The following is a 99396-nucleotide window of genomic DNA, read 5'->3' on the forward strand; positions in this document are numbered from 1 at the left end:
TTAAAAATAAATTAATTCGAAATATAAAAGCAAATAACGCCGTGATTATCTTAAAAGTGATAATACGTTTTGAGGAATTTGGTTTGCTTGCGCTAATACAGAAGTGCCTGCTTGTTGCAGTATTTGGCCTTTACTCATATTAGACACTTCTGTCGCATAATCAGCGTCTTCAATACGGCTACGTGATGCGGTCAGATTATTAACAGTGTTGCCTAAGTTAGCAATGGTAGAATCTAAACGGTTTTGCACAGCCCCCATAGCACTGCGTAGGCTATCAACTTGAGATAATGCTTTATCTAATGTTTCTAATGGTTTTTCCACAACCGGATCTAGGGTCATCGCCGTACCTGTTGCAGCGACTTTGACTGTTGCACCTGCTGTAGCACCGGTGGTTGCAGCGAGACTAAAATAGTCATCCTTACCATCTTTATCAACGGAGTGAACAACCAATATAGATTTATCATCTTTACCATTAGCATCTACACCATAAGAAATATCGTAACTTTTCCAAGCTTTACCAGTGACTTTTGCATCCAAATTCGCTGTATCGAGTTTTTGCATCTCTTTTGTTGCAGGAGTACCAGTTAAAGTGACTTCAACTTCAGTTGCTTTAGATCCAATTTGACTTTTTGCTGATAAATCCAATTTATCAACACCTAATGTAGTCGCATCGGTTTTTTTCAGATCAACACTGATTTGTTCTTTATCATGCGCACCCACTTGTAAATTTAATGTGCTGTCTTCACTTAACACTTTTACGCCATTAAATTGTGTTTGTTCAGAAATACGATTAATTTCTGCGGTACGTTGATTCACTTCTTCCTGAATAGATTTAATATCGGTATCTGAATTAGAACCATTTTTTGCTTGGACGGTTAATTCACGAATACGTTGCAGGTTATTATTAATCTCATTCAAGGCCCCTTCTGTGGTTTGGGCTATGGAAATACCATCATTCGCATTACGTGAAGCTTGAGTTAAGCCTTTAATGTTAGAAGTAAAACGGTTTGCAATGGCTTGACCTGCTGCGTCATCCTTGGCGCTATTAATGCGTAAGCCAGAAGATAAACGTTGAATTGCATTACCTAATGCACTTTGTGAACGATTTAAATTATTTTGAGTGACCAGTGACAGATAATTGGTATTAATGACTTGTGCCATACAATATTCCTTCGACTTGATTTTAAAATACTTTTAAATGAATAGGGTTGTTATTACGTCGCTGTAATAACGTTGCCTAAACACTATCGTCATCAAATTTGAGGGATTTACGATTTTTGGCGTCGCAAAAATAGCAAAAAAAGCCAGTCAGTTAATTTATAAGAGGTAATTAATTGCAGAAAAAAGTAAAAGAAATTGAGAGAAAAAATAAAACTAAAAAAGAGTAGAGTTAAATATAAAATAAAACGACAAAAAAAGGCCCTCTTACGAGGACCTTTTGAATATAGAAAGGTATCTTTTGTGTCAGCGTACGAATTAACGTAACAGAGACAGAACAGTTTGTGGTACTTGGTTTGCTTGAGCAAGTACAGAAGTACCCGCTTGTTGCAGGATTTGACCACGGCTCATGTTAGACACTTCTGTTGCGTAGTCAGCATCTAAGATACGGCTACGTGAAGCAGATAAGTTGTTAACAGTGTTGTTCAGGTTGTTGATAGTAGATTCGAAACGGTTTTGAATCGCACCTAATTTAGAACGGCTTTCATCAATTGTGTTGATAGCTTTGTCTAAAGTTGCTAAAGCGTCATCTTTAACGTTTAAGCTAGCTGGTGCATCTTTACCAGGATTTGGCGTAAATTCATTAGCAGTGGTTTTTGAGCCAGCTTTGATATTAATTTCTTCTTTAGGAGTACCGGTCAATTCAAGGTCTGAAGCTGAAACTAAATAGTTTTTAGTACCATCATTGAAAATAAATTTATCGGCAACATCTTTAGTATCAACAGTATATTTAGATAAAGTTGTACCAGTAGCCATTTTAGTTGCACCAGTAAGAACTTTATCAAGATCACCAGCGTCTGTAATACCAGTGCCAACAGCAGTTACACCTTTTTTACCCGCAGGAGTTGTTTCAAACAGTTTATCAGTTGAAACACCTAACGTATCGTTATCAACTTTATCTAAGTTAAATTTGATAGTTTCGTTATCGTTAGTACCGACTTGGATAGTCATTTCAGCTTTTTCGCCACTCAGTACTTTAACGCCGTTAAACTGAGTTTGTTCAGAAATACGAGTGATTTCATCTAAACGTTCTTTAACTTCGTTTTGGATTGAAGTGATATCTGATTCTGAGTTAGTACCGTTTTTCGCTTGAACTGTTAACTCACGGATACGTTGTAAGTTGTTGTTAATTTCGTTCAGTGCACCTTCAGTAGTTTGAGCGATAGAGATACCATCGTTCGCATTACGTGAAGCTTGAGTTAAACCATTTACGTTTGAAGTGAAACGGTTAGCAATCGCTTGACCTGCAGCATCGTCTTTAGCGCTGTTGATACGTAGACCAGAAGACAGACGCTCGATTGCACTTCCTAAAGTTCCCTGAGATTTGTTCAGGTTGTTTTGAGTTACCAGAGATAGATAGTTGGTATTAATGACTTGTGCCATAGCTAGATTCCTTTAAAATCAAGTCGATAAAATAAAAGTTTGCCTATTCATTTTCGGTGTTAATCACCGGCAACAAGTTTATCGGCACCCCACATACAACCTTTAACTTTTCCTACAAATATTTCTGTGTTTTTTTATAGAATCAACATCAAGTCAATGATAAACAAAGAAATTAATTTATTATTTTTTTATTTGTTTTTTATCAATTTTCGTCTCAATCCTTTTTCTACCCTTCTAAATTCGACTTTGGTCACCAATGGCAATAAATGGCTTCTATATGGCAGCCTGTTTACGTCATCAAAAATACCAAATAGACGTAAACTTTTCGCCGATTCTACCGATAACGCTTTTTGAGGATTATTTTACGAACACAGAAAGGAGACCGGTATGGCTGGTATTGCTTCACTAGGCGTGGGCTCAGGGATGCCTCTTAGCCAAACATTGGCACAATTAGAGGCGGCGGAAAATAAACGCCTTGAACCCCTAGATAAACAGATGAAAAGCTACGAGGCGAAAATTACCGCTTACGGTAAAATACGCGGACAGCTTGATAAATTACAAAAAGCGTCTGAAGATTTAAAAAAATTCGATAAAATTGTTGCTACAAAAGTCGATGATGAGTTTGATGCTTTTAAAGTGACGACAGATGGTAAAGCCAGTATTGGTAACTATACGGTCTCAGTTAAAGAACTTGCTCATGCACAAACATTAAAATCAACTAAAGTCTCTGATGTGAAAGAAACATTAGGTGAAACTTTAGGTGAAGGTAATAAACGCACCTTAGTCATTACTCAAGAAGGTGAAGAAAAACCATTACGTATTGAATTAGAAGATAAACAAACTTCGATCATTGAATTGCGTGATGCAATCAATAAAAAAGAAGGTAACGTTTCAGCGACTATTGTTAAAGCAAAAGATGGTGAAAACTATTTAGTCCTCACTTCTCGTAAAGAAGGGACTGAATCGGAGATGAAAATCACCGTTGAAGGTGATGATAAACTGAATCAGTTTCTTTCTAATTCACCAGCAACCGATGAAGCATCTCATACTTCAGGGATGAGAGAAATCGTTAAAGCTAATAACGCACAATTAACGATCAATGGTATTGATATCGAGCGTCAAACTAATGAGATTAAAGATGCGCCTGAAGGGATCACGCTAAATCTTAAGAAAACGACGTTTGATAATAAAGACAAAGCAGATAAGCCTGAAATAGTCACTGTTGCTCGTGATATTGAGCCAATGAAAAAAGCCATTAAGGCTTGGACAGACGCTTATAATGAGTTAAACAGCACCTACAAATCACTCACTAAATATACGCAAGTAGAAAAAGGTGAAGCGGCATCTAAAGATAATGGTGTATTACTCGGTGATAGCACCAGCCGTATGATTATGTCGGAACTAAAAAGCTTTGTTACAAGCTCGCAAAGCACTTCTGACTTAGATACCCTCAATAAAATGGGGATTAAATTTAAGGTTGATGGTTCTTTAGATATTGATAGCAAAAAACTCGATGAGGCGTTAAAAGAGAAACCTGCCAACGTGAAAGAGTTTTTTATGGGTGACGGTAAAGAAACAGGCTTTGGTACTCAAACCTATAATTACCTAAAGAAAACCCTGCAATCTAATGATGGTACTTTAGACATTGCCACTGATGGCGTGAAAAAACGCAAAAAAACATTAGATAGCCAAATTAAAAACACCGAACGTAATATTGCGGCCACGATGGAACGTTATAAAAACCAGTTCCAACAGTTAGATAAAATGGTCAACTCCATGACTAACTCTAGTGCCTCAATCGGCCGTCTATTAATGTAATTTTTAAAAGTAGGATAATATGTATCAACAATCAGCCAGTAAAATGTATGCTCAAATCGACGTTGAAAGCGAGATTTTAAATGCCACGCCTTACCAGCTGATCCAGATCCTATTTAATGGGGCGCTAAGCGCCCTTCGCCGTGCTTTAATATTAATGGAACAAGGAAATATCGCCGGTAAAGGCGAAAATATTTCTAAAGCCATTAATATTATTGGTAACGGATTAAAACAAGGTCTGGATAAAGAAAAAGGTGGTGAGCTTGCAGAAAATCTGGAGCTCCTTTATGACTATATGGTTAATCAGCTACTCGATGCTAACTTAAAAAATAACCCAGAAAAAATTCATGAAGTCATCAAGCTCTTAACTGAAATTTCTGATGCTTGGCAACAAATCGGCACACAGATTAATTCTTATTAAATTAGAGTGGACAACAATATGGATATTATGGCGGCTTACGAGCATGTTTTAAAATCAAGTGAGCAAATGTTAACGCTTGCCAAAGATCAGCAATGGGACAAGCTGATAGAAATGGAAATGGATTATTTAAAAAGCGTAGAAAAAATCACTAAGATGGTAAAACCTGCTGACGGTGAGCTGAGACTACAACAACGACTCACGGATATGCTAAAGAAAATCTTAGAGAACGAAAACGAGACGCGAAATTTATTACGGGCTCGTCTAGATGAGCTTGGCATATTAATAAGACAGACTGAACAAGAGCAGAGGGTACAGAATAGCTATGGTCAGTTTACAGAACATAGTTATTATCCTGATCTCAATCTTAAATAACTCTCCTCTGCGCCAAAAGCGGTTTTATTAGCTAATGGCGTCTTTACTTAGAAAAACTATCGCTTGTTATTCAGCTTAACTTGTTATCGGTAACGTTCTTCTTTTCATTCATCAACTTACCCCCTCTCCTTTTTTTATGTTTTATTAGAGTAAAAATCGCCCACTAAACAGTGAGCGATACATTAATACATTATTGTGTGATCAATAAAATCTTATTTAATCACATCATAAAGTTGCAGATTAGATAAATAATCTGCAGTTAAACCTGCTGATGGATTATATTGTACGCCAAAGATCTCAGAGAATGCTTTACCCTCTTTACCTAGTGAAACCTTACGTTCATCTTTACCTGTGCTTTCATGGATAGAATAGGTTTTACGGCGCATGGCTATATATTTATCTGCATCATTAGCAATATCGGTGTGATAATCCGTAATTTGTGTATCCGTTAAGGCCAATTTATTAGCTAAATCACAACCCCAGCGGGTTAAACAGACTTCGGCAAAGTGGCGAACCACTATACCCGGCGCATATAATGCATTTTCACCTTCACTACCATCAATAGACGCATTGCCCACTAATGTGGCATGACGCCCTGAAATAGGGAAAATATGTATTTTAGTATCAGCAGCAACAGTTGGGATCACGCAAGTAAATCCTTTAGAGCGCTCATCTCTTGCATAAAATCCGACATATTCTTTGACGTTTTTACCCAGAGACACTTTTTCAGGTTGAAAATTCAGTGGACCTGGAACGGGATCAATCGCAAAAATATTCACGGGGATATCTTTTAATTGAGGATCTGCCAACATCGCATTTGCTAGCATATGGCAAGTAATCCCTCCACGACTCCACCCCACTAAGTTAACTTGTGTTGGAATAATGCCATCTTTACGGAAGATACGAATAATTTGCTGTTGGAGTTGCTGTTGAGTGACATGACGAGCGCCATAGTCATATTTACGCCATAAAAAAGAGCCTGTGACTTTGACATCTTCAATAGGTATGCCCGCTTTTTTCAGTTGGTTATACTGCTGTTCTGTTAATTTTTCACGTTGCCAATCAAAGTGACCTTTCATTAAACAAAGTGCGTGATTAACATTTTCTTCCCAACCCCTGCCAAATAACGAGCCTTTAATATCAGAGTAATTAGGGCTTTCAACCCATAAATCATCTTCTTGCAGATTACCACTACCTGGACCATCAACAATAAACCACTGTGCAAATTCTCGTCCTTGGTTGTTTTGCGCTAAAGTGGAGACTAATTCACCTTGCCAGAAGGTCGGATTATTATTATCAAATGAGTTTGAGCCAGTGCCACATAAATAAACGGTTAATACTGTCATAATTAAATTTCCTTTTATTAATAACTAAAAACCAAAATAATGATTTTTATTTCCTTGTATTGAGCTATTCCTTAGCCCACCAGCACATTAACCATAAGCCTTTTTTTATTCAATGAGTAAAAATAAATTAGTAAAGCTGAGATCACATAATGGAACTTTATTTAGGTAAAAGAAATGAAAAAACTCTATCAGATCAATGTAATTAAATTTTATAAGTGGATACCTTACTTTTTTATTAATTCTATTAGTTAATCAGTTCATAAAAAAGTGCATTAAATAACCAAGTTTTAAATTTAAAATAAAAAAATCCCACATTAAATGAATGTAGGATTTCTATTAGGTTGATAGAATTTTTATAAACGATTAAAAGCCACAACTCTCACCGCAGGAATATCAGCTTGTGCTCCTTCAGCAACTTCCTGACATGCTTTATCTAACGCAATATGGGGTGTGATCCCACTTTCTGTTTCTACAATTTTATGTCCGGCGTAGGTATCACCATTTCTGGAACGCACTTTATACGCAATAAACCAATATTCCATATCATCACCGTTTACGTTATTAATCATGTAATTACCATAGCGGTTTATGACCCGCTTTAATGTGATAATAATCAATAATTTTTAGTTTAATAAAATCGTTTTATAAAAAGATGAACTTCATCGTAAGAAATTTAAGCGTGCTCTTTCATTTCTGATTGCACTCATTTTTTATTTTTACTGTTTTTTCAAAGTGATCTAATTTATTCAGAATAATTATCAAGGTTTACCATAGAGTAATAAATTAAGTAACTTATTTAACCATTTGATTTTGATCTTTTTTGAAATATTAGAAGGGATAAAATAGCGAGTTGCTTTGATATAGATGTGAAAAAGCACACATCAATAAAATGATGTGTCTATTTTCTCTGTACAAATCGGGGCGCTCATCATCATAAATAGCAAACAATAGTATAAATATTCGAACGTTTAATCACATTCAAAAGCTTATATCATCTATTTAATGATATTGAACCAAATGCCCCATTCTGTTTTGATTAGGTGCGTCTTTATTGCTATACAAAAGAAAAGCAATCATTAACAAATGATGAGGCACTACACTTGCATACTCATAATTTCTTGATAAGCAGCAACGAGCTTATTACGCACTTGTATGCCCATTTGTAATGAGATACTGGATTTTTGCATATCTACCATCACATCGTTTAACTCGACTCCAGGTGTACCTAAGGTAAACGCTTGCACTTTGTTGGTTGCATTCACTCGGGTTTCATTAATTTTACCCACGGCTTGAACAAGCTGAGTAGCAAACCCTGCTTGTACTGGCTGGGGTTTTGCAATATTGGATGCTTGCAAAGTCTGGATTTGCATTTTATCCAGAACACTTTCAATAGCTGGAATTGACATATAAACCTCTGCGTTAATCATCTAATTCAATTACTGAATCAATGTCATAGTAAGGAAGTGCACCAACACGCTTACCGAGTTATACCCTAACACAGGGGCTTCATTCCAAAGCGAGTAATTAACGCAAAAGTTAAGGGCTAATTACGCCATTAAATGAAACGCAAAAGGCCAATAATGAGACACCTGAGAGTAGGTTTATTTATTTGCGTAAGGGGAGTCTGTTTTGTTACGCCACGCTTTTAGTATTCATCCCGAACTACAAGGCAAGGATTGTCTATGAATGCCGAAAAAACCGACGTTGTGAACCAGAAAAAGGGTTTTAACGCCATTATTAACCGGATAAAAGCCGATCCGAAAATTCCGCTCATTATTGCGGGCTCGGCGGCGATTGCCATTTTTGTTGCTGCATTTTTATGGTTACAAAGCCCTGATTATAAAGTGCTTTATAGTAATCTTAGCGATAAAGACGGTGGCGAAATTGTCACACAGTTAACACAAATGAACGTACCTTATCGCTTGTCACAAAATGGCTCAGCGATCATGGTGCCTGACAATCAGGTTCATGAATTACGCCTGAAACTCGCGCAAGCGGGACTTCCTAAAGGCGGTGCTGCCGGTTTTGAACTGTTAGATAAAGAAAAGTTCGGGATCAGCCAATTTAGTGAACAGATTAACTATCAACGTGCACTTGAAGGTGAGCTTGCTCGCACTATCGAGACATTAGGTCCTGTACAAAATGCTCGTGTTCATTTAGCACTGCCAAAACCATCTCTTTTTGTTCGTGAACAGAAATCCCCTTCTGCATCCGTTACGGTGGGTCTTTTACAGGGTAGAGCGCTGGATGAAGGTCAAATTAATGCCATCGTGCATATCGTTGCGAGCAGTGTTGCAGGTATGCCTGACAGCAGTGTGACTATCGTTGACCAAAGTGGCAAATTATTGACACAACCAGATGCATTAGGTCGTGATCTTAACTCTATCCAACTGAAATATGTTCAAGAGCTAGAAAGCCGTTATCAGCAACGTATTGAAACGTTATTAGGCCCAATTGTGGGTCGTGGAAACGTTCATGCACAGGTGACAGCTCAAGTTGACTTCTCTCATACAGAAGAAACAGCGGAAGAGTACAAACCAAATCAGCCACCAAATCAAGCCGCCGTGCGTTCAAAACAATTGAGCCAAAGTGAGCAAAATGGCGGCATGTTAGCGGGCGGTGTCCCCGGTGCATTATCTAATCAACCTGTTGCGCCACCACAAGCGCCGATTGAAACGCCAAAGGCGCAAGAAGGTGAAAAAACAGAGGGTGCCAATGCAACGGGTACTAATCGCTCATTAACGCGCAATCCAAACAGCAATAGCCGTTTAGATGAAACAACCAACTATGAAGTTGATCGCCGAATTCGCCATATCAAACGCCCTGTCGGTAATGTCGAACGTCTTTCTGTTGCTGTTATTGTGAACTACAAAACAGTTGAAAATAAGAAAGAAGCTGCTGAAGGCGAAGAGCCTGTTGTTGAAACTAAACTTGTTCCGCTAACTGATGAGCAAATCCAGCAAATTGAAGGACTTGTTCGTGAAGCGATGGGCTATTCCCAAGAACGTGGTGACTCTTTAAGTGTCGTAAACTCACAGTTCAACGATATTGAAGAGAAAGTGATCACGGTTCCTGTATGGGAAAATCCTGAAATTCTTGCGAAAGCATTAGATTTAGGTCGCTGGTTATTACTTGTCATCATCGCATGGATCTTATGGCGCAAACTGGTGAAACCACAGATTGAAAAACGCCGTGAAGCTGAAGCTGCTGCACAGAAAGCTGTACTGAAAACCAAGCTACAAGTTAAAGATGATGTAGATGAAGCAGAATTAGATGACGAAGCAAGACGTAAACAAGCACGTAAACGTGTCAGTGCCGAATTGCAAAGCCAACGTATCCGTGAAATGGCAGAGAAAGATCCTCGTGTCGTTGCAATGGTAATTCGTGAATGGATGAGTAAAGAGCAATGAGTAATAACTTAACTGGAACCGAAAAAAGCGCCGTTATGTTACTAACACTCGGTGAAGACCGAGCGGCGGAAGTATTTAAGCATCTAAGTACACGCGAAGTTCAACAGCTGAGTATTGCAATGTCATCAATGCGCCATATCTCAAATCAGCAATTGATTGATGTTATGGCAAGCTTTGAAGAAGACGCTGTTCAATATGCAGCGTTGAATGTGAATGCGAACGATTATTTACGCTCAGTTCTTGTTAAAGCCTTGGGTGAAGAACGTGCAAATAATCTATTAGATGAGATCTCAGAAACTCGCGAAACAACAACGGGTATCGAGACACTTAACTTTATGGAGCCACAAATGGCTGCCGATATTATCCGCGACGAACATCCGCAGATTATCGCAACCATCTTGGTTCACCTCAAACGGGGCCAAGCAGCAGATATTCTTGCCCTGTTTGATGAGAAATTACGTAATGACGTGATGTTACGTATCGCAACATTTGGTGGTGTTCAACCGTCAGCATTAGCAGAGTTAACTGAAGTACTGAATAACCTGCTTGATGGTCAAAACCTCAAACGCAGTAAAATGGGTGGTGTTCGTACTGCTGCTGAAATCATCAACTTGATGAAGAGTCAGCAAGAAGAGAATGTCATTACTGCGGTTCGCGATTACGACGGCGAATTGGCACAAAAAATTATCGACGAAATGTTCCTGTTCGAAAACCTTATCGATATCGACAACCGTTCTATCCAGCGCATTCTACAGGAAGTGGAATCCGACTCCTTGGTTGTGGCATTGAAAGGATGCGATCAAGAGCTGCGCGATCACTTCCTCAACAATATGTCGCAACGTGCTGCTGAAATCATGCGTGATGATTTGAATTCTCGCGGCCCTGTTCGTATGTCTCAAGTGGAAGCAGAGCAGAAAGCAATTCTGCTTGTGGTACGCAAATTAGCAGAGACTGGAGAGGTTGTTCTTCATGGAGGAGACGATACCTATGTCTGATAAACATACTGATACTAACTGGAAGCCTTGGGTTCCCAAAGAACTCACTGATTGGGCATTAACTGTCGAGGAAACGGCAGAAGACGAAAAGGAAGTCGAAAAACAGGAAAAAGAAGTCGTTCAGCAACAGAAAGTTCTTGAGCAAATTAATATGCTTGATGACATGAAAGAAAAGGCTCAGAAATTGGGCCACGCTGAAGGCTTTGAGGCAGGGAAAAACCAGGGTTATCAGGAAGGCTATCAGGCTGGATTACAATCAGGTATTGAAGAAGGTATTCGCCAAGGCATTGCTCAACAATCACCATTAATTAATGAGTGGCAAGGGTTGTTAGCTGAATTTAGGCACTCTTTAAATGGGTTAGACAGTGTTATTGCTTCGCGTTTAATGCAAATCGCCCTCACTGCGGCAAAAGAAGTTCTCGGTCAGCCTGCGGTTTGTGATGGTTCTGCATTGCTTGCACAAATAACCTTAATGTTGCAACAAGAACAAATGTTCTCAAGCAATCCACAGTTACGAGTGAATCCAAAACATATTCCACAAATTGAAAAAGAACTGGGTGATTCCCTTTCTGCTCATGGTTGGAAAGTGGTTGCCGATAACAGTATTCATGTGGGTGGATGCCGTGTTGTAACAAATGATGGCGATCTTGATGCCACGATTGCAACTCGTTGGCATGAGCTTTGCCGTCTTGCTGCACCGGAGGCGTTGTAATGACAGCAAGATTGGGGCGTTGGTTAGAAAAACTCAGTGAAGCAGAAGCGCGTTTAAATAAAATTCCGCGTGTACGTCAATATGGTCGTTTAACCAGAGCTACAGGTTTAGTCATGGAAGCTAAGGGGCTTGTTATGCCTCTTGGCTCTACATGTTTAATAGAACGTACTATCGGTAAAACGGTTGAAGAAGTCGAAAGCGAAGTGGTTGGGTTTAATGGTAGCCAGATGTTGTTAATGCCTTTACAAGAAGTGGAGGGATTAACACCAGGTGCTCGTGTTTATGCACAAGCCACACCCGGTGGTGAAAATGAAGGTCGCCAATTACCACTAGGTGATGCGTTATTAGGACGTGTTTTAGATGGTTCTGGTTACCCTTTAGATGGTTTACCACCACCGGATACAGGTTATCGTGCCCCACTCATTACGCCACCGATCAACCCACTACAACGTACCCCTATTACTGATGTACTGGATGTGGGCGTGCGTGCAATCAATTCACTGTTGACCGTAGGTCGTGGTCAGCGTATGGGACTTTTTGCAGGCTCTGGTGTGGGTAAAAGTGTGCTATTAGGCATGATGGCTCGTTTTACTCAAGCGGATGTCATTGTTGTTGGCTTAATCGGTGAACGTGGTCGTGAAGTTAAAGACTTTATCGAGAATATCCTTGGTACTGAAGGCTTAGCTCGTTCTGTTGTTGTTGCCGCCCCCGCAGACGTATCACCACTGCTTCGTATGCAAGGTGCTTCTTATGCCACACGTATTGCTGAAGATTTTCGCGATAGAGGTAAACATGTCCTGTTAATTATGGACTCACTCACCCGTTACAGTATGGCACAACGTGAAATTGCTCTTGCTGTTGGTGAGCCACCTGCAACCAAAGGTTATCCACCTTCTGTCTTTGCTAAATTGCCCGCACTGGTCGAACGTGCAGGAAATGGCGTTGATGGTGGTGGTTCTATCACGGCTTTCTATACTGTTTTAACAGAAGGTGATGACCAGCAAGATCCTATTGCAGATTCTGCACGTGCGATTTTAGATGGCCACATTGTGCTTTCGCGTTCTCTTGCAGAATCTGGGCACTACCCTGCTATCGATATCGAAGCTTCTATTAGCCGTGCAATGACGTCACTGATTGATAAAACACATTATCGTCGCGTACAAATGTTTAAACAGCTTTTATCTAATTATCAACGTAACCGCGATTTAATTAACGTAGGTGCTTATGCGGCGGGTAGTGATCCTATGCTTGATAAAGCCATTGCTCTTTATCCATCTCTCGCGAAGTTCTTACAACAAGATATCCAAGAGCAATGCAGTTATCAAAGTGCATGTGAGCAACTTAATCAACTGATCACAATAAACTAATTCTGAACATAATCAGAGAAAGTAAAGAGGGTTCCAATGCGGGAGCAGTCACCTTTAGTGACACTGAGAGAACTGGCACAGACAGCGGCTGAACAAGCCGCTATTCAACTGGCTCAGGTCCGGCAGAGTCATCAACAAATGGAACAACAACTCAATATGTTGATTGGGTATCAGGATGAATACCGTGTACGTCTAAATGAAACGTTAAATTTAGGGGGGATGTCGTCAGCATCGTGGCAAAACTACCAACAATTTCTCAAAACGCTCGAATTGACTATCGAACAACATAAACAGCAACTTCAACATTGGCAGGCGCAACTCGATCTTGCAACTGAACAATGGAGAGAAAAACAGCAACGACTCAATGCATTTGAGACTTTGGAGCAACGCGCTGAAGATAGCCGTAAGCGACATCTTGATCGTATTGAACAGAAACAAATGGATGAGTACGCACAGCGTAGTACTTTACGGAGAACAACTTGATGGAGATAACGCTTCTGACCATGGATGTCGCTGCAGCCTCTCCGGGAACGACATCTGCTTCAAATAGTCAACCCGGTGATAATGCCCCGACATTTGCTCAGCTTTTGGGCTCTCAACCTCAAAATGCGCAGAGTGATAAAAAAACAGCCAATATCACAAATCATTCAACAAAAGAAAATAAGGCGCATTCACACTCTGATGAAGACAAAACAAAAGAAGACGGTAGTCATCTTGCGTCTGCCACTACAGAACCTAGTGTGATAGAAGATTCATCTCTTGAGAAATCTCAATTGGCTCTTACTTTGCCAGATAATGAACAATTTGCGGCTATTGTTGAAAATAAAAATCCTTCTTTATTAATGTCAGCAGAAGAGCTTGCTGCCGAACTGCCGGTTCAATTAGCAGGATTACCGGGATTAAAACGCCTAACCCTTCCTTCAGAACAACTGACTCAAGCATTACAACAGCATCAATCAGTTAAAGGTGATGAAGGCTTAGCCTCGTTAGCGCGTACTCTTTCTAAAGATAGCGATATGTCGGAATTCAACCTTGCCGACAAGCTCAATCTATCAAAATCAGATGAAAAGTCCTTGTTAACCCAGCTACGACCAGAAGCAACAGCATTAGCAACAGAAAGTACACTTGTCGGTGCTAATCAGACAGAAAAACCTTCTGCGAAAAAAGGAGATAGCGTCGCAACGCTTTTAACGCCAACAGCCGAAAAAGTGAATGCATTGCTAAACAGCGATAAGCAAGTTACAAATGCAAAATTAGCGGATAATGTTGCTCAGCAAATAGTAACAAGTAATCGCGTTGTAGAAAGCGATCTTCACAGTACACTTTCTACCTCTTCTTCTTTGGCTTCACAAGGCATTACGGGCCATGCTCACTCATCAACACAACCACAAATGCAATTTTCACCGATGGCAACACAGGTACTCAATGCACAAGTGGGAACACAAGAGTGGCAACAGCAACTCAATCAACAAATTGTGATGTTTAGCCGTAATGGCTTACAAAAGGCAGAGCTACGCTTACACCCTGAAGAGCTAGGTTCATTACATATCCGCATGAAAATAGAAGATGGGCAAGCACAGCTACACCTAGCTTCACAAAACGGCCAAGTTCGTTCTGTATTAGAAAATGCCATGCATCAATTGCGTCAAGCGCTCTCTGAAAATGGGATCCAGCTCACGCAGAGTCAGGTGTCTAGCGACACTAATGACAGTTGGCAACAACAAAATATGTCAGATTCCTCTCAATTTAGTGGAGATGGTGCCGATAATCATCAAGGAAGCGAGGGTAATTCACTGCAATTAGCCTCTGAAACGGCACTACAAAAGATAACGCTTACGCCTCAAGAATTAGCATCTGCTCGTGGTGGTGTTGATATTTTCGCCTAATACAAATGTATTGGGAGGACACACTATGTCAATAAACGTAAGAGTTAATGGTTTTTTCCCTATCTGTTTCTGCAATTAAAAAACAGAAATAGCGGGATAATTAAGGTTGATTTAGATGGATATGGAAGTCCACAACAGTGAACACGTATCCACTACAAAACAGGAATTTAACTGTCCATGTCTAATTACAGCAATGAACGTAAAAGCTATAGCTTAATTCTGATCATCGTACTATTGGTGATCGCCATTATTGCAGCGGCATTCGGTGGATATAGTTGGTGGGCATTGAAGCATGCTAAATCAGGTTCAGCGGGCACAAGTCAGCAAAAAGTTATACCAGCACCCGTTTTTATGTCATTAGAACCCTTTACGGTAAATCTAATTGATGACGAAGAACACTTAGACAGAGTGCTCTACATAGGGATCACATTAAGATTACATAATGAAGACACTCGTAAGCGTCTACATGATTATTTACCTGAAGTTCGTAGCCGCTTGTTATTACTGCTTTCTCGTCAACAGGCTAATAAGCTCGCGACAGACAATGGAAAACTCCAGCTAATGACGGATGTAAAAGAAACGCTGAGACCGACTCTCGTACCGGGAGAATCTGAACAGATCCTCTCCGATGTACTGTTTACCACGTTTATTCTGCGATAATCATTATGAGCGATAATATCCTTTCACAGGCAGAGATTGATGCTCTGCTGAATGATGACACATCAGGTGACGACGCCAAAAAAAGCGCGAACAGGGAACCTGCGATAGCGAAGGATCCGAATGAACCGGATATTCAGCCTTATGACCCCAACACGCAACGTCGTGTGGTTCGAGAACGTTTACAGTCGTTAGAGATTATTAACGAACGCTTCGCGCGTCAATTCCGTATGGGGCTGTTTAACATGCTTCGTCGGAGTCCTGACATTACTGTTGGTGGCATTAAAATTCACCCATATCACGACTTTGCTCGTAATTTACCTGTGCCAACGAACCTTAACTTGGTGCATTTAAAGCCTTTACGAGGAACAGCATTATTTACTTTTGAACCCAATCTGGTTTATATCGCGGTAGATAACCTGTTTGGTGGTGATGGCCGTTTTCCAATCCCTGTGGAAGGGCGTGAATTTACCAACACAGAGCAGCGGATCATCAACAAAATGTTGAAATTGGCACTTGATGCCTACCGTGATGCTTGGGATTCCATATTCAAAATTCAGGTGGAATATGTTCGTTCTGAAATGCAGGTGAAATTTACCAATATCACCTCATCACCGAATGACATTGTTGTTACGACACCTTTTCAGGTAGAAATTGGTTCCATGGTTGGGGAATTTAGTATTTGTATTCCATTTGCCATGATTGAGCCATTACGTGAACGACTGATCAATCCACCAATTGAAAATGTTCGTCAAGAAGATGGGGTTTGGTTAGATAGTTTAGTCAACCAAGTTCAGCATTCAGAGCTTGAACTGGTCGCAAACTTTACTGACATCCCACTGCGCTTATCAAAAGTGTTAACACTTAAAGAAGGGGATGTTATCCCGATTGATAAACCAGAAAGATTGATTGCACATGTTGATGGTGTGCCCGTATTAACAAGCCAATACGGTACAGTAAATGGGCAATATGCCCTTCGTGTTGAACACCTAATTAACCCTGTTTTAAACGCTCTGGATGAGGAACAAACCAATGAGTGATGCAAATCGCCCAACTGATAATTCACAATCGGCTGAGGATATGTGGGCTGATGCAATGGAACAGCAAACTGGTAAAAGCCAGGATAATAGTTCCGATCTATTTGAACATCTTTTACCTGAAGACGACACACTGAACCATCTATCTGACATTAATTTGATTATGGATATTCCTGTCAAATTAACAGTAGAGTTAGGTCGCACCAAAATGACCATTAAAAAATTACTTAGCCTGTCACAAGGTTCTGTCGTTTCACTGGATGGTTTAGCTGGCGAGCCTCTTGATATTCTTATCAATGGCTATTTAATCGCTCAAGGTGAAGTTGTGGTTGTTTCTGATAAATATGGTATTCGCATTACCGATATCATTACACCATCAGAACGTATGCGTCGCCTGAGCCGTTAATCTATGGAACAGCTTCCTTCCTTTTCCAGCCAAGGTGCGGTAAATACTACCGCACCCGCTACAACACAAACAGTTCAAACACCTACACAACCGTTGCCTGTAGGTCAAAGCCTTGCTCAAGTTAGCACGGCACTTGCAGGCATCATCGTTCTTATTATTGTTGCTATGTGGTTATTTCGCCGTTTTGGCTTTAGCCGAGGTTCATTTAAAGGAACAACAGCACAACTTAGCGTCAAAGCAAGTTGTTCATTAGGTGCGAAAGAACGTGTGGTGGTGGTTGAAATAGAACAGGAATGGCTCGTATTAGGGGTAACTGCATCGCAGGTAAATCTGCTGCATAAATTACCCGTTCCTGATAAAGCCTCGCAGGAAGCGACCTCATCACCAACATCACCCTTGTTTACTCAAATATTACAAAAAACGCTAAAGCGAGATAAAGGCAACTCATAATGCATCAGTGTGTCACTTTTTTTAACGCATTAAAGCGTTGGCGTCTCTTCGCTAGTGTGCTGGTTTTACTCTTGTTACCTACCAGTGCGTTTGCCCAATTTCCGGGTATTATTACACAGCCTTTACCGGGTGGAGGTCAAAGTTGGTCACTGCCAGTACAAACCTTAATTTTCATTACAGCATTAGGCTTTATTCCTGCCGTTTTGCTGATGATGACAAGTTTTACCCGCATTATTATTGTCCTTGGATTATTACGTAATGCTTTAGGTACACCTTCAGCGCCGCCAAACCAAGTGGTTCTTGGTTTAGCATTATTTATGACATTTTTCATTATGGCACCCGTTTTTGATAAAATTTATCAAGATGCCTATATGCCATTTACTGAAGATCAAATTACCTTCGAACAAGCCTTAGAAAATGGTTCAAAACCTCTACGTCAGTTTATGATGCAACAAACTCGTGAAACTGACTTGGCTCTGTTTGCTCGTCTTGCCGATGCACCAGCATTTGAAACTCGCGAAAGTGTACCTATGCGTATTTTGGTGCCTGCATATATCACCAGTGAACTAAAAACCGCTTTTCAAATCGGTTTTATGATTTTTATTCCTTTTCTTATTATCGACTTAGTTGTCGCCAGTGTGTTGATGGCGCTAGGTATGATGATGGTGCCACCAGCCACAGTTTCATTGCCATTTAAACTGATGCTTTTTGTTTTAGTCGATGGCTGGCAATTAATACTAGGCTCGCTTGCACAAAGCTTTTTTAATTAGCGCAGAGGTAACCCCATGACACCAGAATCCGTCTTAGCACTAGGTACTGAAGCGATGAAAATCGCTTTATCACTAGCTGGCCCTCTTTTATTGTCCGCTCTGGTAACGGGTCTTGTGATCAGTATGCTTCAAGCTGCAACACAAATAAACGAAATGACATTATCGTTTATTCCAAAAATTCTTGCTGTATTAGTCGCTATTTTAGTTGCGGGTCCTTGGATGTTAAGTTTACTTGTCGATTATATGCATAACCTATTTACAGGCATTCCTGGGATGATTGGTTAATAGCAATGATAACCCTGACCAGTGAAATGCTTAGCGGCTACATTAGTGATTTTTTCTGGCCATTTGTGCGAATACTCGCGCTTTTTAGCACCGCACCGCTATTTAGTGAAAAACAAACACCTAAAAAATTTCGTATTGCACTCGCTTTTTTAATTACTGCATTAGTCGCACCAGGCTTACCGCAAAGTCATGTGCCTTTATTCTCTCTTATTGCCTTTTGGGTACTGTTACAACAAATTTTGATTGGCACCATTCTCGGATTATCAATGCAGTTGGCGTTCGCTTCTGTTCGTCATGCTGGTGAAGTGATTGGTTTACAGATGGGGCTTTCATTCGCTACCTTTGTCGATCCATCAGGTGGCCCTAACATGCCTATTCTGGCACGTATTTTTAATATGCTAACAATGTTATTATTTATGGTCTTCGACGGTCATTTATGGCTATTATCTATATTAGTTGATACATTCTATGTCGTTCCTATTGGAAATCAGACCTTTAACTCATTAGGCATACTAACTTTAGTTCAAAGTGGTGGGACTATATTTATCAACGGTATGATGTTAGCCATGCCATTAATCACTCTACTTTTAGTGCTTAACCTTTCATTAGGTATTTTAAATCGTATGACACCACAGCTTTCTGTTTTTGTGGTTGGTTTCCCGCTGACATTAACCATTGGTATGCTAGCGCTATCAATGATCATGCCCGCTCTTCCTGTCTTTACTGAGCGTGTCTTTAGCGATACATTTAATCGCATCACCTTAATACTACAGCAGTTGGTTTCTTGACATAAGACTGATTAAAAATACATACGATGAGCCTTCTCAATAATAAAATTGACAAAAGGCTCTTTTATTAAACATTAATATTATTATTGACAACACATTCATACTTGAATTAATGATAATATTTATTTCATATAAAGCCATATATTAAATTTTCATAGAGAATAATAATTCACTATAAAATAATTTATTTATTAGTTATTTAATTAAAAAGAATAAAAATAAAAACCATACCTATTTCTACATTTTTTTATTTTCATACTCTCGTATAACATGATAATAAAAATCCTCCCAGTTTTTATCTAGCGTTTGTAATATGACATACAATGTTTCAATATTAACGCTCGTCTCTGCATTTTCATATCTTGATATTTGTTGTTGACTGACATTCAATAGTAGCCCTAATTGCTCACCTGACAATGATTTATTTATACGCGCTTTTTTTATATACTTTCCGATTATTTTACGTAATGGTTCGTTACAATGCTTTCTCATATTAATAACCTATTCTTATATATCATTGAATAAAATTTATAGAAAATAAAAATATAATCATTCTAATTTAGAAAACCTAACATTTCTAAATTTTCACTTAAAATACAACTTTATATATTTATAAGTATTTATTATTAGAAAAATAAATTTTTTACAATATAAATTTATAAATATTCACTGTAAATACGCTATTATCAATCAATAACTCAACACGCAATAGGATGCGCCTATTAATCCATCAAAATAGATCGTTATACACTATTGAAAGTAGTTAAAAAAACTTATTTATCAAATAGATAATTAAATACAGAAGAGAAAATCATCCTTTTTTCATAAATATTAGCTTTACTTAATCCTTAATGACTTATTTTTAAACAAAACTTAAAAAATAATAACTAATTTTATATCGAATTAATGAATAAAATATATATAAAGAATAAAATAAAAATAATATCCATTGACTTATCCTAATGAATTATAATTGATCATCTTTAAAAGAACGTCTTTATTAGATATCCTTTTTCCTTTTTAAATCAATAATGTAAATTAAAAAAAGAAAATCATATTATGACGAGTGATAAATTAACTTATATAGTTTATACACACAACGACTCCTGTTAGGATTTATCTCAATTGAAGTTTAATAACGATATTACTTTCAAAGTTGGAATGTTAAAGCAAAAAAACAAATAACATACGTAAAATAAGCTGATAAGAAATCGAGTTTATTCTGCAAGGAATATCCACACAAAAAGGCAGGATATAAAATTAGATGTGGTAAAATCACATTAGATAACTGGATAAAGCAAAGGAATTAAAAAAACAATGACTAGGTACATCTCGTATTTTGTCGTTTATAAATAAAATAATTGCTATGTTATCTAGACTTACTGTTAATATCATTTCAATGGGAAAGGGCTTGATGCTAATTTTTTACGAAAGGTAGTTTTACAATATTTTATATTGCCAAAAATATTGTCGTCAAACTAATTATGATTGGTACCTTTATAAAAAATATAAAACGGCTTTATCCTGGTTTTGAAGTTTCATCAGCAAAACACTTTATTTCTAATATTAAAAAAATGAACTTATCTGTTGTATTCAATAAAAAAACCCCCTGATAAATCAATATCAGGGGAGATATCAAAATGTCACGAAACAGTACGATAAAAATTAACGATACATCTTGAACATCGACATCTCTTTCATGTCGTTAAAAACTTTATAAGAAGCCTGTAAGACAGACTCTTCTTGATAATAATCAGAAATTGCTTGTGTCCAATCTAAGTCACGCAACTCGCTTAAACGTTTTGCATTTCTTAAAGAGGTATCTGCCCCCAAATCATCTAAATTATCAAGCTCTTGAAGTTGTAAACCTAATTTGGCTTCTACACTAGAAATGTTATTTAAAGTTGCGCGGTTAACACGGTTTGCAGCATCAATTTTATCTAATGCTGCATCACGATCTGCTTGTGGTTTACCTGTTAAAGGTTCACGTAACGCTGTAATAGCATTATCAAGTGCATTAAAAATATCAGGCTCTGTCCCTTTACCACCTGAAGATTGTAATGTTTCAATCCCCGTGAAGTTGGTCGTCATTTCAATATTGCTATCTACTTTTTGGGTAATTTGCTTGTCGCCACCTTGATAGGTGATTTTACCCGTTGCATCAGCAACAAAAGGCGGTTTATCTGATTGGAAACCGGCAAAAATATAACGGCCCACACCATCTTTTGTATTACCAATACCCACTAATTGATCTTTTAAACCTTGTAATTGATCAGCAAGAGATGAACGGTCTTCATCACTAAGCGTGGCGTCATTACCCGCAGCAACCAGTGTTTCTTGAATTTTGGTGGTGATATTCACCATTTGACTCGCTAAACTCATTTGCAATGACATGCTGTTTTTTGCAAATCCGCGCGCTGTTGCATACTGTTGGTTACGTGATTCAGATTGTTTCACCATTACCGCTTGAGAAGCTGCCATGGGATCATCTGAAGGCTTTTCAACGCGACGACCACTTGAAATTTTATTTCCTTCAGTCATCCATTTGCTTTGCGAGCCAGTGATATTATCCACACGCTGACTAAAAATTTGATTTGAACTTAAACGCACCGTGTTATTCCTTATTCTGATGAAGGGTTACTTAGAAAACTTGCATAATCGCATCAAACATACTGTTTGCAGTTTGAATAACTTTCGCATTTGCCATGTAGTATTCTTGAATGCGATACATCTCACCGTACTCTTCATCCAAGTTCACACCAGAAACAGACTGCTGTTGTTCGACAATACTTTTAGTGATAGAAACCTGAGCATCAAAATCAACTTGCGCGGTATTCACTTTATTACCCACCATACTGATCAGTGAGCCATAACCACCTGCAATCGTTGTTTTACCATCAATCACTTTTTGGTCTGGTAAATCAAACAATTTTTTCATGTTTTCGTTATCACTTGGTGCCGTTGTTCCATCCGCGTTTAGCGAGCCAGCTGCCGCTATCTTGCTTGGATCGGTCACTGCAACTTCCATACCGGCAATGACATTACCGACAGATTGAACAATAATAGAATCTTCTTTTTGTGCTGTACCATTGATTTTGATACTCATGCCTTCGAATTCTAATTCGCCCGTTGCGCTTACTTTTGCATTAACTTTACGACCGCCCGGCTCTACCGTAACATCCCACTTACTACCATCATATTTAACAGTATAATCAGCCGCTTTCACTGCTTTGGTATCGGTATATTTGACATCAAAGGTAGCGTCACCTTTATTCTTACCGTTAGGCATAACATGAGCGCCACCAAGTTCGAAGAACTTCTCACCGTTTTTACCATCTAAATCAAAACCTTGCTCATGCTGCTTATTAAATTGATCACCTAATACTAACGCTAATTGATTTAATTGGTTACGGCTTGGATCTAACACTTCTTCACGGCTACGATACGCACCGCCAAGTTCGCCACCTTTAATGCGTTTTGCATCCACTTCGCGAACTTCATCAATGCCATTACTATAACCAAGAACAAGACGTTCACTATTTTTATTAGATGGAATAGCAGAAACTTCATAAGAGCGAGTACCAGATACTAATGGCAGACCATTAGCAAACGTGACGTTAACAAAACCACCATCTTGTTGAGTCACTTGAACATCAACCAGTGTGTTTAACTCTTGAATTAAACGATCACGTTGGTCTAATAAGTCGTTAGGATCAGCGCCATTGAAGCCTTTAGAACGACTAATTTCGTTATTTAGTTTTGCGATCTGTTTTGTATATTCATTGATATTTTTAGAGGTATTTGTCACCTGGCTATTAATATCTTTTTCTAGATCACGCAATGATTGGTCTGCTTTAGCAAACATATTCACCATGGCTTCCGCTTTACCAATTACCGTTGTACGCGCAGGGTTGTCTTCGGCATTATTGGTTACGTTTGGTAAGCTAGTAAAAAATTCGTCAATCGCACTGGAAACGTCATTCCCTTTATCTGCTAACAAATCATTGATTTGTGAGATGTTTTTGGTATAGCTATTAAGTGCGCTTTGTTTTGACATTGCACGGTTCATTTGACCGGCAAGAAATTCGTTATACTCACGATGAATACGGCTAACATTAACACCATTACCGATATAACCATTACCGGTCATTGTGCCGCTGTTTTCATTAAAAACAGTCATTTGACGGTTGTACCATTTTACATTTTGGTTAGCGATGTTATTACTCACAGTGCTCATCGCAGCTTGTGCCGCATTAAGTCCGCTCATCGCTGTATTAATTAAACTGTTGGACATTTGTCTATCCTTTTACGTTTAGTCATCACCCGTATGCACGGAGCATAGCTGGCAAGTTGGAATGAATGCTCTGGTCTTTATTATCGGTACTTCCCCTCTAAACTTGAGGGGAAAGCATTAAAATAGATCGCTTAAATCGTGAGTATAAGTTTTAGCAACTTGCTCACCGCTTCCTTTTAATTGACCAATGATTGAAACCAGTTTTTTCGCATAACCTGGATCGGTGGCATAACCCGCTTCTTGGATGCGATAAGCAGCTTGTTCTGGGGTTTGAGCTTGAGGTACTTTTGCGTAACGAGGACTTTCAGTAATCAATCGGAGATAATCTTGAATGGCTTCAACATAAGAGCCATAAACGCGGAAATTATCCCGCATTTTAATTGACTTACCGTCAATTACTTCAGTTGTCATGATATTTGTGACAGGCCCTTTCCAGCGACTTCCTGCTTTAATACCAAACAGGTTATAACTTGGTTTACCATCACCCGTTAGGATCTCACGTTTTCCCCAACCTGATTCAAGCGCGGCTTGAGCAACAACTAAAAGATGGTGTACACCTGTGCCTTCTGTCGCTTGTTTAGCTGGCCCTAACAATTTTGATGCAAAAGAAGCACTGCTTTCAGATAAGCCTTTAAGCTTACCAATCGTACTTTCAATTGCATTTTGATAAGGCTGCATTGCACGATAAATTTGCCCCAAAGCTTGTGTTGGCATGGATTGAAAAATATCGCTACCATCTAATGGCATTGGCGTTTTACCCGCCATTTCACTTGGATCCATCGTGACTTTGGCAGAAAGTTGTTTTTCTATCATGTCAGCAAAGCCCAAGCCTTTTTGTGATAGGTCTTGAGCAATTTGTTGATCATAAAGAGAGGTGTACATCTTGGTACTTTCTGAGTTGAACATGCTTTCTTGAGGAATAGCATCACGCATGCTTTTTAACATCATTTGAACAAAAACACCTTCAAGTTGCTGCGCCACTTGGCGCAGCCCTTGCTGATCAGCATTTTGTCCAACCTGATATTTAAGTTTATTCAATGCATTGCTGTCATATGCCGGAGTAGAAACGTTCGGCATCGAAGAAAGCAGAGATAAATCTTTCATCAGATAATCTCCAATCTCGCACGTAAGCAACCCGCGCTTTCCATTGCTTGCAAAATTGACATTAAATCTGTTGGTGTTGCACCCAGTGCATTTAATGTGCGGATCACTTCGTTTAAGCTTGCGCTTGCATTCACTTGCTGTAATGAGCCACCTTGTTCACTCATATTTACGCTGGTATTACGCGTTACAACAGTGCTTCCCCCTGCAAATGGGGTATTAGGTTGGCTTACATTCACTTGGCTATCAACCGTAACGGAAAGGTTGCCTTGTGCAATCGCACAGCTTCCTAATGTCACATCACGATTCATCACAACTGAACCCGTTCTTGCATTGATGATCACTTTCGCATCTGCAACAACACGTTTAATTTCAAGGTTCTGAACTTCAGCCAAGAAACGGACTTGTTCGCTTTTACCAATAGGAACACGTAATTGAACGGTACGAGCATCTAAAGGAATAGCCGTTCCCACACCGCGTAATTTATTAACGGTATCAGAGATATGTTGTGCCAACGTGAAGTTTTCTTCATTTAGTTGTAGGTTTAGCAGACCTGTTTGGCCAAATTGCGAAGGCAACTCACGTTCAATGATAGCGCCACTACTAATGCGCCCACCCGCTAACTGGTTAACTTTAACGCTGTTACCCCCCGCAGATGCGCCTGCTCCTCCGACAACAATATTGCCTTGTGCTAAAGCATAAATCTGATTATCAACACCTTTTAATGGTGTCATCAGCAACGTACCACCACGTAAGCTTTTTGCATTACCTAAGGATGAAACAACGACGTCGATTGATTGCCCTGTACGACCAAAAGGCGGTAATTTTGCTGTTACCATCACCGCAGCAACGTTTTTCAATTGCATATTGGTGCCGGGTGGTACTGTGATCCCCAATTGTGAGAGCATGTTATTCAGACTTTGCGTGGTAAACGGGGTTTGCATTGTTTGGTCACCCGTTCCATCTAATCCCACGACCAAACCATAACCAATCAGCGCATTTTCTCTTACCCCTTCAACAGAGGTGAGATCTCTGATCCGTTCGGCATGAGCGGAAAAACCGACACATGTCATCACGATAAAGATAAGGCTCATCGCTATTTTTTTCATCTGGACCCTACTCATTAAAAAGGTGATACATTTAAGAAGAAGCGTTGTAGCCATCCCATAGATTGAGCTTCATTGATATAACCGTCTCCGATATATTCAATACGAGCATCAGCAACTTGGGTTGAATTTACGGTATTTGAACCACTAATTGTTCTTGGATTCACCACACCTGAAAAACGGATAAATTCAGTACCTTGATTGATAGCAATTTGCTTTTCACCAATAACGTGCAGGTTACCATTGGCAAGAAGCTGATCGACGGTAACAGTAATGGTGCCTTTAAAGGTATTGTTCGCATTTGCGCCACCTTTACCGCCAAAGTCACTGTTTCCTTCCATTCCCATATCAGCGCGATTATTACCAAACAACCCTTCTAAGAATCTTGGGGTGATCGAAGCAAGGAACCCAGCTTTACCATTACGGCTTGCATTAGCAGATGAGTTTTTGCTTGCACTGACATTTTCTTGCAACGTGATCGTCAGCGTGTCACCTATATTTCGAGGGCGTCTATCTTCAAATAAAGGTTGATAGCCAAAATAAACAGGCTGAGTTGCCTGAAAAATAGAGCCATTTGGTGCAGGTGCTGTTGGTGCCGTTGGAACCGCCGTTGTGTTACCTTCTACCAACGGTTTTTTCGGTATATGTGCGCATCCCGCCAGTGTCAGTACCAACAGGGCGGTACCTAAACGTTGATGACGACGCCATCTGACACTAAGCTTTCTTGCCCCAGAATTGTCAGTAATGACCTTTGTATCCATCTTCGATACTCTTTTAGTAATATGCCTGACAGGAAACCCTGTCAGGCTAATGAACAAACGAAATTAGAGTTGCGTTAGTTTCTGTAACATCTGATCAGATGTTGAAATTGCTTTACTGTTAATTTCATAAGCACGTTGAGTCTGGATCATATTGACCAACTCTTCAGCTACATTAACGTTAGAGGTTTCAACATATCCCTGATACAACAAGCCTGCGCCGTTGATACCTGGAGCATTTTCAGTCGGTGCGCCAGAACTTGCTGTTTCTAAGTACAAGTTTTCACCGACACTTTCTAATCCGCTGTCATTAATAAAGGTTGTTAGCGTCAATTGCCCCACTTGTTGTGGCGCTGGTGAACCTTCAATTTCAACACTAACGGTACCATCACGACCAATCATGACCTTTTTCGCCGTTTCAGGCAGAATAATTGCTGGAACGACTTGGAAACCACTGGTTGTCACTAATTGCCCATTTTGATCCATTTGAAAAGAACCATCACGGGTATAAGCGTCTGTGCCATCAGGTAACTGAACATGGAAGAAACCCTGTCCTTTAATCGCCACATCACGAGTACCATTAGTTTGAGCCAAGTTACCTTGGCTATGTAAACGTTCAGTAGCAACAGGACGAACACCTGTACCAATTTGTAAACCTGACGGTGCATTCGTCTGTTCAGAAGTCATCGCCCCCGGTTGACGGATTGTTTGATACAGTAAATCTTCGAAAACCGCACGTTGACGTTTAAAGCCATTGGTGCTGACGTTCGCGAGGTTGTTGGAAATCACATCCATGTTTGTCTGTTGTGCATCCAACCCAGTTTTAGCAATCCATAAAGAACGGATCATGGTTTTCCCCTTACACTATTTAACTCAGTGATAGCAATTGGTTAGCTCGTTGCGCATTATCGTCAGCGCTATGAATAACCTTCATTTGCATTTCAAAACGTCTTGCGTTTGCTATCATATCGACCATGGCTTCTGCTGGATTAACATTACTGCCTTCTAACACACCAGCTAACACCTTCACGCTATCATCCGCAGGTAATTCCTCACCCGCACGCGCAGTTCCTTTAGGAGATAAATGGAATAAACCATCATCGCCACGAACTAAATCGTTTTGCTCTGGTTTTACCATTTTCAAACGACCAATCTGACCCAACATTTTTGGCGGATCAGTCGGTACGTGCGCAGTCACAATACCGTTATTGGCAATACTGACATCTGCTTGAGGAGGTACTTCAATCGCACCGTTATCCCCCATTAACAAACGCCCTTGTACCATCAACATGCCGTCAGCGTTACGTTGGATATTCCCGTTTCGGGTATAGGCTTCAGTACCATCATCAAGCTGAACAGCCAAATAGCCGTTATCACTTAACGCAACGTCCATTGATCTGCCGGTATAGTTCATCGTTCCTTGACTCTGATCGCTACCAGGCGTTGAGGCTACCGTTAATGTACGAGTTGGTAAGGTATCGCCATTGACAGGTACGGCTCGCATTGCACTAAGCTGCGCTTTAAATCCCGGCGTTGATGCGTTTGCTAAGTTATTCGCCACGACAGCTTGATTTTCCATCGAGTGTCTGGCGCCGCCCATCGCGGTATAAATCACATGATCCATAACAGATTATTTCCGGCGTTATTAGCGCAAGCTAACCAGAGTCTGCAGGATCTGATCCTGAGTCTTAATGGTTTGTGCGTTTGATTGATAGTTACGTTGAGCAACGATCATATTGACTAACTCTTGGCTCATATCCACGTTAGACGCTTCTAATGCGTTATTGGTTAATTTGCCGAATACACCAGAGCCAGCAACACCGACGATTGGCGAACCTGAACCGTTAGTTTCAGACCACATGTTGTCGCCTTGTGAGCTTAAGCCACCAGCGTTTGCGAAGTTAGCTAATGCGATTTGGCCAACAACTTGGCTTTGTTGGTTTGAGTAAGTCGCCATAATAGAGCCGTCTTGCTCAATACGGAAGTTAGTAAATTCACCCGCTTGATAACCGTTTTGCGCTAATTTAGAAACGCTTGATTCAGCAACTTTTTGTTGAGTACTGCCTGTAAAGTTCATCGCCATATCCATGGTTTCTGAACCTTTATAAGATACAGTAGTGAAATTTTTAATATTGGTTGCCGTTTCGTCTAAAACACCGTTATTTTTATAAACTAACTTACCTAGATTTTGAGCAGGCTCACCAGTTGTGGAGTCTTGAGCATGAACTTCCCATTCATTATCTTTTGTTTTCACAAAGAATAAGTTCAAGTTATGTTCATTACCTAAGCTATCGTAAGTTGTTACGTTAGTACTGAAGTTATAAGAGTCATTATCTTTAGGATCAAACGCATGAGTCGTTTGGTCAATTGGCTCTTCAGCTGAGTTCAAGTTAACCGTCATATCCACTTTATCGGTTGCACTTGCATTCATCATATCCGTAGGAATAACGATAGGTGTTGGCGTTGCCCCTTTTTGAACCACGTTTTTACCATCAACGCTTTGTACTGGATAACCTGTTACACGCATACCTTGCATGTTAGTCAGAAAACCATTTTTATCTTTACCAAATTCACCATTACGTGAATAGAAAACGCCGCCATTTTGATCTTCAATACGGAAAAAACCACCACCAGAAATCGCCACGTCTGTTGGACGGTTAGTGGTTGTGATACTACCGTCTTTAAAGTTTTGGCTAATACCCGCCACTTTAACCCCCAGACCTGCACCTGAACCGGCGAATACGTCCGCAAAAGAAACGCTTGCGCCTTTAAAACCGTAGGTTGCGGAGTTAGAAATATTGTTACCGATAGTATCTAAGTTAGCGGCTGCTGCGTTTAAACCACTTACTGCTTGTGAAAAGGACATGCGCCCTCCAAGTTGAATATGTGTTAGTTAAAGAACCTGACGAATTTCATCCAATGAAACGGTATTACCTAAGCCAACATCAAGGCGGGCACCACCATCCACCATGGACACACTATTCACCAGCGCATAATTCAGTGTCTTAACAGGGACCTGAGCATCATTAAGCGTGGCGTTAACGGTAAATTTATAACTGCCTGTTGGAACAGGATTGTCATCTTCATCAGTACAATCCCAAGAGAAGTTATAAACATCCGGTAGCATCTTTTTGTCCATTTGGATTGTACGAACGGTAACACCACTCGCATTGGTGATGTTTATCGTAAGAGAATCGGTTGGACTGAGTAATTCAAAACCAAAAGGTGTTGAAAAAAGGTGTTCATCGCTAGGCGTAGTTGGGTCAGTACCTTCTGATTTATACGTTCCCATTTGCTGGCGCGTTTTTTCATTTTGAGTATCAGGTGTTGGAATTGTGTCATTCCCGTCACCAGGTTTTTCAGTCTCACCTTTACCGTCGGTTGGCTGAAAGACAACAATTTTATTCCCAGAGACCATGACACCATGGCCAACTAAGGAAGATGCTCGCAATGCCTGACTTTGATCAATCTGACCAACAATGTTGTTCACTGTTTTATTCAGTGTTTCGATACCTTCAACGGTCGAAATTTGAGCTAACTGGGAGGTTAACTCATTATTTTGCATTGGATTTGTTGGGTCTTGGTTTTTCATCTGAGTGATGAGTAGTGTTAGGAAATTCCCTTTGATATCCTCACTACCACTTTTTTTCGTATGGTACGAAGAAGGTGCATCCCCGATAATGGTATTATCATAAGGTTCATTCATTGAGGCGGAAATACCCACAATTTATTCTCCCTATTGGCCTATCATCAGTGTTTTTTGCATCAGTGATTTGGCTGTGTTCATCACTTCGACGTTAGCTTGGTAGCTTCTTGATGCAGAAATGGTGTTAATCATTTCACCCACAACATCAACATTCGGCATACGTACATACCCTTTTTCATCGGCAAAAGGGTGTCCCGGCTGATATTCCATACGAAATGGAGCAGGATCATCCACCACTTCAGTGACACGAACACCACCAACTTCTTGACCAGCAGGTGCGTTAACCTGAAAAACAACCTGTTTTGCACGATAAGGTTCACCATCTGGGCCCGCAACACTGTCGGCATTTGCCATATTGCTAGCACTTACGTTTAAACGTTGAGATTGCGCTGAAAGTGCTGAACCTGAAATATCAAAAATACTAAATAAAGACATGCTCTTTACCCTACTGTTGCAATACAGCCATCATGCTTTTAACTTGCGAGTTAATAAATGTCACATCAGCCTGATACTTAAGGCTATTGTCAGCAAAATTACTACGTTCCATATCCATATCCACGGTATTACCATCCATCGCCGTTTGATGAGGTACGCGATAGAGTAAGTCTGCTTCTAAGCGATAACCGGGTTTGATCGGGATATGGCGCTCTGATGTCATCGCCAATTGCATGCCATGACTACCAGTACGTCCGTTTTCAATGGTTTTCTTCAATTCAGAAGCAAAATCAATATCACGAGCCTGAAAGCCTGGGGTGTCTGCGTTAGCGATATTCGCAGCGAGAATTTCTTGGCGTTTATTGCGTATTGAGAGCGCTTCTTGTTGAAAATGAAACGTATTTTCTAATTTATCGAGCATCTTCTATCCTTGGTGGCTAAGCCACTTACCTCAGCTGATAAAACAATTTCAGTTGACAGAATAAACGCTCAAAAAAAAGATGATTGGAGGAATAGGCGTAAATTGGATTGCTATTTATGCGTTTAAGGCATGCAAAGTCGCTGTACACTGTTGTTGCTAAATAATGACAAACGCACAATTAGCATCAACTCTGTAAGGTGATACAAACTATGTTAGTTAAAACTCTTATCGGTCTGTTTTCTTTTTTCTTTATGGTGAATGTGAGTATTGCGAAATCACTTCCTGAAGAACTACAAGATTTCTTTGTCGCGCTTCATCAACAAGGCGATAAAGTGACAGTCACAGTTTTAACACCGGAAGAGAAATGGCCAGTGTGTCAAACACAAGCGATCCAACGCCATGCAGGCTCTCGTAATTGGGGGCGGCTTTCGATTCCCATTCAATGTGATAAACAACGTCGTTTTATTCAAGTTGATGTGAGTGTAAGGGGTAAATATTTAGTTGCCAAAAAAGACATCAATCGTGATGATGCGATTGAAACGGCATCAGTCAGCATGATAACAGGTGAATTAGAAAAGCAACCTTATGACGTATTACGTGATCCTACGTTAATTAAAAATGCCATTGCTATGCGCCAAATTTCTGCCGGAAAACCTATCACATCGACCATGATCCGTCGCCCTTGGGCTATTTTGGCAGGTCAAACCGTTACTGTTTTTGCACAAGGCGATCATTTTCAAATTCGCTATGAAGGCAAGGCAATCAACAATGCTGTTGCCAATGAAACGATTCGAGTCAGAGTTAAATCAGGCCAAATCGTCATTGGAGAAGCTCTTGAAAATGGCTCTGTTCGCATCCCTCTTTAATAAATAAAAAAGCTGATAAGCAGAATAAGCCCCTATTGAATTGCTTGTTAGCCGTTTCAGTTATGGCAAGCCGAGGTAAACTCTCTTGCGCTACATTTTTTACTCTAAATAATTTAAAGCATCATATGTAGATACTCTAAATAATTTAAGCTGTAGTTAGATAACAATTTAAAGCATCTAATATAGATACTCTAAATAATTCAAGTTGTAGCTAGGCGACAAATGAACGAATCGCTAGGAGCATACATAAGTATGTGACTAGTGTGAGTGAATGCGGTCAACAACGCTACGGCTTGAAGTATGACGAGTATGACGAGTATGACGAATATGACGACTAAGATTAAAGTTTTTGATTCGATAGCCGATATAAAGAATCAAGATGATAGGCGAAAACACATAGGTTGTTTTACAATGGCTTCATCTGACTATTAATTGATGCCTAACAAAGGATTTTCCTATGAGTATTGAACGCGCAAATCCACTACTTCCGATTAACGCAATTGCACAACGTAACCCAAGTGAAATCACTCAGGGATCACGTAAATCGGGAACAACTGAACAAAAAACTGCAACAGGCGACACATCTGTAAAACTGAGTGAAGCGCAGAAAAAACTTGTTCAACCTGGAAATAAAGACATTAACGTTGAGAAAGTTGCTCGCTTAAAAGAAGCAATTGCCAACGGAACATTAACCATGGACAGCGGTAAAATTGCGGACGCTCTTTTCCGTGAAGCTGCTGAAAGCATAACTCAATAATATTTTAATGATTATGATGGAAGAACTCCGCCAGACTTTAGATCTTCAATTATCACAGCTTAATACCATTGCGAGTATTTTACGTGCTGAACAACAGTTATTATGCGCAGGTAATATTGATATCAATGCCCTACACGAAGTAACTGAACAGAAGAATTTTGTCTTGTCGGCTTTAGGTCATACAGACCAACAGCGCCATACGCTAAGCCAACAAGCCGGTGTAGAAAAACCTTATGCAGGGTTGCCATTCTTATCTGATTTATGGACACAGATAATAGACATCACGGCGGAGTTAAGACATCTGAATCAACATAACGGATTACTACTTGATCAACACATCTCTCGTAATAGTGATGCTATCCGTTTTTTGCAGAAGAACCACAGCCCAACCCTTTATGGTTCTGATGGGCAAGCACAACGTTCAATATTAGCTGGGCGAAAAATCCAAGTATAAAATTTAAAGAAAATAACAGTCCTTGCATTATATCAACATAATACAAGGACTATTTTATGTAGCCTATTATAGTTACTTATATATAGTAACTATAAAATAAGCATTAAATTAATGTTACGCGTTAAATCGATAGTAATAATAAATATGGCTTTATTATTTTTTTAATTAATATCTTTTGAGGTTTTTGGTATTTTATATCCGTTATATATAACAGTTGATGTACCTAATTGAAATTTCCGTAGCCCCTTTAATCCTGCTAGATCTTCTCCTGTTAACTCTATTTTATCTTTTTCATCAAAATTCCCTTCTTTTCCATCTAACACAACACTACCTTCCCCATGGATTTTACCAAGAATATTTATATCCGTATCGGAGATAACACCAAGATAGCTTTTATTCAACGTAATGTTATTCATATCTATATGATTAACACGTGATATTAAATAGCTATTGTCGATAATATAATCGTTAAGTAACACCATATCTTCCGTATCAATAAATAAAGCACTATTTTTAACATAAAAAGATGATGTCTCATGACTATAATAATTCTTTGAAATATTTAACTTTGATTCTCTTACATCATCATAATATTTGCTATATAAATTTATATCTCTATTTAAATCTATAATTGAATTAAAATTGTTAAACCAAAATCTGACATTTGCATTTAAAGATAACGTATCAATATGACCATAATTATCAACCGTAGCACTATTCCCTCTTATTATCAAATACCGACTGTTTAACGTTGCATCGGGTTCTATTGTCAACCTCCCTTTACTATTATAATCATTTGAATAGTTAAGATTAAATTTATCTAAACCAATATCAAAACGGATATATTTAGCATTAAAATCCCCTTCATCCAACCATATATTATTAGATATGATATTTATATATACAGGTGCAATATCTTTATAACGACGATTACTATACGTAAGTTCATTTCTAGGTAATTTATTGAAAAAAGCAAAATCAACAGGTTTATCTGTTATAATAAATTCATTAGAAAATTTCCCTACACTGCTACCGGAAATTAACTTAATATTATCAATTCCTGAGAAAGAGCAATCATAACAAGAAATTCCATTAGGGTTAGCTATAATTACTGCCGCATTTTTTCCTTGTAACTCAAGATCACCAAGCAACGCTGAATTTTCTTGAGAAACAACCTCATTAATAATTAATTCTGCTCTATCATTATCTAATGATAAACCATTTTTATTAACATTAAAACGGTCGTAATAAATATGGGCTACTTTATCTTGATTAGTGTTTATGATTTTAACTTGTGTTTTACCTATATCATCATTCATTGATACTTGTGCATCAGATAATGAATTAGCATTTAAAACAACATCTTGAGTAGCATAACAAGATACTGAAACAAATACAGATAATAATGAAAGAGTAAATAGAGGGATTTTTTTCATAGCCATTTCCTTTGGTTTTAAAGTAATTATTATAATTAACATATAATCCGATTAATTTTAAAAAACACTCACATAAAAACATTCACATAAAATATTTTATAATAAAATATATGCGAATAATTAATGCTTGATAAGCATATTATCGCGATTTGTCGGAGTAAACCTAATATCCTTACTGTTTTTAATTGAAATTTTATCAAGAGAATCAATAAAGAAAATTTCCCCATTGAGTATTACTCTTTTTTCAGCATCAATAACCATTGAAGAGTTAATATTAAATGATTTACTTTCAAAATAATGAATGTAATTACGTACATTAGCAGAAAATTTACTCTTTTCTAAACGTATGGAACCCTTATTAAAAAAGTTACCTTTAGATAAATTAAAATTAACATTAGTCTTATAAATAGCTAATCTAGAATTATTTTCGTTACTGAATGTCTTAGCATTAAATATAGTATTTCTTTCTGAAAAATCAGCACCATTATATTTCTCATAAATATTTTTCAAAATGGAATCAATACGCCAATTTAATATATTTATCTCACCCGAATTGATTATTTTTCCCTTTGTATCTACAACTATCTCTCCCACATTAAAAATACCATTATTTATAAGGACATTATTTCCAGCAGAATAAAGAAATTTCTTTGCATTAATAGTTGAGCCAAAATCCAATAACAATTTTCCTTTATGATACTTTGAGGGGAATTTATTATACATATGGTAAATCTGCTTACCATTAATAATATTTAGTTTATTAGAAAACAACGTTAAATTTTTATTAAATTTTACATCCTTAGAAATAATATTTATTTTATCAAAAATAAATTTATTCTTCTCTGCTTCCTCACCTGTACTAAACTCAATGCTTCCTTTATTAGAAACTCGATACTTACCTACATTTAAGTTATCACTCCTGCCATTGATTAAAGTGACTGTTTCAATACTATTAAATGAACATCCTTGACAATGTATTCCATTAGGATTTGCAATAACGATACTTACAGGGTTGCCATTAATAGATAGGTCACCTTTAAGCATTGTTTTATTTTTAGATGTCACTTCATTTATAATGGTTGTTACATATTGCTCTTTAGCGTTATTAAACACTACACCTTTTTTATCAACATTAAAGTCACTATAATAATTATGTGAAATCCCTCGAATATCATTTGTCTCAATATTAATTACAGCTTTTCCACTTTCATAATTAATAGAAAGTTTTTTTGCTTTATCATCATCTTTAACGATTAACATATCCGAAGAAGCTTGAGAGGAAAAAAATAGTAATATTATAAATAAACCATGATAACAAAAATAAAGTGTTTTTTTTGCTTTCATTACTAAACCTAATTATATTATTCATTAGCTGGGATAATAAGAAGCATTTTATATAATACTTCTTATTAAAGTTATCATTTCTAGAAAATAAACATCAGCACGTTAACTCTATATGTGATTTACCTAAATTAGCACCTATATATTTTATATTTAAAATAAAAACGTTATTTTTATACATTAATTATCTAGATATATAAAGAGCACTATTTCCAGACAAACCATCAATATTTAGTTTACTTTTTTTTATATTATAAGTACCTTTATCAAAATAAACCTCACCATAACCATGCTTAATATTAATTTCATTTAAATTAGATTTAAACCCTTCAAAAAAAGAAATTTGTCCATTGTGATTAAATTCATTTTTTGAAAAAAGATGATATGTTTGCAACCCACTAAGTATATTTAATGTATCAATAGATTTATTTAATGTTCCTTCCATAAAAACTTTATTAGAAATAAGATTAATTTTTTGACTAGCGATCCGTTTTAGACCATGAATAGAGACATAATTTTTATCTGATAAAATGAAATCTCTGACACTGTCATTAGTTTTACCACTAATTAGTGTAAAATCAGTAACTCTGGAGGCAGAACACTGGTTGCATTCAATACCATTAGGATTAGCAATAATTACATGAGCCTTTAGTCCTTCGACTCTAACATTACCATTAATTAAACTCATTTCATTTCCAGTGGCTTCATTAATAATAATATTTGCTTTGGCTTTTCTATTATTAAGAATGATCCCCTCTTTAGGAACATTAAATTTATGGTAAAAATTAAGTGAAATACCATCTTCAAGGTTTGTATCTATATTAATGACATCTTTATTTTTTTCATTATCAAAAGTGAGCGTTGTCTTAGGCGATAAATTATCATTTACAATAATATTCTCACCTGCCAAAACCATTTGTGAATTGAATAAAATAAATAATGGGAAAAGTAATTTTTTATTTTTCATTAATAAATCTCCTATAAAAAAAATTATATTAATGAAATTAATTTTCTTAGATATTATAAATAAAACATCATCTGTAAGGATTAAAACAAGATAGAGATAAAAAAACACGCAACTAATCAAATTAGTCGCGTGTAATAACATGTTCAAAATAAAGATTATTGGTCTATATGACGTCTAATTATTAGTTTAGTGTGGCTGTCCACCAATCATCGACGTCATACGAATACGACGACCTTCACTGATTTCCATATTTGATAATACGGCTAATTGTGGCAGGCTACGACGTAAAAAACGTGACAATAATGAACGTAGCGAATGATTCACTAATAATACTGGCGCACCGCCGGACATCTCTTGATGGCGTACAGCATCTGCCGCTTGTTGTTCAATATTTTCAGCAAGCCCTGGTTCTAATCCACCGCCACTTTGCATCGCTTGAACCAGAATACGCTCTAAGCTTGCATCTAAACCAATGACTTGGATTTCATCTTGATCACCAAACCAATGTTGTGTAATCGCTCGACGAAGTGCAACACGAACCACAGCGGTTAATTCAGCTGGATCTTTCTGCTCTGGTGCATGCTCTGCTAAAGCTTCTAATATGGTTCTCATATCACGAATAGGCACCTGCTCAGACAGTAGGTTTTGCAATACTTTGTGCAATACCGTCAGTGAAAGCATATCTGGGATCATATTTTCTGTCATCTTAGGCAGCTCTTTACTGACCCTATCAAATAACATTTGTGCTTCTTGACGACCAAATAATTCTGATGCGTATTTCGTTAATGCATGATTAAAGTGCGTTGCAATAACAGTACTTGCAGCAACAACGGTATAGCCCTGCACCTGTGCTTGCTCTCTTAAACTGTCATCGATCCAAACTGCCGGTAAACCAAATGCAGGCTCTTGAGTAATATCGCCTTCTAAAGAGCCAACAGCATTACCCGGATTGATTGCTAACCAACGACCCGGATGCGCTTCTCCATGACCAATTTCAACCCCTTTCATTAGAATGCGATAAGAAGAAGGTTTTAATTCCATATTGTCTCGAATATGAACAACGGGAGGGAGATATCCTGTCTCTTGAGCAAACTTTTTACGAATCCCACTAATGCGACCTAACAACTCGCCATTTTGGCGGCTATCTACCATTGGAATTAACCGATACCCCACTTCCATCGCTAATGGATCTTCAAGTTGCACATCTTCCCATGATGCTTCAACAACACGGTTTTGTTTTTCAACTTCTTCCATCTCTTTTTGTTGTTGTACTTCAGGGTTAGCATTACGACGTAAGATATACCAACCTAATCCACCTAATGCTGCGGTGAAGAATAGGAAAACAAAGTTAGGCATTCCCGGTACTAAACCTAACAAGCCTAATACCCCAGCAGTTAACATCAGTACACGAGGATTATCAAATAGTTGGGTCACCATTTGTTGCCCAACATCTTCATCTGTTGCAACACGTGTAACGATAACGCCTGCTGCTGTTGAGATAATCAATGCGGGGATCTGAGCAACCAGACCATCACCAATGGTTAAAAGGGTATAAGTCGTTGCAGCATCGTTTAATGCCATTCCGTGTTGAGCGACACCGACGATAAGACCGCCTACCACGTTAATCACTAGGATCATTAAGCCTGCGATGGCGTCACCACGAACAAACTTGCTCGCACCATCCATTGAGCCGTAAAAGTCAGATTCTAATGAAACTTCTTTACGACGTTTTTTAGCTTCATCTTCGTTGATAATGCCCGCATTCAGGTCAGCATCGATTGCCATCTGTTTACCCGGCATTCCATCTAACACAAAACGTGCCCCCACTTCAGCAATACGTCCCGCACCCTTGGTAATAACCATAAAGTTAATCAAAATAAGGATGATAAAGACTACAATACCGATAGCAAAGTTACCGCCAACAAGGAAATGGCCAAAGGCCTCAACAACGCGCCCTGCGGCTTCTGGCCCTGTATGCCCTTCCATTAAGATGATACGCGTTGAAGCCACGTTTAATGATAAACGTAACAACGTGGTAAACAGCAAAATAGTAGGGAAAGCAGCAAAATCTAAAGTACGCTTTGTAAACATTGCTACTAACAGCACCATAATGGAGAGTGCGATATTAAAGGTAAATAATAAATCCAATAGAAAAGGTGGCAATGGCAATACCATCATTGACAGTATCAACAAGATAAGCACTGGCCCTGCCAGTATCTGCCACTGAGAACTTTTCCAATTTCCCGGCAAGCGGAGTAATGAGGCCAAATTAGCCATGACGATTATCTTCTCCAGCAAAGTCCAGTGCGGGAGGCACTGGCAAGTTCATAGGTTGTTTAGGTTTTAAACCACCTTCGGTTTTCCATCGTTTCAGTTGATAAACCCATGCAAGTACTTCTGCAACCGCAGCATAAAGGGTTGAAGGTATTGCATGGCCTATTTCACTGTGACGATATAACGCCCTAGCAAGCGGTGGCGCTTCTAGAAGCGGAATTCGATTTTCTGCACCAATCTCTTTAATTTTTAACGCAATAGCCCCAGCCCCTTTTGCTAACACTTTAGGGGCTGTCATTTTGTCGTTATATTGCAGTGCGACAGCATAGTGGGTTGGGTTCGTCACAATCACATCTGCGTTAGGCACATCTGCCATCATTCGACGACGCGACATCGCATGTTGTTGCTGGCGGATACGCGCTTTAAGTTGCGGATCACCCTCTTGCTGTTTAAATTCGTCTTTAATTTCTTGGCGTGTCATACGTAGTTTTTTCAGATGACTACGGATTTGGAAAATAATGTCGAATGCCACCATCGGGATCAGCATAAAAACCGTAATGTAGACAGCAAAAATTAGTAGTTGCATCGCATTGGCTAGCGCACTAAGCGGTGGAAGCGTGATCAGATGGAGAATATCGTTCCAGTTGTGCCATAAAAACACTGTTGCAGCGATCCCGACAAAGGTTGATTTCAGTATCGCTTTAAACAACTCTGCTAACGCATTCATAGAAAAAATACGTTTTAACCCAGAAATAGGATCCCATTTTTTGGGATCAAACTTAATGGATTTACTACTAAAGTTAATCCCACCTAATAAGGCAGAGCCACCAATTGCTACAAATACTAACCCCAAAAACACGGGTGATAGCGCAAAAACAGCTTGTTTAATCAAGCTACCAAATCGAGGGATCAATAAATTCTCATTACCGATAAGGTGATGATTAAACGTAAACCCTTCTGTTAACATGGCATATAACTCACGAGTGATAAATCCACCACTCATCCACAGCAAACTCACGCCACCCAAGATCATTAAAACGGATGAAAGCTCTTTAGAACGGACAATTTGCCCATCCTTTTTAGCTTTTTCCCGTTTATGGGGTGTGGGTTCCTCTGTTTTTTCGAGATCGCTATCTTCAGCCACAGTTTGTCCGATTTAGGTAATGAGATTAAAAGCATGAATGAAATGACTCTAATCATGACAAATTCAGAGGAAATTGATGGGTTGAACAATCGCAAATTTACGGGGCTTTTTGGGCTATGACGGCATGCACTGAAAAAAACAACCTAATGATAAAAATGGAGATATGACCAACATTGACGCTGATTATAAGGAAATTAGCAAAATTCACAGTAAAATTGAGTCATTTTACTTTTGTTGTTTATTTCGACAACTTCAAAAGCCGCTTAAACAAAGCGGCTTACAGTTTCTTCAATAGCGTGAGCTATTAAAGCATTATTATGTGATTTTTTATCCATAAAATACACCATCCTAAAAGAGCAGAGCATAGAGCGAATGCGTCCTGCATATCTCAACGTCCTTATCGCCCTACAACTCATCACAGGTTAAAAACCTAGACTTTCTAGCAAATCATCAACTTGATCTTGATTTTTGATCACACCAGCGTTGTTTTTATTAACCTGAGGACCATTTAATAAAGAGTCAGTCTCTTTCTTCACATTAGACTTTTCAAGTTGCTCTGGTGGCAGGTTTTCCATTAATACCATCACGAGTTGTTTTTCAATTTCTTGAACGACACTCATCATGCGTTTAATCACCTGACCGGTCAGATCTTGGAAATCCTGTGCCATCATGATTTCCAATAACTGACTGTTAGTAAAAGCCGTACTCTCAGGGATATCCCGCAAATAATTGCGGGTATCGGTTACAAGAGAGCGTACATCTTTCAGCTCTTCTGGCTGTTCGAACCATTGGTCCCAACGTTCAGTAAGCTTAGTCGCATCGGCACTTAACGCATCCTGTTTAGGCTGCGCAGCTTCGACACAATTCAATGTACGCTCAGCTGCCTGAGCGGTCATTTGAGCAACATAGTCCAGTCGTTCCCTAGCGTCAGGGATGGCTTCTGCTGCTTCGGCTATTGCTTTATCCAATCCTAATTCTCGCAAACTGTCGCGTAACATCCGCGTCAATTGTCCGATCCGGCTGATAATATCAGATGTCATTTCAATATTATCTTTCGGCATAATTGGATTCCCACTCATTGCGACTCCTTAGATGCCCAGTTTTTCAAAAATTTTATTTAGTTTTTCTTCAAGAATTGCTGCCGTAAAAGGTTTAACAACATATCCACTTGCACCAGCTTGCGCTGCTGCAATGATATTTTCTTTTTTAGCTTCAGCGGTTACCATCAGTACTGGTGTTGCTGCAAGTCCCGCGTCACTACGAATATTTTTAAGAAGCTCTAGACCATCCATGTTTGGCATGTTCCAGTCTGTAATCACAAAATCAACTGCCGAATTGCGCAATTTAGCTAACGCGTCAGCACCATCTTCTGCTTCTTCTACATTCGTAAATCCTAATTCCTTTAGCAAATTACGAACTATGCGGCGCATTGTTGAAAAATCATCAACCACTAAAAATTTCAGATCCTTACTTGCCATTGAAAACTCCTTCAAAATATATCGGCAAATTACTGTGTTGCTTTTTAAACTGAACTTAATCAGATACGTAATGATTGCGTGCTACTGATTTTCATCAGCACCGCTTTACTCATTGCGCTTATGCTTTTCACTTCGTCTACTGCGCCTATTTCAACCGCAGCACGAGGCATACCAAAGACGACACAACTCGCTTCATCTTGTGCAAAGGTATAACTTCCTGCTTGACGCATTTCTAATAACCCAGCTGCACCATCACTTCCCATCCCAGTTAAAATAACGCCAATAGCATTACGCCCCGCATATTTTGCGACTGAACGAAATAGCACATCAACTGAAGGACGATGACGGTTTACTGCAGGTTCTTTATTAATGTGGATCTGGTAGTTAGCACCATTACGACGAAGCTCCATGTGATAATCACCTGGTGCAATATAAGCATGTCCAGGTAATACACGTTCGCCGTCTTCTGCTTCTTTTACACTAATTTGACATAATCGATTTAATCGTTCTGCAAATGAGTGTGTAAACCCTGCCGGCATATGTTGCGTAATTAATATCGCAGGGCTGGTAATCGGTAATGGTTCTAGAAAATTACGAATAGCCTCTGTGCCACCAGTTGATGCACCGACAGCGATCAACTTTTCACTCGAAATCATCGGTGTAAATGACAGTGATTTAGAAGGCTGTGCTTGTACTTCTCGGCGATTAATTCGTGCTAGTGCTGCCGCTCGAATTTTCTCGGCAATCAGTTCGCTATAAGCCATCATACCTTCACGCAAACCAAGTTGTGGTTTAGTCACAAAATCAACCGCACCCAACTCTAACGCTTTTAACGTTACTTCGGAGCCTTTGGCTGTTAATGATGAAACCATAACGACAGGCATTGGTCTTAATCGCATCAATTTTTCCAAGAAATCAATACCATCCATACGTGGCATTTCAACGTCTAACGTTAATACCTGTGGGTTGTACTTTTTTATTAAGTCACGAGCCACTATAGGATCTGGTGCACAATCAACAACTTCCATATCGCTATGACTGTTGATGATTTCTCGCATGATTTGACGCATTAACGCCGAATCATCGACACAGAGTACCGTTATTTTATTCATAACCTCTCCTTGCTGGTGTCAGCCCGTAAACGGTATGCCCATGCAAGTAGAAATTCTTGCTAAGCTGGCTTACATTCTCTGAATGTCCAACAAACAGCATTCCGTCTGGCTTAAGTAATGAGGTAAAGCGATTAAGTAAGGTTTGTTGTGTTTCTTTGTCGAAGTAAATCATGACATTACGACAAAAAATCGCATCAAAACTACCTTCTAAATCCCATTGCTTGTCGAGTAAATTCAAATACTGAAAAGAGACCATCTCGCTAATTTGATGTCTAATTTTCACGTATCCTTCAAACTCGCCGACACCTTTGAGAAAATATTTTTTCAAATATTCATCATTTAATGTTTTAAGCTCTTCCTGTCGGTAAACACCTTTTCGTGCTTTATCCAACACATTAGTATCGATATCGCTGGCAATAATTTTGGTTTTATACGGGTTATTTCCAAAAACATCGCGTAAAGTCATCGCTATTGAATAAGGTTCTTCTCCAGTAGATGCTGCTGCACACCATACTCGGTAGACGCCTCCTGCTTTTTTTCTGGCATGTTTTGCCAAAATAGGAAAATGATGCGCTTCCCTGAAAAATGCAGTGAGATTGGTTGTTAATGCATTGACAAACTCTTGCCATTCAGGGTTGCGTACATCACTTTTAAGAAACGCAAGATAGTCACCAAAGTTATTCATCCGTAATTCACGTAACCTCCTAGTGAGACGGTTATAAACCATCTCCCTTTTGTTGTTAGTCAGCACAATACCGGCCTTTTGATAAATCAATTGGCATATAGATTGAAACTGATCATCGGACAACATGAACCGTTGGGTAAAAATATCCAACGGTTGAGCAGCGATATCTGATAAGACTTCAGTAACATTACGTTTCATTGTTTTTTAATGGGTCTTTTTAAAAAATGATTTTTTATCTGCTTTTTTCAACCCATTACCTTCTAAGGATGAAGAATGATTACTCTCATCCGTGTCAGGCAACTCGAATGCCGATACAGCATCAACAAGGTTATTAGCCTGATCTTCTAATGCTGCGGCAGCAGATGCTGATTGCTCCACCAAAGCAGCGTTTTGCTGTGTCACCTGATCCATCTGACTGACTGCATCAGCGACTTGGTGAATACCTCGGCTTTGTTCATCAGAAGCTGAGGCGATTTCTGCCATTAATTCAGTGACTTTATTTACTGAGGTGACGAGTTCCTCCATTGTCTGTCCTGCATTATTAACGAGTTGAGAACCTTGAGAGACACGTAAAACGGACTCATCAATCAACAACTTAATTTCTTTTGCAGCATCAGCACTACGTTGAGCAAGGTTACGAACTTCTCCTGCAACGACAGAGAATCCACGCCCTTGTTCACCCGCGCGAGCAGCTTCAACCGCCGCGTTAAGTGCTAATATATTGGTTTGGAACGCAATACCATCAATCACACTGATAATAGCCCCTATCTTTTGAGAACTTTGTGTAATCGCATCCATGGTTTCAACAACACTATGCGTGATTTGCCCACCACGTATAGCTGTTTCAGAAGCAGATTCTGCGAGCTTGCTCGCTTGCAGAGCGTTATCAGCATTTTGTTTTACCGTTGCTGTTAACTCTTCCATGCTTGCCGCAGTTTCTTCTAACGAAGCAGCTTGTTGTTCAGTTCTTGAGGATAAATCCGTATTTCCTTTGGAAATTTCTTGAATACCCGAATACATAGCATGGCTATTATCACGAACGAGACGAATAGAACGTGCAAGCTCACCACGCATCTCTCGTAGTTTTTTAAACACATTTCCTATTTCATCATCGGTGAAGACAAGAATTTCACGATTTAATTTACCAGTGGCAACATCATTAAAATAACGGCTTAAACTTGCGAAAGGTTTAATGATATTAAAACTTAGCCAGCGATGAGCGGCGATTGATACAACAATAACCATCGCTATTGCACCGATAAACATCAAGATAGCAATAGTATAAGAACGATGTCCTTGCTCGATAGATTCAGTAATTTCATCCTGAACATAATTCATATAGGTATTAAATGAATTTTCCATCGCTGTTTGATAACGTTCTGTTGGTTGATCTAAAAAACCTTGGAAGTTATCGTTTTTTAACATGCTATGTAATTCGGTTAATGCACCATACAAAACGTGGTAATCATTTTTCACTGCATCAACAATTTCTTTTTCTTCTGTTGGGATTGCCTCTTTATTTATTTCAGCAAGGAAATTTTGAAAATGAGTATTCGCCGTTTCCAAACGTGAAAGTGCAATTGATTCAATAGATTGAATATAATCCGTTGACTGTTCAGTTTTCACTGCGATAGCTACACGATTAATCGCATTACGTGTTTGTATTAAAGATGCCCAACTTAATCCTAATTCATCTCGCTTAGATGTATCTATATCTACTTTAGTGATCTGTTCGTTATTCAAATGAACAATTCCTAGCGAAATACCACTAGAAATCAATTGCATAACGCAAAACATCATCAGTAATAAATAGAGACTGGTGGATATCTTTAATTTGCGAAACCTAAACATGCCTTCACCTCGTTTAAAGCGGTGGTTCAAAGCCACCGCTTGTCAGCCACTTGTTGTTGTTAGAAAGTTTCCCAATTAGCGGGATCTTCAACACTGCTGCTCTTTTTCTTTTCTGAGGTTCCTGGTTTTATAAGTGGAGCAGCGGCTTTAACTACAGGGGTTGCATCCAATTCCTTTTTTTCTAGCGTTTTTTCTTCCTGACCCGGTAATTTGAAGATTGAAACTAAGCGGGTTAATGCAACTGCTTGATCTTCAAGACCAGCAGCAGCGGCTGCAGATTGTTCTACTAAAGAGGCGTTTTGCTGAGTAACACGATCCATTTCAGAAACCGCAAGGCCAACTTGTGAAATACCTCGGCTTTGCTCATCTGATGCTGAAGCAATTTCGCCCATGATATCAGTAACGCGCGTTACTGAATCCACGATACGCGTCATCGTTTCACCCGCACTTTCAACAAGCACAGAGCCAGTTTCAGTACGACTTACAGAATCTTCAATCAGTGTTTTTATTTCTTTAGCAGCTTCTGCACTTCTCTGTGCAAGGTTACGAACTTCACCGGCAACCACCGCAAATCCGCGACCATGCTCACCGGCTCTTGCTGCTTCAACAGCTGCATTCAGTGCCAAAATATTGGTCTGGAATGCAATGCCATCGATAACAGCTGTGATATCGGTGATTTTCTGAGAACTTCCGGCTATGTCGTGCATTGTTTGCACCACATTAGCAACAACTTTTCCACCTTGGCGGGCAATATCTGAGGCGTCATTAGCAAGGTTACTTGCTTGGCGAGCGTTATCTGCGTTCTGTTTTACAGTTGCAGTTAATTGTTCCATACTTGCAGCAGTTTCTTCTAACGAAGCGACTTGCTCTTCTGTACGAGCAGATAAGTCATTATTCCCCGCCGCAATTTCACTTGTACTGTTATAAATATTTTCTGTACTTTGATAGACACCACGAACAGTTTGAATTAGCTCTTGTTGCATATGTTTTAAACCACTCGCTAACAAGCTCATTTCATTGCGGCCATTCACCTCGATATTTGGACGTAAATCACCTTCAGAGAAAGTTTTAATGCTTAATAAAAGTGAGTTTAATGGTCTAATTAAGGCATTACGTAATGCAAACCAACAGAGAATTAATGCCGCAATAACGATAATGGCTAACACTGCTATAGTAATGGTAGTACGTTGGTGAGAGGCTTCTAATGCCATATTTAACTCTTCGTTAAATTTCTCATTACGCATAACATATGAAAGATATTCTTTATATAAAGCGTCTTGATAACCCGTAGTTGGTTGCTCAAAAAAATCTTTTAAGTTCTTATCTTGAAGTAAAATTTCTAATTGGTTTAATGCAGAGAAATATTCGATAAAGCGCCCTTTTAGACTACGAATATCATCTTCTGAGTGAATTTGATAAGCAGTAATATTCTTTTCAAATTCTTTAAATTTCTCGTCTGCACGCGACATATTTTTGCGAGCAAGTCCCACCAAATAATCAACAGACAGAGAATCATCTACATTAAGATTTTTATCTTGTAATAAAAAACTAATCGCAGCCCGGTTAATATTATTACGAGCTTGAAGTAAGTTAGCCCAGCTTTCATCTAGGCGTTCACGTTGCTTTTGTATTGTCAGTGTTTTATTAAGGTCGTTTCTTGTCTCAACGATATTTGAGTAAAAAACGCCCCCTGAGACAAATTGCAAAACACCAAACAACAGAAGAATGGATAATAATCCAGTCACTATTTTCATTCGGCTAAACATAGTTTCCCTTTTTATAATAAACGGTAATGAGCAAGTTATCGGCAGACTTAAGAGAAACTTTATAGGATTCATTTCGTCTTAGTCACATTTTGCTCCATTAGAAAGCGGTGGTAATACCATTTTTAATTAAAATTATAAGTATAAAAAACTTTAAAGTTATTTCCGTCAGTAGAAAAATATTACAGCTAAGTGATAGCTACTTATTAAGTTAATAAGTAATAAAATAGAACTTAACTAAAATTATTAGTTCTTTTTTATCTTTTAATTTTACTTAAGGTTAATTTAATGTGTTAACGCTCACTAATAAAATAAAAAAGATAAAAATAACTATTCCGGCAAATTTACCGGAACAGTATTTAGATTATTTTTTAAAAATAAAAACTTATTTAGCTTGAATTGCAGCGCTATCGACTAATTCCATTTCTTCACTATTGAGTAATTTTTCAATATCAACAAGAATAAGCATTCTTTCATCTAAAGTACCTAAACCTGTTAAATACTCAGTAGACATGGTGACTGCAAACTCTGGCGCAGGGCAGATTTGCTCTGGCTTTAGCGTAAGAACATCAGAAACGCCATCAACCACAATTCCTACAATTCGATTTAATAAGTTAACCACAATAACAACAGTATTGTCATTATAAGTTACACTTTCTTGTGAAAATTTAATACGCAGATCAACTATCGGAACAATAACGCCCCGTAAATTAGTTACACCTTTAATAAAGCTAGGTGAATTAGCAATACGTGTAACTTGATCATATCCACGAATTTCTTGAACCTTTAAAATATCAATTCCATATTCTTCATCACCCAGCGTAAAAATTAGAAATCCTTGTCCAACAGTTTCACCGGATAATTTCTCGAAATGTTCCGAAGCCATAATCTTATTTTATCCTCACTATTAAATGACTGCACTTGCAGTTGTATTCTTTTTCTTATTCGTCATTTGTGTATGACTTAAACGTTGCAATTCTGGTACATCAAGAATTAAAGCTACACTACCATCACCCATAATTGTTGCTGCAGATATCCCCGGAACTTTTCGGTAATTACTCTCTATATTTTTAACAACAACTTGATGCTGACCAACTAATTGATCTACTAATAAAGCATAACGACGTCCAGCACTTTGAACAATAACCGCAATTGCTTGGGTAATATCCGTTTGAGCGCCTTCAATATTAAAAGTACGATGCAATTCAATCAGTGGTAAATATTCCCCTCTAACCTGCAATAATTTCTCATCGCCAGCCAATGGATAAATATCATCTTCTTCCGGTTGTAAAGAACTGACTACCGTTCCTAATGGTAAAATAAAGACTTCGTCATGAACTTTAACAGACATACCATCTAAAATTGCTAATGTTAGTGGAAGTAAAATACGAATACGCGTTCCTTTACCAACCTCAAAACTGATCTGAATTTGTCCCCCCATCTCTTGGATATTTCGTTTCACAACATCCATACCCACACCACGGCCGGAAACATCCGTTACGACTTCGGCGGTAGAGAAACCCGGTGCAAAAATCAGCATAGCAACTTCTTCGTTGCTCATATTTTCAGAAACTGCAAGCCCAGAGGAAATCGCTTTTTTCAAAATACGTTCGCGGTTTAATCCTGCGCCATCATCAGTCACTTCAATGCAAATATTACCACCTTGATGTTCCGCAGACAGCGTTAACTGCCCTGCTTCCGGTTTACCCAGTGCAATCCGCTCCGCTGGCATTTCAATACCGTGATCAAGGCTGTTACGAACTAAGTGAGTTAAAGGATCGATAATTTTTTCAATTAAACTTTTATCAAGTTCTGTTGAGCTACCAATCATGTTTAACTCAACTTTCTTATTCATTTTACCTGCAACATCACGAACAACTCGAGGGAAGCGACTGAAAACATATTCCATCGGCATCATACGAATTGACATAACAGATTCTTGTAAATCTCGAGAATTACGCTGCAACTGAGCAATACAACTTAATAAATCACTATATATTGCAGGCTCAAGACTACCGCTGTGCTGCGCCAACATTGACTGTGTAATAACCAGCTCACCAACTAAGTTGATTAATTGGTCAACTTTTTCAACTGCAACACGAATGCTGCTTGATTCTGTTTTTGGTGTTGCCGCTGCAGTTGGCCTTTTCGTTGGTGCTGCTACAGGTGCTTTAGTTGGTTCTGCCGATGGCATCACCTTTTCAACCACTGTTTTTTGTACAGGTGCAGGTTGCTCAGCTTGGCTTTCAACATGAGCATCATCAACAGATGTTGTACTTTCTTCTGTAACTGCGTTTTTTTCTGGTGTTTTTTCTGCAACAACCACTTTTTTAAACGAGATTTGTTCAGGTTCAATCACAAAACAAAGTACAGCGCTGATATCTTCTTCTGTTGCAGTAGTTTTTAATATTGCTTCAAGGCCATGATGCTGTTTTTCAACTTGGCTAACTTCACCAAGATGCTTTAATTCATCGAGCATTAAATCAATATCTGTCTCTTTCAGATCAGACAAAATGATATGATGGTAATAATGTCCATCAGCTGCCATTGTCGATGCGACTTCAACTCTGTTTTCTACGGCTTCACTTTGCACATTTTCAGCGTCAGATGACAAAACAGGAGTTTCAATCATGGTGGCCTGTGAGTCCGAAGCTTCAGATCCAGCAACCGCCTCAACTTGAGGAGCGGATTGTTCTTCTTTTACATCGAGAGCCAGCTGACGCAACTTCTCACAAATATAGTTAAATGTTTCCTCATCAGGTTCTTGTGAGTTTTTATGTGCATCCAATTGCTGTTGCATAATATCTTTCGCTTCCAGAAACAGGTTAATAATGTCGTCGGTGAGCGCCATCTCATGACGCCTTGCACTATCGAGCAAGTTTTCAAGCACATGAGTGGTCTGTTGAAGTTTAACGAAGCCAAATGTTGCAGCTCCTCCTTTTATGGAGTGTGCACTACGGAAAATTGCATTCAACTGTTCTTGATCTGGATTTGCCGGATCAAGTAACAGCAAATGCTGTTCCATATCAGCTAACAACTCATCTGCTTCATCAAAAAATGTTTGATAAAACTCAGTAATATCCATCGTTACTCATTCACCTTTACGCGATTACTAACAAATTAGGGGGCGGTTCCCTGCTTTGTAGTAATATTTGTCGATTGTGATGGCAAACTTTCCCCAGAAACTCCTGTTTCAACATTTTCCTTTTTTGATTCGGGAAGCTCAGATACAGAAGACACAGACGAATCCGTCTGTGTGTTTTCTGCTTTTTCTTGTGGGGTTTCTTGCCCTGAAAGTAGAGGTTTAATTTCTGAAGCCTCTGTTACTGTCGGTGCAACCCGCTCATTTTCTTGTACAATTTTTTGTTCTGCTTGCTTCGTTAAGACCAAAATACTGATCCGTCGGTTAGCAGCTGCAAAACCATCCTCTTTAACTAAATGAACTGTTGATGCCATACCCACAACACGCAATACTTTCCATTCATTTAAGCCTGCACCAATTAATTCTCGACGAGAAGCATTTGCACGATCCGTTGATAGTTCCCAGTTACTATATTTAAAAGCACCACTTGCATAAGGGATATCATCGGTATGACCCGATAAACTGATTTTGTATGGCGTATCATTTAAAATAGGTGCGATTGCCGTCAAAATATCTTTCATATAAGGTTCAACGGTGGCACTACCGACTCTAAACATCGGTCGATTTGCTTTATCAATAATTTGAATGCGCAAACCTTCATCCATCATGTCGATCAGTAAATGAGGCTTCAGATCTTTTAACCGAGGATCATTTAAAATGACTTGTTCTAAATTCTCTTTTAATCGGCGGAATTGTTGCTTTTCATTGAGCTGTTTATCTTCCTGGCCTTTTGGCAAAATATCGCCTTCGTTATAGACAGGATCACGCCCCCCTCCAGGAATAGGATTGGTTGCATCCCCACTAAATCGCCCTTTTTCAATAGCGACTTTTAATGGCGTACGAAAATATTCGGCTACACGAGTTAATTCTTGTGGGCTAGAGATTGAAAGTAACCACATCACCAGAAAGAAAGCCATCATTGCGGTCATAAAGTCAGCATAAGCTATCTTCCATGCACCACCGTGAGCGTTATGTTGCTTTCTCCCTCGCTTTTTAACTCGGATGATTTGTGAATTACTCTTCATAATTACTCTTCTTTCATTGCATCAGGATTTGCCTGCATTGGTGTCCGTACCTGACGTACATGTTCTTCCAATTCAATAAAAGAAGGTCTGTCTGCCAGAAAGAGGGTTTTACGTCCAAATTCAACAGCTATCTGTGGTGCATATCCATTCATGCTAGATAACAATGTTGTTTTGATGCACTCCATCATTTTCATTTGCTGACTAGAGCGCTGTCTGAGCCTAGAAGCTAATGGTGAAATAAAGCCATAAGCTAATAAAATACCTAAGAAAGTACCAACCATTGCATGACCAATGAGAACGCCCATTTCACCAGCAGGTCTATCGGCTGCACCTAACGCATTAACGACCCCCATCACCGCAGCAACAATACCAAATGCGGGCAGTGAATCACCCATGGCAGATAATCCCGTTGCAGGAACTTCGCTCTCTTCCTCAAAAGTTGCAATCTCTTCATCCATCAGAGATTCAATTTCATAAGGGTTCATATTCCCTGTCACCATCAGACGCATATAGTCAGTAATAAAACTGAGCATATAAACATCTTTCATAATGCGAGGATATTGGGAAAAAATGTCACTTTGTTGTGGATTTTCGATATCTCTCTCTAATGCCAACATCCCGTTTTGACGAGCTTTTGACAATAAACGAAACATGAGTGCCATTAAATCCATGTACATCGCTTTATTATAATTTGTACTACGAAGTAATTTCGGTAGGATCTTCATTGTCGATACAATTGCTCTACCATTATTACCTACAATAAAAGCACCGATACCGGCACCAAAGATGATTATAAATTCGGCTGGCTGGTATAAGGCACCTAAACTACCACCGACGAGAAGATATCCCCCGATGACGGCGCTCATAACCACGATATATCCTAAGAGTACTAACACGCGATATCCCTTTAGCTAATTTCGTTATTGAGAGAATGGCGAACATAGCAGCAAGAGATAGGAGGGGGAGAGGAAACGGTACAGGTTATAGATAACTAAGCTCTATAACCTGATATTTAACTTTCAATCTCGAATCACATTGCAAACTGTTCAAGACCATCCAACAGTTGTAAGTTAATATCGGCAGGATTGGCGGAAAGTTTACGTTTTTTTATTGCGCGAGAAGGTGGCTGGCAAAGACTACAAACATAATTACTAGCTGGCTGGTGTGCGTGTGTAATAAATGAACCATTACATTTGGTACAAACGGAAAGTTGCAACATACCACTTTCAACAAAACGTACTAATGTCCATGCTCTTGTTAGTGCTAAAATAGGTTCTTGATCTTTAACAGGAGGACATTGCTCTAAGTATAAACGATAAGCCTTAACAACAGCCTCAACGCCAACACAACCGCCATTTTTTAATAAAAAGCGATAAGCATTATAAAACATTGAGGAATGGATATTTTGTTCCCATGTCATAAACCAATCCGTTGAAAATGGCAGCATTCCTTTTGGAGGGGGGCTCCCTCTTAATTCTTTGTATAATTTAATTAAACGCCCCCGACTTAATTGAGTTTCACTTTCAAGCATTTGTAAGCGGGCACCCAAGGTGATTAATTCCATTGCTAAGCGAATATCTTTCGCTTCTCGGACGATACTTTTCTCACTCATTGTTATGCCCGTTTCTTTGTTGCAGTAGTGTCTTGTTCCGATAACTGACGAAACAAGTTAGAAGAAAGAAGAATGCCAGTATGAATTTGTTGTAAATCATCCACTCTAGATTCTTTAGTGAGTTGTTCTATTGTTTCGCTGTCTTCAAAGCGGAAATTACAGATTAGTTGGTTTGTTTCAGCCAACTTAACCAATTGTGGCAATGTAAGCTCTGCCAGTGCATCCGCCATTGCATCACTAATCCCAAGCCGAAACATTGCGGAAGCCTTTTCTTGGTTAATTAACCTTTGCGCCAAAAGCAAATACGATAAATTTATGTCATAAATATGCTTAAGCAATTCAACCGTACTCATCTCTTTACATCCCGTCCGATTATATTGAACAAAGAGGATCTTTCTAATGAAAGATCCCGAGGAAATTAATATAAATGTAATATTAAATTCCAGGCCCCATTTTATGAACATGACACGTAGTAACACTACCTTGTATTACTTAGTTACGGTCATTTTCAAAAGTAGCGAAAAAATCATTTAAATTAAAAGTAAACTTTAAATGCTCGCCAATATAGCTCGTTAAGAATAATCCTAACGCAACAACTTTACTCCTTAACGATTAAGTTATTCAACGGATAAAGTAGTCTAATTTAAATACTATGTGAGTCACATCACAAAAAGATAATCATTATTATGGAATTAGTTCATTAACTATTCAAGTGATAAAAGTAATAAAACTTGGTGTAAATTAATAAGCTAATCTACCCAAATTAAAATATTAATGATAATTTTTTATTTTATACGATCTATTAAACTTATAAACCTAAAAATACAGCATAAAAATTTGACAAATCCACAATTAGAGATTTTTTTGATCACAGTAACATATATTGATATATCTCCCCCTCATCTTTATCTAAACAAGCTTCTTAAATTTAATAAATATTTCTATAGATATTATTTTTTTCACCATTTACGCAAACCTTCATAAATGATCACTTTTTGTTTACAATTTGTTTGAAAAATAACCCATTCTAATTATTTATAGTTATCCTAAATTTTTTTATTATTTCAAATCAAATATTATACTTTAAAATCAATATGATAAGTTAATACATTTATTAGACAGGACGATAAGTCATATAAAATTAAATTCTTAGTTATGCATCTTCACCCTTAAATCATTGAATATTTATTTCTACATCATTAAAGTTTCAACTGTAATAATTTAATTTAGCTAATACTTACCAAGTACTATTTAACACTTAAATTACAGAACCCTTAATAAGAGTTTTATTGCCTGTAAATTAATCACAGAGAAATAATATCCACATATAAATAAGTTTTTTTTATGAATTACAGTGTAATTTATGAACAATATAAATTTAAAATTACTACTAGATTAATATAAAAACAAAATAATCTTTTTTATTTAATTAAATAACACCTTTTACCAATTCAATTATTAATTCAGAATTGAATATAAAAATAATACAGCATTTAACTTAAGTTTAATCAAAAAAAACACGCATTTTTTTATAAAATAAAGTCACAGATTATTAATATAAAAAATTTAAACTTTCTTATTTTTCACTGCATAGATATATTAACACAATAATTTACAACTAATAAAAAACACAAAAGACAGTAAAAAAATAAAGAAAAAAAGCAGATTTATAAAATCATGTCTTATATAACCACATCTCTTTTTTTATAAAAAAAAGACATTTTTTGAAATATAAATTTCAATTTCATAAAAAAAGATCCCAAGATCTCCAAGATAAAGTAATTAATTCATAAAATAATAAGGTAAAATATAAATTCTGTTTTTCCTGTTAACCGTATTGTCTCTACACAATAAATGGCTGTAATGGCAAATATGATAACCCGAAGTTAACACCTGTATAGATGCACTTTCTCAATGTAAAGCAAGAAAAACAAATATGATTAAAATAACACCTTATTGATTACTCTATTAGCATTGGTACGAATAAAAAATATCAAATGTTAACTTTTAGCCCCAAATAGTTTCTAACAACAATTTGTTTTACTCTTACAAATGATGAGTATTGTTTCACCTTCTCTCTTATCATGTGGTTAGCCTCTTTTTTTCAACCTAGCTATCACAAGTCTCAAGGCATTACGGAACTAAAAATGCTGACTTCGTAACAACACTATTACTTAACAAAAGTTGGTGTTGACGAACCTAGGAGAGTATAAAGATTTAAATATCGGTACATCTTTACTTAAAGCGCCAAAATATATCTCTAAATGTTCCTCTATTCTAACTACTAATTTGACTCATTTTATTACCCTTTTTATGAGTAATTTCAACATTAAAAAGACTTTTTCTCTCGATCAAAACCTAATAAATATATTGATATATCTAAAGAATCAAGGCTTATATCTCATTTATTAGATTAGTCTTAAAACCAATAACAGCACTTAGTATTCTATAACCCCAAAGTGTTCTAATTTTTTGGAAAAAGAAGGTATTGAAAAATATTGTAACCGTATTTTTTTATAGTAATAATCGAGATCATTCATGAGGTGAATGCAAATAGTTTGTGTATTGCTTCCAGTTCTATTGAAACGAGTTACATTGTTTTTTAGTAAGCGAACATGAAATTTTTGTTCACACTTTTATACCAGCAATGTTTTAAATTAGTGTTCCTCTTATACTTGGTTTTATCTTTTTTGGTGAATCAAAAAAGGTCAGTACCACAATTATCCTTTATATATATTTTCAAGAAAAATACTAACGACACATCTATTTCATAATAAGATAATTCTCTTTCTGTAATAAGTAAGATTTACATCCTTGACAAAGTTATAAACAATATAATTTTGAAATGATTATTTTACTGAACAGAAAGAGTGGTGTAATTTTTCTACTATTATTATAAGATTACTTATTGGTATCAATTTTTCCACATGGTCTTTACAAAAAAAACCACAATTCTTCAAAAGATTTTCATTCACCAATGATTAGTGATTACAGACAACATACCACAGCAATTCATCAGCTTTACTGTAGCAGTATAAGCCCACCGTTTTCCTAAATTTTTCTTCATATTTTGAGAGTCTAATTAAATTAAATTAAAAACATTACTCAAAAAATCACGCTTAAATTAAATATGGCAGTAAATGTTGATATATTTTTAGCCAAATACATTGAAATAATTTGAGAGTATAATTTAGGTATTAAAAAAATCTAATATAATCAATGGAAAACATCAATTTTTATCCCAAATGAAATACTGCTCTAAGCCCCTTAATAACGACTTTTTGTCCCATAATACTCCTAAGTACCTCATTTAATAAGTAAACCATGGGTAGCAATCTCTTACTTGATTTTAGTTTTTTCTATTTATTAAAAACAAAATAAACAGAGATAAATCAAATCAGACCAAAAGAAACGATTAATAAAAATGAGAAATGATACCAAACACCCCACGAAGGTAGTTAAATATTTTGCGTTCATAACTCATTATATACGGGTTAGCCACAATACAAATAATTGTACATTAATCAATTTAGACAAAAATGTTTGTTTTTATTAAAACGAAAATGAACATATCCTCTCTATCACGTATTTTAATTAGCTTTTTTTGAATATATTTTTCTATTTTTTATTCCATAAAGTAATAGTTACGCAAATAATAATTACACAATTAAAATACTTTATTTCTATATGTTAGTAATAATACGTAATTTATAACTAAAGCCTTATTCTTCTCATTAGAGAAATTAGTTTTAGAATTAAATATTATGTAAATACTCTAAGTGATTTGGATTTAGGTAGGAAAAAGTGAATGGTTTACTATGAACATACAAAAGAATATGTCTGTACGAATAAACATAATCGACTATACAACAACTTGAAATATGACAGTTCTATTACTTACAAATTACAAAATTATATTCTTTATAACTTGTATTAATATTCATATTCCTTTTTGAAATAACTTTGTAAGTTGATCTCTAACTAGTATCTACATGACAAAAAAGCGCCCTATACTGAATATAGAGAGCCTTGATTAGAATAATCTTGTCTTAAAAAAGATCCGTTAAATAGGATGCTCTGCTGCTATCTTCCAATTAATTGCACTGACACTCTTTTCTAAACTTACTCTGCAAACAATCGCTTCTATCTCTTTTTGCTCGATGGGGGTTGCAAGTAATTCGGCACAAACTTCCAATTGACTAGGCATCAATGTATCAGCACTACTTAAAGACTGTAATCGAACATGTAATCCATTTATTGCCTGTAAAATCAGAGTTCTAACTAAAACTTCATCTTCTTCATGACAAATAATTCGTATTGAGTAGCGTTGCTCAATATCTATTGCTTGATGTTGTGGTTGAGCATTTATCCGCTGAGCAGCTTCTCGCAATAAAATATTCGCACAAAGAATAAGAAGTGCTGCTATGGTCGCCAATTGATATAAACCTAATCCACTCAACACACCAATTCCCGCAGAACACCAAAGCGTTGCTGCTGTATTAAGCCCACGTATATTCATTCCTTCGCGCATGATCACACCAGCACCAAGAAATCCAATACCTGAAACAACTTGAGCTGCGATCCGACCAGGGCTATCTGACGAAGTTTCTATTGAGCTTAAAATAAAAACAGCAGCCCCCGTTGCCACTAAAGCATTTGTTCTTAAACCTGCCATTCTTTGTCGCCATTGACGTTCAGCACCAATCAAAGCACCAAGGCACATTGCAATCACGAGATTTAAAATATAAGGCGTCATCGTCATGTTTATTTCCTCTACATGATGATTAAAATCGATATGAAAATTTTGCTCTGACAATTCAGAGTGTTGAAATCAATTCATCGCCTTAGGAGGAGGAAATAAAGAGAAAAAAATATAGCACATGAAATTACCCTTCTTGTTTTAGCTGCATAAGGGAAATTATTTGGGTAAGTGCATAATTGAAATATAAGAAAGGAATATTACAACGCACTGCCCACCAAAATGGTAAGCAGTTTTAGTGAAGAAAACAGCTTACCTATTATTTTGAATAAAATTATTCTCGATTAATGGGTTTATCATTAACCTACAACTTTGTGTATCCAAGGTGTTTTCTCCTAACTATAATTTAGCAAAAGTATAAGTAGCTGATTTAAAAATGTAAATGAACCAAACCTAAACGTCAGTCACTTTTGCTGTATTGGTCTCACAAATATTCCTTCACCGCCCTCTTTTTCATTAAAAAACCAAATTCCTTTTGGATATTCAGGGAGTGATACCAAATACATTATACCTTCATTAAATTCTTCGATAAGTAGGATAGTTCCTTCACGATCGTCAATACCATCTGTTTTTACAACAACATTATCATTAACCTGCATTTTCTCTCCTGATAAATATTATCATTCTCTTTTTTTATTTTACCCATAAAGAAAAAGCCTGCCACCATAAGGTGACAGGCTTGAAGAAAATTTTTAAAAGGCTTTAATTACAGAGCTGTTACGTTAGCAGCTGCAGGACCTTTTGCACCGTTTTCAATTGTGAATTCTACGTTCTGACCTTCAGCCAGAGTTTTGAAACCGTTACCTTGAATGGCAGAAAAGTGAACGAATACGTCTTTGCTTCCGTCTGCTGGAGTAATAAAACCAAAGCCTTTAGACTCGTTGAACCACTTAACTTGACCTTTCATTTTGTCAGACATGTGACTTTCCTATATATCAATAAAACGTTGCCTTCTCGGCATCTACTGGCCTGAACTACCTATAACTTATGGGCACACATGAAGAAAACGGTCAAAAAGCGATGCTGTTTAAAACTCATTAACTTAGAATGTCAATCATAAATCAGGTCTGTATTGAGGCCTTACTCATTAACGCATGAGACAAGTTTAATAGCAATAGTTTTATGCGCCTAAAGATTAAAAAAATGCAAATTGCACATTAAAAATACAATTCTTCCTCGATTTTTATCACTGTGCATAAAATTTATTTGATATTTTATCTCTATTATTAACAACGAATAAGAATATTCTTAATAATCTAACCATAACAGTTAATGCCAGAATTTAAAAAAAACTGTTCTACCTGCTTATCTTGCCCACGTGATAATCTAGTAACAAGAAACAAGTTTGCAACATTCATCTCTTAAGGTGTTTACAATGAATGTATTAAAAGAAATCTTAGAGCGTGATTTAGACCGGATCAATAAAGCAGAAAAAAGAGACGGGAAACCACATTTTAATAGTCAGTTTTTAAAAAACCATATCTGGCTATGTATCAGCATGGTTCTCTCTTATGTATTACTCGCGGCGTTATTAATTTATTCACCTTACTTTGGTGTTATCTCGCTGGTTCTCTTTACTATGATGTTCTTAGCGATGGCTGGTATCTTATTATTTGATATAAAACCTATCTATAAATTTGAAGACATTGGCGTTCTCGATTTGAGAGTCTGCTATAACGGTGAATGGTATACCTTTGAAAAACTCTCTGATGAAGCCATAAATGAGATCCACCAGCACCCTGCGATATCTCAACAAATAAAAGAAGACATTCGTGAGATTATTAGTAAAAAACAAGAAATTCATTTTTACGATGTGTACTTGATGGCATTTGATCCCGTTCAACAATCAATTTCAGCATCACAATTATCTCATCAAGCCTAATTGATTCTCCGTGTTACAGATAAAAACACGGAGAATAACTTCTATTATTTAGCCACTTTGTCGATAAACCCACCAAACAGATATTTAATCCACTTTTAACGTTGACACTCTGATATATCATCGTTATTATGCGCCTCGTTCTCACGAGAACTCGCTTCCTCCATAGTTCAGTCGGTAGAACGGCGGACTGTTAATCCGTATGTCACTGGTTCGAGTCCAGTTGGAGGAGCCAAATTTAGAAAAGCCCGCGCTGCAATAGCGCGGGCTTTTTACTTTCTACATTCTTATCATCTAAATCAGCTACCTAAATCCAATCAGTATCGTTATCTTGCTTAATTAATAAATAGCTAATTTATATCTAGTACGATAAAGACCTAACCTGCTATTCCAACAATTTCGTGTTTTAGGTATTTTTTATACGCTTCAACATCTTGCTCAATTTGCGGTTGTTTCACCACATCAAACATTCCGAAGGTTTTTAATCCTTCCATACCTAAAAATTGATTCGCTTTATGGAATGGAAAATAGACAGCATCAATCCCTTTTCCTTCAAAAAACTGTTCTTGTTCTTCAAAAGATTCAAAAGGCGCATTCCAAGTTACAGAAAGAAGATACTTTTTGCCTTGTAATAATCCACCCGAACCATATTTTTTCGAAGGATCTTTTCGTGTACGACCATCATCAATATACATTTTGCCGTACCCAGCACTAAATACATCATCAATATATTTTTTTAAGATCCAAGGGCCTTCCATCCACCATGCTGGCATTTGATAAATAATGACATCGGCCCATAAGTATTTATCAACTTCTTCGTTATTATCATAACCATCATCAATGCGTGTTGATTGCACATTTATCTGATGCGAAGACAACAAATCTGTGGCGACTTGCGTTAAATGATCGTTGAGTTTCCCTTCAGAACCATCAAACTCTTTTGCAGCATTAATAATAAAAACGTTAGTCACTTCTAAACTCCTTGTATACACATATTTAATAAGCAAACTATAACGCAATTACTCATCACTGCTTTAACTCATTTCTCCATTATTCTTGCCTAATAATCCAAAGATACCGTTTCAGTTTCTGATTCTTTTAATCGTTGAATATCTTTTAAGGGCGATAAACCAAATAATCGATGATATTCACGGCTAAATTGTGATGGGCTTTCATAACCGACGATAAATGCTGCTTTAGAAACATCACTCATTTCAATCAGCATGATCCTTCTTGCTTCATTCAGCCGTAACCACTTTTGATATTGCAACGGCGTCATGCCAGTTCGTTTTTTAAAGTGAAAATGAAATGATGAGGTGCTCATACCCACTAACGTTGTAAGATCTTCAATCCGAATTGTTTCGTGATAATGTTGTTTAATCCAATCAAGCGCATCACTAATTTGCCGACACTGAGGATGTTGTGATGCTAATAGTTGCTGACGCGCACCATCATTCGATCTTAATAAGTAATAAAGGATCTCTTTTTGGATCAAAGGAGCAATAAAAAGTGCATCTTCTGGTGTATCTATTAGTTTTATAAGTCTTGTTACTGCTTGTAAAATTGGCGCGGTTGCTTGAACAATTTGTTGAGCGCTGATCTCGTTATTTTCTTGTAGTAATTCAAACTTATTTTCGGCTAGCAGTTCAGGTAATAGAGCGAGGTCTAGTTTTAGCAACATTGCTAAAAAAGGCGTTTCTTTTGACGCTTCACAGACTTTAGCAAAAGTAGGTATATCTGATGATGTTAAAAGCATATTCATAGGACGATAACAGTTTGTCTCTAGCCCTATCGTTATTTGCTTTGCACCTTGTGCAGCAATAGCCAAACTGGGTTCATACATCCAGCCTTCAGACTCTGTAATAGAAGTATACCGACATAACGCTAAACCAGAAACAGAGGTATCCCATCCTCCTTCTTTATCTTTTGTATATAGAAGAAGTGTTTTTTTAAATTGCTCAAACTCTAATACCATCGGTACTGATAAATTCGTAGTATCCATCGTCTCGGGATCTTCAATTAGTCTTTTAATTCGTCAGATTGTATAACTAAACAGTATGAAAAACTTTCTTTTAAAAAAACGCTTTATCTTTTCTTTCCAATGTAAGACACATTTCAGCGACTAGAAATGAAATTTCGAATATTATTTCTATTGATAACCATCTATTTTTTATACATTTTTATCAAAAAAGAAACAACTTGATGCAGTCTTGAGCAAACGGTATTTTTTTTCATTTTTTTACTTTACAAGGTGGTAAAGGATAGCTATTATTCGCCTCGTTCTCACGAGAACTCGCTTCCTCCATAGTTCAGTCGGTAGAACGGCGGACTGTTAATCCGTATGTCACTGGTTCAAGTCCAGTTGGAGGAGCCAAATTTAGAAAAGCCCGCGCTATCACAGTGCGGGCTTTTTGCTTTCTACTCATTGACTATTTTTATTCCTCTATTTTCTTATTTATTTCTTTTGTATTTTTATATGTCCATCTTCAATTTCGTGTTAACTCAAAATCATTAATAAAAGAATGCCTTTTTATAAGGTCATTTCAATCAACACTCTTCCACCGACTATTTTTTAAACTCAAAACCTCCTTATTTGATTTAAAAACCATAAATTAGTTATTTTTTAACCACTTAAACTGTTATTTCACTTTTTTTACTTTACAATGTTCATCTCCCTCGCTATTATCCATCTCGTTCTTACGAGAACTCGCTTCCTCCATAGTTCAGTCGGTAGAACGGCGGACTGTTAATCCGTATGTCACTGGTTCAAGTCCAGTTGGAGGAGCCAAATTTAGAAAAGCCCGCACTATCTCAGTGCGGGCTTTTTGCTTTTAATCTTTTCTATTATCATTACCTTTCTTCTTTTTCTATCTCATTTATTTTTTAGATTTCCGCGTTGACTTAAGTACGTTATTTCTTTATTTTCAGTATTCAGCGTGGAAAAAACATCCAATTAAAAAATGTTTATTATCTCATAATTAGATTATCTGTTTTAGAAACGAACAATATGTTGTTTATCTATGCACTTAAACAAATATCGTCGATTGTCCTTTGACATATCAAATCACCCGCTATATGATACACGCCACTTAATGATGTTCCTCCATAGTTCAGTCGGTAGAACGGCGGACTGTTAATCCGTATGTCACTGGTTCGAGTCCAGTTGGAGGAGCCATTTCTCTTTGTGTCACCCTCGTAACCTTTTGATTTTATTCTCTGTTTTACCTTACACACTTCCCAAAAAATATAATAAAAAATGCGATTAAATGGTAGCTATTTAATCGTTTTCGTATTAGCATTCATTTCCGGCTTGACTACCTAGTCCAATCCAATCCTTGATCTTTCGATTTTCCTAAGACACACGGAGCCGGTATATGACCACTGCACAACCTATCACCCTCACTATTCACCGTCCAGATGATTGGCATGTTCACTTTCGTGATGATGACATGCTAAAAACTGTTGTTCCTTATACCAGTCGCTATTTTGGCAGAGCTATAGTCATGCCAAACCTTGTTCCACCAGTTACAACGATTGAAGCTGCTCGCACTTACCGTGATCGCATCAAAGCGGCTATTCCTGCCGGAGATAACTTCGAACCGTTAATGACTTGCTATTTAACAGATAGCACACTACCTTCAGAAGTCGAACAAGGTTTCTTACAAGGTGTTTTTACTGCTTGTAAACTTTATCCTGCAAATGCAACAACTAACTCAAGTCATGGTGTATCTGATATCACAAAGATTTATCCTATCTTAAGTGTGATGGAAAAAATCGGCATGCCATTGCTGATCCACGGCGAAGTAACCGCTTCAAGTATTGACATTTTTGATAGAGAAGCACGTTTCATTGATAGCGTTATGTCTCCTGTACGCAAGCAATTTCCTGAGCTAAAAATTGTTTTTGAACACATTACAACTAAAGAAGCTGCTCAGTATGTCTTAGAAGGAAATGAGTTTCTCGGTGCCACTATTACCCCGCAACACTTGATGTTTAACCGCAATCATATGTTGGTAGGTGGTGTTAAACCTCACCTATATTGCTTACCTATTCTTAAACGCAACGTTCACCAAGAAGCACTAAGAGAAGCTGTTGCGTCAGGAAATTCTCGCTTCTTCTTAGGTACAGATTCTGCACCTCACTTACAACATCGCAAAGAATCATCTTGTGGTTGTGCTGGGGTATTTAATGCACCAACCGCGCTGGCAGCTTACGCAACCGTATTTAAAGAACTCAATGCATTACAACATTTTGAAGCTTTCTGTTCTCTAAATGGCCCTCGTTTCTATGGTTTACCTGTTAATGAAGGGACCATCACATTAACTGAAAAAACTGTTGAGGCTCCAGCACAAATCCTTTGTGGTGATGAAGCACTTATCCCATTCTTAGCGAATGAAAATATTCACTGGGATATTACTGTCGATTAATCTCACCCCCTTGATATTTTTCTAAAATGCACCATATAACATTTGTTAGACTGTTAATGGTGCATTGCTCTTTTATCAGAGCCAGCACACATTTTTTTGTTACAACAAAAATTTATCTTTTTAATCATGATAAATCTCGTATACTGAAAAGTAACCACATTGCGTGGGAGCTTCTCTCTTAGTCAAAACCGGTTGTATGATTAGGAGGTATTATGAGTAGAAAAAATGAAGTTATTCAGACACACCCTGTTGTAGGCTGGGACATCAGTACCGTTGACATCTACGATGCCATGATGTTGCGTTTACATTATCTTCCTGAAAACGAACATCATCCAGAAAATGCAGTTGTAGATAAGACACTTTGGCTCACAACAGACATAGCTAAGCAGTTGATTCATATTCTTCAAGCAGGTATTGATAAAATTGAATCATCTGAAGATTCTGTTTCAGTCAACACCAAGCATTAATAAAAAGATCTAGAAAAGATAGCGAACGCAAAGCAGGGGTACTTGGTACTCCTGTTCTCATTTTATCTCTCACCAATCCACTACCACATATTGTTTATATCTATATAAGCCAACTCTTACAGTATAAAAATAATTAGTTATATTAATAAATCGACTCCCATTTAATGGAAAAATAATCATAACCTTTTTATTCGATATATCTTCAAGAAAAGAACACATAAGCCGAATTGACATAAAATAAGGTTATCTTTATTTTAATAAATTAAAACAACGACAAACAAGGAAGTTATTTGTGAAAGTATTAATTATTGACGAATGTTTTTTTACTCGTAATGGTATAAAACACTATTTTGAGAAGAGAAATGTAAGACATGAAATAATTGATATGCCATCTATACAGGAAGCCAATAATTATATTAATCACTCAATGCCAGATATCATATTTATTGATCTCACAAGATATTGCCGGGAAATAGCATATTGCCCTCATTTGCAGCTTTTTTTTCTTTCAACAAAGAACTGTCGGCTTTATCTTTATCTAGATGCAAACTATCCAGATAAAGAAAGACCTATCTCATTGACAAATAACTGTTTTATCCTTCCAAAAAAGATACTTCCTTGGGTACTTGAAAAGGCATCGATGTTCACTTCTCGATGCCAAGTTTTCTTTCCTACTTATAAACATTCATTATGTTCTATTTTTAGTTTACAAGAACAAAAAATAATTAATTATTGGATGAGTGAAATACCTAATCATCAAATCGCTAAAAAACTATCCATTAGTAGTAGCACAGTATATTCACACAAAAGACATATTACAGAAAAAATTAATGTAAAAAATCGAATTGAGTTATTTTTTATATATAATATTTTAAAATATATATATGAGAAATAACCCTATTAAACTTCAATCAAAAAATAAACAAAAGAAAGAAAAAAGGAGTCCATTTCCTATTATTACTCACTGTAATGAGGTGGCTAATATGCGTGTTGGTCACCTTAAAATTATTATACTATTATGTATTTAGGATATATATGATATTAAAACAACAAAACTAATATAGTTATATCTTATAAAAAATAAAGTAAAACTGATTTGTTTTGCAATCACTTCACTCTGCTTCTAATAAAGAGTGAAGTGATTATTCACAATACCAGATTGAGAATTAAGCTATGCGCTCAATCTTAGCGGGTAAACCTTGGCGAACAGATGCACCCGATACCCAATCTAACCATGTATTAGTGATTTGACGGGTTGGATCAGCAAAACCTAAATCATTAAGGTTAATACCGCTACCAATACCTTTATCCATTGGTAATGGTTGTTCATCTAAATAATGCTGACGAGAACCTAACTCTTGATGCCCATATCCATGTTCAATAGCTAAAACCCCCGGCATTACACCATCGAGTAAGCTAATCTCAGCTTCAACTTGCCCACCAGGTGTTACAATACGAACCTTATCACCATGGTTAACCCCCCATTTTTTACCATCTTGAGGATTAATTGCGACCAAGTTACTCGGTTTCACCATTCGTAAACGTTGTATCATACCCGTTGAACTACTCACCACATGAGATTTAAAGGACATTAATTTCAATGGCCACTGCTCTTCAGGATAATGCTGATGAATATCACTACCATCCGATAAACGTGGCGGATAATAAGTCGGGCAACCACTATAACGTTCACCTGTTATTGCATGATGGTTTTTCGCCACTTCTTCATTCCAAATCTGCAATGGTTGTTTCCACTGCGGCCCTGTTTCATCACCATTCCATGCTTTTTCATAAGGTGCAAAACGGCCACCTCGCGTATAGATATACGCAACTTGAAGAACTTCTTCATTTTTTAACGTTGAAGTTATCGCAGGTAAAATGCGATCTACACCACTTAATAAAATATCTTCATTGGTTGCTGGTACAACAGGTTTCTCACCCATAAATGCCATATTAGCCGCAACACGTAAATAGTAATCTTCTGCACTGTTGATTGGATAGAAATTTCCATCCATATCTTCAATAGCTTTATCACCAAAGCCGGGTAAGTCTAAGGCTTTTGCAACGGCAATACAGAATGTTTCCATTGAAATTGGTTGGCCTTCCGCTGTTTTAGCAACACGAGGTTCAATAATCGGCCAACGTGCAGTACTTGCTTTAGTTTGAACACCAGACCAAGGCGCACTAAACCCCCAACTTTCAAAGTTGTGTGTATCAGGCACGATATAATCTGCCAGCGCAGTTGTTTCATTCATAAAAGCATCAATACCGATAATTAAAGGCAGATGCTTCGGATCTTTAAGACGCTCTTCCATTACTTGACGAATACCAGCAATCCCATAAACAGGGTTGGTCATATTCGTGATCCATGCTTTTAATGAATAAGGATAACCCGCTAACGCAGAACCCAATTGTTCAGTTAATTGCCCAGCAGCAAACGGATACCAAGGTGCTTTTGCTGGATATGGAGATTCCCCTTTTTCTACTCGCTCACGGTACTCATCAGATTTCTCATAAGCTACTTTACTGCGTGATAACACCATGCCTTTTGGCTTCACTTTACCCTTAAAGCTATCCATTTTGTAACAAGGGCCATCTGTTGCGCCATTAAATTTACCGCCACCAACAGATACCCCACCTTTAAGGTTTAAGTTACCTATTAGTGCATTGAGCATAATCACACTCCAAGCAGTATAAAAACCATTTCCTCCCATCATACCGCCATGAGAGATAACTGCGGCTTTTCGTCCATAAGCAGTAAATTCGCGACCTAATGCAACAATGGTCGTTTCTGGTACTTTACAGCGCTCGCTATATTCAGCCAGAGTCATACGTTTAGCTGCTTCATCAAGTAATTGAAAACTTGATTTTACAGTCACTTCTGCGCCTGTTTTTAAAGTGACTTTATACGTAGCAAATAATTGTGCTTTATCGACTTGTGTTGCAGGAACTAATTCACCATCTAGCGATAACACTAAGTTTTGCTCTTCCCCTTCTGCAACATCATTTAAATGTGCCGTAGTGAGCATTTGTCCTGAAAGTGGATGTTTTTCATCACTGACCACAAGGTGAGTCGCATTTGTCCAGCTCTTCTCACCCACATTTTTCATTGAAACTTCACTTGGTACTGACAGATATTCTGCATTGTAGCGCTTGTTTTCAATGATCCAGCGGATCATTCCCATCACTAAAGCCGCATCCGTTCCCGGTTGGACAGGAACCCAATGACCATGATCGTTCGCTAATGTCGTTGTTAGAGGTAAAGCAGGTGCAACAACCACATAATTAAACGAATCACGAATTCGAGCGTTAGCTAACTGACGGCCTTGACGTTTAAATGGATTACCTGATTGTGCCGGTGATGTTCCTAAAAACAGAGCAAATTCAACGTAATCCCAATCAGGCTTAACGTGAGCGTTTTTATTTAAATCATTCATTAACGCACCAGAGCCGGCACGGTACGCTAATCCACAATAAGAGCCGTGAGCACCAAAGTTTTTACTACCAAATGAGTTTTGAGCAAAGCGACGAATAAACGAATCACGTCCATCATCACCCGCATTTGTCACCAATAATTGATTCGCTTTAGGGCCTAAAGCCGGCTGCTTTGGATCGATTAAAGTATCTAAATCACGAATAGCACGTAAACCATCAACATGACCCTCACCAAAGAGATCGCCACCTTCGACAACTTCCTGGATCAACCGCTCAAAACTGATACGCTTCCATTTACCTTCACCACGTTTGCCCACGCGTTTCATCGGTTCAAGAATACGTGTTGGGCTATCAAGGCTTTCCATCATGGTTGCACCACGAGCACAAGCCGTCGAGCGGTTTTCTAGCCCACTTTCCCCCCCCATTTTTTCCAATGCTTCTTTAATTGGCATGTTATAGCCAAAATGGTGATCATGAGAAAGTGGGTGATAAGGATTACCAGCAATACGCAAAATTTTATTATTTGCTCTATCAACACGGGCACGTACACCGCATTGGGTCCAGCACCCAAAACATTGGGTCATACAAACAGATTGCTCTGTATTCGCTTGCCATTTCGCGTCTTTTACAATTTTACCTTCAGGTAATAAAGAGTTCCCGTTGATCCTATCAAGTGTTACTTTGCCTGATGTGCCATCAACTAAACCATCTACGGCACGTTTAGCAACATCACGGTAACTGGCAGCAAATGCGGCAATACCACCGATAACTAACCCACCTTTAAGCCATTGACGTCTTGTAAACTTAGCCATGCTGCACTCTCCTGACAACCCAACGAATACTTTCTCTAAATAAAATGGTTAACGCTATCCACAATCCAAATGTACCGATAATTGACATCAGTCCATCATTACCTAGCGTAAACTCATAAGGGTTTGTAATGATGTTATATTTGGGAATGTATTGAGCCCCCATCAACATCAACCAGCGTAATACCCACGCAAGTCCCATTGATACAAATGCCATGATGGTAATAAACACAACCGAACGTGCTTGTTTTGCCATCAAAAGTCCCATCACGACAGAGATCCCCCATAGTGCGATAACGCCTATGGCACTCCACCAGCCAAGACTTCCCATCGCTAATTGTTCTCTAATTGCCAGGCCTGAAATTGTATCGCCAGCAACCCAAAAAGCCGTACATACTGCTAATAACATCAGGGAACTCACAAACCACATCGCTAATTCACGCTGGTATACAGGTTCACGGCGTGTTCCTAATGCTAGTAGTGTTGGTAGTACTTGCATTGCACTAAAGAACAGTAGGATTGGTAACCAATAGGTATACAACACAGGTCTTGCTTTTAAGATAGATGCTTCACGACCTGTATATAACAACAAACCAATCGCAGTTAATGAGCAAGCTAATGCCACCCAACGAGTTAATTTATATTCACGTTTCCATACTAAGCGAACGACCATTGCAGCAAAATAAAGTATGCTAAATGCTGAAAATAATGGTAATAACAGTGAGCCCCATGCCATCCACGACCATGGTGTTGGATATGCATAGAAATGCCACACACGTGCTGTTTGGTGTAAATCTGCTGTTAAAGCCAGAGGTGCTGTAATACCCGCTGTTACTGCAATAAATACCGCAACAGCTTCTAAACGTTGATTACCTGCACTGCCTTTCCAACACTGCCAACAGGCGTAAAGTGTTGCACAGCAAGCAATACCAATAAAAAAGAAATACTGCACAGCCCAAGGCAACCAAAAATATTCTTGCGGGATCGCAATGACTTCTTGAATTTGAGAAACTTGCGGGATCATGAGTGAACCTCCTGCTGCCATAATGCGGGTTGTCCTTGACCTTCTAACGGTTGTACAAATGCATCATCGAGGCCGAGATAGAAAACTTGTGGCAATGTGCCACTTTCTGGTTTTAATACTTTCAGCTCTTTTTCATGTGCACGCAGCATTTTGCTGATAGTGCTATTAGGATCTTTCATATCGCCGATAATACGAGCACCGCCGACACAAGATTCAACACACGCAGGCAGCAATCCAACTTCGAGGCGATGCGCACAGAACGTGCATTTATCTGCTGTTTGTGTTGAGTGATTAATAAAACGTGCGTCATAAGGACATGCTTGAACACAATAAGCACAACCAACACAACGTTCATTATCAACGACGACAATGCCGTCTTTACGTTGGAAAGTGGCTTGAACAGGGCAAACTGGTACACAAGGCGGTTCATCACAATGGTTACACAATCTAGGCAGTAAGACATTCGTGATCCCTTCTTGCCCCTTGATAGCAACCTGATATTGGTTTACTGTCGTCCTAAATTGTCCTTGAGGAGTCTGATTTTCAATATTACAGCTTACTGTACAGGACTGGCATCCTACACAACGGCGTAAATCAATCAGCATTCCGTAACGTTTATCTTCCGAGCCTTCACGACGCTCAGGCGATAATTTAATGCCGGCTTCAGCTAAAGGAACTATTGAAGCACCCGCAGTAAGGACCCCTAATTGTTGTAAAAATTTTCGTTTTCCAAGATCCATATTTGTCTCCAGTATCACTCAATAACACAAGCTCACAATGAGTGAAGGAAATAGAAAGTAAAAAGTATGTGTTTTGTTATAAGAGCATTGTAAAAATTACTGAAGACGGCACCTATTGTGGTTTACCACATACCCTGTGCGAACTTGATCCAAAACAATATTTAACATTAGATATTTATGACGATAAAACAGACAATTGGGAAAAAACATGCAGTTACCATCGGGTTATTACTGCTCTTTTTTATCCTTCCTTTACAAGCCACAGCAAAAGAGTGGACGATCGGCGTTTTAGCACTACGAGGAGATGCATCAACTCAAAGGCATTGGCACCCACTTGTTGATACATTGAATAAACATCTCCCAACAGAAAACTTTGTATTAGTTCCTTTAAATCTTGAAGAAATGAAATTAGCGGTAGCGAAAAAAAACGTTGATTTCTTACTAACAAATCCTGCGCAATTTATTCAATTAGATAATGCATTTCCGTTACGTTGGCTGCTCTCATTACACTCCGGCTATGAGCCTGATAACACAACAAGAAATGTCATTGGTAGCCTAATTTTAGTCCGTAACGATAGTCCAATTACTTCTGTTAACGAGCTAATAGGAAAACGTGTCGGAGCCATTGCACCAGATGCGTTTGGTGGATACCTTTTAGGTTATAAAGCGCTACAAGAGCAAGGGATTGATCCTGATAAAGATTTCACATTACGCTTCACCGGTTTCCCTGCTGATGCTTTGCTTTACCTTTTACGAGATGAAGATATTAATGCCGCAATTATCCCCGTCTGTTTGTTGGAAAATATGGATAGTGAGGGATTAATAAAAAAAAGTGATTATCGGCCAGTGATCACCTACCAAACCAACACACCTTGTTTAACTAGTACACCGCTCTACCCTAATTGGTCATTTGCTGCACTAGATACCGTTCCTGATGAGTTAGTTGATAAAGTCACACGAATTTTACTCACGGAGGATAGTAAACCGATGAAATGGGGGGCTCCTGCATCACATACCCAAGTTGAGACACTATTAAGAGAAGTAAATCAGCACCCTCGACAAAGACAACTCTGGCAAGATGCACAAAGTTGGGCGATTCAACACCGATTTATTATTGGTCTTTCATTAGCCGCTATCCTTTTTCTCATACTAAATCAAGTCTGGGTCAGTTATTTAGTGAGACGTCGTAGTCGCCAATTGGAACATGCACACAATCGATTAAGACAGCAAAAAGAAGAGTTAGAACACGCTCAACGCTTAAACATATTGGGAGAAATGGCTTCAGGGTTTGCTCATGAGCTTAATCAGCCACTTTCTGCTATAAAAAGCTATGCACAAGGAAGCGTTATTCGCCTTAAAAAAGAGAATGAATCGCACCCATTGCTACCTGCATTGCAACAAATAGATAAACAAGCACAACGCGGTGCTGATATCATTAGAAATCTACGTTTATGGGTTGGAAAACAAACACCTAATACCGATACAATTTCGCTTTCTCATCAAAATATTGCGGGATGTATCCAACATATCTGGAAGCTTTTACGCGTAGAAGAGAAATACCCACAGGTTTCACTGGTCACCCATATTGATGAACATGATACCTTGTATTTACCTGAAACATTATTAGAGCAAATTTTATCGAATTTAATCACTAATAGTCTCCAAGCTGGCACTAAAGTACTAAAAATTAGCACCCATAAGGCGCCTGATCGGCTGCTTATCGTTATTGAAGATGATGCTGGTGGAATGACCTACAGCCAACTTGAACAGCCCTTTGCCCCATTCCAAACAACAAAAATGGAAGGTCTTGGACTAGGTTTAGTCATTTGTCAACGTTTATTACTTTCTCAAGGCGCTGATATTCATATTGAAAATCAAAATAATGAGCAAAATAAAATTGGATTAAAAATCACCCTTATTTTCCCTAACAAAAATAAATAATGGAGAAAAAATGCCAACTATTCATCTTGTTGATGATGATCTTGCTGTCACTGATGCGTGTCAGTTTTTATTAGAAAGTTTAGGTTACTCTGCCCATGTCTGGAATGATAGCGAGTTTTTTATTAACAACGTCAATCTTTATCAACAAGGCGTTGTATTATTAGATATGAGGATGCCAAAACCTGACGGTAGACAAGTCCACCAGCATTTAATTGATAAACACAGTACACTTTCTGTCATTTTTTTAACCGGACATGGTGATATTCCTATGGCCGTTGAGGAGATCAAAAAAGGCGCTATTGATTTTTTACAAAAACCCGTTGATAGCAATGCACTGTTATCTGCCTTAGATGCCGCATTTATTGAAACAAATACCCGTTTTACCGCACATGATATTCGTCGCCGTTATGCTTCATTAACGCCAAGAGAAAAAGACATTGCCTATTATGTCATTCAAGGATTAATGAATCGTGAAATTGCAGAAGTGGCTTGTGTTTCCATCAGAACAGTCGAAGTACATCGTGCAAAAGTGATGGATAAAATGGCAGCTAAAAATATCGCTGAGCTAGTTACAGCGCTACAAGGTATCGAAATAGTTTCACCTAATTTATGACAAAATTTCTTATCTGCACTAAAAAATGTCACAATATAAAATATTCATTGGAAAAAGAGTAAATAGATAGGCTTATGATAAAGTCACCTCCATTTAAAAAATCATTTTTGCAACCTAAATATTGGCTGACTTGGTTTGGGATCGGATTACTTTATATTCTGGTTCTGCTCCCTTATCCTGTTATTTATTGGTTAGGCACGCGTTTAGGACGTCTTTCAAAGTTTTTTTTAAAAAAACGAGTCCAAATAGCAGAACGTAATCTCGAACTCTGTTTTCCACAAATGCCTAAGAGTGAACGCGAAGCCTTAGTGAATAAAAACTTCGAATCTGTGGGTATGGGATTATTTGAAACAGGTATGGCTTGGTTTTGGCCTGATTGGCGTGTAAAACGCTGGGTTAAAGTCAGTGGCAGAGAGAATATTCAAAAAGTACAAGAAACAGGTCAAGGTATTATTGTTGTTGGGATCCACTTTCTAACTTTAGAATTAGGCGCTCGTATTTTTGGTATGTTAAATCCCGGTATTGGTGTTTATCGCCCAAATGACAATCCAGTTATGGATTGGCTACAAACTTGGGGTCGATTACGCTCCAATAAATTTATGCTTGATAGAAAAGATCTAAAAGGAATGATCCGCAACCTTAAAGCAGGTGAGATCCTTTGGTATGCCCCAGATCATGACTATGGCCCACGTAAAAGTGTTTTTGTTCCATTATTTGCTGTTGATAAAGCAGCGACAACAACAGGCACCTATATTCTAGCAAAAACGGGAAACCCGGCTTTAATTCCATTTACTCCTAAGCGATTACCCGAAGCCAAAGGATATGAGTTGATTATTTCACCGGCAGTAGCAAATTTCCCACTTGATAGCGAAGAAAATGCCGCGAATGCCATGAATAAAGTAATAGAGCAAGAAATCTTACGCGCTCCTGACCAATATATGTGGTTACATCGTCGCTTTAAAACTCGCCCAGAAGGTGACGCTTCTTTATATAACGAAATAAAGAAAGTACACTAATCACAACGTGGCTGTTTTATTCTAAAGCAGCCACTTTTTAATATGACAACACGCTGAAACAACAATAATAAAATCAACAACAGCACAAGCTGTAAACTCCTGCAAAAACACATTATAAGAGCAAGACCTATCGCACTTATTCTGTATCATGGCTATATTCTTATTCACTATAAATAAGAAGACCGATGCGTTGTCACAATATTCAACGTCACCACGGTTATGTTCAGCCTATTTTCTTGGTTTACTCTCTCGTTCTCGGCTAAAGGAGTAACATGGATCTCAAGCCCCGAAATAATTCTTGGAAACGTAATCTTTATATTGTCTGGTTTGGTTGTTTTCTAACTGGCGCAGGTTTTAGTTTAATTATGCCTTTTCTTCCTTTATATGTTGAAGAATTAGGTATAACCGATCATGAAGAGCTTAATCTTTGGACGGGTGTTGCATTTAGTATTACCTTCCTTTTTTCTGCCATTGCAGCGCCTTTTTGGGGGAAATTATCGGATAGAAAAGGTCGAAAATTAATGCTGTTACGTTCTGCCCTTGGTATGGCGATTGTAATGGTATTAATCGGATTTGCTCAAAATATATGGCAATTATTAGTACTGCGAGCCTTGCTTGGTATATTAGGTGGCTTTGTTCCGAATGCAAATGCGTTAATTGCAACCCAAGTTCCGGTTAAAAAAAGCGGCTGGGCATTAGGTACACTTTCTACAGGCGCAGTGAGTGGCGCATTAATAGGCCCTTTAATTGGTGGTATGCTTGCCGATCTCTACGGTTTACGACCTGTCTTCTTTATTACTTCAGCGGTTTTATTTATTTGCTTTTTAGTCACCCTCTTTTTCGTGAGTGAAAACTTCACGCCTGTTTCTAAAAAAGACGCACTAACCACAAAACAGGTCTTTTCATCACTTAAAAATAAAAGGCTCGTTGTATGCCTGTTTTTCACCACAATGATTATTCAAATAGCAACAGGCTCTGTTACACCTATTTTGACACTTTATATTCGTGAATTAACAGGTTCAGTCAGCAATCTTGCCTTTATCAGTGGTGTTGTCGCCTCCGTACCTGGTATTGCGGCTCTGATCAGCGCACCTCGTTTTGGTAAGCTAGGTGACCGAATTGGCCCTGATAAAGTCCTTATTTTTACCCTCGGGCTCTCTATTTTTATGCTGATTCCAATGGCATTGGTCAGTAATTATTGGGAACTTGGTGCATTACGATTTTTACTTGGTGCGGTCAATGCAGCTATGTTACCTGCCGTACAAACGCTTATTCTCTATAATATTACCCCAGCTATTGCAGGTCGCATTTTTAGTTATAACCAAGCACTAAGAGATGTTGGAAATGTTACAGGTCCGTTAATGGGTGCTTTTGTTGCTGCAAGCTATGGATTTAGAGCTGTTTTTTATTTCACCGCAGCCGTTGTCTTTTTTAATCTCATTTATTCTTGGTTAAGCTTTAGAACGCCACAAAAAAAGTAGTCAAAAAATCTACAAATCAGATCAGTTAATAGTTTTTTTTCTTCAAAAAATTATACTTTTACATTTAAAGGCCTAATTGTTATTTTTTTTATTCTGTTTTTTGTAATTTGTTGTTTATTAAGAATATTCTCAACACCTATTTGTTAAGACCTCTAAAATCTTCTTGTCCTCTTTTTTCAAAAAATTGCAAGGTTAACTATTGCAAAATGAGATTTTTATCGACTTTTGCACCAAAAAATGGTTTATAAAGTATTAAATATACTTTTAGTCACTAAATTGCGACAAAAGTATGTTAAAAATATATTAATTAAATGCAGTGGATATTGATAACAGAATGAAATAATTTTGTTCAACCACTAGCTAATATTTTGTTCTTTTTACTTGCAAACGACCTGTAGAGGTTTTTTTTGGGAATTTAAGATGCAATCTACTCACTCAAAATCTAGCCGAACTTTCTTTGGCCACCCATATCCATTAAGCTCTCTTTTCTTCACCGAAATGTGGGAACGCTTTTCTTTCTATGGTATTCGCCCATTATTAATTCTATTTATGGCGGCAACCGTTTATGAGGGTGGCATGGAAATCCCCAGAGAGCAGGCATCTGCTATTGTGGGTATTTTCGCAGGCGGTGTTTATTTAACCTCGTTACCTGGAGGTTGGCTAGCTGATAACTGGTTAGGTCAACGCCTAGCTGTATGGTATGGCTCTATCTTTATCGCGTTAGGGCACTTATCCATCGCACTTTCAGCGTTTTGGTCACAAAATCTGTTCTTTATCGGTTTATTACTGATTGTATTGGGTACAGGACTATTTAAAACCTGCGTAACTGTGATGGTAGGAACCTTATATAAAAAGGATGATACTCGCCGTGATGGTGGATTCTCCTTATTTTATATGGGTATCAATATGGGTTCATTTATTGCACCACTCATCACCGGTTTCTTAGTGCGTGATTATGGCTGGCATTGGGGCTTTGGTATCGGTGGGATTGGTATGCTTGTTGCGTTACTGATTTTCCGCTTTTACGCAGTACCGACCATGCGTCGCTTTGATAGCGAAGTGGGTTTAGATTCAAGCTGGGATCGCCCAACGGTTGTTCGTCGTAATGTCGGTCAATGGATTTTAGCGTTATCTGTCGTTCTTATGGCAATTGTTGGCTTTATCATTTCTGGTGTTATTCCTTTTAACCCAGTTGTTGTGGCTAACTTTATGGTTTATGTGATTTCCGGTAGTGTTATCGCCTATTTTATCTATTTATTCCTATTTGCTGGATTAAGCAGTAGTGACCGTTCTCGCTTATTTGTTTGTTTCCTATTACTGGTTTCAGCAGCCCTTTTCTGGTCTGCATTCGAACAAAAACCGACATCATTTAACTTATTTGCCAACGACTATACTGACTTAAACTTTATGGGTTTTGAGATCCCAGCAGTTTGGTTCCAATCTGTTAATGCCCTGTTTATTATTATTCTTGCGCCTGTATTTAGCTGGTTATGGCCAATGATGGCACGTAAGAATATGAATTTAAGCAGTATGACTAAATTTGTGATTGGTATTTTATTTGCAGCGGGTGGCTTTACCGTCATGATGTTTGCATCTGAAAGTGTTATTGCAACAGGACAAGGCGTTTCACCACTTTGGTTAATTGGCAGTATCTTATTACTAACATTGGGTGAATTGTGCTTAAGTCCCATTGGTCTTGCTACAATGACTATTTTAGCTCCAGCTAAAATGCGTGGTCAGGTCATGGGATTATGGTTCTGTGCAAGCGCATTAGGTAATTTAGCTGCTGGTTTAATGGGGGGAAATATTCGTCCAGACAAATTGGATGTGATGCCTGATTTCTTTTCTCATGTTTCTATCGCTCTGGTTATTTGTGCCGTTGTTCTTGCTGCACTGATTATTCCAGTTCGTAAGATTTTACAAAGCGCAGATAGCAAAGAGAAAGCACAAGCTTAATTTCACTTGTTCGTTATTGAAGCCATGTCTAATTAGTTAGGCATGGCTTTTTACTGTTATATCCTACAATTTAAACACTGTTTTTAAGTATTGCACCTAATATTTAAAACACTTAATCTCATTACTTTCTATTTGTTGATAGTTTATCACTAAGGTAATGCGATGACTGTTCTTCCTATTTATTATGTTAATGCTTTTTCCTCTCTACCTTTTTCAGGAAATCCCGCGGCTGTCGTTTTATTAGAAGAATGGTTGCCTGATAACACCTTAATTACACTTGCTAGTGAGATTAATTTACCTGAAACCGCTTTTTTAGTTGGCAACCATATTCGTTGGTTTACACCTAAAATTGAAGTTCCCCTTTGTGGACACGCAACATTGGCCACTGCTTTTGTACTAAAAACGATAAAACAGTCCCCTGATGATCTCTTTAAATTCCAATCTCTTTCGGGTGAACTCACTGTTTCTTGTCAACGCTCTCTCTTTACACTCAATTTCCCAGCCATACCCGCGACGTTGAATAACGGTATAAAATCAGCGATTGAAGAAAAATTAGCATTACAAATAGATGAAGTTTGGCAAGCGCGTGATCGTTATGTTTGCTTTTTATCTGATCCTGAAACAGTGATTAATTATCAACCTGATTTCTCTCAAATCGCACAGTTAGATTTACCTGGCGTGATTATCACAGCTAAAGGCCACTCTCCTTTTGATTTTATTTCTCGTTTCTTTGCTCCCGTAAAAGGGGTAAATGAAGATCCCGTTACTGGTACGTCTCACTGTGTATTAGCGCCAATTTGGAGTAATAAACTCAATAAAAAACAATTAAAAGCAAGGCAAGTTTCAAAACGAGGTGGAAATATCGACTGTGCACTAAAAGATAATCGTGTTTTACTGACAGGAGAGGCTGTACTCTTTTTAACTGGTGAAATAACCTTTTAATTATGAGCGGTATAATCAGCCCTTCATCTACTTTGCTTTCAATTTACTCTATTTTATACTGTGGGCAATTTCTCCCTACTGTATAAAAAGAAGGCTTTATTGTTATGTCCATCTCTGACTTATCTCCTGAACTACAAGATAAAATTAAAAATTCAATCACCCGTGTATCTAAAGTCATATTCCCTACTACGACTAATCACCACTCAACACTCTTTGGTGGCACAGCATTAGCTTGGATGGATGAAGTTTCATTTATTACCGCCACTCGTTTTAGCCGTAAACGCCTAGTGACAGTTTCAACTGAAAAAATAAATTTTAATCACCCTATTCCATCCGGGACGATTATTGAATTAGTAGGTGAAGTTATTCGTGTTGGGCGTACAAGTTTGACGGTAAATGTTTCTATTTTTCTTGAAGATATGTACGCAGAAGGTCGTGAAGAAGTGATCCACGGTCAGTTTAATTTTGTTGCAGTTGATCATGACGGAAAACCAACTCCATTATTCGATAAATAATATCTTATAGAGAGATTTGTCATATTTTTTATCTTTCTTAATTAAAAACTACACTATTTTATTAAGTTTTTTATTATTTTTAATAATAACAAAGTATTAATAACATTAATTTAGATGGATATTTTTCAATCAAAACAAAATAACCAATAAAATCAATAAATAATAAGATTACTAACATGTAAGGCAAGAGTTATCCACAATTAATGTGGATAACTGAATAAATCTAAAAAATCACAGAACACAGATTTTTGTTACCACAAATTCAATCTGACACAAAGTCAGTTTCCGTCCCACTATTGCACTTTCAGCAATAACAATATCCGTTGATTGTGAATACAATCGCCCCACTTCCAGCGCGAATTCAATAGTGGGTTCAATCAGTAATATCACCCCGACATCTTCAATATCAACAGGAAAATCTGCAAAAGTGCTAAGTTGTGCCACTTGTTTTATCTTATTTTTAGCAAGTTCTTGCGCTTTTTCCGTTGCTATTTGATTAACTCTTACTTGTTTTTCAAAAACACTACCACCAGAATGAAGATAGATCATAATTTACTCATTATAGAAAACAAAGGCTGTTATCTTTATTATTCAAATCGAAGGTATAAAAGCCAGTAGATAAATAAAAAAGAAACAGCCTTATCCCTAATTTTTCATTCTAGCGAATACAATACAAAAATGCTTTACCAGCCATAAGAAACACCGCCGCCGACAACACCGCGATCTTCTGTGTTCCATGAAGCAGAAACGCGAATAATGGCACTTTCTGTTATTTGATACTGGGCACCTGTTGCCAATGCATTCGCATCGCGATAATTACCCACTCCCACACCTAAACTAAATGTGTGATTAGTCACGTAAGGAATATTAGCCATCGCTGCGACAGAAGCAATGCCCGCACTTGCTCTTTTGTCTGCCTTATCAATTTTATTATCCATATTCTTAAGTGCAATATCATTATCAAGAAAGATATTTTTAAATTTATTATTGGTGTATTCATTTGCGATAGAGATAGAATCATTTTTTGATTTTTCAATATATTCCTTCAACGATTCATCTCTTTCATTAATTATCGTGTTAGTCACATAAATATACTCATTTCCTTTTTGGGTGACATAATTTTGATGCTCCTTGGTTAATTTCGCATTATTTTTTCCAATCAGCCCTTCCACACCTGATGCTATTTTACTGATTTCAATATCTGTATAACTGTTAGCATTTTTTTCTGATGCATTAACCTTTCGAGTTGTTAAAAAAGTCATTTCATCTTTAATATTATCAACATGTTTAACTATTTTTTTATCATGTTCATTCACTTTAAAATCAGTGTATTCTTTACTCTTACTTTCAGATTCAGCAACTCTAGTATTTATGTTTTTTTCGATTCCTTCTTTCATATTATTAACTTTATTATTAGTATAATTTTCAGCATCTGCCTTTACATCAGATAACCTGTCTTCATTATAAAGATAAATTTCATTTTTAACTTCATTGATATAACTAACTGTATTATCTTGGTGTTCTTTGATTTTATTGTCAGTATATTGATTTGACTTTTTTTCTGCACTTTCAGCAAATGCTTTAGCCTTTAATTCACTTTCTTTTAAGACTGTTTCATTTCCTTTTATAATATTTTCTGCTATTACTTTATTATTTTCATTTATCTGTTGAGTTGTTACTTCAATAACTGTATTTTTTTCTTGCTCTATTTTATTGTAAATAGAGGAATTATTGTCATTAATACGCTCATCTGTCTCAATAAGAATATTATCTTTTTCTTTCCTTAATTGAGAAATATTAACCGCATCGGTATCTTCAGTTCCTGCGGCAACATTAATAATTTGTCTCTGATTTTTATCACTGCCGATTGATAATGTATTATTACGATTATTACTACTGTTATCACCTAATATAATCGCATTACTTGCTGATCCGGAAGATTTGCTACCAATAATAACTGAATTATCTGCATTATCAGAAAGGTGGCTACCACTACCCAAAATAACACCATTTTCAGCATTATTTATTGCCCCTCTCCCTATACTAATCGAATCTTTATTTTCACTATAAGCTTGCGTTCCAATAGAAAGAGAACCTTCGCCGATAGCCATAGCACCACTTCCCAATGACATCGCATTATCACCAATAGCTGTACTTTTATGACCTATTGCAGTCGCATTTTCGCCTTCGGCTCCTGCATTAGCACCAATTGCCGTTGATTGATCAGAATGTGCCCACGTATTGTATCCAACTGCTGTAGATTCATTACCATCGGCTCTACTATTTACACCTAATAAGGTCGTATTATTTGCATAAGATAAAGGTGATGATAATAATGAAATAACTAATAGTTTCACCTTAAAATATTTATTTTTAATCATATCCACATCACTCCATAATTAATTAACTCATATATAGAGTAATATGTATTTTATTTTTTACACATTATATATATTATAAAATAAACTAATAATAAATTGAAACTCTATTAATTAAAGATAATAACATCACAATACAATTAACTTTATTATAAATAAAAAGTCTCTACTTAACTTATATTTAAATAATAATCAATAACTAAAGAATATTGATAAAAAAAGGAAATAAAATTCAAATAAATTTATTCGCTATTTACAAAGAATAAAAAATTTTTACTTTTGAGATAATGATCAAATAAAGGATATCTCTAATCTAGAAATAATAATGCCATTTATTAAACGAAACACTAAGTAAACCCCCTAAACTTATTTCTGTTTAGGGGGTTAGCATTATTCAATAAATTGTGCTTCTGCGATTAATAATTTATCAATTGATGATTGGCATAAAAGAGGTCTAAGTGTTTCAAATTTCTTTTCCGACCATTGGTAAATCTTTAAAGATAAAAGTTGCTCAATAACCTTTGGCTCAAAACGATATTTAAGGTGTCGAGCGGGTATCCCTCCCACAATGCTATAAGGCTCAACATTTTTGGAAACAACACTATTAGCCGCAACAATAGCACCTTCTCCAATCGTCACACCGGGCATTATCATTGCACGCATTCCTATCCATACACCATCATGAATATGAGTATCACCTTTACCAATATAGGCTTCTTCAAGCTTATCCATAAAAGGATAGAGTGAAAACCAATCCATACGGTGAGTATGATTTCCACCCATTAATATGACTGCCTGTGCGCCAATACAGACATAATCACCAACATATAATTTATCAATTTCCCACAATGGCTCCCATTGCAGGCTAACTTCATCACCATAAAGATAACGAACAACAGAAGTTTCAAAACCATCATCCCAACAATCACTGTAATAACTGTGTTGCCCTTTAATGATAATGTTTTGATTTTTAACTGTTTCGTGCAGATATTCTACACGTGACCAATGTTTATTTTTCATAATATGACTCGTAATAAATTAATGAGCCATCAAAGAATGCTTAATTCTCTGATGATGTGTTCGCATTCAAAACACACCGTCTTAGGCAATCCTTGGTTGAAGCAATAAAGGATTCTTTTTCATCTTGTTTACGACCTATTTTTACAACGCAATCCGATTATGCTTGCAGTTTATCCGCACCATCATAAAGGTTATTAAAGAAAAAGCCACGGATACCCTTAATAACCCTCTGTTATTTCCCGTGGCTTAATATCACTATTTAAAAAAGTCTTTGCTACCATGAGGCGCACAACGTAAGTATTGAGGCGCTACTTTGATGGTTTGTTTGAGTTTTTCTGCCGCATGCCAAGGCCAGCGAGGATCATAAAGAATACCTCGACCCAAAGCGATAAAGTCAGCTTGCTCTGTAAGCAAAATGGCTTCGGCCTGTTCTGGCTCGGTAATTAGACCAACAGTAATAACAGGTAGTTGCGTTTCATTATAAATTGCTTGGGCAAAAGGTACTTGGTAATTAGGACCCAGTTTAATTTCTTGTTTTTCTGATAATCCACCAGAAGAAACATGAATATAATCACAACCTAATTCTTCAAGATATTGTGTTAACGCAATCGCACTTTCTAAGTCCCAACCACCTTCAACCCAATCAGTCGCAGAAATTCTGATACCGACACAGACATTATCAGAAACTGCATTTTTCACAGCCACAAAGATATCCACCAATAACCGACTACGATTATTGAAATCGCCACCGTATTGATCCGTTCTGTGATTTGATAATGGAGATAAGAATTCATGCAATAAATACCCATGAGCACCGTGGATCTCAATAACATCAAATCCTGCTGACTCAGCTCTTCTCGCAGCATCAACAAAAGCTTGTTTTATTTCTTCAATTTCATCAATATCCAGAGCATGAGGTTGGTGATTATTTCCAAAAGGAATTTCTGAAGGTGCAACTTTTTGCCATCCATTAGGAGATCCTGGCGCTAATGATGCTCCGCCATTCCAAGGTAAATCGGTCGATGCTTTACGTCCTGCATGTGCAATCTGTATACCCATTTTTGCAGGTGAATATTGCTTAATATTATCAACAAGTTTTTTTAATTCATTGCCATGTTGATCAGACCAAATGCCTAAATCTTTATAACTAATACGACCTCTTGGCTCAACCGCAGTTGCTTCAACAATCACTAGCGATGCACCAGATAGTGCTAGTTGCCCATAATGAATAGTGTGCCATGCTGTCGGGTAACCTTCTTGTGCTGAATATTGGCACATAGGTGCAACGATAATACGGTTATCTAACTGATGGGGGCCTAGTTTTTTAGGGGAGAACAACAAACTCATTTAAAGCCTCCTGCTACCAATAAGAATTTATGCAAAGAAAAATATCTTCACACTTGTATATACTATTTAAATATACAAGTTTAAGGCTATCGGATCTTATGCATTTAGGCGATGGTTTACTTCACATTGTGAAAAACAAAAAGATCAGCATCAATTGCTGATCTCTTTGTTAATTAATCATTAGATTTGGACGGTTTCACCAATAAGTAAAAATAGGAAAACACAAATTTCCGTTTATTATCAGAAAGATAAAACAATAATTATTGACGACACAATATATATATTAATGCCAGAAAGTTATTGGCTATTTTAACATTGAGCTAATGGTATGTTATTGGTGGTGTCATTAAATTTGCCATTTAACTTAATATTGTGGGATAACTCACTTTGTAAGTAGTAACATCATGTGAAATGCTCCCAGAGGGTTGGGAGCATTTCTGACACAGAATGATTTAATTTATACTAAATAACACCATCTAATTTCATATAAATTCCTTTTATTAAAAATTAAATTCCTTTTCAAGTAGTTAATATTTATTACAAGAGTATAGATGAATCAAATAAATAGTTTAAATCTAATAAAATGTTGTACAACAGGGATATATTAAAACAACTATTTATTTTTAATAAAAGAATAAGATATCAATTTGATAGCTATATTATTCAATGAAATCAATATTTTATATTTATATTATTTTAAAAATGAAACCTTATTTATTGAATATCGTTTTATAATAGATTTCACTTTTAAATCTAAAGTAGTTTAAATAAAGTATTTAAGTTACTTTAGCATAATAAGACGAGATATTTATTATTCACATTAGTGTTTATTACACAGATTCTATCTAAATACATCTTTAATATTAAATGCCTTAACACGATAAACATGAAATAAGTAGTATACTTACCTGGATCTGTTTCTAAAAATTCCAGTCATTCATTTTTAGTAAAACATATTAAATAAAAATTTATCTTATATTAAGAGTTCATTAATCAAATCTTGCTTTTCATTTTATTATATTGCTCAATTTTTATTTGGCTCTTATACTTTCTTAAGACAATTTTAGATAGGTATTATCATGAATATTTTATTGGTTGAAGACGATTTACAACTCGGTAAAGCACTTTGTCGCGGGCTTGAAATTGCTGGTTTTCATCCATGTTGGGTCAGATTGCTTGCAGATGCTCGTGTTCAATTAAGTCAGCGTCCTTTTGATTTAATGCTATTAGATTTAGGCCTACCTGATGGTGAGGGGCAGGATGAACTGATTGCACTTAGAAAAAATGGCGAGAAAATCCCGATTATCATTTTAACTGCCCGCACTCAAATTGATAATTTAGTACAAACATTAGATTCAGGTGCAGATGATTTCTTACCAAAGCCTTTTGCTATGCCAGAACTAATTTCTCGCGTAAAAGCGGTTAGTCGTAGAATGGCCGGTTTTTCTTCACAAATATGGTCTATTGGTGATCTACAACTTAATCCAGCAAACCATCAAGTCACTTTAAATGACGAATTGCTTTTATTATCAGGTAAAGAATATCAACTATTATATGAATTAATGCGTAATACTGACAACGTGGTGCGTAAATCAGAATTGGAACAACGTTTATTTGGTTTAGACGATAAAATTGAAAGCAATTCCCTTGAAGTGCATATGCATAATTTACGGAGAAAAATAGGTAAAGAACGTATTATCACGGTTCGTGGCGTAGGTTATTTATTAAAAAAAGAAACTAATTAAATGAAGATCCGCTCCTTCTTTATTTACACCATTGTCCTTCAGATTATCTCCATAGTTATGCTTTGGGGCGTTTGGTTAGCTTGGATACAATTTGATTATCTTGCTGAGTTCGAAGAGGTTTACAACAAACAGCAAGAAATTATTGCCAAAGGTTTTGCTAATACCTTAGAGATTGTGGCTGATCAACCTGAAGTTATCAAAGAAGTCGCTCATAATTTACAAGGTATGTATATCGATGCCATGCTTAATGGCGAAGAGGATGAACTACAATATCTACCATGGTTTATTGCCTTAGATGAAAATAATACGCTGATTTATACTAATCGCCCTGAGTTGCCGATCCCAACAAGAGTACTTTCATTAGCATCAGAAAAAGTGTCTGTCGCTGGTGAAAAATGGATACTTTCTTTTAGTTGGGGAGAAAAACATAAAATAAAAGTCTTTATTGGTGAATCAGTTGAAGACAGAGGCCATGTTATTGGTAACCCCGTTGAAGGCACCTTTATTCCTTTCTTATTTATTCTCGCAACTGTTATTTTTGCAATCTTAATTACCGCTTATTTTAGTTTACGACCTTTAAGACAAGCAGCTGAACTTATCTCCAATCGCAAACCGCGTAACTTAACACCAATTAATGTAAGCCAGCAATTTAAAGAAATTCGCCCTATCTTCAAAGAACTAAACCAATTAATGGCCAGAATTGACGCGGCCAATATTCGTGAAAAACAATTTATGGCAGATGCAGCTCATGAATTAAGAACACCAATAGCTGCAGTTATTGCTCAATTACACTTACTCTCTTTAGTCGATGATCAGCTGGAGCGAGAAGAAATTATTGATGATATGAAACAATCTCTTGATAGAGCAGCTGCTCTTTCTCATCAATTAATTGATTTAGCGCGACTAGAATGTGACAACTTCCCATTAAAAATAGAATCTCTTGATATCTATAACGTCATTGGAAATGCAATAGCACAACACGTTCCTTATGCGATTACTAAAAATATTGAGTTATCACTTAATGAAGGCCACGCTTTAACGATTAAAACCGATAAACAGGCTTTACTTTCTATATTTAATAATCTGCTTGATAATGCCATAAAATATTGCCCTAAAGGTAGCCAAGTTGAGATAACTATTGAGAATCGATACGTGGAAGGGATCCATGTTATTGTGCGTGATAATGGCCCTGGTGTCGCAAAAGAACATATCAATGCTCTATTTTCACGTTTTTATCGCGTTCCCGGCTCTAACGCAACAGGCAGCGGATTAGGTCTATCTATTGCACAAAATCTCGCTAATAAAATTCAAGCATCGCTAATTATTACTGAAGGATTAAATAATAAAGGGATTGGTTTTATTATTGTTTTACCTTTAGAAGTGAAATCATCAGATAATGATTAACAGAATAAATGATAAATTTACCGCACTGCTATATAACAATAAAAATCTGAAAGCAGTGCGATAAATTTGATAAAGAATATCTGTCTAGTCAATTATTTTTTAAGTGCTTTATCAAGGTAAATCTCTCGTAACCGTTGGGATAAATGCCCAACTGCACCCTGATTAATATCTTGATTATCGATTGAAATAACTGGCCAAATTAATGTAGTCGCTGAGCTAATAAAAGCTTCTTTGGCTTTTTTCGCCTCATCAAGTGTAAATCGGCGTTCTATTATTTTAAGCCCTTCTTCTTTCGCTAATTGAATAATCGCTTGGCGTGTAATACCTGGTAAAATATCCTGACTCAGTGGCCGTGTAATAATTTCATTATCATGATTAACAATAAAGAAATTACTTGAACTACCTTCTGTTATATAGCCTTCTTTAATTAAAATAGCATCATCAGCACCTTGTTGATGTGCTTGATGTTTGGCTAAACAAGCAGCTAATAGGGCAACGGTTTTTATATCACAACGTTGCCAACGAATATCTTCAACACTGATCACTGAAATCCCTTCTTTTGCATTAGGGTGATTAACCACTGTTGAATGTTGAACAAAAGCCACTATTGTGGAAGATACGGATGAAGGTGGAAAATCAAAAAAACGAGAGGAATCTGTACCTCGAGTTATTTGCAAATAAATAAGCCCTTCATGAAGATTATTTTTTTCGATAAGCTGATGATGAATATTAATTAATTGATCTTTAGTAATGGGAATCGATAAATCCAATTCTTTACATGATCGTTGTAATCGTTGGACATGCCCGCTAAAGTCGATTAGTTGACTATCGATAACCGCAGTAACCTCATAAACTGCATCTGCAAATAAAAAACCACGGTCAAAAACAGATACTTTAGCCTGTTCTCTAGGTACAAAGTGACCGTCTAAATACACTATATCAGACATTTTACCTCCGCTATAAATTTGATTTAACCTACCACTCTACTCTTTCAATTTTATATTTCAAAAATGATTTATCTACCTTCATACCTCTTTTAATTATATTTTTTTTTAAAGAAATCATGCTATATAAGCAAAAATTGCTATAATTTAGCTTATGTACCAAACATAAGGAAAAAGAGGTTGCTATGTTAGATATTAATAAAAATAATTTATCTCAACTAACAGGAAAACTAGTTAAAAAACAATGCACTTTAATGAACATTATTGCTGTATTAGGTTTAATTGCTGGTATTATCTGTATTATTAATCCGCTCTCTTCTGGTATCGTTATCAGCGTATTGTTAGGTATTATATTTATAGTCTGTGGTATCTCGACCATTTTTGGTGGCTTTAATACCCAAGTGTTTTCAGGTTGGTCAATACTGATTACATTATTAGCGGGTTTTATTTATCTTCTGCTCGGCTATATTTTTATTTCTGATCCATTGCAAGGAATGCTAAGTCTTGCTTTCTTTATTAGTTTTTTATTTATTTTTGCAGGAATATTTCGTTTAGTTATCGGTTTCAAACAAATTAAAGATAATTATTATGGCTGGTTTAATATTCTAGCGGGTATTTTAGATTTAGTTATCGCTTATTTCTTATTCGCATTTAATCTTGAAACATCTATCGCTTTAGTTATGGCGCTAATTGGTATACAGCTTATTTTAAGCTCAATCACTATTTTATCCATTACTGGTGCTATAAAACGAATGACGCACTAATCATCTTTTCAGCTAACAGTAGCTTTAAACGTAAAGAGCCACATAATGTGGCTCCTTAGTAGAAAAAATCTTCTTATGTTAAGCACAAGGTAAACGCAGAGATACCGTATACATATTTTCTCCACAAAGATAACAGTTTCCTGTTCTTTCAAATACCATCACCTGAATACCGAGATGCCCGACTTCAATATTAGGCAATGCATCTGCCAAAATACTCTCTAATGCAGGCTCAACAATTTCAACGATATTAATAGGATCGTTATTAAGTGTTGCATCGTGTAAGAAATCATCTAAACGAGGATCATCGGCGTAGATTTCAAGTGTAGAACGATACACTAGAGTTCTATCACTGCTATTTGCCCGAGAATAACCATTAAAGATGATGACTATTTTTTGGATATTCATTTTTGCTACGCGGTTTTTAATTTGCAAACATAAAGAAGGAACAAGCCTAATATTTACAGAGTTAAAATAGCGGTCACAAATTTGTGGAATAATGACACTAATACTAGGTTTAGGTGCAATATTTCTAATTTGTTTACTGCACTCCCCCGTTAAAGAGTTATCAACAATAATACGTTCACGTCGAGAAAAACAGACATTATCGAATATATCAACAGTAAAGAAAGAAATATAATGAATACCATTTGTTAATGACTGATTTTCTAATTTCACAGAAACGGCTGATTTATCAGTACATGGCAACATCTTAAGTTGGTCATTAAAATAAAACCCAACTTGGGTGCTTTCACTAATATCGCGACCTAAAATAAGATTCGCGTTAACGCAATAATTTTCGCTATGATAGCTGAGAATACCATTTAATGTTGCAGGCACTCTAGGAGAAGGCAATTTCTCCGTTGTCATTTCAACATAGTAATCTCTGGATTTAATTGGCTTCGTTGGATCTTCGCTATTTTCAGTTTCGGCATGGAATATAGCGATTTGTTTAGGTTCACTCTTTTTAAATTTCACTTTAAAATTTGCAATACCGTATTTGTTCGTTTTGCTAATATTACTTTGCTCGCCATCGGAATTATAAATTTCTGGCTCAACAGCTAATGTGCTATTCTCCACATCGTAAATTAATTTGACCTCTTTATTTTGACTATCCTCACCGTCTTCATCTTGAAGATGTACCACAAAACTTTTAGAAACACTTTCCCACTTACTTGGCCATTGCATAGATTCTGAACGTATTGTTAACAAGTCATCAAACTTCTCACAATTAGTCGCTATACAATCATTATTAGGATTAGGCTTTGGAGGAGTAACTCGAATTTGAATCGGTGTTGCATAATGAACAATGTTTTCATCATCTTCATCTTTTAAGATTAATTGTAATGATGCTACCCCACTTCGATTACCCATTAAAGAAATTTCTGTTTTGTTGTCATCCACTATCGTGATGTAGACATCTTTATTATTAGGTAGAATTAAAATCCCTTTCGGACTCGTACGCCATTCTGCCAAACGTAGATTAATCCCCGTGACAACCACCTCATACTTGATAACTCGGTTCATTTTAACTTCGTTATCAGTCTCATCTGGTAATGATTTGACTTGATTGAACTCAATCTTCACATCATCATCATCAGTAACAACTTGAGACTGCATATTATGAACGGGAGGCTGAAGAGCTAACTTGTCCTTCTCACCTTGTATGATTTTTTGCAAACGTTCTTCTTTTGTTTCGATATTCATTGAGTGATTTCCTTTCTTTTTCCGATTCCATTTTTAGCTTAAAGCAAAAAATTTGAGCGAAAATCACAATAGAAAAAAGTCAACTAAGCATTGTTGTTAGACGAAACAAAAAAATGTTTAATAAACAACAAGATAAAAAGCATTCCAATATAAACCCATTTATGGAAACAATAAAAACACCTTTAATATAAAAAATAATTTAAAATTTAAAATATTTTTGCATAAAGCTCTTGACTGTTATGGAAATGTGATTAAAATCAATCTTAGAAAATATTTGTGATATGAGTCACATTTTATTAATAGGATACTTAATATGAAATCAATGACTTCTTTTATTACTCATCTGCACCAAGTTGTTGTAAAATTATCATCAACTCGCTTACTGTAATTATTTGATTTAAAAATAAAATATAGTATAAAGCCAGAAATAGCACCCTCATCGTACAAAAGACTATTTCTGGCTTTTATTCACTCTACTACGCTTATTCACCCTTTCGTTTACCCTCGCATTTTTCGTAACAAAAAATTCACCTTATTGAACTAAGCTCTCTTTTCTATAATCTTAATATACAACCCGCATTAACTATGAGGATATTTTATGCAGCAGCAACTGCTTACATGGATACGTCAATTTAATGAAGAGTACGCCCAAGTTGCTTCTCTCCTACTCGTTTTAGCCATTATTTTTCTTGTCGCAATCATTCTTCATTTTATTTTGCACAGGTTAGTTTTACCTAAAATTTCCAAAGCGATAAGTCAGTACGATCAGAAATGGCAACTTTCTCTAGAAATAAATAAGTTATTTAGTCGGTTTGCTTTTTTAATCCAAGGTATTGTTGTTAATATCCAAGCGTTGGTGTGGATGGGATCGGGTAAAACCCAAGAAATTCTCACCACCAGTGCTCAAGCATGGTGCTTAATTTTTGGCTTGTTGATGCTTTTCTCTATTATGGATCTCTGTATGCAGATCATGAGAAATTCATCCTCATTTGGCCGATTACCATTAAAAGGTATTTTTCAAAGCTTAAAACTCGCCGCCTCAGTGCTGATTGGGATAATGATTATTTCCCTACTCATTGGCAAATCACCCCTTATTTTACTCAGTGGTTTAGGCGCCATGACGGCGGTATTAATGTTGGTGTTTAAAGATCCAATTATGGGATTAGTCGCCGGTATTCAATTATCTGCAAACAACATGATAAGTCTTGGTGACTGGCTAGAAATGCCTAAATATGGCGCTGATGGCGCTGTCATTGATATTAGTTTAACAACTGTCAAAGTGCGTAATTGGGATAATACGGTTACGACTATTCCAACTTATTCTCTGATTTCAGATTCCTTTAAAAACTGGCAAGCAATGACAAAATCAGGAGGACGTCGTATTAAAAGAAGTCTTGCTCTTGATATTAACAGCATCCATTTTTTAGATAAAAAACAAATTGATAATCTGGAAAAGGCCCACTTGTTAGCGCCTTATATAAAAAATAAGGAAAGTGAAATTAATCAATTCAATGCAACCTTGGGCAATGAATGTCAAACACCATTAAACCAACGAGGCATGACCAATATTGGAACCTTCCGTGCGTATGTTGAAGCTTATTTAAAAAACCATCCTAATGTTCATAAGCAAATGACGATTATGGTAAGACAATTAGCACCAACTTCGGATGGGCTACCCATTGAAATTTACGCCTTTACGAACACCACTGTTTGGGTTCAATACGAGGCAATTCAATCAGATATATTTGATCATATCTTTGCTATTTTGCCTCAATTCGGCTTAAGGGTTCACCAATCTCCAACCGGAAATGATGTAAGAGCACTCCGATTTCCTGTCGAAAATAATCCTCAATAAATCATTTTCGTATTAAGTAAAAAAGAAGAGTTATTCTTCTTTTTTACTTTTCTAATTAACAAATATTTTTAATCTCTTATTTTGTTATTATGTTAACAATCTTGTTTTTCTAGATATTTATGAAAATCGATATGTTATTTTTTACATATCGATTGATTGTTAAATCCTATTTAATTTATATTTCGTTTACCACTAAAGTGGTATTTATCAAAAAATGTAACCATTTGTTTAATAATTATTTTTTTAGATAACGTTATTAACATTTTTTATATTGATATAAATCATTATAGGTAGAAGGGTTATAACTTAACATATATATACAACTTTACTTGTTGTGAAAAATGTTAGGGTAATGTCAATGTCAAAAATTAAAAATAATACTTCTATTACTGAAATGAGTCGGCGTGGATTCATTCAGTCTGCAGCAGTTATTTCTGGTGCTGCCGCTGTTGCAGGAACGGTTTCATTACCATTCGCTGCTAATGCTCAAATCCCCCAGGGTATTCGTCCTGATGAGACTTCAGAAACTATCAAATACAGTGCATGCTTAGTGAACTGTGGTAGCCGTTGTCCATTAAAAGTGCATGTGAAAGATGGCGTTATTCGTCGTATTTCTAACGAAACTATGTATGACGATTCAACATTCGGTCTTCACCAAATTCGCCCGTGTCTGCGTGGTCGTTCTGTACGCTGGAAAACGTATAACCCAGATCGTTTAAAATACCCAATGAAGCGAGTTGGTAAACGTGGTGAAGGTAAATTTGAACGCATTTCTTGGGATGAAGCCACTTCAATCATCGCGGAAAAATTAAAATATACCATCGAAAAATACGGTAATGAGTCCATTTATTACCAATATGGTACAGGCTCTACTGGCGCAAACTTACACGGTAGAACCGCATGTAAACGTTTATTAAGCACTGTTGGCGGCTTTTTAAGTGACTATGGTACTTATTCATACTCTCAATTAACCGGTATTGTGCCTTATGTTTATGGGGACATGTTAGAATCACTGTTAACAGAAATTGAGAATTCAGACTTAGTCGTGATGTTTGGTCATAACCTTGCTGAAACTCGTATGTCTGGTGGTGGTCAGTTCTATGAAACATTAAATGCTTTAGATAAGAGCAAAAGTAAAGTTATCATCATTGACCCTCGTCGTACCGATAGTGTGACAACATTAGGTGCCGAATGGATCCCTATTTATCCAGGTACTGATGCTGCATTAGTCGCTGCATTAGGTTATGTAATGATCCAAGAAGGCATCACCGATGAAGATTTCTTACGTGAATATTGTGTCGGTTGGGATAAACAAACATTACCAGCATCAGCGCCTGAAAATGGCTCTTATAAAGATTATATTTTAGGTAATGGCCCAGATGGCATTGCCAAAACACCTGAATGGGCGAGTAAATTAACCGGTATTTCTGTTTCTCGTATTATCCAATTAGCGCGTGAAATTGGTGGTGCAAGAGCTGCGTGGATCTCTCAAGGTTGGGGTATCCAGCGTACTTCAAATGGTGAGCAGGCATGTCGCGCGATTATGATGCTACCATTAATGTCAGGTCATATTGGTCGTCCAGGTACAAATACCGGTTGTTGGGGCGGTAACGTTGCTTATCCAGTTGCCAGTTTTGCTCTGCCTAACCCAGTTAAAACCTTGATCCCAACATTTATGTGGTCTGAAGCAATTGCTCGCGGTGATCAACTGACCAGCAAAAATGCAGGTGTTAGAAATAAAGATAAACTCGACACGGGTATTAAATTTATGTGGTGTTATTCCAGTAACGTGATTGGTAACCAACACGCTGACTTGAATAAAACACATGATTTACTGCAAGATGAATCAAAATGTGAGTTTATTTTAGTGTGGGATAACCACATGACACCATCTGCAAAATACGCTGATATTTTATTGCCAGATGTGACAACTGTTGAGACTAACGATCTTATCAATAACTCTTATGCAAGTGGTGCTTACCACTATGTCGTCCGTTTACAAAATGCGATTAAACCACTTTGGGAAAACCGCCCTTGCTATGATGTCTTAACTGACATAGCAGAAAAAATGGGCACCAAAGAGCAATTTACTGAAGGACGTACTTACGAAGAGTGGATTGAATTTTGCTATAACCAAATGCGTGAGAAAAATCCAGCGCTACCTACATTTGCAGAAACTAACGATGTAGGAATTATCGATCGTAAATTACCTAATCGTAATCAATACGTTGCACTTGAAGCATTCCGTCAAGATCCTATCGCTAATCCATTAAAAACAGCGTCAGGTAAGATTGAAATTTATTCTGAAAAACTAATGCAAGATACCGATGGCTGGGTTTTACCTGAAGGCGACCGTATCCCTGCAATTCCAGAATATTGTAAAAATGAAGAAGGTGTTGAAAACGTTAAGCTTAAAGAGAAATTCCCTCTACAAATGACCGGTTTCCACGACAAAGGCCACGTTCACTCAAGTTACTATAACGTCGCTATGTTACGTGAAGCTATTCCACATCAATTCTGGTTAAACCCAATTGATGCGCAAGAACGCGGATTAAAATCTGGCGATATTGCTGAGATTTATAATGATCGTGGTCGTTTAAATATTCTCGTTAAAGTGACAGATCGTGTATTACCTGGTGTGATTGCTGTACCGCAAGGTGCGTGGCGTTCACTTGATACAACAGGTGTAGATACAGGTGGATGTATTAATACATTAACAAGCTGGCACCCATCGCCGTTTGCTAAAGGAAATCCACAACATACAAACCTTGTTGAAGTGAAACGTGCATAAGGAGTTAACTCATGAAGCAATATGGTTTTTATTTTGACTCCACTAAATGCACTGGCTGTAAAACCTGTCAAGTCAGTTGCAAGGATGAAAAAGATTTAGATTTAGGGCCTAAATTCCGTCGTGTTTATGAATACGGTGGTGGTAGCTGGGCAAAACAAGACGGGATCTGGACACAAAATATCTACAGTTATTATTTATCCATTTCTTGTAACCATTGTTCAAATCCTACTTGTGTAGCAGGTTGCCCAACTGGCGCTATGCATAAACGTGAAGAAGATGGTTTAGTGGTTGTTAACCAAGATATTTGTGTTGGTTGTCGTTATTGTGAGTTACGTTGCCCTTATGGTGCACCACAATTCGATGAGAAGAAAAAGCTCATGTCTAAGTGTGATGGTTGCTACGAACGTGTAGCACAAGGCATGAAACCGGTTTGTGTTGAGTCTTGTCCTCAACGTGCACTTGATTTTGATGATATTGAAGTGATCAGAGCAAAACACGGTACTGAGTGTGGTATCGCACCAATGCCTGATCCTAGTTTGACCAATCCAAATATCGTGATCAAAGCACACAAAGAAGCTAAACCTTCTGGTGATAAAACCGGTTCAGTTCAAAATGCGGCGGAGGTATAAACCATGCATGAACTTCCTCTAGTCTTTTTTACTGTTTTAGGTTCATCAGCAGCAGGCCTATTTCTTATTGCTTATATCAGTAAAAAATTAGGTCAAATTGATGAAAACCAACTACGTAATGCGAATATTTTAGCTTTGGTTTTAACATTAGTTGGTTTAGGTATTGGTGGATTACACGTTGGTCAGCCACTGCGTTTTTTCAATATGCTTTTAGGCGTTGGTCGTTCTCCAATGAGTAACGAAGCGTTTTTAAGTGGTGTGTTTACAGGTTTTGCTTTCGCAACTGTTGCTCTCACTATAATGAAAAAATGGAAGGGATTACGTGAAATTTGTAACCTATTTACCGTTGTTTTTGGTTTAGCATTTGTTTGGTCAATTCCGCAAGTTTATCATATTCCTACAATTGCTAACTGGAATACAGACTACACTACATTGCAATTCTGGATGACACTGTTAGTTGGCGGTGGTGTATTAGCAATGGCAATAGGTGCAAGACGTTTAGGCGCATTATCCTTTATTATCGGTGCCATTATTACTTTTGCTACTCGCTCTGGTTATGTTAGCTTCCTTGGCTTTACTGGCCCAGAACTCAGCGCTGATCAATCTCTATTTTGGGGATTCCAATTAGCGATATTAGCATTGGGTATTGTTATCGTTGGATTTACAGCCCTAAAAGCACAGGCATCAAAAATGACGCTAGTAACTTGTGCTGCTGCGGTCATTATTGCCGAGTTATCAGGCCGTATCGCTTTCTATAACTTATGGCATATTACAATGTAATCTAAAGTTATAGCTGATTAATCAGCTATAAAAAAAACAAAAATGCATACCTTTTTAGGTATGCATTTTTTTAGAATGAAGAGCCAGGTTGTTGTAAAAAATCTAATTCTTCTGGTGTAGATGTTCGTCCTAAAATTTCATTACGATGAGGATAGCGACCATATTTATCAATAATTTCTTTGTGTCTTAGTTCATATTGATAAGTATTTTCATCATTAAGCTGAGAAAAAAAGATAACCGCATCTTGATGAATTTTAGCTGACTCTGAATGCATAAATGGCATTATCATAAACTTACGTTTAACGGGGGTTAATGTCAGATATTCAGGTAACCGAATAGCTTCTTGCGCTAAGATTAAGGCCATATTATCTTGGGCGAAGGCTTTTGGTGTATCGCGCCAAATATTACGCGAGAACTGATCAAGAATAATAATCTCAGCTAAGCGTCCTTCTATCGTTTCTCTCCATGATGCCAGCTCACCACGACTCGCGCTTAACCATAATTCACCAAATTTGCGGCTAATTTCTTTATCAAACTGAAGATCTTTTTTAAACCATTGCTCTGGTGTGCATTCTTCAAACCAAAACGTCAAAGTTGATTGGTAAGGGATCATAAAAACTACCACGCTAGTTGTTTATTAATCAAAATAGCGTTTATTTTCATCAAAATAAACGTCATTGTCGGTTTACTACTGTAGTAAGTTACCATTTTAATATAGTGACAGCTATTAACCCCAATCCGAAAAGGGCATAAAAATAAATCCCCTTTTCAATCTTAAAAGGGGATTTTAAATGCTTCCTAGCTAACGCTTAAATCCATTAAGTCGCGCCATCCATAAGCCAATTTATCTACAAGTATGTATAAAATGGCATTCATCCCATTTGTTACATTCTGTCGATATCATGATGTAATATAATTAACCTGCGCATTTACAAACATCAAATTTATCTCTTCATCACTATCCTGCCTTAAAAATCAGCATTTAAAAATTTTAATTTTTATAGTGAAACTACTAAAAAAAATCTATATCGTTTTGTTCTATTGTTTATAGAATATCATTTTAAAACAATAAAGATTGTTATAAATAACAAATAAAATCAATGCGATATATTTCATTTTTTGATTCTTCAGCTTTAATCTTGTTATTATCTTGTGTGATTACTTCCAAAAGAAATCGGAGATCAAAAATGAGATGAATGTTTAAAATTTGCACATTAGTAATGACATTTATTGAAAAGTTTGCCCTATTCCTCTGTTTCTTTAACAATTTTAGAGTACAATTGTTGCAGTCTATTTACTGAATGATCTGTTATGTCTGCTATCTCTATTATTGGAATAAGCTACCTTATTGGAGCTGTAATATCGTTTATTATTACTTTCTTTTTAACCAAAGATCCGAGTCTAGCTATGCGCCTTTTAAGTGCATTACTAATCGCCTTAACTTGGCCGCTTAGTTTTCCTATGGCACTTATCTTTTCTATTTTTAGTTAGTTTTTTATTTAATTTAAATTTAATAACAGTAGTTATATTCTATTAATTTAGAATAATAGCTATTTACGTTTTATTCTTATATAAACACATTAATTTTTGTATAAATAACACTTTTAGCTTAGATTTTATCTAAAAAAGAATATCTAATTGCTCGTTATTTTATTCAAGTAATTATAGTCCTATCAGGTAATATCAGAATGTTATATTAATACTCAGTTTATCGAGATAGAGCATCATTTTAAAATCTAATGTTAGAGTAAATATTTTTATAAATTTACAATCAAATTTAATTTCATTACAGTATCTTATGTAAATTGGTTAGATACGCGTATTGTTTACTATTACCAATAATAATTTTTTAATTAGAGCTAGAATATGTTTAGTGAAAATGTCATTACAGATATTATCTATTGGATTGAAGAAAATTTAGAGAAAGATCTAAAACTTGAGAATGTTTCACAAAAATCAGGATATTCCAAATGGCATCTTCAACGCATGTTTAAAGAGCAAACAGGATTGACATTAGCCTCTTATATTCGAGCAAGACGACTTTCTTGTGCTGCTGTTGAATTACGCTTACAAAAAACACCACTGCTAGATATTGCATTAAAATATCGTTTTGATTCTCAGCAAACATTCTCAAGAGCGTTTAAAAAGCTATTTGATATGACGCCCTATAATTATCGTAGAAAAGAGAATTGGCAAGCTTATGGCTTTACATTACCGTTAAGAAAATTTAGTGGTTTTAATTTAGATATCGAAATCGTCACAATAGACTCTCTTCCATTAATCGGTATAGAGCATACCTATAAAGCTAATATGATTGGTTGGAATTTTAATACAGAAAAAGCGCGAGAAGATTACTGGAAAGTATTCTTTCAACATACGCACTCCAAGCATGAGCGGGTATATGCTTTACATAATATTTTATCTAATAAAAATAATGAATTGACAATAAAATATGCAACTATGATGGAAAATAAACCTGACGTTTATCATCCTCAATTTAAAAATCATGCACATATAAAAAATACAAAGTATTTAAAATTCAGTATTCCAGAAGCATTATTAAAATTAGATTATAAAGATATTATCTATAACACCTATGGTATTTTACTTAGAAAACTTAATATCCCAAGAAAGAATGGTGCTCCCGATATTGAAGAGTATATATTTAAAGATGATTATCCAGCTTCAATTCTCGCTACTAATCCTGCATCGTTATTAAAAGATGTTAATTATTATATTCCGATTGAAGTGGATAATAATGAAAAAGGTAAGATAAAAGAATAATTTTATCTTACATAATGAAACAACGAGATACAGGGAAATAATACAAATTAGTAAATGATTTAACATTATTTAACGTAACTAATAAAGAAAAAACCCGCTATCTCTTACGAGATAACGGGTTCTTATATGGTGCCGGCTACCGGAGTCGAACTGGTGACCTACTGATTACAAGTCAGTTGCTCTACCAACTGAGCTAAGCCG

At 37.1% G+C, this 99396-nt stretch carries 88 protein-coding genes and 4 tRNA genes; 43 read left to right on the top strand and 49 right to left on the bottom strand.

What is annotated here, in order from left to right; translation table 11 throughout:
- Positions 1-45: 45 nt before the first annotated feature.
- Complete coding sequence (locus DK861_RS15985) at positions 46-1161, bottom strand: FliC/FljB family flagellin (protein WP_109400743.1); 1116 nt, start codon at positions 1159-1161, stop codon at positions 46-48.
- Between the two features lie 315 nt (positions 1162-1476).
- Positions 1477-2601 carry a FliC/FljB family flagellin gene (locus tag DK861_RS15990; protein WP_109400744.1) on the bottom strand — a complete coding sequence of 375 codons (1125 nt, stop codon included), beginning with the start codon at positions 2599-2601 and terminating at the stop codon, positions 1477-1479.
- Positions 2602-2988: 387 nt separating this feature from the next.
- On the opposite strand from DK861_RS15990, the gene fliD reads away from it, so the two are divergent.
- Genes fliD through fliT form a run of 3 tightly spaced genes read left to right on the top strand, consistent with a single transcriptional unit; the run spans position 2989 to position 5209 of the window.
- Positions 2989-4419, top strand: a complete 1431-nt coding sequence (gene fliD / locus DK861_RS15995) for a flagellar filament capping protein FliD (RefSeq protein WP_109400745.1) — start codon at positions 2989-2991, stop codon at positions 4417-4419.
- A 19-nt stretch (positions 4420-4438) separates the two neighbouring features.
- Positions 4439-4837, top strand: coding sequence for a flagellar export chaperone FliS (fliS, locus tag DK861_RS16000; protein WP_023581844.1), 399 nt, complete (start codon positions 4439-4441; stop codon positions 4835-4837).
- 18 nt (positions 4838-4855) lie between these two features.
- Complete coding sequence (fliT, locus tag DK861_RS16005) at positions 4856-5209, top strand: flagellar protein FliT (RefSeq protein WP_006533138.1); 354 nt, start codon at positions 4856-4858, stop codon at positions 5207-5209.
- 212 nt (positions 5210-5421) lie between these two features.
- Here fliT and DK861_RS16010 read toward each other — a convergent pair whose 3' ends face one another.
- The 3 genes from DK861_RS16010 to fliE all read right to left on the bottom strand — a co-directional run bounded on the left by DK861_RS16010 (position 5422) and on the right by fliE (position 7961).
- Positions 5422-6555, bottom strand: a complete 1134-nt coding sequence (locus DK861_RS16010) for a hypothetical protein (protein ID WP_109400746.1) — start codon at positions 6553-6555, stop codon at positions 5422-5424.
- A 353-nt stretch (positions 6556-6908) separates the two neighbouring features.
- Positions 6909-7124 carry a hypothetical protein gene (locus DK861_RS16015; protein WP_006533140.1) on the bottom strand — a complete coding sequence of 72 codons (216 nt, stop codon included), beginning with the start codon at positions 7122-7124 and terminating at the stop codon, positions 6909-6911.
- 525 nt (positions 7125-7649) lie between these two features.
- Positions 7650-7961 (bottom strand): flagellar hook-basal body complex protein FliE, encoded by a 312-nt coding sequence (fliE, locus tag DK861_RS16020; protein ID WP_072063097.1) that lies wholly within the window; start codon positions 7959-7961, stop codon positions 7650-7652.
- Positions 7962-8237: 276 nt separating this feature from the next.
- Here fliE and fliF point away from each other — a divergent pair, with 276 nt between their 5' ends.
- From fliF to fliR, 13 genes are all read left to right on the top strand, one after another.
- Positions 8238-9965 carry a flagellar basal-body MS-ring/collar protein FliF gene (gene fliF, locus DK861_RS16025; RefSeq protein WP_109400748.1) on the top strand — a complete coding sequence of 576 codons (1728 nt, stop codon included), beginning with the start codon at positions 8238-8240 and terminating at the stop codon, positions 9963-9965.
- Complete coding sequence (gene fliG / locus DK861_RS16030; RefSeq protein ID WP_006533145.1) at positions 9962-10960, top strand: flagellar motor switch protein FliG; 999 nt, start codon at positions 9962-9964, stop codon at positions 10958-10960. Before fliF ends, fliG begins: the two co-directional genes overlap by 4 nt.
- Positions 10953-11672 carry a flagellar assembly protein FliH gene (gene fliH / locus DK861_RS16035; RefSeq protein ID WP_072063099.1) on the top strand — a complete coding sequence of 240 codons (720 nt, stop codon included), beginning with the start codon at positions 10953-10955 and terminating at the stop codon, positions 11670-11672. The genes fliG and fliH overlap by 8 nt, the downstream gene beginning before the upstream one ends.
- On the top strand, positions 11672-13039 hold the full coding sequence (fliI, locus tag DK861_RS16040) for a flagellar protein export ATPase FliI (protein WP_006533148.1): 1368 nt from the start codon (positions 11672-11674) through the stop codon (positions 13037-13039). The genes fliH and fliI overlap by 1 nt, the downstream gene beginning before the upstream one ends.
- A 36-nt stretch (positions 13040-13075) precedes the next feature.
- Positions 13076-13522 (top strand): flagellar export protein FliJ, encoded by a 447-nt coding sequence (gene fliJ, locus DK861_RS16045; RefSeq protein ID WP_006533149.1) that lies wholly within the window; start codon positions 13076-13078, stop codon positions 13520-13522.
- Entirely contained in the window at positions 13522-14925 is a 1404-nt protein-coding gene (locus DK861_RS16050) for a flagellar hook-length control protein FliK (protein ID WP_006533150.1), read from the top strand. Before fliJ ends, DK861_RS16050 begins: the two co-directional genes overlap by 1 nt.
- Before the next feature lie 177 nt (positions 14926-15102).
- A complete protein-coding gene (gene fliL, locus DK861_RS16055; protein ID WP_006533151.1) occupies positions 15103-15585 on the top strand; it encodes a flagellar basal body-associated protein FliL in 483 nt (160 codons plus the stop codon).
- Between the two features lie 5 nt (positions 15586-15590).
- On the top strand, positions 15591-16622 hold the full coding sequence (gene fliM / locus DK861_RS16060; protein WP_006533152.1) for a flagellar motor switch protein FliM: 1032 nt from the start codon (positions 15591-15593) through the stop codon (positions 16620-16622).
- Complete coding sequence (fliN, locus tag DK861_RS16065; protein ID WP_006533153.1) at positions 16615-17025, top strand: flagellar motor switch protein FliN; 411 nt, start codon at positions 16615-16617, stop codon at positions 17023-17025. Before fliM ends, fliN begins: the two co-directional genes overlap by 8 nt.
- A 3-nt stretch (positions 17026-17028) precedes the next feature.
- Positions 17029-17475 (top strand): flagellar biosynthetic protein FliO, encoded by a 447-nt coding sequence (fliO, locus tag DK861_RS16070; RefSeq protein ID WP_006533154.1) that lies wholly within the window; start codon positions 17029-17031, stop codon positions 17473-17475.
- Positions 17475-18245: a flagellar type III secretion system pore protein FliP gene (gene fliP, locus DK861_RS16075; RefSeq protein WP_006533155.1), complete on the top strand. Its 771-nt coding sequence runs from the start codon at positions 17475-17477 to the stop codon at positions 18243-18245. Before fliO ends, fliP begins: the two co-directional genes overlap by 1 nt.
- 15 nt (positions 18246-18260) lie before the next feature.
- Complete coding sequence (gene fliQ, locus DK861_RS16080; protein ID WP_006533156.1) at positions 18261-18530, top strand: flagellar biosynthesis protein FliQ; 270 nt, start codon at positions 18261-18263, stop codon at positions 18528-18530.
- Between the two features lie 5 nt (positions 18531-18535).
- Positions 18536-19318, top strand: a complete 783-nt coding sequence (gene fliR, locus DK861_RS16085) for a flagellar biosynthetic protein FliR (protein ID WP_072063103.1) — start codon at positions 18536-18538, stop codon at positions 19316-19318.
- A 237-nt stretch (positions 19319-19555) separates the two neighbouring features.
- Here the strand turns inward: fliR and DK861_RS16090 are convergent, their stop codons facing one another.
- The 12 genes from DK861_RS16090 to flgB all read right to left on the bottom strand — a co-directional run bounded on the left by DK861_RS16090 (position 19556) and on the right by flgB (position 31139).
- Positions 19556-19810 (bottom strand): helix-turn-helix transcriptional regulator, encoded by a 255-nt coding sequence (locus tag DK861_RS16090; protein ID WP_109400749.1) that lies wholly within the window; start codon positions 19808-19810, stop codon positions 19556-19558.
- A gap of 1173 nt (positions 19811-20983) precedes the next feature.
- Positions 20984-21928, bottom strand: a complete 945-nt coding sequence (flgL, locus tag DK861_RS16095; protein WP_072063106.1) for a flagellar hook-associated protein FlgL — start codon at positions 21926-21928, stop codon at positions 20984-20986.
- A 31-nt stretch (positions 21929-21959) separates the two neighbouring features.
- Positions 21960-23612 (bottom strand): flagellar hook-associated protein FlgK, encoded by a 1653-nt coding sequence (flgK, locus tag DK861_RS16100; protein WP_109400750.1) that lies wholly within the window; start codon positions 23610-23612, stop codon positions 21960-21962.
- Positions 23613-23729: 117 nt separating this feature from the next.
- On the bottom strand, positions 23730-24716 hold the full coding sequence (flgJ, locus tag DK861_RS16105) for a flagellar assembly peptidoglycan hydrolase FlgJ (RefSeq protein ID WP_109400751.1): 987 nt from the start codon (positions 24714-24716) through the stop codon (positions 23730-23732).
- Positions 24716-25822, bottom strand: a complete 1107-nt coding sequence (locus DK861_RS16110; RefSeq protein WP_109400752.1) for a flagellar basal body P-ring protein FlgI — start codon at positions 25820-25822, stop codon at positions 24716-24718. The genes flgJ and DK861_RS16110 overlap by 1 nt, the downstream gene beginning before the upstream one ends.
- A 14-nt stretch (positions 25823-25836) precedes the next feature.
- A complete protein-coding gene (locus tag DK861_RS16115; RefSeq protein ID WP_006533166.1) occupies positions 25837-26580 on the bottom strand; it encodes a flagellar basal body L-ring protein FlgH in 744 nt (247 codons plus the stop codon).
- Positions 26581-26643: 63 nt separating this feature from the next.
- Positions 26644-27426 (bottom strand): flagellar basal-body rod protein FlgG, encoded by a 783-nt coding sequence (gene flgG, locus DK861_RS16120; RefSeq protein ID WP_036935743.1) that lies wholly within the window; start codon positions 27424-27426, stop codon positions 26644-26646.
- 19 nt (positions 27427-27445) lie between these two features.
- A complete protein-coding gene (locus DK861_RS16125; protein ID WP_072063110.1) occupies positions 27446-28201 on the bottom strand; it encodes a flagellar basal body rod protein FlgF in 756 nt (251 codons plus the stop codon).
- Between the two features lie 21 nt (positions 28202-28222).
- Entirely contained in the window at positions 28223-29443 is a 1221-nt protein-coding gene (gene flgE, locus DK861_RS16130) for a flagellar hook protein FlgE (protein ID WP_072063111.1), read from the bottom strand.
- A gap of 27 nt (positions 29444-29470) precedes the next feature.
- Positions 29471-30301: a flagellar hook assembly protein FlgD gene (locus DK861_RS16135; protein WP_109400753.1), complete on the bottom strand. Its 831-nt coding sequence runs from the start codon at positions 30299-30301 to the stop codon at positions 29471-29473.
- Between the two features lie 12 nt (positions 30302-30313).
- The gene (gene flgC, locus DK861_RS16140) at positions 30314-30718 is read right to left on the bottom strand and encodes a flagellar basal body rod protein FlgC (protein ID WP_006533173.1); all 405 of its coding nucleotides are present in this window, start codon (positions 30716-30718) and stop codon (positions 30314-30316) included.
- A gap of 10 nt (positions 30719-30728) precedes the next feature.
- The gene (flgB, locus tag DK861_RS16145; protein ID WP_006533174.1) at positions 30729-31139 is read right to left on the bottom strand and encodes a flagellar basal body rod protein FlgB; all 411 of its coding nucleotides are present in this window, start codon (positions 31137-31139) and stop codon (positions 30729-30731) included.
- A gap of 209 nt (positions 31140-31348) precedes the next feature.
- Between flgB and flgA the strand changes: the two genes are divergently transcribed.
- The 3 genes from flgA to flgN all read left to right on the top strand — a co-directional run bounded on the left by flgA (position 31349) and on the right by flgN (position 33216).
- A complete protein-coding gene (gene flgA, locus DK861_RS16150) occupies positions 31349-32005 on the top strand; it encodes a flagellar basal body P-ring formation chaperone FlgA (RefSeq protein ID WP_109400754.1) in 657 nt (218 codons plus the stop codon).
- A 457-nt stretch (positions 32006-32462) separates the two neighbouring features.
- The gene (gene flgM / locus DK861_RS16155) at positions 32463-32762 is read left to right on the top strand and encodes a flagellar biosynthesis anti-sigma factor FlgM (RefSeq protein WP_023581812.1); all 300 of its coding nucleotides are present in this window, start codon (positions 32463-32465) and stop codon (positions 32760-32762) included.
- 13 nt (positions 32763-32775) lie between these two features.
- Entirely contained in the window at positions 32776-33216 is a 441-nt protein-coding gene (gene flgN / locus DK861_RS16160) for a flagellar export chaperone FlgN (protein WP_109400784.1), read from the top strand.
- Between the two features lie 161 nt (positions 33217-33377).
- On the opposite strand, the gene DK861_RS16165 is transcribed toward flgN, so the two are convergent.
- The 20 genes from DK861_RS16165 to cspE form a co-directional block, all read right to left on the bottom strand.
- Complete coding sequence (locus DK861_RS16165) at positions 33378-34652, bottom strand: filamentous hemagglutinin N-terminal domain-containing protein (RefSeq protein WP_109400755.1); 1275 nt, start codon at positions 34650-34652, stop codon at positions 33378-33380.
- 120 nt (positions 34653-34772) lie between these two features.
- Positions 34773-35996: a filamentous hemagglutinin N-terminal domain-containing protein gene (locus DK861_RS16170; RefSeq protein WP_109400756.1), complete on the bottom strand. Its 1224-nt coding sequence runs from the start codon at positions 35994-35996 to the stop codon at positions 34773-34775.
- Positions 35997-36177: 181 nt separating this feature from the next.
- Positions 36178-36960, bottom strand: a complete 783-nt coding sequence (locus DK861_RS16175; protein WP_239452199.1) for a filamentous hemagglutinin N-terminal domain-containing protein — start codon at positions 36958-36960, stop codon at positions 36178-36180.
- Between the two features lie 186 nt (positions 36961-37146).
- Positions 37147-39237 (bottom strand): flagellar biosynthesis protein FlhA, encoded by a 2091-nt coding sequence (flhA, locus tag DK861_RS16180; RefSeq protein ID WP_072063118.1) that lies wholly within the window; start codon positions 39235-39237, stop codon positions 37147-37149.
- Positions 39230-40378, bottom strand: a complete 1149-nt coding sequence (gene flhB, locus DK861_RS16185; protein ID WP_109400757.1) for a flagellar biosynthesis protein FlhB — start codon at positions 40376-40378, stop codon at positions 39230-39232. Before flhB ends, flhA begins: the two co-directional genes overlap by 8 nt.
- Before the next feature lie 422 nt (positions 40379-40800).
- A complete protein-coding gene (gene cheZ, locus DK861_RS16190; protein WP_023581808.1) occupies positions 40801-41457 on the bottom strand; it encodes a protein phosphatase CheZ in 657 nt (218 codons plus the stop codon).
- A gap of 9 nt (positions 41458-41466) precedes the next feature.
- On the bottom strand, positions 41467-41856 hold the full coding sequence (gene cheY, locus DK861_RS16195; RefSeq protein ID WP_006533192.1) for a chemotaxis response regulator CheY: 390 nt from the start codon (positions 41854-41856) through the stop codon (positions 41467-41469).
- 59 nt (positions 41857-41915) lie between these two features.
- Positions 41916-42968, bottom strand: a complete 1053-nt coding sequence (locus DK861_RS16200; protein WP_109400758.1) for a chemotaxis response regulator protein-glutamate methylesterase — start codon at positions 42966-42968, stop codon at positions 41916-41918.
- On the bottom strand, positions 42961-43851 hold the full coding sequence (cheR, locus tag DK861_RS16205; RefSeq protein ID WP_072063121.1) for a protein-glutamate O-methyltransferase CheR: 891 nt from the start codon (positions 43849-43851) through the stop codon (positions 42961-42963). The genes DK861_RS16200 and cheR overlap by 8 nt, the downstream gene beginning before the upstream one ends.
- 6 nt (positions 43852-43857) lie before the next feature.
- Positions 43858-45504, bottom strand: a complete 1647-nt coding sequence (locus DK861_RS16210; protein WP_109400759.1) for a methyl-accepting chemotaxis protein — start codon at positions 45502-45504, stop codon at positions 43858-43860.
- 59 nt (positions 45505-45563) lie between these two features.
- Positions 45564-47270, bottom strand: coding sequence for a methyl-accepting chemotaxis protein (locus tag DK861_RS16215; RefSeq protein WP_109400760.1), 1707 nt, complete (start codon positions 47268-47270; stop codon positions 45564-45566).
- A gap of 382 nt (positions 47271-47652) precedes the next feature.
- Positions 47653-48153, bottom strand: a complete 501-nt coding sequence (gene cheW / locus DK861_RS16220) for a chemotaxis protein CheW (protein ID WP_006533200.1) — start codon at positions 48151-48153, stop codon at positions 47653-47655.
- Between the two features lie 21 nt (positions 48154-48174).
- Positions 48175-50352 (bottom strand): chemotaxis protein CheA, encoded by a 2178-nt coding sequence (gene cheA / locus DK861_RS16225; RefSeq protein ID WP_109400761.1) that lies wholly within the window; start codon positions 50350-50352, stop codon positions 48175-48177.
- Positions 50353-50387: 35 nt separating this feature from the next.
- Positions 50388-51434: a flagellar motor protein MotB gene (gene motB / locus DK861_RS16230; protein ID WP_109400762.1), complete on the bottom strand. Its 1047-nt coding sequence runs from the start codon at positions 51432-51434 to the stop codon at positions 50388-50390.
- A gap of 2 nt (positions 51435-51436) precedes the next feature.
- On the bottom strand, positions 51437-52330 hold the full coding sequence (motA, locus tag DK861_RS16235) for a flagellar motor stator protein MotA (RefSeq protein WP_036935706.1): 894 nt from the start codon (positions 52328-52330) through the stop codon (positions 51437-51439).
- A gap of 134 nt (positions 52331-52464) precedes the next feature.
- The gene (flhC, locus tag DK861_RS16240; protein WP_006533207.1) at positions 52465-53046 is read right to left on the bottom strand and encodes a flagellar transcriptional regulator FlhC; all 582 of its coding nucleotides are present in this window, start codon (positions 53044-53046) and stop codon (positions 52465-52467) included.
- A gap of 2 nt (positions 53047-53048) precedes the next feature.
- Complete coding sequence (flhD, locus tag DK861_RS16245) at positions 53049-53399, bottom strand: flagellar transcriptional regulator FlhD (protein WP_072063484.1); 351 nt, start codon at positions 53397-53399, stop codon at positions 53049-53051.
- 3710 nt (positions 53400-57109) lie between these two features.
- Positions 57110-57808: an MgtC family protein gene (locus DK861_RS16250; RefSeq protein ID WP_109400763.1), complete on the bottom strand. Its 699-nt coding sequence runs from the start codon at positions 57806-57808 to the stop codon at positions 57110-57112.
- Between the two features lie 401 nt (positions 57809-58209).
- Positions 58210-58404, bottom strand: a complete 195-nt coding sequence (gene dsrB / locus DK861_RS16255) for a protein DsrB (protein ID WP_006533211.1) — start codon at positions 58402-58404, stop codon at positions 58210-58212.
- Positions 58405-58511: 107 nt separating this feature from the next.
- A complete protein-coding gene (cspE, locus tag DK861_RS16260) occupies positions 58512-58724 on the bottom strand; it encodes a transcription antiterminator/RNA stability regulator CspE (RefSeq protein WP_004243573.1) in 213 nt (70 codons plus the stop codon).
- Between the two features lie 456 nt (positions 58725-59180).
- Between cspE and DK861_RS16265 the strand changes: the two genes are divergently transcribed.
- Both DK861_RS16265 and DK861_RS16270 read left to right on the top strand, forming a co-directional pair.
- A complete protein-coding gene (locus DK861_RS16265; RefSeq protein WP_072063128.1) occupies positions 59181-59687 on the top strand; it encodes a YlaC family protein in 507 nt (168 codons plus the stop codon).
- Between the two features lie 156 nt (positions 59688-59843).
- A tRNA-Asn gene (locus DK861_RS16270) sits at positions 59844-59919 on the top strand.
- A 142-nt stretch (positions 59920-60061) separates the two neighbouring features.
- Here the strand turns inward: DK861_RS16270 and DK861_RS16275 are convergent.
- The gene (locus DK861_RS16275; RefSeq protein ID WP_109400764.1) at positions 60062-60655 is read right to left on the bottom strand and encodes an NAD(P)H-dependent oxidoreductase; all 594 of its coding nucleotides are present in this window, start codon (positions 60653-60655) and stop codon (positions 60062-60064) included.
- An 89-nt stretch (positions 60656-60744) separates the two neighbouring features.
- On the bottom strand, positions 60745-61686 hold the full coding sequence (locus DK861_RS16280) for an AraC family transcriptional regulator (RefSeq protein WP_229096607.1): 942 nt from the start codon (positions 61684-61686) through the stop codon (positions 60745-60747).
- A 296-nt stretch (positions 61687-61982) separates the two neighbouring features.
- Between DK861_RS16280 and DK861_RS16285 the strand changes: the two genes are divergently transcribed.
- From DK861_RS16285 to DK861_RS16310, 6 genes are all read left to right on the top strand, one after another.
- Positions 61983-62058 (top strand) — tRNA-Asn (locus DK861_RS16285).
- Between the two features lie 338 nt (positions 62059-62396).
- Positions 62397-62472: transfer RNA gene (locus DK861_RS16290), tRNA-Asn, on the top strand.
- A gap of 311 nt (positions 62473-62783) precedes the next feature.
- Positions 62784-62859: transfer RNA gene (locus tag DK861_RS16295), tRNA-Asn, on the top strand.
- 199 nt (positions 62860-63058) lie between these two features.
- Positions 63059-64111: a dihydroorotase gene (gene pyrC, locus DK861_RS16300; RefSeq protein ID WP_109400765.1), complete on the top strand. Its 1053-nt coding sequence runs from the start codon at positions 63059-63061 to the stop codon at positions 64109-64111.
- Positions 64112-64323: 212 nt separating this feature from the next.
- Entirely contained in the window at positions 64324-64578 is a 255-nt protein-coding gene (gene bssS, locus DK861_RS16305; protein WP_072063131.1) for a biofilm formation regulator BssS, read from the top strand.
- 292 nt (positions 64579-64870) lie between these two features.
- The gene (locus DK861_RS16310) at positions 64871-65473 is read left to right on the top strand and encodes a LuxR C-terminal-related transcriptional regulator (RefSeq protein WP_006533220.1); all 603 of its coding nucleotides are present in this window, start codon (positions 64871-64873) and stop codon (positions 65471-65473) included.
- 271 nt (positions 65474-65744) lie between these two features.
- Here DK861_RS16310 and ttrA read toward each other — a convergent pair whose 3' ends face one another.
- The 3 genes from ttrA to ttrB are packed head-to-tail and all read right to left on the bottom strand — an operon-like array spanning position 65745 to position 70586.
- On the bottom strand, positions 65745-68825 hold the full coding sequence (gene ttrA, locus DK861_RS16315) for a tetrathionate reductase subunit TtrA (RefSeq protein WP_109400766.1): 3081 nt from the start codon (positions 68823-68825) through the stop codon (positions 65745-65747).
- Complete coding sequence (gene ttrC / locus DK861_RS16320; RefSeq protein WP_109400767.1) at positions 68818-69846, bottom strand: tetrathionate reductase subunit TtrC; 1029 nt, start codon at positions 69844-69846, stop codon at positions 68818-68820. The genes ttrA and ttrC overlap by 8 nt, the downstream gene beginning before the upstream one ends.
- Positions 69843-70586 (bottom strand): tetrathionate reductase subunit TtrB, encoded by a 744-nt coding sequence (ttrB, locus tag DK861_RS16325; protein WP_109400768.1) that lies wholly within the window; start codon positions 70584-70586, stop codon positions 69843-69845. The genes ttrC and ttrB overlap by 4 nt, the downstream gene beginning before the upstream one ends.
- 177 nt (positions 70587-70763) lie before the next feature.
- On the opposite strand from ttrB, the gene ttrS reads away from it, so the two are divergent.
- The 7 genes from ttrS (at position 70764) to DK861_RS16360 (ending at position 79050) form a co-directional block, all read left to right on the top strand.
- Entirely contained in the window at positions 70764-72527 is a 1764-nt protein-coding gene (gene ttrS, locus DK861_RS16330; protein ID WP_109400769.1) for a tetrathionate respiration histidine kinase TtrS, read from the top strand.
- A gap of 10 nt (positions 72528-72537) precedes the next feature.
- Positions 72538-73140: a tetrathionate respiration response regulator TtrR gene (gene ttrR / locus DK861_RS16335; protein WP_109400770.1), complete on the top strand. Its 603-nt coding sequence runs from the start codon at positions 72538-72540 to the stop codon at positions 73138-73140.
- 74 nt (positions 73141-73214) lie between these two features.
- Positions 73215-74156: a Kdo(2)-lipid IV(A) acyltransferase gene (locus DK861_RS16340; protein ID WP_072063138.1), complete on the top strand. Its 942-nt coding sequence runs from the start codon at positions 73215-73217 to the stop codon at positions 74154-74156.
- A gap of 272 nt (positions 74157-74428) precedes the next feature.
- A complete protein-coding gene (gene mdtG / locus DK861_RS16345) occupies positions 74429-75637 on the top strand; it encodes a multidrug efflux MFS transporter MdtG (RefSeq protein WP_072063139.1) in 1209 nt (402 codons plus the stop codon).
- 420 nt (positions 75638-76057) lie between these two features.
- Positions 76058-77593, top strand: coding sequence for a peptide MFS transporter (locus DK861_RS16350; protein WP_109400771.1), 1536 nt, complete (start codon positions 76058-76060; stop codon positions 77591-77593).
- Between the two features lie 162 nt (positions 77594-77755).
- Positions 77756-78535: a PhzF family phenazine biosynthesis isomerase gene (locus DK861_RS16355; RefSeq protein WP_109400772.1), complete on the top strand. Its 780-nt coding sequence runs from the start codon at positions 77756-77758 to the stop codon at positions 78533-78535.
- 104 nt (positions 78536-78639) lie between these two features.
- The gene (locus DK861_RS16360; RefSeq protein WP_006533237.1) at positions 78640-79050 is read left to right on the top strand and encodes an acyl-CoA thioesterase; all 411 of its coding nucleotides are present in this window, start codon (positions 78640-78642) and stop codon (positions 79048-79050) included.
- A 231-nt stretch (positions 79051-79281) separates the two neighbouring features.
- Here DK861_RS16360 and DK861_RS16365 read toward each other — a convergent pair whose 3' ends face one another.
- The 4 genes from DK861_RS16365 to DK861_RS16380 all read right to left on the bottom strand — a co-directional run bounded on the left by DK861_RS16365 (position 79282) and on the right by DK861_RS16380 (position 83795).
- Positions 79282-79599 carry a hypothetical protein gene (locus DK861_RS16365; RefSeq protein WP_109400773.1) on the bottom strand — a complete coding sequence of 106 codons (318 nt, stop codon included), beginning with the start codon at positions 79597-79599 and terminating at the stop codon, positions 79282-79284.
- A 134-nt stretch (positions 79600-79733) separates the two neighbouring features.
- On the bottom strand, positions 79734-81431 hold the full coding sequence (locus tag DK861_RS16370) for a YadA-like family protein (RefSeq protein ID WP_109400774.1): 1698 nt from the start codon (positions 81429-81431) through the stop codon (positions 79734-79736).
- 387 nt (positions 81432-81818) lie between these two features.
- Positions 81819-82448: a CatB-related O-acetyltransferase gene (locus tag DK861_RS16375; RefSeq protein WP_006533243.1), complete on the bottom strand. Its 630-nt coding sequence runs from the start codon at positions 82446-82448 to the stop codon at positions 81819-81821.
- A 255-nt stretch (positions 82449-82703) separates the two neighbouring features.
- The gene (locus tag DK861_RS16380; protein WP_109400775.1) at positions 82704-83795 is read right to left on the bottom strand and encodes an NADH:flavin oxidoreductase/NADH oxidase; all 1092 of its coding nucleotides are present in this window, start codon (positions 83793-83795) and stop codon (positions 82704-82706) included.
- A 1079-nt stretch (positions 83796-84874) separates the two neighbouring features.
- Between DK861_RS16380 and DK861_RS16385 the strand changes: the two genes are divergently transcribed.
- Complete coding sequence (locus tag DK861_RS16385) at positions 84875-85540, top strand: response regulator transcription factor (protein WP_109400776.1); 666 nt, start codon at positions 84875-84877, stop codon at positions 85538-85540.
- Complete coding sequence (locus DK861_RS16390; RefSeq protein WP_109400777.1) at positions 85541-86944, top strand: ATP-binding protein; 1404 nt, start codon at positions 85541-85543, stop codon at positions 86942-86944.
- A gap of 92 nt (positions 86945-87036) precedes the next feature.
- Here the strand turns inward: DK861_RS16390 and DK861_RS16395 are convergent, their stop codons facing one another.
- On the bottom strand, positions 87037-87891 hold the full coding sequence (locus DK861_RS16395) for a D-amino-acid transaminase (RefSeq protein WP_109400778.1): 855 nt from the start codon (positions 87889-87891) through the stop codon (positions 87037-87039).
- Positions 87892-88073: 182 nt separating this feature from the next.
- Between DK861_RS16395 and DK861_RS16400 the strand changes: the two genes are divergently transcribed.
- Entirely contained in the window at positions 88074-88652 is a 579-nt protein-coding gene (locus DK861_RS16400; protein WP_109400779.1) for an HdeD family acid-resistance protein, read from the top strand.
- A gap of 78 nt (positions 88653-88730) precedes the next feature.
- On the opposite strand, the gene DK861_RS16405 is transcribed toward DK861_RS16400, so the two are convergent.
- Entirely contained in the window at positions 88731-90356 is a 1626-nt protein-coding gene (locus DK861_RS16405; RefSeq protein WP_109400780.1) for a hypothetical protein, read from the bottom strand.
- A gap of 598 nt (positions 90357-90954) precedes the next feature.
- Between DK861_RS16405 and DK861_RS16410 the strand changes: the two genes are divergently transcribed.
- The 4 genes from DK861_RS16410 (at position 90955) to DK861_RS16425 (ending at position 96411) form a co-directional block, all read left to right on the top strand.
- Complete coding sequence (locus DK861_RS16410) at positions 90955-92211, top strand: mechanosensitive ion channel domain-containing protein (RefSeq protein ID WP_072063150.1); 1257 nt, start codon at positions 90955-90957, stop codon at positions 92209-92211.
- Between the two features lie 358 nt (positions 92212-92569).
- Positions 92570-95002, top strand: coding sequence for a DMSO/selenate family reductase complex A subunit (locus DK861_RS16415; protein WP_109400781.1), 2433 nt, complete (start codon positions 92570-92572; stop codon positions 95000-95002).
- An 11-nt stretch (positions 95003-95013) separates the two neighbouring features.
- Positions 95014-95631 carry a DMSO/selenate family reductase complex B subunit gene (locus DK861_RS16420; RefSeq protein WP_023581764.1) on the top strand — a complete coding sequence of 206 codons (618 nt, stop codon included), beginning with the start codon at positions 95014-95016 and terminating at the stop codon, positions 95629-95631.
- 3 nt (positions 95632-95634) lie between these two features.
- Positions 95635-96411, top strand: coding sequence for a DmsC/YnfH family molybdoenzyme membrane anchor subunit (locus tag DK861_RS16425; RefSeq protein WP_109400782.1), 777 nt, complete (start codon positions 95635-95637; stop codon positions 96409-96411).
- A 70-nt stretch (positions 96412-96481) separates the two neighbouring features.
- Here DK861_RS16425 and DK861_RS16430 read toward each other — a convergent pair whose 3' ends face one another.
- Positions 96482-97024: a DUF924 family protein gene (locus DK861_RS16430; RefSeq protein WP_109400783.1), complete on the bottom strand. Its 543-nt coding sequence runs from the start codon at positions 97022-97024 to the stop codon at positions 96482-96484.
- 698 nt (positions 97025-97722) lie between these two features.
- On the opposite strand from DK861_RS16430, the gene DK861_RS16435 reads away from it, so the two are divergent.
- Positions 97723-97902 carry a GhoT/OrtT family toxin gene (locus DK861_RS16435; RefSeq protein WP_036912664.1) on the top strand — a complete coding sequence of 60 codons (180 nt, stop codon included), beginning with the start codon at positions 97723-97725 and terminating at the stop codon, positions 97900-97902.
- 375 nt (positions 97903-98277) lie between these two features.
- Entirely contained in the window at positions 98278-99195 is a 918-nt protein-coding gene (locus DK861_RS16440) for a helix-turn-helix domain-containing protein (protein WP_072063153.1), read from the top strand.
- Positions 99196-99396: the final 201 nt, after the last annotated feature.

It is taken from the genome of Proteus sp. TJ1640, assembly GCF_003144445.1.
GTDB lineage: Bacteria > Pseudomonadota > Gammaproteobacteria > Enterobacterales > Enterobacteriaceae > Proteus > Proteus penneri.

Excerpts from the sequence above, each read along its gene's own strand:
- flgG (WP_036935743.1), bottom strand. The coding sequence starts at position 27,426 with ATGATCCGTTCTTTATGGATTGCTAAAACTGGGTTGGATGCACAACAG.
- DK861_RS16355 (WP_109400772.1), top strand. The coding sequence starts at position 77,756 with ATGACTGTTCTTCCTATTTATTATGTTAATGCTTTTTCCTCTCTACCT.
- ttrA (WP_109400766.1), bottom strand. The coding sequence starts at position 68,825 with ATGGCTAAGTTTACAAGACGTCAATGGCTTAAAGGTGGGTTAGTTATC.
- fliJ (WP_006533149.1), top strand. The coding sequence starts at position 13,076 with ATGCGGGAGCAGTCACCTTTAGTGACACTGAGAGAACTGGCACAGACA.
- DK861_RS16200 (WP_109400758.1), bottom strand. The coding sequence starts at position 42,968 with ATGAATAAAATAACGGTACTCTGTGTCGATGATTCGGCGTTAATGCGT.
- DK861_RS16340 (WP_072063138.1), top strand. The coding sequence starts at position 73,215 with ATGATAAAGTCACCTCCATTTAAAAAATCATTTTTGCAACCTAAATAT.
- DK861_RS16350 (WP_109400771.1), top strand. The coding sequence starts at position 76,058 with ATGCAATCTACTCACTCAAAATCTAGCCGAACTTTCTTTGGCCACCCA.
- DK861_RS16380 (WP_109400775.1), bottom strand. The coding sequence starts at position 83,795 with ATGAGTTTGTTGTTCTCCCCTAAAAAACTAGGCCCCCATCAGTTAGAT.
- DK861_RS16015 (WP_006533140.1), bottom strand. The coding sequence starts at position 7,124 with ATGATTAATAACGTAAACGGTGATGATATGGAATATTGGTTTATTGCG.
- DK861_RS16405 (WP_109400780.1), bottom strand. The coding sequence starts at position 90,356 with ATGAATATCGAAACAAAAGAAGAACGTTTGCAAAAAATCATACAAGGT.
- cspE (WP_004243573.1), bottom strand. The coding sequence starts at position 58,724 with ATGTCTGACAAAATGAAAGGTCAAGTTAAGTGGTTCAACGAGTCTAAA.
- fliF (WP_109400748.1), top strand. The coding sequence starts at position 8,238 with ATGAATGCCGAAAAAACCGACGTTGTGAACCAGAAAAAGGGTTTTAAC.
- fliR (WP_072063103.1), top strand. The coding sequence starts at position 18,536 with ATGATAACCCTGACCAGTGAAATGCTTAGCGGCTACATTAGTGATTTT.
- flhA (WP_072063118.1), bottom strand. The coding sequence starts at position 39,237 with ATGGCTAATTTGGCCTCATTACTCCGCTTGCCGGGAAATTGGAAAAGT.
- DK861_RS16410 (WP_072063150.1), top strand. The coding sequence starts at position 90,955 with ATGCAGCAGCAACTGCTTACATGGATACGTCAATTTAATGAAGAGTAC.
- DK861_RS16415 (WP_109400781.1), top strand. The coding sequence starts at position 92,570 with ATGTCAAAAATTAAAAATAATACTTCTATTACTGAAATGAGTCGGCGT.
- DK861_RS16210 (WP_109400759.1), bottom strand. The coding sequence starts at position 45,504 with ATGTTTAGGTTTCGCAAATTAAAGATATCCACCAGTCTCTATTTATTA.
- DK861_RS16280 (WP_229096607.1), bottom strand. The coding sequence starts at position 61,686 with ATGGATACTACGAATTTATCAGTACCGATGGTATTAGAGTTTGAGCAA.
- ttrS (WP_109400769.1), top strand. The coding sequence starts at position 70,764 with ATGACGATAAAACAGACAATTGGGAAAAAACATGCAGTTACCATCGGG.
- ttrR (WP_109400770.1), top strand. The coding sequence starts at position 72,538 with ATGCCAACTATTCATCTTGTTGATGATGATCTTGCTGTCACTGATGCG.
- flgB (WP_006533174.1), bottom strand. The coding sequence starts at position 31,139 with ATGCTCGATAAATTAGAAAATACGTTTCATTTTCAACAAGAAGCGCTC.
- motB (WP_109400762.1), bottom strand. The coding sequence starts at position 51,434 with ATGAAGAGTAATTCACAAATCATCCGAGTTAAAAAGCGAGGGAGAAAG.
- DK861_RS16375 (WP_006533243.1), bottom strand. The coding sequence starts at position 82,448 with ATGAAAAATAAACATTGGTCACGTGTAGAATATCTGCACGAAACAGTT.
- DK861_RS16385 (WP_109400776.1), top strand. The coding sequence starts at position 84,875 with ATGAATATTTTATTGGTTGAAGACGATTTACAACTCGGTAAAGCACTT.
- fliN (WP_006533153.1), top strand. The coding sequence starts at position 16,615 with ATGAGTGATGCAAATCGCCCAACTGATAATTCACAATCGGCTGAGGAT.
- DK861_RS16360 (WP_006533237.1), top strand. The coding sequence starts at position 78,640 with ATGTCCATCTCTGACTTATCTCCTGAACTACAAGATAAAATTAAAAAT.
- DK861_RS16110 (WP_109400752.1), bottom strand. The coding sequence starts at position 25,822 with ATGAAAAAAATAGCGATGAGCCTTATCTTTATCGTGATGACATGTGTC.
- DK861_RS16215 (WP_109400760.1), bottom strand. The coding sequence starts at position 47,270 with ATGTTTAGCCGAATGAAAATAGTGACTGGATTATTATCCATTCTTCTG.
- DK861_RS16165 (WP_109400755.1), bottom strand. The coding sequence starts at position 34,652 with ATGAAAAAAATCCCTCTATTTACTCTTTCATTATTATCTGTATTTGTT.
- DK861_RS16265 (WP_072063128.1), top strand. The coding sequence starts at position 59,181 with ATGAATGTATTAAAAGAAATCTTAGAGCGTGATTTAGACCGGATCAAT.
- cheW (WP_006533200.1), bottom strand. The coding sequence starts at position 48,153 with ATGGCTTCGGAACATTTCGAGAAATTATCCGGTGAAACTGTTGGACAA.
- DK861_RS16425 (WP_109400782.1), top strand. The coding sequence starts at position 95,635 with ATGCATGAACTTCCTCTAGTCTTTTTTACTGTTTTAGGTTCATCAGCA.
- pyrC (WP_109400765.1), top strand. The coding sequence starts at position 63,059 with ATGACCACTGCACAACCTATCACCCTCACTATTCACCGTCCAGATGAT.
- flgA (WP_109400754.1), top strand. The coding sequence starts at position 31,349 with ATGTTAGTTAAAACTCTTATCGGTCTGTTTTCTTTTTTCTTTATGGTG.
- flgM (WP_023581812.1), top strand. The coding sequence starts at position 32,463 with ATGAGTATTGAACGCGCAAATCCACTACTTCCGATTAACGCAATTGCA.
- DK861_RS16125 (WP_072063110.1), bottom strand. The coding sequence starts at position 28,201 with ATGGATCATGTGATTTATACCGCGATGGGCGGCGCCAGACACTCGATG.
- DK861_RS16420 (WP_023581764.1), top strand. The coding sequence starts at position 95,014 with ATGAAGCAATATGGTTTTTATTTTGACTCCACTAAATGCACTGGCTGT.
- DK861_RS16400 (WP_109400779.1), top strand. The coding sequence starts at position 88,074 with ATGTTAGATATTAATAAAAATAATTTATCTCAACTAACAGGAAAACTA.
- fliD (WP_109400745.1), top strand. The coding sequence starts at position 2,989 with ATGGCTGGTATTGCTTCACTAGGCGTGGGCTCAGGGATGCCTCTTAGC.
- DK861_RS16010 (WP_109400746.1), bottom strand. The coding sequence starts at position 6,555 with ATGACAGTATTAACCGTTTATTTATGTGGCACTGGCTCAAACTCATTT.
- fliL (WP_006533151.1), top strand. The coding sequence starts at position 15,103 with ATGTCTAATTACAGCAATGAACGTAAAAGCTATAGCTTAATTCTGATC.
- DK861_RS16435 (WP_036912664.1), top strand. The coding sequence starts at position 97,723 with ATGTCTGCTATCTCTATTATTGGAATAAGCTACCTTATTGGAGCTGTA.
- DK861_RS16175 (WP_239452199.1), bottom strand. The coding sequence starts at position 36,960 with ATGAAAAATAAAAAATTACTTTTCCCATTATTTATTTTATTCAATTCA.
- mdtG (WP_072063139.1), top strand. The coding sequence starts at position 74,429 with ATGGATCTCAAGCCCCGAAATAATTCTTGGAAACGTAATCTTTATATT.
- DK861_RS16250 (WP_109400763.1), bottom strand. The coding sequence starts at position 57,808 with ATGACGATGACGCCTTATATTTTAAATCTCGTGATTGCAATGTGCCTT.
- ttrC (WP_109400767.1), bottom strand. The coding sequence starts at position 69,846 with ATGATCCCGCAAGTTTCTCAAATTCAAGAAGTCATTGCGATCCCGCAA.
- flgN (WP_109400784.1), top strand. The coding sequence starts at position 32,776 with ATGATGGAAGAACTCCGCCAGACTTTAGATCTTCAATTATCACAGCTT.
- DK861_RS16390 (WP_109400777.1), top strand. The coding sequence starts at position 85,541 with ATGAAGATCCGCTCCTTCTTTATTTACACCATTGTCCTTCAGATTATC.
- cheZ (WP_023581808.1), bottom strand. The coding sequence starts at position 41,457 with ATGAGTGGGAATCCAATTATGCCGAAAGATAATATTGAAATGACATCT.
- fliE (WP_072063097.1), bottom strand. The coding sequence starts at position 7,961 with ATGTCAATTCCAGCTATTGAAAGTGTTCTGGATAAAATGCAAATCCAG.
- DK861_RS16115 (WP_006533166.1), bottom strand. The coding sequence starts at position 26,580 with ATGGATACAAAGGTCATTACTGACAATTCTGGGGCAAGAAAGCTTAGT.
- fliP (WP_006533155.1), top strand. The coding sequence starts at position 17,475 with ATGCATCAGTGTGTCACTTTTTTTAACGCATTAAAGCGTTGGCGTCTC.
- flgC (WP_006533173.1), bottom strand. The coding sequence starts at position 30,718 with ATGTCTTTATTTAGTATTTTTGATATTTCAGGTTCAGCACTTTCAGCG.
- fliM (WP_006533152.1), top strand. The coding sequence starts at position 15,591 with ATGAGCGATAATATCCTTTCACAGGCAGAGATTGATGCTCTGCTGAAT.
- DK861_RS16365 (WP_109400773.1), bottom strand. The coding sequence starts at position 79,599 with ATGATCTATCTTCATTCTGGTGGTAGTGTTTTTGAAAAACAAGTAAGA.
- fliT (WP_006533138.1), top strand. The coding sequence starts at position 4,856 with ATGGATATTATGGCGGCTTACGAGCATGTTTTAAAATCAAGTGAGCAA.
- DK861_RS15985 (WP_109400743.1), bottom strand. The coding sequence starts at position 1,161 with ATGGCACAAGTCATTAATACCAATTATCTGTCACTGGTCACTCAAAAT.
- fliQ (WP_006533156.1), top strand. The coding sequence starts at position 18,261 with ATGACACCAGAATCCGTCTTAGCACTAGGTACTGAAGCGATGAAAATC.
- cheY (WP_006533192.1), bottom strand. The coding sequence starts at position 41,856 with ATGGCAAGTAAGGATCTGAAATTTTTAGTGGTTGATGATTTTTCAACA.
- DK861_RS16050 (WP_006533150.1), top strand. The coding sequence starts at position 13,522 with ATGGAGATAACGCTTCTGACCATGGATGTCGCTGCAGCCTCTCCGGGA.
- flgJ (WP_109400751.1), bottom strand. The coding sequence starts at position 24,716 with ATGAAAGATTTATCTCTGCTTTCTTCGATGCCGAACGTTTCTACTCCG.
- DK861_RS16090 (WP_109400749.1), bottom strand. The coding sequence starts at position 19,810 with ATGAGAAAGCATTGTAACGAACCATTACGTAAAATAATCGGAAAGTAT.
- fliO (WP_006533154.1), top strand. The coding sequence starts at position 17,029 with ATGGAACAGCTTCCTTCCTTTTCCAGCCAAGGTGCGGTAAATACTACC.
- DK861_RS16370 (WP_109400774.1), bottom strand. The coding sequence starts at position 81,431 with ATGATTAAAAATAAATATTTTAAGGTGAAACTATTAGTTATTTCATTA.
- fliG (WP_006533145.1), top strand. The coding sequence starts at position 9,962 with ATGAGTAATAACTTAACTGGAACCGAAAAAAGCGCCGTTATGTTACTA.
- cheA (WP_109400761.1), bottom strand. The coding sequence starts at position 50,352 with ATGGATATTACTGAGTTTTATCAAACATTTTTTGATGAAGCAGATGAG.
- ttrB (WP_109400768.1), bottom strand. The coding sequence starts at position 70,586 with ATGGATCTTGGAAAACGAAAATTTTTACAACAATTAGGGGTCCTTACT.
- flgE (WP_072063111.1), bottom strand. The coding sequence starts at position 29,443 with ATGTCCTTTTCACAAGCAGTAAGTGGTTTAAACGCAGCAGCCGCTAAC.
- bssS (WP_072063131.1), top strand. The coding sequence starts at position 64,324 with ATGAGTAGAAAAAATGAAGTTATTCAGACACACCCTGTTGTAGGCTGG.
- DK861_RS16430 (WP_109400783.1), bottom strand. The coding sequence starts at position 97,024 with ATGATCCCTTACCAATCAACTTTGACGTTTTGGTTTGAAGAATGCACA.
- flhD (WP_072063484.1), bottom strand. The coding sequence starts at position 53,399 with ATGAGTACGGTTGAATTGCTTAAGCATATTTATGACATAAATTTATCG.
- DK861_RS15990 (WP_109400744.1), bottom strand. The coding sequence starts at position 2,601 with ATGGCACAAGTCATTAATACCAACTATCTATCTCTGGTAACTCAAAAC.
- flgK (WP_109400750.1), bottom strand. The coding sequence starts at position 23,612 with ATGTCCAACAGTTTAATTAATACAGCGATGAGCGGACTTAATGCGGCA.
- fliI (WP_006533148.1), top strand. The coding sequence starts at position 11,672 with ATGACAGCAAGATTGGGGCGTTGGTTAGAAAAACTCAGTGAAGCAGAA.
- cheR (WP_072063121.1), bottom strand. The coding sequence starts at position 43,851 with ATGAAACGTAATGTTACTGAAGTCTTATCAGATATCGCTGCTCAACCG.
- fliS (WP_023581844.1), top strand. The coding sequence starts at position 4,439 with ATGTATCAACAATCAGCCAGTAAAATGTATGCTCAAATCGACGTTGAA.
- flhC (WP_006533207.1), bottom strand. The coding sequence starts at position 53,046 with ATGAGTGAGAAAAGTATCGTCCGAGAAGCGAAAGATATTCGCTTAGCA.
- fliH (WP_072063099.1), top strand. The coding sequence starts at position 10,953 with ATGTCTGATAAACATACTGATACTAACTGGAAGCCTTGGGTTCCCAAA.
- DK861_RS16170 (WP_109400756.1), bottom strand. The coding sequence starts at position 35,996 with ATGAAAGCAAAAAAAACACTTTATTTTTGTTATCATGGTTTATTTATA.
- DK861_RS16440 (WP_072063153.1), top strand. The coding sequence starts at position 98,278 with ATGTTTAGTGAAAATGTCATTACAGATATTATCTATTGGATTGAAGAA.
- DK861_RS16395 (WP_109400778.1), bottom strand. The coding sequence starts at position 87,891 with ATGTCTGATATAGTGTATTTAGACGGTCACTTTGTACCTAGAGAACAG.
- dsrB (WP_006533211.1), bottom strand. The coding sequence starts at position 58,404 with ATGCAGGTTAATGATAATGTTGTTGTAAAAACAGATGGTATTGACGAT.